Source organism: Leptolyngbya sp. PL-A3, from assembly GCF_039962325.1.
Taxonomy (GTDB): Bacteria; Cyanobacteriota; Cyanobacteriia; order Elainellales; family Elainellaceae; genus Vacuolonema.
This window is the reverse complement of record NZ_JAMPLB010000006.1, coordinates 1-115,343: the sequence shown is the minus strand read 5'-3', so window position 1 is coordinate 115,343 and position 115,343 is coordinate 1. Positions and strand designations below refer to the sequence as shown.

General features: G+C 49.2%; 73 protein-coding genes and 2 pseudogenes (1 of these 75 running past the window's edge). 43 read left to right on the top strand and 32 right to left on the bottom strand.

From position 1 onward, the window contains the following. Window positions 1-554 carry the end of a response regulator gene (locus NDI52_RS07235; protein ID WP_190775441.1) on the top strand. Its footprint begins 1,528 nt before the window's first position, so the window shows 554 of its 2,082 coding nt (coding positions 1,529-2,082); the start codon falls outside the window, past its left edge; its stop codon occupies window positions 552-554. 123 nt (window positions 555-677) lie between these two features. On the opposite strand, the gene NDI52_RS07230 is transcribed toward NDI52_RS07235, so the two are convergent. The 3 genes from NDI52_RS07230 to NDI52_RS07220 form a co-directional block, all read right to left on the bottom strand. Beyond that, the gene (locus NDI52_RS07230) at window positions 678-1,916 is read right to left on the bottom strand and encodes an inner-membrane translocator (protein ID WP_190775442.1); all 1,239 of its coding nucleotides are present in this window, start codon (window positions 1,914-1,916) and stop codon (window positions 678-680) included. Window positions 1,917-1,929: 13 nt separating this feature from the next. Next, the gene (locus tag NDI52_RS07225) at window positions 1,930-2,748 is read right to left on the bottom strand and encodes an ATP-binding cassette domain-containing protein (protein WP_190775443.1); all 819 of its coding nucleotides are present in this window, start codon (window positions 2,746-2,748) and stop codon (window positions 1,930-1,932) included. Between the two features lie 76 nt (window positions 2,749-2,824). Further along, a complete protein-coding gene (locus NDI52_RS07220; RefSeq protein ID WP_190775444.1) occupies window positions 2,825-3,967 on the bottom strand; it encodes a sugar ABC transporter substrate-binding protein in 1,143 nt (380 codons plus the stop codon). A gap of 2,075 nt (window positions 3,968-6,042) precedes the next feature. Between NDI52_RS07220 and NDI52_RS07215 the strand changes: the two genes are divergently transcribed. Continuing rightward, window positions 6,043-9,561 (top strand): DUF11 domain-containing protein, encoded by a 3,519-nt coding sequence (locus tag NDI52_RS07215; protein ID WP_190775445.1) that lies wholly within the window; start codon window positions 6,043-6,045, stop codon window positions 9,559-9,561. Between the two features lie 62 nt (window positions 9,562-9,623). On the opposite strand, the gene ada is transcribed toward NDI52_RS07215, so the two are convergent. Then, complete coding sequence (ada, locus tag NDI52_RS07210; protein WP_190775446.1) at window positions 9,624-10,706, bottom strand: bifunctional DNA-binding transcriptional regulator/O6-methylguanine-DNA methyltransferase Ada; 1,083 nt, start codon at window positions 10,704-10,706, stop codon at window positions 9,624-9,626. A 330-nt stretch (window positions 10,707-11,036) separates the two neighbouring features. Next, the gene (locus tag NDI52_RS07205) at window positions 11,037-11,309 is read right to left on the bottom strand and encodes a hypothetical protein (protein ID WP_190774723.1); all 273 of its coding nucleotides are present in this window, start codon (window positions 11,307-11,309) and stop codon (window positions 11,037-11,039) included. A 339-nt stretch (window positions 11,310-11,648) separates the two neighbouring features. Between NDI52_RS07205 and NDI52_RS07200 the strand changes: the two genes are divergently transcribed. The 18 genes from NDI52_RS07200 (at window position 11,649) to NDI52_RS07115 (ending at window position 32,813) form a co-directional block, all read left to right on the top strand. Next, window positions 11,649-12,311, top strand: coding sequence for a DUF1003 domain-containing protein (locus tag NDI52_RS07200; RefSeq protein WP_190774722.1), 663 nt, complete (start codon window positions 11,649-11,651; stop codon window positions 12,309-12,311). A gap of 114 nt (window positions 12,312-12,425) precedes the next feature. Continuing rightward, window positions 12,426-13,166, top strand: a complete 741-nt coding sequence (locus NDI52_RS07195) for a cadmium resistance transporter (protein ID WP_190774721.1) — start codon at window positions 12,426-12,428, stop codon at window positions 13,164-13,166. Between the two features lie 21 nt (window positions 13,167-13,187). Then, a complete protein-coding gene (locus tag NDI52_RS07190; protein ID WP_190774720.1) occupies window positions 13,188-13,808 on the top strand; it encodes a hypothetical protein in 621 nt (206 codons plus the stop codon). Between the two features lie 524 nt (window positions 13,809-14,332). Continuing rightward, window positions 14,333-15,091 (top strand): response regulator transcription factor, encoded by a 759-nt coding sequence (locus NDI52_RS07185; RefSeq protein WP_190774719.1) that lies wholly within the window; start codon window positions 14,333-14,335, stop codon window positions 15,089-15,091. Window positions 15,092-15,475: 384 nt separating this feature from the next. After that, window positions 15,476-15,904: a hypothetical protein gene (locus tag NDI52_RS07180; protein ID WP_190774718.1), complete on the top strand. Its 429-nt coding sequence runs from the start codon at window positions 15,476-15,478 to the stop codon at window positions 15,902-15,904. 90 nt (window positions 15,905-15,994) lie between these two features. Then, the gene (locus NDI52_RS07175; RefSeq protein ID WP_190774717.1) at window positions 15,995-17,059 is read left to right on the top strand and encodes a hypothetical protein; all 1,065 of its coding nucleotides are present in this window, start codon (window positions 15,995-15,997) and stop codon (window positions 17,057-17,059) included. Window positions 17,060-17,103: 44 nt separating this feature from the next. After that, entirely contained in the window at window positions 17,104-18,465 is a 1,362-nt protein-coding gene (locus tag NDI52_RS07170; protein ID WP_190774716.1) for a hypothetical protein, read from the top strand. Between the two features lie 3 nt (window positions 18,466-18,468). Beyond that, window positions 18,469-19,221 (top strand): hypothetical protein, encoded by a 753-nt coding sequence (locus tag NDI52_RS07165; protein ID WP_190774715.1) that lies wholly within the window; start codon window positions 18,469-18,471, stop codon window positions 19,219-19,221. Window positions 19,222-19,259: 38 nt separating this feature from the next. Continuing rightward, window positions 19,260-20,615 carry a hypothetical protein gene (locus tag NDI52_RS07160; RefSeq protein WP_190774714.1) on the top strand — a complete coding sequence of 452 codons (1,356 nt, stop codon included), beginning with the start codon at window positions 19,260-19,262 and terminating at the stop codon, window positions 20,613-20,615. 57 nt (window positions 20,616-20,672) lie between these two features. After that, entirely contained in the window at window positions 20,673-21,830 is a 1,158-nt protein-coding gene (locus tag NDI52_RS07155) for a hypothetical protein (protein WP_190774713.1), read from the top strand. A gap of 41 nt (window positions 21,831-21,871) precedes the next feature. Then, window positions 21,872-23,614 (top strand): peptidoglycan-binding protein, encoded by a 1,743-nt coding sequence (locus tag NDI52_RS07150; protein ID WP_190774712.1) that lies wholly within the window; start codon window positions 21,872-21,874, stop codon window positions 23,612-23,614. 151 nt (window positions 23,615-23,765) lie between these two features. Further along, entirely contained in the window at window positions 23,766-24,551 is a 786-nt protein-coding gene (locus NDI52_RS07145; protein ID WP_190774711.1) for an amidohydrolase family protein, read from the top strand. A 110-nt stretch (window positions 24,552-24,661) separates the two neighbouring features. Continuing rightward, a complete protein-coding gene (gene surE / locus NDI52_RS07140; RefSeq protein ID WP_190774710.1) occupies window positions 24,662-25,357 on the top strand; it encodes a 5'/3'-nucleotidase SurE in 696 nt (231 codons plus the stop codon). Window positions 25,358-25,627: 270 nt separating this feature from the next. Beyond that, window positions 25,628-26,260 carry a TetR/AcrR family transcriptional regulator gene (locus NDI52_RS07135; RefSeq protein ID WP_190774709.1) on the top strand — a complete coding sequence of 211 codons (633 nt, stop codon included), beginning with the start codon at window positions 25,628-25,630 and terminating at the stop codon, window positions 26,258-26,260. Window positions 26,261-26,404: 144 nt separating this feature from the next. Then, a complete protein-coding gene (locus NDI52_RS07130; protein WP_190774708.1) occupies window positions 26,405-27,952 on the top strand; it encodes an HlyD family secretion protein in 1,548 nt (515 codons plus the stop codon). Window positions 27,953-27,958: 6 nt separating this feature from the next. Then, the gene (locus NDI52_RS07125; protein ID WP_190774707.1) at window positions 27,959-29,596 is read left to right on the top strand and encodes a DHA2 family efflux MFS transporter permease subunit; all 1,638 of its coding nucleotides are present in this window, start codon (window positions 27,959-27,961) and stop codon (window positions 29,594-29,596) included. 346 nt (window positions 29,597-29,942) lie between these two features. Further along, window positions 29,943-31,379, top strand: a complete 1,437-nt coding sequence (locus NDI52_RS07120) for an MFS transporter (protein ID WP_242045981.1) — start codon at window positions 29,943-29,945, stop codon at window positions 31,377-31,379. 309 nt (window positions 31,380-31,688) lie between these two features. Further along, window positions 31,689-32,813: a DNA topoisomerase IB gene (locus NDI52_RS07115; protein ID WP_348256333.1), complete on the top strand. Its 1,125-nt coding sequence runs from the start codon at window positions 31,689-31,691 to the stop codon at window positions 32,811-32,813. 7 nt (window positions 32,814-32,820) lie between these two features. Here NDI52_RS07115 and NDI52_RS07110 read toward each other — a convergent pair whose 3' ends face one another. Both NDI52_RS07110 and NDI52_RS07105 read right to left on the bottom strand, forming a co-directional pair. Next, complete coding sequence (locus NDI52_RS07110) at window positions 32,821-33,795, bottom strand: isopenicillin N synthase family oxygenase (protein ID WP_190774254.1); 975 nt, start codon at window positions 33,793-33,795, stop codon at window positions 32,821-32,823. Window positions 33,796-33,851: 56 nt separating this feature from the next. After that, complete coding sequence (locus NDI52_RS07105; protein WP_190774255.1) at window positions 33,852-35,213, bottom strand: cytosine permease; 1,362 nt, start codon at window positions 35,211-35,213, stop codon at window positions 33,852-33,854. Window positions 35,214-35,656: 443 nt separating this feature from the next. Between NDI52_RS07105 and NDI52_RS07100 the strand changes: the two genes are divergently transcribed. Beyond that, a complete protein-coding gene (locus tag NDI52_RS07100; protein WP_190774256.1) occupies window positions 35,657-36,385 on the top strand; it encodes a DUF2993 domain-containing protein in 729 nt (242 codons plus the stop codon). Window positions 36,386-36,863: 478 nt separating this feature from the next. Here the strand turns inward: NDI52_RS07100 and NDI52_RS07095 are convergent, their stop codons facing one another. Together NDI52_RS07095 and NDI52_RS07090 are read right to left on the bottom strand one after the other, a co-directional pair. Continuing rightward, window positions 36,864-37,823, bottom strand: coding sequence for a YegS/Rv2252/BmrU family lipid kinase (locus tag NDI52_RS07095; RefSeq protein WP_190774257.1), 960 nt, complete (start codon window positions 37,821-37,823; stop codon window positions 36,864-36,866). Between the two features lie 94 nt (window positions 37,824-37,917). After that, entirely contained in the window at window positions 37,918-38,409 is a 492-nt protein-coding gene (locus NDI52_RS07090) for a tryptophan-rich sensory protein (RefSeq protein WP_190774258.1), read from the bottom strand. A gap of 544 nt (window positions 38,410-38,953) precedes the next feature. Between NDI52_RS07090 and NDI52_RS07085 the strand changes: the two genes are divergently transcribed. Next, on the top strand, window positions 38,954-39,388 hold the full coding sequence (locus NDI52_RS07085) for a hypothetical protein (protein WP_190774259.1): 435 nt from the start codon (window positions 38,954-38,956) through the stop codon (window positions 39,386-39,388). Window positions 39,389-39,452: 64 nt separating this feature from the next. Continuing rightward, the gene (locus NDI52_RS07080) at window positions 39,453-39,824 is read left to right on the top strand and encodes a hypothetical protein (protein WP_190774260.1); all 372 of its coding nucleotides are present in this window, start codon (window positions 39,453-39,455) and stop codon (window positions 39,822-39,824) included. Window positions 39,825-40,679: 855 nt separating this feature from the next. On the opposite strand, the gene NDI52_RS07075 is transcribed toward NDI52_RS07080, so the two are convergent. The 3 genes from NDI52_RS07075 to NDI52_RS07065 all read right to left on the bottom strand — a co-directional run bounded on the left by NDI52_RS07075 (window position 40,680) and on the right by NDI52_RS07065 (window position 47,510). Continuing rightward, on the bottom strand, window positions 40,680-42,332 hold the full coding sequence (locus NDI52_RS07075) for an alpha-amylase family glycosyl hydrolase (RefSeq protein WP_190774261.1): 1,653 nt from the start codon (window positions 42,330-42,332) through the stop codon (window positions 40,680-40,682). A 291-nt stretch (window positions 42,333-42,623) separates the two neighbouring features. Further along, the gene (locus NDI52_RS07070; protein ID WP_190774262.1) at window positions 42,624-45,743 is read right to left on the bottom strand and encodes an MFS transporter; all 3,120 of its coding nucleotides are present in this window, start codon (window positions 45,741-45,743) and stop codon (window positions 42,624-42,626) included. 1,056 nt (window positions 45,744-46,799) lie between these two features. Beyond that, window positions 46,800-47,510 carry a response regulator transcription factor gene (locus NDI52_RS07065; RefSeq protein ID WP_190774263.1) on the bottom strand — a complete coding sequence of 237 codons (711 nt, stop codon included), beginning with the start codon at window positions 47,508-47,510 and terminating at the stop codon, window positions 46,800-46,802. A gap of 324 nt (window positions 47,511-47,834) precedes the next feature. Here NDI52_RS07065 and NDI52_RS07060 point away from each other — a divergent pair, with 324 nt between their 5' ends. The 5 genes from NDI52_RS07060 to NDI52_RS07040 all read left to right on the top strand — a co-directional run bounded on the left by NDI52_RS07060 (window position 47,835) and on the right by NDI52_RS07040 (window position 53,876). After that, window positions 47,835-49,481 carry a PAS domain S-box protein gene (locus NDI52_RS07060; RefSeq protein ID WP_190774264.1) on the top strand — a complete coding sequence of 549 codons (1,647 nt, stop codon included), beginning with the start codon at window positions 47,835-47,837 and terminating at the stop codon, window positions 49,479-49,481. Between the two features lie 310 nt (window positions 49,482-49,791). Then, the gene (locus NDI52_RS07055; protein WP_190774265.1) at window positions 49,792-50,223 is read left to right on the top strand and encodes a response regulator; all 432 of its coding nucleotides are present in this window, start codon (window positions 49,792-49,794) and stop codon (window positions 50,221-50,223) included. Window positions 50,224-50,373: 150 nt separating this feature from the next. Next, on the top strand, window positions 50,374-51,645 hold the full coding sequence (locus tag NDI52_RS07050) for a hybrid sensor histidine kinase/response regulator (protein WP_190774266.1): 1,272 nt from the start codon (window positions 50,374-50,376) through the stop codon (window positions 51,643-51,645). Window positions 51,646-51,827: 182 nt separating this feature from the next. After that, the gene (locus tag NDI52_RS07045) at window positions 51,828-53,015 is read left to right on the top strand and encodes a hybrid sensor histidine kinase/response regulator (RefSeq protein WP_190774267.1); all 1,188 of its coding nucleotides are present in this window, start codon (window positions 51,828-51,830) and stop codon (window positions 53,013-53,015) included. A 678-nt stretch (window positions 53,016-53,693) separates the two neighbouring features. Then, window positions 53,694-53,876: a CsbD family protein gene (locus NDI52_RS07040; protein WP_190774268.1), complete on the top strand. Its 183-nt coding sequence runs from the start codon at window positions 53,694-53,696 to the stop codon at window positions 53,874-53,876. A gap of 425 nt (window positions 53,877-54,301) precedes the next feature. Here the strand turns inward: NDI52_RS07040 and NDI52_RS07035 are convergent, their stop codons facing one another. Continuing rightward, window positions 54,302-54,790, bottom strand: coding sequence for a sterol desaturase family protein (locus NDI52_RS07035; protein ID WP_190774269.1), 489 nt, complete (start codon window positions 54,788-54,790; stop codon window positions 54,302-54,304). 205 nt (window positions 54,791-54,995) lie between these two features. Between NDI52_RS07035 and NDI52_RS07030 the strand changes: the two genes are divergently transcribed. Continuing rightward, entirely contained in the window at window positions 54,996-55,121 is a 126-nt protein-coding gene (locus tag NDI52_RS07030) for a hypothetical protein (protein ID WP_277874870.1), read from the top strand. 7 nt (window positions 55,122-55,128) lie between these two features. Here NDI52_RS07030 and NDI52_RS07025 read toward each other — a convergent pair whose 3' ends face one another. The 4 genes from NDI52_RS07025 to NDI52_RS07010 all read right to left on the bottom strand — a co-directional run bounded on the left by NDI52_RS07025 (window position 55,129) and on the right by NDI52_RS07010 (window position 60,130). Then, window positions 55,129-56,301, bottom strand: coding sequence for a glycosyltransferase (locus tag NDI52_RS07025; protein WP_190774270.1), 1,173 nt, complete (start codon window positions 56,299-56,301; stop codon window positions 55,129-55,131). A 10-nt stretch (window positions 56,302-56,311) separates the two neighbouring features. Then, entirely contained in the window at window positions 56,312-57,493 is a 1,182-nt protein-coding gene (locus tag NDI52_RS07020) for a glycosyltransferase family 4 protein (RefSeq protein ID WP_190774271.1), read from the bottom strand. Window positions 57,494-57,622: 129 nt separating this feature from the next. Then, the gene (locus tag NDI52_RS07015) at window positions 57,623-58,951 is read right to left on the bottom strand and encodes an O-antigen polymerase (RefSeq protein ID WP_199330890.1); all 1,329 of its coding nucleotides are present in this window, start codon (window positions 58,949-58,951) and stop codon (window positions 57,623-57,625) included. Between the two features lie 3 nt (window positions 58,952-58,954). Next, window positions 58,955-60,130 (bottom strand): glycosyltransferase family 4 protein, encoded by a 1,176-nt coding sequence (locus tag NDI52_RS07010; protein ID WP_190774272.1) that lies wholly within the window; start codon window positions 60,128-60,130, stop codon window positions 58,955-58,957. A gap of 603 nt (window positions 60,131-60,733) precedes the next feature. Between NDI52_RS07010 and smc the strand changes: the two genes are divergently transcribed. Together smc and NDI52_RS07000 are read left to right on the top strand one after the other, a co-directional pair. Further along, the gene (gene smc / locus NDI52_RS07005) at window positions 60,734-64,456 is read left to right on the top strand and encodes a chromosome segregation protein SMC (RefSeq protein ID WP_190774273.1); all 3,723 of its coding nucleotides are present in this window, start codon (window positions 60,734-60,736) and stop codon (window positions 64,454-64,456) included. Between the two features lie 123 nt (window positions 64,457-64,579). Continuing rightward, window positions 64,580-65,527, top strand: coding sequence for a PRC-barrel domain-containing protein (locus NDI52_RS07000; RefSeq protein ID WP_190774274.1), 948 nt, complete (start codon window positions 64,580-64,582; stop codon window positions 65,525-65,527). A gap of 155 nt (window positions 65,528-65,682) precedes the next feature. Here the strand turns inward: NDI52_RS07000 and NDI52_RS06995 are convergent, their stop codons facing one another. From NDI52_RS06995 to NDI52_RS06985, 3 genes are all read right to left on the bottom strand, one after another. Next, the gene (locus NDI52_RS06995; RefSeq protein WP_190774275.1) at window positions 65,683-66,339 is read right to left on the bottom strand and encodes a peptidylprolyl isomerase; all 657 of its coding nucleotides are present in this window, start codon (window positions 66,337-66,339) and stop codon (window positions 65,683-65,685) included. 101 nt (window positions 66,340-66,440) lie between these two features. Beyond that, on the bottom strand, window positions 66,441-68,273 hold the full coding sequence (locus NDI52_RS06990) for a pre-peptidase C-terminal domain-containing protein (protein ID WP_190774276.1): 1,833 nt from the start codon (window positions 68,271-68,273) through the stop codon (window positions 66,441-66,443). Window positions 68,274-68,776: 503 nt separating this feature from the next. After that, entirely contained in the window at window positions 68,777-69,712 is a 936-nt protein-coding gene (locus NDI52_RS06985) for an IS5 family transposase (protein ID WP_348256332.1), read from the bottom strand. 13 nt (window positions 69,713-69,725) lie between these two features. On the opposite strand from NDI52_RS06985, the gene NDI52_RS06980 reads away from it, so the two are divergent. Beyond that, the gene (locus tag NDI52_RS06980) at window positions 69,726-70,361 is read left to right on the top strand and encodes a transposase (protein WP_348256331.1); all 636 of its coding nucleotides are present in this window, start codon (window positions 69,726-69,728) and stop codon (window positions 70,359-70,361) included. Between the two features lie 150 nt (window positions 70,362-70,511). Here NDI52_RS06980 and NDI52_RS06975 read toward each other — a convergent pair whose 3' ends face one another. Further along, on the bottom strand, window positions 70,512-71,900 hold the full coding sequence (locus tag NDI52_RS06975) for an NB-ARC domain-containing protein (protein WP_190775397.1): 1,389 nt from the start codon (window positions 71,898-71,900) through the stop codon (window positions 70,512-70,514). Window positions 71,901-72,478: 578 nt separating this feature from the next. Here NDI52_RS06975 and NDI52_RS06970 point away from each other — a divergent pair. Then, the gene (locus NDI52_RS06970) at window positions 72,479-73,915 is read left to right on the top strand and encodes a PPC domain-containing protein (protein WP_190775398.1); all 1,437 of its coding nucleotides are present in this window, start codon (window positions 72,479-72,481) and stop codon (window positions 73,913-73,915) included. Window positions 73,916-74,437: 522 nt separating this feature from the next. Then, a complete protein-coding gene (locus NDI52_RS06965; RefSeq protein WP_348256330.1) occupies window positions 74,438-75,091 on the top strand; it encodes a hypothetical protein in 654 nt (217 codons plus the stop codon). Window positions 75,092-75,308: 217 nt separating this feature from the next. Here the strand turns inward: NDI52_RS06965 and NDI52_RS06960 are convergent, their stop codons facing one another. The 5 genes from NDI52_RS06960 to NDI52_RS06940 all read right to left on the bottom strand — a co-directional run bounded on the left by NDI52_RS06960 (window position 75,309) and on the right by NDI52_RS06940 (window position 84,265). Next, on the bottom strand, window positions 75,309-76,820 hold the full coding sequence (locus NDI52_RS06960) for a DHA2 family efflux MFS transporter permease subunit (RefSeq protein ID WP_190770307.1): 1,512 nt from the start codon (window positions 76,818-76,820) through the stop codon (window positions 75,309-75,311). A 208-nt stretch (window positions 76,821-77,028) separates the two neighbouring features. Next, a complete protein-coding gene (locus NDI52_RS06955) occupies window positions 77,029-78,408 on the bottom strand; it encodes an HlyD family secretion protein (protein ID WP_348256329.1) in 1,380 nt (459 codons plus the stop codon). Window positions 78,409-78,510: 102 nt separating this feature from the next. Then, window positions 78,511-78,975, bottom strand: a complete 465-nt coding sequence (locus NDI52_RS06950) for a MarR family transcriptional regulator (RefSeq protein ID WP_190770304.1) — start codon at window positions 78,973-78,975, stop codon at window positions 78,511-78,513. A gap of 44 nt (window positions 78,976-79,019) precedes the next feature. Next, window positions 79,020-82,127, bottom strand: a complete 3,108-nt coding sequence (locus NDI52_RS06945) for a TIGR03032 family protein (protein ID WP_190770303.1) — start codon at window positions 82,125-82,127, stop codon at window positions 79,020-79,022. Between the two features lie 140 nt (window positions 82,128-82,267). Beyond that, complete coding sequence (locus tag NDI52_RS06940) at window positions 82,268-84,265, bottom strand: Ig-like domain-containing protein (RefSeq protein WP_190770302.1); 1,998 nt, start codon at window positions 84,263-84,265, stop codon at window positions 82,268-82,270. 440 nt (window positions 84,266-84,705) lie between these two features. Between NDI52_RS06940 and NDI52_RS06935 the strand changes: the two genes are divergently transcribed. Then, window positions 84,706-85,479 (top strand): peroxiredoxin-like family protein, encoded by a 774-nt coding sequence (locus tag NDI52_RS06935; protein ID WP_190770301.1) that lies wholly within the window; start codon window positions 84,706-84,708, stop codon window positions 85,477-85,479. A 93-nt stretch (window positions 85,480-85,572) separates the two neighbouring features. Here NDI52_RS06935 and NDI52_RS06930 read toward each other — a convergent pair whose 3' ends face one another. Further along, a complete protein-coding gene (locus tag NDI52_RS06930; protein WP_190770300.1) occupies window positions 85,573-86,817 on the bottom strand; it encodes a b-glycosidase in 1,245 nt (414 codons plus the stop codon). A gap of 338 nt (window positions 86,818-87,155) precedes the next feature. Continuing rightward, the gene (locus NDI52_RS06925; protein ID WP_347280183.1) at window positions 87,156-87,953 is read right to left on the bottom strand and encodes an NADPH-dependent oxidoreductase; all 798 of its coding nucleotides are present in this window, start codon (window positions 87,951-87,953) and stop codon (window positions 87,156-87,158) included. A 943-nt stretch (window positions 87,954-88,896) separates the two neighbouring features. Between NDI52_RS06925 and NDI52_RS06920 the strand changes: the two genes are divergently transcribed. From NDI52_RS06920 to NDI52_RS06905, 4 genes are all read left to right on the top strand, one after another. Continuing rightward, window positions 88,897-93,876 (top strand): PAS domain S-box protein, encoded by a 4,980-nt coding sequence (locus tag NDI52_RS06920; protein WP_348254115.1) that lies wholly within the window; start codon window positions 88,897-88,899, stop codon window positions 93,874-93,876. A gap of 825 nt (window positions 93,877-94,701) precedes the next feature. Further along, window positions 94,702-95,655 (top strand): PleD family two-component system response regulator, encoded by a 954-nt coding sequence (locus NDI52_RS06915; RefSeq protein ID WP_190770298.1) that lies wholly within the window; start codon window positions 94,702-94,704, stop codon window positions 95,653-95,655. A gap of 156 nt (window positions 95,656-95,811) precedes the next feature. Further along, window positions 95,812-96,360 carry a heme NO-binding domain-containing protein gene (locus NDI52_RS06910; RefSeq protein ID WP_190770297.1) on the top strand — a complete coding sequence of 183 codons (549 nt, stop codon included), beginning with the start codon at window positions 95,812-95,814 and terminating at the stop codon, window positions 96,358-96,360. 75 nt (window positions 96,361-96,435) lie between these two features. Next, window positions 96,436-99,447 carry a response regulator gene (locus NDI52_RS06905; protein ID WP_190770296.1) on the top strand — a complete coding sequence of 1,004 codons (3,012 nt, stop codon included), beginning with the start codon at window positions 96,436-96,438 and terminating at the stop codon, window positions 99,445-99,447. A 369-nt stretch (window positions 99,448-99,816) separates the two neighbouring features. On the opposite strand, the gene groL is transcribed toward NDI52_RS06905, so the two are convergent. Together groL and groES are read right to left on the bottom strand one after the other, a co-directional pair. Continuing rightward, window positions 99,817-101,454 carry a chaperonin GroEL gene (gene groL, locus NDI52_RS06900; protein ID WP_190770295.1) on the bottom strand — a complete coding sequence of 546 codons (1,638 nt, stop codon included), beginning with the start codon at window positions 101,452-101,454 and terminating at the stop codon, window positions 99,817-99,819. Between the two features lie 123 nt (window positions 101,455-101,577). Beyond that, a complete protein-coding gene (gene groES, locus NDI52_RS06895) occupies window positions 101,578-101,889 on the bottom strand; it encodes a co-chaperone GroES (RefSeq protein ID WP_190770294.1) in 312 nt (103 codons plus the stop codon). 458 nt (window positions 101,890-102,347) lie between these two features. Between groES and NDI52_RS06890 the strand changes: the two genes are divergently transcribed. Beyond that, the gene (locus NDI52_RS06890) at window positions 102,348-103,100 is read left to right on the top strand and encodes a class I SAM-dependent methyltransferase (RefSeq protein ID WP_190770293.1); all 753 of its coding nucleotides are present in this window, start codon (window positions 102,348-102,350) and stop codon (window positions 103,098-103,100) included. A gap of 263 nt (window positions 103,101-103,363) precedes the next feature. On the opposite strand, the gene leuA is transcribed toward NDI52_RS06890, so the two are convergent. Next, window positions 103,364-105,049 (bottom strand): 2-isopropylmalate synthase, encoded by a 1,686-nt coding sequence (gene leuA, locus NDI52_RS06885; protein ID WP_190770292.1) that lies wholly within the window; start codon window positions 105,047-105,049, stop codon window positions 103,364-103,366. A gap of 9 nt (window positions 105,050-105,058) precedes the next feature. Beyond that, the gene (locus tag NDI52_RS06880; RefSeq protein WP_206758162.1) at window positions 105,059-105,202 is read right to left on the bottom strand and encodes a hypothetical protein; all 144 of its coding nucleotides are present in this window, start codon (window positions 105,200-105,202) and stop codon (window positions 105,059-105,061) included. Between the two features lie 1,299 nt (window positions 105,203-106,501). On the opposite strand from NDI52_RS06880, the gene NDI52_RS06875 reads away from it, so the two are divergent. From NDI52_RS06875 to NDI52_RS06865, 3 genes and pseudogenes are all read left to right on the top strand, one after another. Further along, on the top strand, window positions 106,502-113,473 hold the full coding sequence (locus NDI52_RS06875; RefSeq protein ID WP_348256328.1) for a cadherin domain-containing protein: 6,972 nt from the start codon (window positions 106,502-106,504) through the stop codon (window positions 113,471-113,473). A 997-nt stretch (window positions 113,474-114,470) separates the two neighbouring features. Further along, a pseudogene (locus NDI52_RS06870) lies at window positions 114,471-115,142 on the top strand (DUF4347 domain-containing protein); the annotation flags it as partial. Between the two features lie 77 nt (window positions 115,143-115,219). Further along, window positions 115,220-115,343 (top strand): annotated as a pseudogene (locus NDI52_RS06865) (IS256 family transposase); the annotation flags it as partial.

Below are 115,343 nucleotides of genomic sequence, written 5' to 3'. Positions count from 1 at the left end.
GACTGGCGATCGTTCGCTATTTGGTGGAACAACATCAGGGGTCTGTGTGGGCAGAAAGTCCCGGTTTAAATCGAGGTGCAACTTTTACCGTCGCCCTTCCTCTATTGCAATCCATTTCCCATCCGGCATCCCATTCTGTGCAGGAAAATTCTTCCTCACAGAATGAAACCCACACTCTGACGGGTATGCCTATTCTGATAGCTGATGATGATGCCGATAACCGCGATTTTTTAGCATTCCTTCTGGAATCCCAGGGAGCCGTGGTTACGACTGCAACCTCTGCGGTGGAAGTTTTGGAACGGATAGGCTCCATTCATCCAGCGATCTTCTTATGCGACATCAGTATGCCCGATATGGATGGCTACGCTTTGATTGAGAAGATTAGAACGCAATTACCGGACCCTGAGGCGCACATTCCGGCGATCGCCATTACAGCTCATGCTCGCGTTTCGGATCAAGCCCACGCCCTGGCGGCCGGGTTCCAGTGTCATCTGCCCAAACCCATCGAACCCGAAGTTTTGATCCGAACCATTCTTCAGTTAACAACCAATTAATTCTGTAAATTAGGCTTCCTGCGTGAATCGTTGCGCCGGTTTATACAGAAAGAGGTGTGGGATGCTTTGCATCCCACACCTCTTTTATGGTTAATCTGGCTCAGACCTGTTACATCAACCGAGCTACTTTCCGACCCGAACACCGGATCGACGCACGATCGCATCAGCCGTTACTGCCAGTAGTAGCACACCGCCCTGGACCATGCTCTTCACACTCTGATCCTGGTTGAGCAGGTCAAGACCATTATCGAGACTGCCGATAACCAGCGCACCCAGCACTACCGCCCACACCGAGCCACGCCCGCCGAAGAGACTGACCCCGCCAATCACGGCAGCGGCGATCGCATTTAACAACAGCGTTGAACTGACCTGCGTTGCCACAGCAGTGCTACGGGACGTTAGCATAATCCCGGCCAGAGCGGCCAGGGTAGAGGCCAGCACGAAAACCGTGAGTTTCATCCGTACCACATTGATGCCTGCACGCCGCGCTGCTTCTGCATTACCGCCCACAGCATAGAGATGGCGACCAAAGGTGGTCTTCTTCAGGATTAGCCAGAAGACAACGATGATGCCCAGAGAAATTAACACCGCCTGGGGTACGCCCTGATAGGAATTAAACAGAGCTACGAGAATCAGGGTAATGGCCAGCGCCCCTCCAATTTGCAGAGCCAGTTGAGGCGTGGGCCGCACCGCTAAACCTGCAGACTTTCGCCGCTGCCGCTCGTACCATAGGCCTGCCCCATACAGTGCCACCAGAATCAGCGGAATCACCCAGCCCAGCGCGTCATTCAGGTAAGTGGGAGCCAGAGAACGAATGACCGGGTCGCGCACGATGAGCGTTGTCTGATCGCCCATCACGAGCAGCAAAAATCCGGCATAGCCGATAGAACCCGCCAGGGTCACAATAAACGATGGCACCCTCAAAACAGCAATAAAAATACCGTTGAGCAAGCCAATCAGTGCCCCTGCCCCCAGAGCCGCCAAAATTGCCACCCACGGGTTTGCATTTTGATAGACCGATAACACTGCCATAATGGCCGCGCAGGCTTGAGCTGCTGCGGCTAAACTCAGGTCAATTTCCCCTAACAGCAAAACCAATACCGCTGCCACACTCAAAATGCTGATAACAACAATTTGTTGCGTCAGGTTTGACAGGTTACGGGCCTGTAGAAAGACACCGCTTGTCGTCACTTGGAAATAAATGGTGATGAGTGCCAGGGTCAGCAATACGGGAATAAAACCCATATCGCCGCGCATCAGCGATCGCAGGCTAAAAGTGCGTCGTCCGCTGGGCTCTTCAGGTGGTTTATGGGAAGCGACGGCTCCTTGGGCCTGGGTCGTTTCCTGATCTACACTTTTCATTGCTTCACTTCCCTTATGCAATATCACTAGCGGACACCACCGTAGCCCCTGTAATGGCTCCGATCACCTCTTCTCGGCTGGCAGTGTGTGTGTTAAAGGTGGCAATCTTCTGGCCCAACCGCATAACCTGGATGCGATCCGTCACTTCAAAAACGTCATGGAGGTTGTGGGAGATGACCACTACGGCCAAGCCCTGTTCCTTCAGTCGATGAATCAGGTTCAACACTTGGCGTGTTTGAGCCACGCCAAGCGCGGCTGTCGGTTCATCCAGCAGCACCACCTTGGGATTCCGGAGAATCGTTTTGGCTACAGCAATACATTGCCGCTGCCCACCGGAAAGGGTAGCAACCGCCGATCGCACAGAGGGAATCTTTACATCCAGAGTCTTTAGGACCTCCAGAGTTTGGCGCTCCATCTCGGTTTCATCGAGCACCTTCAGTACACCGGGAATCAGGGACTTGTAGGCCTCACGCCCCAGCCACAAATTTCCTACCACATCCAGGTTGTCACACAAAGCCAAGTCTTGATAGACCGTTTCAATGCCCAACTGGGTTGAATCTTGAGGACTTTGAATGGTGACGGGTTGGCCGTCAATTAAAATTTGGCCTTGATCCGGAACATACGCCCCTGACATGGTTTTAATCAGAGTGGATTTACCTGCCCCGTTATCGCCCACCAGGCCTACCACTTCACCAGCGTAAACGTCGAAGTCCACATTCTTCAGAGCGTGGACACCACCGAAAAATTTATTAATGCCACGAAGTTCCAGGCGGGGAACAGAACCCTGAGGCGATCGCCCTTCTATCGTGACCGATTGAGCACTATCTGTCATAAGAATGAATAGGTTTATTAAGGAAGGAACGGAGAGGCACCCACCAGAGTGCCTCTCCAGAATGTTCAATCTGGTTTTATGGGCAGATGCCGCCAGCCCCAGCAGGGAGCCCATTACAGACCTGCTCCAGGGTCAAGAAGCCGTCTTTGATAACGGTGTCTTGCACATTGGTTGCGTCTACCACAATTGGGGTTGCCAGAACGGATGGAATCTTGGCTCCCCCGGTGACTTCTGTTTCGCCATTGACGATGTCGCCCGGGTCTTGCCCCTGGCTTAGAGCCGCTACGAGGCGGGCTGTTGCACGAGCTTCCTCAACAATGGGTTTATAAATCGTCATCGCCTGATCGCCCGTGAGGATGTTTTGAATCCCCGTCACAGTGGCATCTTGCCCAGTCACCAGTACTTTGCCATTCAATCCCTGGCCTCGCAGTGCGGCGATGACTGTATTTGCCATACCATCGTTGGCGGCGTAGGCAATCTGCACATTGTTGCTTTCCTTCGTCAACACACCTTCCATCAAGGTTTGAGCCTTGTTATTGTCCCAGTTGGGGGTGTACTGGTCATACACTAACTTCAGGTCGCCACTGTCTACCAGGGGTTGAATCTGGCTCAGTGCTCCCTCACGGAACAGCAACGCGTTGTTGTCTGTCTGTGAGCCGTTGATCATGGCAATGTTAGCCCCTTTTTGCAGGTCAAACTTGCCCGCTTTATACTGCTCAGCGATGTATTGCCCCTGTAGTTCACCAACCCGCCGGTTGTCAAAAGACACGTAGTAAGCCACATCTGGGTCTTGAATGACGCGGTCATAAGCAATCACAGGAACACCACTGGATTTCGCTGACTGCACGATGACAGAAGCTTGCTCACTATCATTAGGGTCAACGACCAGAATGCACGCGCCTTTTGTCAGCGCAGCTTCTGCCTGGTTCTGCTGGGTGTCAGCATTGTTGTTCGCGTTCGCGTATTGAATAGTAACGCCGGGTAGTGCTGCTTTAATTTCCTGCTCTAGCAAGGGACGGTCGTACGCTTCATAGCGGGCCGATGAGTCTGACTCAGGCAACAAAACACCAACATTCGTACACCCTTTAGCAGCAGAGAATTGCTCAGCTACGGCATTCGTATCCGCACCACTGTTACGGGAGCCGCCACTGCAGGACGCCAGCAGCATCAAGCCTAGTAAAGGAAGCGATCGTAAAACACTCTGACCTAACGTGAACATCGGTGTATTCCTCTTAAAGTAAACAGTGTGGCGTATTTAGAAAACCAGAATGAGCTGTTTAGCAGCTCAGCGACAATGAAGCACAGTAAGCAAAAAATCACGCAATCGAGAGGCGGATGTTCAGGATATTGCTCTCATTTCATCGTCAAAAAACAAGCAAATCTCACGTTCTATTCCTAATGGAATAGGAACCTTAAGTTCATTTAGCAATCCCACTGAGGCGCATGAACCAAGGGCGTATTTCTAGTATCTCAAAAGCTTCTCACACGAGGCATACCTCTCTAGCTACCAGAGAGGAGTAGAGGAGCTTTGAAAGTGCATCAACCTTAAGCCTAAAAGCTACTAAAAATGCCAGAAAGTCATATCAAGCCTTAGACCTTGACTCGAATCTCTAACAACTTCAGGCATTAGGACAGGCGGTCTGCGAATTTGCCAATCCGTTTGCCATCTACCGTTAGTCTGATTTCTGAACGAAAACTAAGTTTTTGATGCTGAGTTAACTAGAGTGAGATGAACAGAATAATGCCTGTTTATCCATACAAACTAATTTTCTTGGAACCCATTCAAAAGACGAATCACGACATAATTTTAATTATGCAAATTTCTGAGAGAAACCTGATTTTCGAGATACAAATTTTAATGTGGTCGACAATTTAATCCTGATAGATCACCCTTTTGGGGGAATCATTAAGATTGCCAAAAGGCTTGTAGCTCAATAATTAAAATAATCTTTATGTTTAGTGGGAATGTGCAGGAAACAGTATTCAGAGTAGTGTTTGCACACCTCATGTATGGGCTTGAACCATAACCGATTAAGCAACAATCATTAATCCTCCAGCTCACCCAAAGGGATTTTCTTATCCTATAGCGCTTTTCAAACGCTTAAAACTTGGTTGTTTTTGTGGGAGCCACGCTCCACGAGGCTCCCACAAAAACAACTGCGGCTGATTCAAGCGCAAAGCGCTATATGCTACGGGCATTGTACGTAAAATTACGGTCTTGCCTGCTCAAAAGACGATGCCAGTAAATTGGATTCTCAACCCAAAATAGGCTGAGGTGGTTGTATCAACCTTTGTCCTGGTAACTCAATCAATTGCATGACCGCTCTAAGTTGTTACAGCGCTTTTTAAGCGCTTAAAACCTGGTTGTTTTTGTGAGAGCCGCGCGGAGCGCGGCTCTCACAAAAACAACTGTGGCTGATTCAAGCGCAAAGCGCTGTATAGAAAATAAGATTAAATTGTGGATTTCTCTTTCACCTTATTAATCTTTGAATAGAAGAGGTAGGGCGATCGCCTTATTTCAGTGATCAGTCACTTTCTCCTGATAGGCCCTTCCTCATATTGTGGAACCCATTTCTGCTTCATATAGACAAGAAATGGAACTGTTTTCCACCTCAAACTTCTTGTCAGCTGAATAAAGGCTTTTCTCTTGGAGTGGTTGAGGGAAAGCACTATTAGAAATTTTCTATGTTACCCACTTCAATTATTTTTTTGTATAAATCATTCCGTGATTTTACAACCACTACACCTGAACAGAATGCTGCGGTGTTAATTCCACAAGCGATCTCTCCATTTTCACCTGTTCTATTAATAATCATTTCACCTTGAAAAAGGCTTATATGTTTCTGATTATTTATATAAGAGTATATCTACCATTCTCGTAATTTGATGGCGAGAGTATTTTTGGGTGCTACAGACTGATGATACTGAAATCTCAAATTTATTTGGATAGCGAGATTTGAGATGTCTTGCACGATTTAACTACCATCGGGCACAGCAGAAAATTGGCGATCGACCAAGCAGTTTTATTCATTATTTAGATCAGTAATGAATTTTGAATCAGGGAACTTTGGAAATTATTGCTCGTCCACTTGCCCAGATCTGAGACAACTGAACGTATACAACAGTCCGCATTAATCCTTAGCGGTTTATCAGGATTAAGCAGACTGGTGATACCCATCGCTATTTGACAGTAATCAAATTTGTCGCCTGGCGACTAGCAACAATAAAGCCCCACACCGCCCCTATTTGATGAGACGGGGGTGAGTGATTGACATAACCAGGATGGAAAACACTATGGATGATTTTTTGCTTCTTCCTGAAGACGACGTGTCAGTAGCACAAGAGTTACTGCCAGGATTGCATGTCACAACAGATCAGACAGATTATGCACCTGGAGAAACCGTCGTCATCAAAGCAAGCGGTTATAGTCCAGGCTCAACGATTACATTCAACATTGCAGATGACCCTGTTGCTCCAGGGGATGATAACGAGACAGATATTTATTCACCCTTTACGGCAACTGACGGTGGTATTGGAGACCTTGACGGCATTGCCAATGGTCAGATTGTGACAACCTGGATTGTACCCGCAGATAATAATGGCACTGGAAGCGGTACGCCTGATGCATTGAATGCAACATTAAATTTAAACGCAACAGGAAATGGTGCTGATGGATTATGGGGTACGGAAGATGATCAAATAGCGACCACGACATTTACCGATGGTAATCCATCGCTTACCCTAAATCAGTGGGAAACCAAAACGGATCAATGGGCCGGGGGACAAGCGAACGCAAACCAGGCTACCTATCTGGAAGGGGATGTTGTGCCATTTTCCCTGGAGGCTAGTAATCTAACGGTTGGCACAACTTATGGGGTGCGCATCAACCTGGATACCTATCAATCCAACACAGACGCTGGTGGTTTTCTGTACCTGGATACGTATAGCAAGAGCATTGCACCCATTCCCGATAATTTCTCCCACGCCGCAAGTTTAGCTTCCCCTACGCCTGATAGTAATTTCACGTTTACTGACCCCTCCTACACAAATCCTGGGCTACAGTTTTACGTGGCCAATGCAAATGTTTTGTCTGTTACTTACAGATTGAGCCCGGACGGCCTGAGACGTTATGCCGATGTTACCTTTCAGGCGATCGCCCCAAATGAAAACGATGGCGAGGCCACGGCTGAGATTTATTGGGGACAGAGGCTAGCATTACCCAATGAAGTCGTGACTACCGCTAATACAGGCGGCAGCTCTGGGGCATCAGGGTTTACGGGTGGTAGCTTGCAGACCAAGATCGAGGGAACTGGTACAACTGGAATCAACTGGATTACGCCCAGCAATGCCGTACAGATAATGCCGGGTGTGGTGCAGCAAGGTAGCATCTCTGGCTATAAGTGGAACGATTTGGATGGACAGGGCGATCGCGACGCAGGTGAGCCAGGTTTGGCAGGATGGACCATTAGCCTGTACAAGGACAATGGCAATCATGTCTTTGATTCGAGTGACGCCCTGATCACGACTCAGGTGACGTCAAACGGAAGCACCGATGCAAACGGTGATGGTGTCATTAACAATGGAGACTTGGGTTTCTACAAGTTTACTCCCGTGCTTCGTGGCACTTATTTTGTCACAGAAACTCAGAAATCGGGATGGACGCAAACCTATCCTTCTAATGATTTCTGGGGACCTTTGACAATCAATGAAAACACGCCAAAACACACCAACATTAACTTCGGGAACTACCTTAACAATCCCAACTTTACTATTGCTAAGGATGTCACGTCTGTTACGGGTGGTGTCGGTTTGAGCGCCAACAGTGCAGGGGATATTATCCATTACACCATTGTGCTCACAAATACAGGTAACCAGGCTCTGACAGGCGTTACCTTAACCGATCCCTTTGCTGCCCCTCTCAGTACCGTTACCGAATCCATCAGTAACAATAATCGTTTGGATGTAGGTGAAACCTGGACGTATACAGCTGCCCATACAGTCACCCAAGCAGAAATTGATGCAGGTCAAATACTTGTCAATGTTGCCACAGCCGATACTGACCAAACCACACCGAAGTCAGACGATGCCACAACTCCAGTCATACAAAACCCATCCCTGAATATTATCAAGAATGCGACAGTGCCAGGGGGTACGGCTGATGCAGCGGGTGAATTAATTAGTTACACCATCCGTGTTGCGAATACAGGCAATCAAACTCTTACAGGGGTTACGGTTACAGATTCCTTTGTTAGCAATCTGAATCGAGGTCAAGACTCTACTGGTGATAACGACAACCAGCTGGAAGTGGATGAAGTCTGGTCTTATACAGCCAGCCACATCGTTACTCAGGCGGAAATTGATGCCGGTGGCAATATCGTTAATACAGCTACGGCAGATAGCAATCAAACTGGACCGGATACAGATAATGCTTCTATTCCTGTTCAGCAGAAGCCATCTCTCAACATTACTAAGAATGCGACGGTGCCAGGTGGTACGGCTAATGTCGCAGGTGAGGTTATCACGTACACGATTAGCCTGCAAAACACAGGCAATCAAACGTTAACAGGGGTTACGGTTACAGATCCTTCTGTTAACAATTTAAGCCGGGGTCAGGATTCCACAGGTGACAATGACAATCTGTTAGAAGTTGGCGAAACTTGGTCTTACACCGCCACTCATACAGTAACTCAAGCCGAAATAGATGCTGGCAATGACATCGTTAATATAGTGACGGCCGATAGTAATCAAACCGGACCAGATACGGATAATGCGATCGTCGATGTAGTGCAAACCCCGGCTATTGACGTCGAGAAACTCGTTTCCGTAGATGGTGGAGCGACCTTTGTTGATGCAGATACGGCACCTGGCCCCAACCTCAATCGGGGAACGAATCCTGTTTTCAAGTTCATTGTAACCAATACGGGCAATGTTACTCTCTCGAACATCACGCTGTCGGATAGCGATTTTGATTTGAATGGTGCATCGGCTGGTAGTGCCATAACCATTAACTCACTAGCGGCTAATAACAATGCTCCGGGTGGAGCTGACGAGTTTACGTTTACCTTTACTGGTGCTACCTGGCAAGGTGGCCAACATACAAACACCGCTACTGTATCGGCAACCTTCAAGGGCCAAACTCTGACCGATACAGATAATGCCAATTACTTTGGTCGAATTCCACCGCCAGGAGTACGGACACCAGGTTTCTGGAGGGCACCCAACTGGCTCAGCATTTGGGATGGGAATCAGAATAACAACCCGAAGCAAGTTGGTGCAGATCCGGCATTTCCAATTAGTGACATTCTTCTACCAGCCAATGGTTACTACCCTGGTAAGAATGGCACGGGAGCAGTTGTCGATCCAGTCACAGGAGCAACTATTAGCCCCGATTCCTCCAATGCGGCCTATGGCATTCTCGTAGGTGACTGGAATAGAAATGGACAAACGGATAACGGTGAAAGAACGATCTTCTACACCCTAACTGAAGCCCGTACCATTCTTGACGCTTCCCAGCACGTGCCGCAAGACAAGCGATATACCCTCGATCGCTCCTTAGTTGCATCCTGGCTGAATTTCCTGGCCTTTAACCCAGCTCCAACCAATGACATCAATAACGGTATTGCCTGGATTCAGGCCCATACCCCCGATGAAAATGGGGACGGCATTGGAGACGGTAAATTGACGTCGGGCACATCCGTTCGAGCCAGCGATCCGGCCTGGTCAGCTTCATCAGGAATCCACAATGGATTACCGACTGGAAGTGTCATCAATATGGTGTTGGATAACTACAATAATGGACTTTTGTCCGCTTAATAGTGCTCCGATTCCTACATTGATGGAGGAAGTTCCTGGTGCTTAGCGCTGGGAATTTCCTTTTATTTGGGGCCTTTTGATCCATTCTGTTCTCGGGCCAACAGTGCTTGTTTGCGCTCTTTACCCCAACGGTAGCCCGTCAGAGATCCATCTCGCCCAATTACACGATGACAGGGGATAGCGATCGCCACCCGGTTACTACCACAAGCACTCGCTACAGCCCGCACCGCCTTAGGATTTCCAATCCGCTCTGCCAGTTCTGAATAAGTGATGGTTTGCCCCGCCGGAATTTTTTGGAGAGCCTGCCATACCTGTTGCTGAAAAGCGGTGCCCTGAATATCCAAAGGTAGGTCTATGGCGCGATCGGGTTGCTCAACCAGAGTAAGAGCCTGAGTTATCCACTCGGCAAAGCCCTCATCCGCCTCTTTGAGGGTGGCCTTGGGGAAAATTTGGTGAAGGTGTTGGGTCAATACTTCAGCGGAATTGTCCAGGGCGATCGCACAGACCCCCCGCTCCGTCAGTGCCACCAGCACCAACCCTAACCACGATGGTCGAATGGCATAGTAAATGGTCATCCCTGCTGCTCCTCGCTTGTACTGGGTAGGGGTCATACCCAGGTGTTGGCTAGCCTTTCCATAGAAACTGCTGTTGCTTTCAAACCCCGCTTCATACAGCGCTTCAGTTACAGATTGAGGAGTCTGTAAACCCTCTCGTACCCGTTGAGCACGGTGCCCTTGAGTATATTGCTTGGGGGTTACTCCGACAATCTCTCTAAACAACCGATGGAAGTGATAGGGACTGAGGCTCATTTCCGCAGCCATTTCTTTAAGAGAAAGGGGAGAATCAGAAGTTCTGATGTGGTGACAGAGTTGCGCGATCGCCGCTACCTGCTCTTGCCGGGGCGATGCTCCTTTCGGCTGACAGCGCTTGCAGGGACGAAAGCCTGCCTGTTCTGCTTCACAGGCTTGCTCAAAAAACACCACATTATCTCGCTTTGGCAAGCGCGAGGAACAGGTAGGACGACAGAATACTCCGGTTGTCTTCACACCATAGAAAAATGTTCCTTCGGCCTGGGTATTGCGGTTTACTAGCGCATCCCAACGTTCTGCATCCGTGGAAAAGTTGGCGATCGTCATGGCTTCCATATTTGTCAGCCTTTGAGTGGAATGTTCTCCTTGAGCATACGAGAACACCCCCAACTAATCTAGCGATTTCTTGCGGTGTAATTTTACTCCCATCTTGCACCTTTCTAAAACCAAAGCCCAGACCCCTTATTTTTTCGTCCCGGAACGACGAAGAACTAAGGAGATTTCCAGATAAGAACTTCCCCATTATTTGGAAAAAAGGCGCGGCGAAGCCGCGCCTTTTTTCCAAATAATGGGGATATTGTTTCTCAGAAATCTCCTAAGGGGTCTGGGGTTTGGTGCAAAACCTCAGTCTGTTCCTACCATGCCGCAACCTGAATTCAGGTAAGGTCAGTCTGCAAACATGGAAGTAATAGCTGTTACATCGAAGCCTCTGGCAAGCTGAACTATATCTTGAGGCAAATTACCAATTTCCCTCCATAACTGAGCAGGACTGATGCCAAACCCGTATTGCATGATGAGTACGATCGCTAGAATAGGCAGAATCAGCCCCAAGCTAGCTTTCACGATCCGTACTACTAGCGCACCGAGTAGAAGCGCTACAGCGATCGCCGCAATAATCAGAACTGATTGAGAATCAACAGAGCTAATTAAGGAATCCATAACGTAGAATGACCAATTCAATAAACAGATTTGGCACTACAAAGACTTTGTAAGTAGACCGCAGAATGATGGATTTATTTTAACTAATCATCGTTGCTTCTTGAGCTAGAGCCCATTTTGAAGCTGTATAAATTATTCTCTTGGTTCGAGGTAAATAAGAATATCTTTAGCTATAAATTCTAGTGATTAATTTAACAAGTAGGAGTATTTGCTCTTATTGATTGGCCCTCGTAAGGTAGAACCATGATGAATGTGACGCCGATGCGCGAACAGTGTCTGTATGAAATCACATTCGTAGAGATATTCAATCCATTCATTACTCGTATAAGACGGAGAAACATGAATACAAATCAAGAATCCCAAGGCAACTCAAAGATGGAGCAGCAAATAGCTGTTGTTTTGAACCAGCCTGTATCTTCAAAAATTAAACCACCTGAAAAAAAGCCTCTAACTTTTGGGCAAAAGGTTGCTGACAAATTGGCATCTAAAGTAGGCTCCTGGACATTTTTGATTGGTCAATCAACAGTGCTGGCGGGCTGGATTGGTTTAAACTTGATGCCCGGTATTCCTCACTGGGACAAGTCACCCTTTATTCTATTAAATTTAGTTTTTTCGTTTGCGTCTGCTTATACTGCTCCGGTTGTTCTGATGAGCCAAAATCGCCAGTCAGAAGAAGATCGGGAAAATGCAAATCATAATTACCAAATCACTTTACAAGCAGCTCAACAGCTTGAATTACTGCACGATAAATTAGATGCTGAATATTCCAAGAAACTCGATGAGTTGACAGCTCTGATCAAGCAGCAAGTGACTCAAGAACCTAAGATTGTGTTTGTGCCAACCCATACGATGCAAAATTCTGAGCATCTAGGGGATGCGATCGCCCATACATCAATCTTCCATACCCATTCCAACGAAACGGTATTTGTAAATGTCGCCAGTCTTGAATCTCTCGCATCCAGCTCCAGTTTAGATGACGTTCAAGTTCTGCTCAATCGGTAACTGCAAATTTGACTGGTTGTTTGTCATTGGCTATCTACACACTTATAGCAAACAACAATCGCAAAAGTGGATTCAGTAACTATTGGAACTTGAACAATTAGAGAATGAACTGGCATGAATGGGCTTTTCACGGCAATCTCGACTGGCTTTACAGCTTTTATGGCAACCAATCTGGATGACATCTTGATTTTGATGCTGTTCTTTTCCCAGGTAAATGCCCTCCTCCGTAAACGCCATATTATTGCCGGACAGTATCTTGGATTTAGTGCCCTAGTGCTTGCCAGCCTCCCCAGTTTCTTTGGTAGCCTGCTCTTGCCACGCCCTTGTGTTGGGCTATTAGGTCTAGTTCCTATTGCCATCGGATTGAGTCGTTTGGTGAATTCCAGTGACGAAGAGAATTCAAATTCGGAAGAAGCGCAAACTCGGCCGACCTGGTTCAGCAGTCTTATTTCACCTCAAGCGTATAGTGTGGCAGCGGTAACCTTTGCCAATGGTGGTGATAATATTGGAATTTATATGCCGTTATTTGCAAGCTGTACTTGGGAAAGTCTTCTTGTTATCCTGAGTGTGTTTTTCTCGATGGTTGGAGCCTGGTGTTTTGCAGCTTATAAGCTGACCCAGGTTCCGGCGATCGCAGATAATCTGACCCGCTACGGTAACTACCTCGTTCCGTTTGTTCTGATGAGTTTGGGGGCGCTGATTCTGGTAGATAGCCGCACCCTGGAAAACCCTGGCTTAGCTGTTCTAAGCCTAGTTTTGAGTGGCCTGTACGGTTTGAAGCTAGCGAGAAATGTGAGCCACACCCTACAAAGTCAGCCCCAAGCCTTGAAAGTCGTCCCTGAATTGGACAAGTAATTACCCATTAAGGAGAATTCTATGAATTTCCTCAAAATTGCCTTGGTTGCAATTGTTTTTCTGGTTAACCTCGTCATTGCGCCCCCCTCCTGGGCCGGTCAAGACCATACAAAGGGAACAGATTATGTTGAAGTGGCGCAAGCTATCAATCAACTACTGCAGGTGAGCAACGATCCTGAGCAAGCAGGTTATACTTCGGAACAATACCAGCAACGGTTGGCAGCACTGCAGGCTCAAAAAATGCTGATGGAATCTACTTCAACCCGAGCTCAATGCCATAACCAGACCACGGGTAATCTGGCTGTGTACGTTAACAAACCCAAGAAGTTACCGACACAACTGTATTACCTGGCACCTGGGCAAGAAACCGATGATGATTGGGATTGTGATGGCTACTATCTTCCTGCTGGCACTCAAGTTGTACTGACTCCGAACAGCGAACCACAGGTATTAGCTGAACCCCTAGCTGTGAGGTTCTTCGATGGCACGCAGTCCTTTGTAAGAACTAATCCTGCAGGGGCGATCGAATTTAACGTTCTTCCAGCAAATGTATTAACAGCCGGTAAAACAGCCTGGACAGTTCCTACCCTTTCGCAAGCTGATATCAATGCCCAGGTACCTAGCCCACAAATCATTGATTAGGGCGTGTTTTTAAACTGTCTGAAAGATTGTTTTTTAGTGCGCTTTGTCCACGAAAAGCAATCCTTGAAACAGAATTGAGTGTTAGGTTGACTCAAATCTTGCACCTTTCTGAAAACAAACCCTAGAAACCTTATTTTCTCGTTGCTCTGAAACGAGAAAATAAGGTTTCTAGGGTTTGGTGCATGATCTGAGCCTCTCACTACATGGAACCGTTTCACAGTTTCACCCAACGAAATATAAAAGTAACAGGTTCCTTGAATTGGCAGCGCATCATAAGCCTAGGATCGCGTATTTATTAACCTGTAATTCTTGTTGTGAGAGGGGCGGCTTTGCCGCCCCTCTCACAACAAGAATTACAGGTTATTTTGTTCGTGATCCTTAGAGCTTGAAAAGATATGAGAAAACAAAAAGTACCCGTTAGGGTACCTCCAATTTATTGGTTTCTCTGAAAGGATGGTTAGATAGCAAAAAAGCCTTGCTACATCGGGGTAACTTCAGACTCAACTTTTCCCGAAGGAGAGGCAATGGAAAACGTTAGCTCGTTCCCTAGGCTAAGTTCCTACTACAGCTTTTCTAATGCTGCCAACTCTACAATCCTTCATGGAGCAATCGAAAAGCAGACAATTTCATCTGAATATAGTATTAGCATCATTAGTAATAGCCATTTGCTGTGCGAAGCACTGAGCTTACTGTTGAATGCCCATCAACCTGCTTGTTCCTGCAATTACTATACGAGTAGTACGAGCACCATTCCAATAGTTGTTGCTAGTAATAACCATGTAGTCCTACTCGATAGTGGGATTGGGCGAGATCTCACCATTGAGCGAATTCGGCAATGGCGATCGCTTACTCCCTCTCCCTATGTTGTCGTGCTGGAGTTGAAGCACGATACCGAACTAATTCTGGATTGCATCGAAGCGGGTGCTCATGCCTATGCCTTGCAAGGGGCTTCCAGCACAGACATCACACAGGTCATTGAGCAAGTTTACCAAGGAACCTTCCAATGTCCACCGGAGCTTACCGCTAAGCTCTTTGATCGATTGGCTCAACCTAAAAATACATTGCAATCTACCGAAAAAGTTCCGTTGACACGCCGTGAATTGGAAGTTTTACGCTATGTTGCACAGGAGTATAGCGATCGCGAAATCGCAACTCAACTTATCGTTGAAGTCCGGACCGTGAAACATCACGTTCACAATATTTTGCAGAAGCTCAAGGTCAAAAATCGCTGGAATGCTGCTCAACTAGCCATCAAAAATAGTTGGCTAGATTTGACATTATAAATTTTTAAGTGAGTGAGGTACGGAAAAGGGTGTGTGGCTCCGCCATACTCTTTTCCGTACCTCGCTAATACGCTGGAGTGCATCCACTTTTGCACATTGAAAACTCATTTTTGCGGTGCGGTGAGCCACGCCTATCGCACCGTAAAATGAGATGCACCCAAACCGTTGTAGTTAGCAGAGATCGATCTTAGATCGATTTAAAACATTGATCTTTCGAATAGCCAAAAGCTGATCTTAGATCCATTTAATTGAGAGATGAATTGTGAAATGATAATGGAATCAATCAGTTAATCAATCTGTCATCCCTACCGTTAGTTTTCGAGATAGCTGATTGTATTGATTGAGAATGCAGAAATGCTAATTTCTCATCCAGAAGAAGGTTGCATGAGTTCTCTCAGAAATCAGCATGAAGAATCATCTAGAATCCGGATACTAACTGCTAATCTTGATGGCATCGTTGCAGAATTAATTGCTCAAACCATTCAACAGCAACCCGACATTGAGCTTTTAGGTAGCGTGAAAGCCTGGTCCGAAGCTCAGGCCCTGATCCATCAAGCAACAATTTTCATGATTGGTTTCGAGGATGAAACATTTTCATCCGAAACCTGCCTTTGGCTCTTGAATGATTACCCCCACTTAAAAATATTTATTCTACGAGCTAACAGTGACGAAGGAATTGTCTATTGGCGAGCCCTCAACAGTGAACAAATGCAGATTGTTTCTGCTCAAAGATTGATTCAATCGATTCGCCATCTTCATTCTCTGTTCTACTCGGGTCTGTATCAGCATCTAATTTTCGGGGGAACCAACTGATGACGTCATGATTTCACCGTGGATTGAAATTGCTCGTTTGCCTATTCGTCAATACATTCGAATCCAATTTTGTGAAGGAGAACTTTAAGCATGGCAATGCCGCAGACATTATTTGAAGCATCCGCTTCCCCGGGAGCCCACTACAGCAATCCCTACACTAACCCCGAATTTGAAGATGAGTGGGAAAATCCTGAAGCCCATTACTCCAACCCTGAATTTGAAGATGAGTGGGAAAATCCCGAAGTCCAGTACAGCAACCCCTACTCTAATCCCGAGTTTGAAGATGAGTGGGAAAATCCTGAAGTCCAGTACAGCAACCCCTACTCCAACCCCGAGTTTGAAGACGAGTGGGAAAATCCCGAAGTCCAGTACAGCAACCCTTATTCCAATCCTGAATTTGAGGATGAGGGGGAGTATTTCTTCAAGAAGGCATTTCGTACTTTAGGGAAAGGCATCAAAGCTGCCGCCAAGGTGGCAGCGCCCCTTGCCAAAAAGTTGGCTCCTAAACTGGCTGGTACCCTGGTTGGCATGATTCCTGGTCTGGGGGCGATCGCTGGTCCCTTAGCCTCTCAGCTAACTGGCGCATTACTTAAAGAAGGCGAAATGGAAGCCATGCAAATGGAAGCTGAGTTCTTCGGCACCAATGAAGCCGAAGCCGAAGTTGCGAACAACGAAGTTGCCTATGAGGCAGCATTAACAGAATTTCTGGCTGCCCAGGCCGCAGAAGCCAGCAACGAAAGCGAAGCCGAAGCCGCAATGGGCGCGACCCTTCCCCTGACAATCTCCATTATGGGTGGACGGCGAGCCCTGCGACCCGTGATGCCTACGCTAACCCAGGCCACCGGACGCATGACCCGAATCATGCGGCGTCAGGGACCTGTGGGTCAACAACTGCTCCGCACCGTACCGACGATCCAGCGGCAAGCGATCGCCACCCTAAAAGCGGCGGCGCGATCGGGTCAACCCATTAACAGTGCTACTGCTGTAAAAGCTCTGGCCTCTGCAACCCAGCGGGTACTGGGCAGCCCCCAGCGGGTGCAAAAAGCGATCGTGCGGAATGGAGTTCTACGACAACGGACGGCCCCGCCTAATCCACGGCGTGCTGCTGCCAGCAATCACTGCCCCCGCTGTGCAGCCCGTGCCGCTGCCCGCTAACGGTGATTGGATCATCCGCTGCTGACGTACCCAGGTTCATTCCTATGGCCCCGACTCCTGCCCCAACGGTTGCTGCTGCCGCTGGCGATCGCTCACCATCAAGCGCTCAGGCAAAACCCCCTGTCCAGGGCTCTGCCACCGCCAGCGAGCAGCAGTTACTCGATAACTGGCTCAACATCCAATCGATTAACCTGACTCGCCATGCCAAATCCTTACGGCCTTTTACCAAGGACGAGTTTGGCACTGGCCCAGCCTCTCCCAGCGAAGCCCACATAGAATCTGTCAACCGCTTTATCGACAAATTCCGCAGCAACTTGGTAGAGATGGCCCGTTGGGTCGATGCTGCTGCCGCTGCTGCCCGCCGAGAACCAACGACAGAACGATTACAGGTATTACTGGAACGCAAACAAAAGGCGGGTAACCGAGTTCTGCACGCCGAAGGAATCTGGGATTTCTACTTCGATTTGTTTGTGCAGCGGTTGTCCACCTTTGGGGAACGGTTGCGCTCCGTAGACCGCATTTGCGCGAACTGTTACGAAGATCTTTATGTCGGTCTGGGCACCGCGCAACCGACGCCCAGTCTGCTCCCGTTTAGCTATGCCAGCAGTGGCTTCAGTCCCGCCACTTTTCGACGAGGCGTGCCCCTGCGACGGCTGCGCCACAACCCCAACCTGTTTCCCCTGATCATGCTGCCCCAGCATCGATTAGATAACGTGTGGGCGCTCTCTAGCATCTTGCATGAGGTGTCCCACAACCTCCAGGCCGATATTGGCCTCTGGGAAGAGATTCCGGCGCGGGTCTACCAACGGCTCACAACAGAAGGGCAATTGCCAGCTGATATTGCCCAAATATGGGCGCAGTGGCATAAGGAAACCATGGCCGATATGTTTGCTCTGGTGCTGGGTGGCCCGGCTGCGGTGGAGTCCTTGATGGATGTGGTGGGGCGATCGCCCACCAGCACTGTCCAGTTTATCCCCGGAGCCGTGCATCCTACACCTTACCTGCGCGTGCTAATTAACCTGATTCTCCTGCGCCGCTTAGGGTTTGACAAAATGGGCGCTGACTTGACCCGCGTCTGGCAACGGTTGTATCCCCGCATCTCCGTCAATGACATTCCACCCCGGTTCATGAAAACTTTCCAACCCGCTGCGGAACTGGTGGTCGATACGATGGTTTTCCAACCTTATCGTCAGTTTGCCAATAAAAGTTTGGCGCAGGTCGTCAAGTTTGGCCCTGCTCAAATGGCCATGATCGAAACCGCAGGGCGTCGGCTGGCCGCAGGGCAAGATCCCGGCACAGTGCCTCTGCGATTCATGGTTAGCGCAGCACGATTCGCCTTAGACAAACAATTAGCCACACCCCAAACCATTACCGACAATTTCTACCGCATTTTAGGGAGGCGATAACTCATGGTAGCTGAATTCACGGATTCTAAGGACGCCTATAACATCCTTAAAAAAGCATTGGAGGCAGTAAGCAGAAAGCAGACCGATGGAGAGCTTGTTGGAGACAATGATAAGTGGCTTGTCGATCTCTTTAAAAGGGCTACTGCTAGTTCAGACAAGGAAGCTGAACACAAAATTTCGGCATTACAATTTCTCGATCAAATTCTAAGATCGTCCGTTTCAACTCCCTTTCCTTCAAACTCCTATATTGCTGCTGATGAGGCTTTGGGGCGTTTAGTTAATGAAATTCGTGGCTACCAGGACTTAACGGAGCGGTTTTTCTCAGACTTACGTAGACTAACGAGTAAGGATCAACAACTAGAGCAGAAAGCTGTTGAAACCCGAAATAATTTGTTCACCAAACTGAGCCAAGTACAGCAGTGGTTAATAGAGCGGAAGGAAGGGACCAATCCTTCGGAGTTTGGCGCTTGCACGAACCAATTTCTGTCACGAATCCAATCGAACCCACGAGCATTATCCCTGACTCAGCAGCTTTTTAAGAATCAACAGTTGGAATTAGCAGAATCTGACTTAAGAACTTTGATAGATGTCTGGGGGGATGTGGTGAGTACCTTTGTGGAAGATGCTCAGGATACGGATAAAGATGATTCCCTGAAACTAGGTAATCCAGAAACGATTGCTCAATATCTCTGTATTCACAATCGTCTGGAGACACTTTACGCTCGGCTAAGTACCAATATTTCGCTAGTTAATTAATCATTTCTCTGTATTAAGGACAAACGAGGCGAGCGACCATGGGAAGCAATAATTTTTCACTCCTGCGAAAGCAGGCAAAACAGTTGAAGCAATTACGGAATGGATTAATGCTTCAACTGTATCCAACCAAAGGAGCACCAACAATTGGTATGAATGGAACAGAAGCCGTTCTAACCAATCTTTTAGGTAGCTTTCAACGCTTTGTGGGCAACCAGCAAACAGCATATGATGACGGAGCTGTACGTTCTAGCCCCATGAGCAGCAGTGCCAGTTCATTGGAACGCCAGGTCGATAGTGCGATCGCCCAAGCCTTGAAAAAGACACCAGGACGGGGCGCAACCAATTTCGTGAAAGCCTTAGATGCTGCCTATCCCTGGTCTACTAATGGAGCCATGGCTGGGATTTCTTCTCGTAGCCAGGCTGTACTGTTCAATGCTCATAGCGATGTCGCTAGTAGTGGGTTGGGGGAACTTTCAACCCGGCAGATGGCGTTGCATCGCCAGACCAGCATTATTGCGGCCGATGCTCTAAAAATCCTGGAAGAATTGCATTCCTTTGTACCGGATGCCGATAACGATCGTGTAGAGGCGTTGCGATCGCTCATTCAGCATCAGATCACCTTGCTGATCGAGGAATTTGGTCGAGCTGATGAACCCCGTGCGGCGCGAGTAGAGTCTGCCCTCAAGTCGCTACGGGAATATGTGAGTGAGTTTGGCAGACAGGCGCAGTTGAATGACCCGATGCTCGTTGCCATCCTGGATGATGAGAATCAAACCACCAAGTTTGAACTCCTCAGTGCCTACACCAAATCCATGAGCCAGGCATGGGTAAATTATTCCCGAGCAGAACGCTCAGGTAAGTCCTACTCCCTTAGCGAGAAGGTCGATCGCGCCCGAGTAATCTTACCCATCGTGTCTCAGGCCGCCATTGACTTTAGCGATGCCTTAGAATCTGTTGGCTTAAGCGAAAGTGAGCGGCGCTCTCGTGCCAGCCTGTTCAGTACTCTTAATGTCGTCTCGATTCAACAATCTGAACAAGACGATATTTCAGGAGTGAGCCAATCCCGCGAACCTCGCTTCGTGACCGTAAAAAATCAAATTGGCCAACAACTTCCGAATATCACTGTTAGCGATTTGATTGATTGGCTCGATCGCTTCTCAAATATTGAAGCCCCCAGTGCATTGGAGAGTACCTATGGCATTGATTTTGTCACCGATCAAGCCGATAGGCTGTTTTGGACAATTGCGGCAGTTGTGGCTCATCTTAAGACAACTACCTCCTTTAGCCAAAACAGCAAATCCATGCTGGAGCAAATCCTCTCGAATGAGCGGGTGAGCTGGTCGCTGGATAACCTCTTGAGTCAGTTGAAAGCCTTGGCCGACCTCGCCGCTTAAGGCCTGAAGTACCTTTTTAACGGCAATGTTTATCTCAATGACAGCAGGAATGGATCCATGGTTAGAACAAGTGAGTATGACAAGCGCAATGATCAGGCGGCCAAGCTATTGCAAGAGGCCATTAAAAATCTAGGCCCAGCCTTAGTTGCCAATCCAGAATTAGCAGAGCTGCTTAACCGTAAAATTGACGATCAGCTTAACGAGTATTACGCCACTCAAAATGGCAAAGGAACCCCCGTTGATGGCGGTTTAGCTGATCTGATTGGGCTGGGTAAGGATGCCCCTGTTGAATTTGGAGATACCCAAATATCGAGGGGTGTGGTGGATTATGACGACGAAGTGAAGAGCGATCGCATTCTCGCTTCTGCTGACCTCTATTACATTTGCATTCACGAACGCCTGGGTGTATTTCGGGTGATGAATAAGCTGCAAGAGCTATTCCGAGCAGGTACCTTACGAATCTCTAGTGGGGAAGGTGCCTATGGGCTATATCGCTTTGATAAGCACAATATTTTGCGGTATCACATGCGCGATCGCATGCAAGCCTACAGCCGCGTATTTGGCTATGCCCGTGATCCTGGCCCCGGTGCTCGGCCAAATCCGGAGTTCCATGGGCTGTTTAGCCACTTTATTGGTGAAACGGCGAAGTATTGGCGCGACAAACGAATCAGCGAAGTAATTCGGGATAAGGCCACAGATCCCACCTTTGGGTCAATTGCGATCGTTCGGCGCTCTGGTTTAGATCTGCGCAACAACCTGAAAAACTCGTCCTATGGCTATATCAACGTGTTACGGGTAGAAACCAGCCAGGCTCTTGCGGAAGCCTTCAAAGTTCTGGAAGCCCCCGACGTGCGGGCCCAGTTCGGAGCTGACAATGCCTGGGAATTAATCGAACTGGTGCTTTGGCAATACTTCCATGAATCTGTCCACGCCAGCACGATGAACCGCATGGCCGTTACCGGCCGGGACATTATCCGTTGGTTGGCAGAACCCTTCGTGCTGCAAAAGAATCGTACTGACTTCGAAACTTTGCTATACCGCATCGCCGAAGCTGCCGAAGAATGGATTTCCAGCGAAGAAGGCATGCGGATCAGCCGTCCCACTCCGCCACCCCGCCAGGTTTATGTGCAAGGGCCACCCCCGAGTGGTGCAAGACGCGAACCCGTTTTCTCACGGTCGAATGGTCTTATGCCTACACCAAAGCTGTTTGGATAATTAGAGACTCACCTCGCTACAGCAGCAGCAAGGATTGAAATATGAAAACTGTCGAACGGATCCGTCGCGTTAAGTCGCATAGTCTCGACGAGCCTTTGGTACATAGCGGGATTCCAGCAGGAAGATTGGGCAATCGTACATTTTTTACGGAGTCAGACGCTCGACAAGCCGCAATTGCAGAGGCGAACCGTCTTAACCAAACCGTGTCTCTAGGCCACTCTATAGCCCATAACAATGCCCATAAACCTGGAGAATTACCTCATTATCATGTAGTTGATCCTCAAGGCAACCAGATTTCGGGCCATTTCTTCTATGGGAAAAAACCTTATCGGGTGAAAAGAAGCCGAGACGGTAATCTCCAGCAATCAGTTATGGCAGCTACTCAGGATCTCAATCCCCATCTGCTGAGCTGGCAAAAAGAATACCAAGAACTAAAACGCATTCTCCAACGTGGACAGGCAACCCGACAACAAAAAGGGCGCTTCAAATGGCTCAGCCATAAACTGCAATCTCTAATACCTCAAAAACGAATTGCACATCAATTGGGAGCCGAAATTCATGCAGCTCGACAAGCTAAACAAACAGCTCAACGAGAGTATGAATATGAAATCAGCCTACAAAGACAATGGTTATTTGAATTGCCTTTAACCGAGTCTTCAGAGGTACTTGGCTACAATACCCCTGAATTAGAGTCAGAGCCAGAGGCTTTCACTAACAGGCTGCGATCGCCACAATTTCGTAGTAATCCACGACTGCAAGCAGCAGCAAATGATCGCCCGGCCATGCGAAAAGGTGAGCGAGGGCTTGCTGTACAGAAACTTCAACAAGCCTTAATCGATTTAGGATTTCCAATGCCGATTTCAACTCGGCAGCGCGGTATTCCGGATGGGATATATGGCTCTGAAACGACAGCTACCGTTCGTAAATTTCAACAGAAGTACAAACTAAGAGTAGATGGTATCGTTGGTAAAGATACGCTGAGCCAACTTGATCGTCTGTTTAAGTCTGCTCCTCCCGTTAATCAGGAACCCATGTGCGGTGTACCTCGGAGAGCTTTCAGACGACAACTCGGCTCAAATCTAGAGTATGAAAATGCTAACGCTACTATCCCTCAACCAATTCTATGCCTCTTTCAAAATACTCCTGGAACAAATCACTTCTTTAATGGAGCAGAAAACTGGGCTCAAAAAGTTCGGGCGATCGCAAAACCAACGTCTAGTGCTTGTAGCAAAATTGGATCTACACCTTATAAGTCTGGAACTGACATTGTTTCAGCTATAAAGAATGCCAGTCTTTGCTTGAAGCAAAAACTTAAAGAAGTTCACATTTTTAGTCATTCTTCACCGGAAGGAGTCGGAGGAGTTGGCTTTTGTACTGGCCTGTATCGAAAAGGGCTAAAGCAGTCCAATGGAGATAAGTGTTTCGCGCTTAGTCAGGGTGGAAAATTTGTTTCAGACATTCCAACCGATGTATTAGATGACAATGTTGTCTTTTTTCTACATGGATGTAGAACTGCCGAAGGGTGCGGTAAGGATATCAATAACTTTGCCCGTGCTCTATTTAACCATTTGGCCGCCAAGTTAGATAATCCTAGAGTATATGGACATCGTTTTAGAACTTGTGCAGGGCAAGAGTGTAATTGGTGTGAATACTCGAAACAACATCCAAAAGGTCAGGCAGTTTTGAAGATTCCTGATAACCTTCCTCAAATTCCAGTTCCCTACCGGATTGAAGGAATGAAAAATAATCCTTGTAAAAATACAAAGTGTTCACTGAAAATGTAGTTGCTGGATTGCTCAATCGTGTTGCCGTTTCCGGCTTTTGTTGCCGTGCACGTGAGCTGTAACCAACCGAGCGTCAAATGATTCGCTGCTATAACAAACGCTTCTTTCAAAGTGTTGAAACGGTGATTCGTTTTTTGGTGGAGTATGGGGCATGATTATTGATTGCCACTGTCATGCGGGGAAGGGCGACTTGCTAACGGGCCCATGGGATACTGATGCCCCTCTGAATAGTTATCTGAAGCGAGCAAGAGTTGCGGGGATTAACAAAACTGTGATCTTTGCACCTTTTCACAGTAACTATCGACAGGCTAATGCTAATACGGCTCGGCTTGTGTCGCAATATCCCGATCGCCTGTTGGGATTTGCTTTTGTCCATGCACGGCGCGATCGCGGCCATATTCACACACTCATGACCGAAGCCGTCAACCGTTGGCGTTTTTGCGGTATCAAAGTACATCGTCTAGATGCTCCCCTTACCCGCGAAATCTGCGAGGCTGCTCAGGTTTTCCGTCTACCTCTGCTTTACGACCCCGTGGGTCAAACCGATCTGATTGATTTACTGGCTCCCGAATATCCAACCGTCAATTTCATCATTCCTCACCTTGGCAGCTTCGCTGATGACTGGCGCACACACCTGCGGGTTATCGATCAACTGGTGCGTCATCCCAATGTCTACGCTGATACCTCTGGCGTTCGTCGGTTTGACTACCTGGAACAAGCGGTTAGGCGAGGTGGAGCTCATAAGGTGCTATTTGGTAGTGATGGCCCTTGGCTGCATCCGGGTGTTGAACTTCATAAAATTCGCCTGCTAGGTCTTCCTCCTCAACAAGAATCGTTGATTCTAGGAAAGAATTTTTTACGGTTGGTTGCGAGAATTAAATCTGCTCAAAAGCCCAGAATGGGGGCACAACCGACTGTACTCGCGACTACGAGATAAGCGGCAGTTTTAGCAAGGCCTTCGATTTTCAGTGCAAAAAATTCCAGGAATTAGCAACGCCGGATAAGCTTATAGAGAATTCTTTGAGCAACTCCCCCAGGTGGCCTGCTATGACCTTTGTAATTACTAATGATGACGGTATCGACGCACCGGGAATCTGGGCTTTGCGGAAAGCGTTGGGCGATCGCGGCATTATCATCGCCCCGCTCGAACACCACTCAGGTTGCAGCCATCAGCTCACGACCCATCGATCCATTCGTGTGGAGCAGCGATCGTCCCACGCCTACGCGGTCGCAGGCACTCCCGCCGACTGTACCCGACTAGCCATCACTCACCTTTACCCTGACGCCGAATGGGTGATTTCTGGCATCAATGAGGGCGCTAACCTGGGCACCGATACCTACACCTCGGGCACAGTTGCAGCTGTGCGTGAAGCGGCTTTCCAGCGAGTACCTGGTATTGCGATTTCCCAATACATTCATCGCCGTCGCCCAATCGATTGGGAACGAACCAGCCAACTTGCCGCAAAAGTGTTGGATAAATTGATGAGTTTGCCCACAGAACCCGGGCTATTTTGGAATGTCAACCTGCCCCATCCCGAAGACGAAACCGCTGAACCCGAGATTATCTTCTGTGCTATGTGCACCCAGCCTCTGCCTACGGAGTACGTGATAGAAGGAGAACATTATCGCTATGCTGGGCGGTTTGGCGATCGCCGCCGTGATCCCGGAGCCGATGTTGATGTGTGTTTTTCTGGCAATATTGCTGTTACGGCCATGCGAGTTTGGCCAAACGATGTTCCCTAAGCTCTGCTTAAAGATTGTGTTTTCATGCGTGATGCGCAGGGTGCATCCCACTTTTGCAAATTTGGAAACCCACTTTTGGAGGTGAAGCGGGCTTCGCCCGCTTCACCTCCAAAAGTGGGATGCACCCGACGCGCACGAAAAAACAATCCTTATAAGGGGCAGAGAAGAACTTATAAGCAGGCTAATCCTTTCGGGTGATTTCCGTCTTTTCGCTGAGGTCATCTGAGTTTTGCGATCTAGAATATGTAAGTTAGTACTTACATTAATTCTATGGGTCGACCCAGTCGAGGTACAGCAGATACTCGCGATCGCCTTCTACAAGCTGCTATTGAGGTGTTTTCCACGGAGGGCTATGTAGGGGCGACCACTCGGGAGATTGCGCGGGTGGCGGATGTGAGTGAGGTGACGTTATTTCGTCACTTTCAGAGCAAAGAGCAACTGTTAAAGGCCGTGGTGCAACACATCACGGGGCTACGAACAGAAGCCTTTTTGCACACGCAAGAGTGGACGTATGACCTGCGTCACGATCTGCTCTACTACGCCAAACTTCACGACGACATGTTGGAGAAGTATGAAGCCCTGTTCCGCATGTTTATTGGAGAAGCGCAACGGCACCCCACGGAAGCTATCGAGGTGATGCAACAATCCTTTTTACCCCTGCGGGAGAACCTGATGGGCTATTTGAGAACCTGCATCGAGAAAGGCAGTGTACGGGCTGATATTGATCTAGCTCTGGCTGTGGATCAGTTGACAGGGCTGTTGCTATCGGGAATGATTCGTCGCCATGTTTCTCCGGTGAATCGCGGGTATGACCGCCAACAATATATTGAAGGCTGTGTGGATTTATTTGTACGAGGTATCAGCCTGATCGAGTCGGTTGCCTCACTTTCCACTTCAGCCTAGAGAAACGGTTGGAAAACCTCAGAAACGTTATTTTTACTCCCATTCCTATAGGACTCAACTTTTCAAGTTCTTTTTCACCCCAATTCTTTTTATCTCCCAGTTTTTAACCCTGAACCCGTTTTGGATTGAGAAGTCGAGCTATCCATGGAACGATCGCAATTTCAGAGCCATACTACTGAGCCAGATGCTATTGATCTGCAAGCATTTACAGACTTAGAAGAAACTGAGCGTCAGGGTCATCGAAGCAACGGGCATATTTATGAATCATCCAAACAACCCTTAGCCAGTTCATCTACAACAAAGCCCGATCAATTTGTAGAACCAACCAAGTTAGACAGACAGGAACAACAAAACGGCAATGGTTCGCACCATTCGACAACCGCAAGTGAGAATGCGATCGCTAACGACGATGATACTGCCGAAGACGCTCCTAAAGGTCGTTCACCAAAACGGCGAGGATTGTTTTTGGGAATTGGGGCGATCGCCTTTATCTTCGCGGCCTTCTTTGGATTTCGCTGGTGGCAATTTCAAAACACTCATGTTTCCACAGACAATGCTCAACTAAAGGGCCATCTTTCGCCGATCTCTGCTAAAGTTCCGGCGACGGTTCAGAAAGTATTGGTTAACGATGGGGACTTTGTAAAAGCGGGGCAAACGCTGTTAGTGCTGGAAGACCAGGACTTAAATCTAAAGTTGCAGCAGGCGGAGGCAAACTTAGCCGCTGCTCAAGCCCAATTACGAGCCGCTCAAGATACTGTCACGGTCACCCGTCAGACCAATCCAACGCAGGTACAGCAGGCGCAGTCCAATTTGGCCGCTCGGGAAGCGGCGATCGCAGCGGCTCAGGCTAGTGTGAATCAGGCGATCGCCAAAGTTCAGACTAACGAGGCTGGAGTGGCCCAAGCCCAAACGGATGTGCAGAAGACCCAAGCCGATTTACGTCGCTACGAGCTGCTATATAACGAAGGGGCCATTCCAGCCCAGCAACTCGACACGGCTCGGGCTGCTTATAACACTGCCCAGGCGCAACTGGCGGCTGCCAATCAGACTGTAGCCCAGTCTCAGTCAGAAGTCCGAAACGCCCAGGCTGATCTGCAATCTGCCCGAGCCGAAGCCGAGGCCGCCCGAGGCAATGTAACGGAACGGCAAGTATCGGGTCAAACGATTACTGTGCAACAGGATCAACAGCAACAAGCCCAGGCTCAAGTCAAGCAGGCTGAGGCTGCGCTTGCTCTAGCTCAACAACAGATCGGCTACACAGTAATCAAAGCGCCTATTAGCGGCTATGTCGGTCAATTGACCGCGCAGGTCGGGCAAAAGGTTGAAAATGGGCAGCCCTTGCTATCGGTGGTACCTCTAGAAACGGAGGCGGTGTACGTAGATGCCAACTTTAAGGAAACTGCGTTAAACCGTTTGCAAATTGGCGAATCCGCCGAAGTGGAAGTGGATGCTTATCCCGGTGAAACCTTCCGTGCCACGATCGCAGGTATTAGTCCTGCTACGGGTTCTAGCTTTGCCCTGTTGCCGCCCGATAATGCCACAGGCAATTTCAACAAGGTGGTGCAATGGGTTCCCGTCCGTCTTGTATTTGATGCTGCAGCCGATCCACAACATCGCTTACGACCTGGTTTGAACGTGAAGGTGATTGTTGATACGACTACAAATCCCCAAGCCGCTTCAGTAGAACATTAACTGACTATGTCCAGTACCTCTCATCCATCTGCGCGATCGCATCGCCCCAGACGATCGCCGCCTTCTCCACCCTCTAACCAGGATGCTAATGGGTATGTATATGGGCCGTTGAAATGGGCGATCGCCCTCACGGCTGCCCTCGGAGCCATTCTGGAGGTAATTGACACCAGCATTGTAAACGTGGCCCTAACTGACATGCAGGCAACCTTAGGGGCTACTGTGACCGAGATTGGCTGGGTTGTGACGGGGTATGCGATCGCCAACGTTGTCCTGATTCCCCTCTCTGCCTGGTTAGGAGATGCGTTCGGTAAAAAGCGATATTTTGTCTTTTCCATGATTGGGTTTACGGCCGCCTCGGTGCTTTGCGGTTTATCGGCGAACCTGCCCATGTTGGTTATTGCTCGTATCCTCCAGGGACTTTGCGGCGGGGGCTTGTTGGCAAAAGCGCAGGCTATTCTGTTTGAAACCTTTCCCCCATCAGAACAGGGCATGGCCCAGTCGGTATTTGGGGTGGGGGTGATTGCGGGGCCTGCTATTGGGCCAACTTTAGGGGGCTATCTCACCGATACCCTGGGCTGGCGATGGATTTTCTTTATCAACCTGCCCATTGGAATTTTGGCGGTGGTGATGGCGATCGCCTTTCTCCGTCCTGACCCACCTAAACAAGCATCCCGACAAACATCCCGCGTGGATTGGACAGGTATTGCGTTGCTTTGTATTGGGATTGGTTGCTTGCAAACCCTGCTAGAGGAAGGGGAAAAAGAGGATTGGTTTGAATCAGGGTTTATTACTTTGATGGCGATCGCCGCCGTCGTTGGCCTCCTCCTGTTTGTTTGGCAAGAACTCCGCATCCGAACTCCAGCAGTTGACTTGCGAGTTCTACGTCATAGGTCTTTAGCCGCAGGAAGCATTTATTCCGGTATTTTGGGTTTGGGCTTATATGGAGCCTTATTTGCTGTGCCGTTATTTGCCCAGAGTGTATTGGGCTTTTCAGCTACTCAAACAGGATGGCTTCTGGCTCCCGGTGCTCTGGCCTCTGCCATCATGATGGTGATATTGGGTAAGCTGTCGACCAAAATTGATGCCCGTTTACTCATTGGGATGGGGGCGATCGGGTCGGCTATCGTCATGTTTAGTCTGTCCAGCATTACTCCCCAGACTGGAACTGACGAACTGTTTTGGCCGTTAGTCTGGCGGGGAGCTGTCACGGTGTTGATGTTTCTACCCCTGAGCTTGGCAACGTTGGGAGGGCTTCCTATGGAAGATATTTCAGCTGGATCAGGCTTCTATAACCTGACCCGACAGCTGGGCGGTAGTGTCGGCATCGCTATTTTGACTACTCTACTGACCCAACGAGAAGCCTTTCACCGAGCCATTCTGCTATCAAAACTGACTGCTTACGATCCTGAAACTAGCCAGCGACTCGCCTCTCTCACGAGCCTGTTTCAAAGCCGAGGGGCAGATGTGGTGACAGCTAAGCAACAGGCGCTTGCTTCCCTTTCCCAACTGGTCAATACCCAAGCCGCTGTGCTCTCCTACGCCGATATCTTCCGCTTTGTTGGCATCGTTTTTATCTGCTCTCTCCCGTTGCTTGTGTTTCTGGGTAAAGGTGGAGCAGGAGCAAAAGCTCCTGCTGCTCATTAATACTTAAAGACATTAAAAGCTTCATGTCGCGGGTCTTTTAATGCCGATTAGCCCTGGAACTCTTTCAAATTTTAAGTGTCAGGTATCAATACTCTGGACAGTTTTTCTGAAACCCTTGATTTTGCGTGCGCTTCGCGCACGCAAAATCAAGGGTTTCAGAAAAACACCAATGAAGTATCCGACATTTAAAAATTAAATTTAAGAATTCTCGGCGAGTTGCCGACCCACCAAAAATTCTTGAAAGAACAGTAAAAATCCATCAATAGGTGCTTGCTAGATACATCGTCTACACGGTTAATGATCTAGGCCATTTAACCTCATCACTACTAGCCTCATCACTACGCCCATGAGCGTTCAACATCCTTCTGAGTCGCCAACGCCCCAATCCTCTGCTACAAAATGGTGGGTGATGCTGGGCGTTGGCTTGGGCGTCCTGATGTTCACTCTGGATACCAGTATCGTTAACATTGCTCTGCCAACTCTGGTGCAAATCTTCCAGACAACTTTTGCCACCATTCAGTGGATCGTGCTGAGTTACCTATTAGTAGTGACAGCCCTGGTACTGGGAGCTGCCCGGTGGGGCGATATGGTCGGCAAAAAGCGATTGTATCTGGGTGGATTAATCGTTTTTACTATCAGTTCACTTCTGTGCGGATTATCACCAGGGGTGCACTGGCTAATTGCTTTCCGGGCCTTGCAAGGGATGGGAGCGGTGATGATTTCTGCCTTGGGAGCCGCCCTGGTGACGGAGGCATTTCCTGGCTCGGAGCGAGGACGGGCGTTGGGTATTATTGGAGCGGTCGTATCCCTGGGAATTGCTTTGGGGCCAACGGTTGGGGGCTTAATCATTGCAGCCTTTGGTTGGCAGATGATCTTTTTAGTAAATGTTCCTATTGGGATTTTTGCCAGCTTTGTCGTCGCTCGTAATGTACCTCAAAGCTCCTATCGATCACAGCAGCAGCGATTTGATTGGTTTGGCTTGGTGGTGATGACGAGTGCTCTGACGGCTTTCTCCTTAGGGATGACCCATGGTCAGGATGAAGGGTTTGGTCATCCTGTGACATTGGGATTGTTGGCGATCGCCCTCCTCGGTCTCGCGCTCTTTCTCTGGCAACAAGCCCACAGTTCTTCGCCTCTACTAGATTTATCGTTGTTTAGAAATAGCCAGTTTAGCCTCAGTTTGCTAACGGGTGTTCTGGTCTTCATTGTTATTGCAGGCACTATCTTTATCATTCCGTTTTTTCTAGAATTGGTGCTGCACTATCCAACCCAGCATGCCGGACTGTTGTTAGCTGTTTCGCCCATCCTGGGAGGCATTGTGGCTCCCTTTTCAGGAAATTTATCGGATCGCTTTGGTACTCGCATTATCAGTTTGATTGGCCTGGTGTTAATGGTGATTGGTTGTCTCTGCATCAGCACCTTCAATTCCCAAATGACGGATCTGGATTACATTGTACGAATTGCTCCCTTTGGTATCGGTTTGGGAATGTTTCAGTCTCCCAATAACAGTGCCATTCTGGGCTCTGTTCCCAGCGATCGGCTTGGGGTCGCATCGGGTTTACTGTCTCTCAGTCGTACCCTTGGGCAGACAACGGGGGTTCCGCTGTTAGGGGCGATTTTTGCTGGGGTTGTACTGGCTCAAGCGGCAACACCCATGGTGACGAATGCTCCCCCTGAAGCGTTGGTTGCCGGGGTACAGAGTACATTTCGGTTAGCTGCGGGAATGCTGGCGATCGCCGCCACTATTGTGTTTTTTCTATGGCGATCGCAACCCTCGAAATAGGGGTGGTGCATCAGGCCGAAATCTCCAGGATGTTGGTGTTTTGCCCGCGAAGCGGGCAAAACACCAACATCCTGGAGAAATTCTTATGCAGAAACCTCTTTAATGTTGAGGTACTGATAACCTCCAATCTGGTGAGATACGAGAAATAAATGTAGAGCTTCGTCCCACATTTATCTCTCGTATCTCACCAGATTGGAAAGTGCTGTATCTATTCATCTTTATAGAGTGAGGGATTGTTAGGACTCGTTACAGTAGCGGTAAGAAAGCAAAATCTCCCTACAAACTGCTGATTGCTGAGCCCTATTGTTTATGCCAACTAAAGTTCGCCAACGTTCAATCCAGAAACATATTCAAGCGACCATTGTTTCCGACCCCGCCGAAGCGGCTAAGGCGATAGGGCTCCGTTATATCTCAGACGATCGCCCCGGTATTCGGCGTGAACAACGGGGTGAAGAATTTGTTTATATCCGTCCTGACGGTAAGGAAATTCAGGACCCCGAAGAAATTCAACGTATTCAATCTTTAGCTATTCCCCCTGCCTATAAGGACGTATGGATCTGTCCATTACCTGACGGGCACCTCCAGGCGACAGGGCGGGATGCCAAAGGGCGCAAGCAATACCGCTACCATCCTCAATGGCGCGTCATTCGGGATCAGACGAAGTTCACCCGCATGATTATATTCAGTCAGGCACTACCTGCTATTCGTCGTCAGGTAGATCAGGATTTATCACGTCGTGGCTTACCCAAAGAGAAGGTGTTAGCGGCTGTTGTACGCCTGATGGAGCTGACACAAATTCGTGTTGGTAATGAAGAATATGCGCGGACCAATGAATCCTATGGTCTGACAACGATGCAAGATGAGCACGTTGATATTACAGGCTCTAAAATCTGTTTTCGGTTCCGGGGCAAGAGTGGTGTCGAGCATGACATTCAGCTCTCGGATCGGCGGCTGGCGAAAATTGTGAAGCAGTGCCAGGATTTGCCAGGGCAGGAGCTGTTCCAATACGTGGACGAAAACGGTGAACAGCAGACTATTGGTTCGTCTGATGTGAATGAGTATCTGCGGACGATCGCCGGAGAAGACTTTACGGCGAAGGATTTCCGCACCTGGGCTGGAACCGTCCTTGCCGCAGCTGAACTGGCGGTAATGGAAGCAAGCATGTCAAAAACCGCCGTCAAAAAAGCAATTACTCAGGCCATCAAAACTGTTTCCTCTCAATTGGGCAATCGTCCTGCTACCTGCCGCAAGTACTACGTCCATCCGGCCATTTTAGAAGCCTATGAGGAACAGATTTTGGGCGAGGTCATGGAGAAACACAGCGCGATCGCCATCGAGGATGCCTGTGCATTGCGGTCGGAAGAACTCGCCGTCGTTGCCATTTTGGAGCAGCAGATCAAACGGACTTTAGAGCAAAGTAAAGTCAATTTGTGAACAGAACTTAAAAATTTACTTTCTCCATAATCTGGTCATACTTGTGGGTCAAAAACTGTTCAACTACAATTGGCTCATCGGCTGGATGAGTTAAAGGGTAGGCATCGGCTAAGCGCCGTAAAGAACCTGGATAAACGATGCAATCGCTATTGGTTTCACAGAAAAAAGCGATCGAATATCGAGCATTTTGCAGTTGTTGAGTATTGGCGACGCGAACACGATGGGGAGCACTGTGCAAGGTGCCGTCACTCCAATACTGCATCACTTCACCCACAATGACACCAATACATCCCGGTGGGATATTAACCGCAACCCATTCATTTGCTGGGGTCAAAATCTCTAACCCTCCGGTTGCATCCTGCCACAGCAACGTAATACCGGAATAATCCTGATGAGCACCCAAACGAATAGCACCTGGAGCTAAATGCGCAGCTGGAGGATAGTGCAGTAACCTCAAGGTACTATTCTTGCCATGTTTGCCAACCAGGCTTCCCTCGGGCTGAGCATACGCCATTTCAAGCGCCGCCAAGACGTAGTTTGCCTGGGTTTGGAACATCTCAAAAATTTCATAAAGCGGTTGAGCCTCTTGCATTAAGGCGTTAACGTCCACCTCATTTACTGCAACATGCTGACTCTGCTGAGCTTTGCGTCGTTTTACCCAGCGAGCATAGGTTCCCTTTTCCAAATTAAGGTCCAGTACTTCTTTATAGTCCTCCTGCTGATCTGCTAACTGTTCTTCTCCCAACGGCAAAAACACGCCCTGCCAGGGGGACATGAGCCGTTGTGCCAGTGTTCGTTTCTGTAACTCACTCAGTTCAAAAAGCGTCTTCAGCTTGTTGAGTAAACTTTTCTCTTCCAGCACAGAAGACACAGGAATATAAGCTGATCCCACCGCTGCTAACGCCTTATGAAGCTGCTGCGCGAATTCAACTTTATCAACTGTGGGATCAGGTAAGGTTGGGATGCAAGTCAATGTTTCCATAGAACATTCCAGCGAAATGCTGGATTAATATACAGACAGTCAAAAAGCCGCACCTATCAACTCATGTCTGTTTGAGCCGTCAATCGGCTCTTACGCCGTTGAGAACGACACATGAGGGCATAGATTATAGCAGCGATCGCACCCCCTACAAGGTAACTAAAGTCGATGCCTGTCCATCGTGCAACGGGGCTAACGTAAAGAGCGCTGGAACCGAATAAGAGAATGCTAGCAACCATCGTCCCCATAAATAGAGTTGCTCCAGCGGCCCACCCCAGAGAGTAGCGCTCTAGCCCCTCTTTTCCCCAGCTAAACCAGTGCACAATGATAATGGCAGCCCAAATTGTTGTCCAACAAGCAGCAAAGTAGATGAAGTTGCTGTACATGGTGGTGTACTTTCCGGCACCGATCACGGCCATCAAGTACCCCAACGCACCCGTCGCTACCCCAGCCCAGACCCGATTCACTCGAATGCCAAACGGCCGCATTGTCATCAGGCAGTAAGACGCCGAGTTATCGTTGAGGGAATTACTGGCAATACTGGAAAGCGCGATCGCCAGCAAGGGTAACACTGCAGCGCCACCTCCCAATTCAGCTACCCGAGCAATCAGCCCTTGAGCGGAGATATCTGTAATCGTCGAGGCCAGCAGCAAGCCCAAACCTGTACAGAGGATTCCGGATAGGCTAAACCCCAGGGTTACGGTTGTGGCGATCGCGACTGGAGAAGTCGTGGCGGGCAAATAGCGCGAATAATCAGATGCATACGGCGTCCAGGCAACCCCAATACTGCCAATCAGGACAATTCCGGCAATCAAGCTCATAGCACTCACCGGATGGGTTTCGGGTAGGCTGATGCTGCCCTGAGCGTTAGAGAGCCATCCCAGAACGGCAAAGGCCACCAGGAGAAAATAGCCAATATAACGGTTCACTCCCTGTACCAGATCATGCCCATAGGTGCTGACTACCGCTTCACACAGTGCACAAACGGCTAAGGCCAACCAGAATGGGATGGATAGGCCTGCAAATTGAGCAATGGTTGCGATCGCCAAAGCAGCCGGCACGTTATTGACCGCATCCCAACCCGTGCAGCTTGCCCAATTGAAAAAGGCAACGAATCGGCTTCCCGCTTTACCCATTGCAAATCGGCTGCTTTCGATCTGGGTTAATCGGCTACTTGGGCCGCTTATGGCGGCAATACCGGGTAGCAAACAACCTACTAAGTTACCAATTACAACCGCAACCAGGCCATGTCTGAGATCAAGCCCCAAGCTTGGCAGAAGCAGTCCACAAATCCAGGTAGAAACAATTAAGTTCGGTGTAAAGGAACTCCAAAACAAATGCCAGAGGGGCAGTGTCTGTTCCTCTGGATGAACACCCTGCTCCACCAGGCTGAGATCAACCCGTTCAACTCGAATTGTCATAGAGAAGTGGGACTATGTGTAGGATGAAATCGTTTGCCCACTCTGACGATGGAAAGGGGGTTTCCTAGCGTAGAAACAGCAAACAGTACTTACAAATCCGCATGCATCGTTTGTATTTCATATAGTTAGAAGGATTTTCCCGACTTTGTCAAGACCAGTAGACCCCCTTTAGCGTAGAGTTTACCTAACCCGTGTAGCACCTTTTCAACATCAAATCTGAGATCAATAAGGTTTAGATAAAGTTGCTATATCTAGAGAATTTATGGTGAGTGTGTAAGCACACTAGATGTAATAAGAATGTGTAAGTCTTGTTGATGTAGATAGCTGTGATCTCTCAGGGTAGACGTTTTCGCTAATCGCTCTCTACCAGCCTATAGATACTCCCTTATATAGGAATGTTTTAGATTTAACGAGGTAAGTTCGATTGAGATGGAAGCAGCTCCATGCCTGATTTGGGAAAGCAAGCATTAAACAAAGTGGTAGAAGTAGGCATTAGTAGCCAACTGGATGAAGTGGAAGACCTGAAAGTAGATGTCGAAAGCGACCCCATGAAACTCATGTCTGGGGAAGTGGAGTCTGTCGAAATCGAAGGCAAAGGCATGGTCATGCAGAAGGACCTGCGGGTAGAGGAAATGCAGGTCAAAACGGGCAACGTTGCCGTTAACCCTCTGAAAGCAGCCTTTGGTCAAATCGAGTTGTCTCATCCTACGAATGCTACAGTGCAGGTTACGCTGACTGAAGCGGACATTAACCGAGCATTCAACTCTCAGTTCATTCAGGAAAAATTGCAGAATCTGGATGTGCATGTGAATGGCGAGCGCGTCACCGTGGACACTCAGAGGGTTGAGTTTGGTCTACCGGGAGAATGCAAGGTCGCCATCAAAACCGACGTGGTACTGCGGAGTACTGGAGAAACCAAACAAACCGCTTTCACTGCCGTTCCTCGTATGGAAGCAAACGGGCAGCAAGTTGTGTTGGAGGACGTGCAGTACGAAGCCGGGCAGGAGCTATCACCTGAATTGACCGATGCCCTGTTAGCAGAAGCCAGAGAACTGCTCGATCTGCGAAATTTCGAACTGGACGGTATGGTTCTGCGACTGCGGCATTTGGATGTACAGTCTAACCGCCTGCTCCTAGAAGCTGAGGCTCAAGTTGATAAAATTCCTACCTAATGTAGGACACACCGCTGAATCGTGCAGGTTAGCGTTAGCCTGTCATCGATTCAAATTCCCGTTGCTTAAGCTCCGTAAAAATTGTTTTTTCATGAGCCTCGCACATGAAAAAACTGCTATTAATACGAAGCAATTGGCAGCAAGGATGAATTTAGGTTTATAACCTCTCTTCCTATCCAGACAGGAGAAGTACAGTGTTTCACACTGTACTTCTCCTGTTTAGGCTTTGATAAACATAAAAACCAAAATGTTATCCCGTCAGCAAAGCTAACGGGATAACATTTTGGTTTTTATGGGAAACGACCTACCACTAATAAGATTGGCGATCGCTGCTATATCACAGCAATTCTCATTTTGAAATCAGGCCCGAAAACCGCGCGCTAAAGGCGCGCGGTTTTCGGGCATCAAAGCCAAGAGTTCACGCCCGTAGGGCGTGAACTCTTGGCTTTGATGCCCATACTGAGAATTGCTGGCTATATCAACGGGGTTGGATATTTAAGTCCGCCATGTGCTCTAACCGTTTTTCAGCTTCGTCATCTGGAGCCGATGGAACAATTAGCGTCAAAGCTTTGGGAAGACATTCAATCTCTATAGGTGTTTCACCCAGTAGTTCGCCATCTAACGCTACTGTTTGTGGTGGATCTGTTGAAATCTTGACCGTTCTCGCCCTCAAATAGCCAATGTTTGGATGCTGGGCCGCTTTGCCTCGAAGGGCTGACTGAAAGAGCTGATAGGAGGCAGCAAGGGTATCTGCTATACCTTCTGTAGCCACAATTGTGATATCCAGCAAACCGTCATCGGCTAGTAACCCGGCAGGGCCCTGAGCAAGAATCGAAGTCGGTGGTGCCGCATTTGCCACGATAACAGACGAAGCATCAACATTAATAACACTATCTTCCGTGACAATTTCCGTTTGAAAACGCTTTAAGTGTGTCAGCTCTTGAATGCCTGATAAAACGTAGGCCAACAAACCAAAGCGGCTTTTCTTTTCTGTATCTGTTCGTTCAATGGCGGCGGCTTCCAGGCCTACACCAGCCAGCAGAACCATTGGCTTATCGTTGCATCGAGCGAGATCAACTTGCTTGGTATTCCCTTGGAGAATCGCTTCACAAGCGGCGTCTAAATTATCAGGAATTCCCATTGCAGACGCAAAGGCGTTTGCCGTGCCTCGCGGGATAATTCCCAGGGGAATATCGTGGTCAATCAAAGCTGATGCGACACCATTGAGGGTACCATCGCCTCCCGAGGCAATAATGATGTCACATTGACTGGCGATCGCCTCTTCTGCCAAATCACAAATATCTTTGTCTTCACTAAATTCCAGAACTGTCAAATCAATCTGAGGACTGAGAAGAGCCTGAATCCGCTCAAGGTCCTGTTCAGGATTACCTGAACCAGAAATGGGATTAAAAATTAAACAGGCGGAGCGATGGGCCATCGTTCCAACTCCTTACGATATTGATAGTAGAATTGGAAAGCTCTCGTTTCAAGTTCTAGACAAAACGTGATTCACCTTTTTGATAGGCAAGAGCTCAAGCATCTCCAGGGTTAAGTTGTTTCATTTTCCAGGTGGTGTAAGTACCAATGGGACTCCAGAGAAGGTAGGGCAGTAGCAACAACGAAGCCCATACCGAGACGGATAGGACGGCGATCGCTAAAATCAAAGCAATTACAAATCCTGTTCCTCCAATAAAGGTTCCTAGTTTCAAGCTGCGCGACCAAAGCAACGCTGGGGAGAAAGTAACGGTTACAATTTCTAGAAGCAAATAGAATGCCATCCATGCCCAGGTTTGGGAAGTCCCTGGATCATGCTTCCAGACAATGTAAGCAGACCATGCTCCACAGACAAACACAATAGTCCAGATTAGCGGAATTAGCTTTTCAAAGGTAAGCCAGCGAGGACGCCTTAGCTGCCGAAACCATTTGATATCTCTAGGGCGAAGAACATTTGCACCCATCGCCACCAAAAAAGTTGTTGCTCCAATTCCCATCCAGGGTTCTAAAGAAGCCAGAAAATCGTCCATGGTAGCGATCGCATCCTCGTTAAAAATTATGCTTATGAGAGTTTGATAGAAATAAACCAGAGCTTACCTAATACGGTGTCTCAAATTCACCCCCAAAGCATAAAGATATAAAACCTTTTCCTTTTTAGAATCACGCTCCAGTATTACAATCTCCTGACCTATCGATATACTCAGTCGCTCAACTCCATTCAACATCGGCTTTGATGTTTCGTTCTAACCACCTATATACTAAAAAATCGCTATTCCCCTTGTTTTTACTGTGAAGTGCTACGAAATCCTCCTACTGAATAGAGGTTTTTACCTTACAGAAGAATCATCGTTTTTCGTTGCTACAAAGGGAAAAACAACGGTTTTATGACAAACTTAAATTGATTCGAACTGACCATTAGAAGCCTAATACTTATAACTTTAGATAGAGTGCATCGTCCTAGTTTTATGGCTACTGAATCTAACCCTAGAGCGAGATAATAGCTGAGCAATTCTGTGAATATTGGACAGTGCGTTGTCACATTTGTCGATACGCAAACTGATAAGGAGATTCACAATGAAACTCAAAAGAATGACAGAGATTTTTATCAATACCTGCCGTACCTTTATTGCAGTAGTTCTAGCGGTGGCACTGGTTGTTGGCGCTCCCTTGAAAGCCATGGCGTTGCCTTCTACTTCTGATGCTCCTGGCACCGGTGAATTAGCTAAAGATCGTTTGAAGGAACAAGTCGAAGGGGTTTTTGGTGATCAACCTAACCAGCGTATTCCTGGACGAGTTAATGGTGACTACGGGCATGATGAACCCGGCCTAACAGAACTTCCTCGGGGTGTTGACCGGACGGCGAACCAAGCACAGCGTTCCCAGGACGAGGCAGGACGGCAGTTCAATCGAGCAAAGACTGCTGTTGAAAGTAAGGCAGATGATGCCCGGAGCAATGTTGGAGGCTTTGCTGATTCTGTAAAAGATTCCGTTCGCGATCTTTTCGAATAATTTGACTCAAGGTTCTCTAAACGCAGTTCATTGTTTATTTAGATTGGTTTCACAGGAGCAAACTATGAAGGTTTTTCAAGTATTTCAATCCAAATTTCAGATTGTTCGCTCTCTGGTAGCGGCGATCGTTTGCGGCGTTGTACTGTTGGGCGTTGCTCTCCCAGTACTCGCCATGGAAAGCCCCCGAGATCGGGCTCCAACTGAAGTACCTCAACTTGAAAGACGGTCTAGCAACAACGAAGGCATTCGCAGAACCTCTGAGCCCGAAGGTCCCTCTGGCGGTGGTCTGTTCTCTCGCAAGCAAGAGAACATCGAGAAGGGTAAGGATGGGTACTCTAGCTCTGATGTAAAGCGGAAGGGTAGTCGAGTGCAGTCTCGCCAAACGGCAGAAGATTCCGCTGAGAAGACCCTGGAGAAAGTGTTGCGCGATCGCTAATCGCTAATTCTTCAGTGAATCACACCTACTAATGCAAATAGCCGCGGCTCTTAATATAAGCTGCGGCTGTTTCGTTATATTTCAGGAGCGCCAGTCCTAGGCCTATTTGAAAAGGTTGATTTTATCCACCTATTGACTATCCGATCTAACTGGATTTCGGAGCTCAGGGTTATTTTGATTATCTCGAATCTGTAATAGCAGGCTACCTCCGACGAAAATCCCCATAAGTAGTAAAATACTGATACATATCCGATAAAGAATACTATACGGATTCTTCTTCATAAGAAAGCCCTAAAAATTACTTAAATAAAAGTAGTTTCTGGATAACTCTACTGTATTTAGTCGAATTTAATTTAGAGTCCCTCATATTGAAGAAATCTGCTAGAGATGCTGGTTTCTTCAATAAACTTATATTCTTTAGTCAATACTCTGGACAGTTTTTCTGAAACCCTTGATTTTGCGTGCGCGAAGCGCACGCAAAATCAAGGGTTTCAGAAAAACTGTCCGAACTAATGTTTAGTAAAACCTTGTCTATCAGACCTGAAGTGCTATGCCGCCTGCTAAGCGGGCGGTACAGCACTTTAGGTTTGGTTAGTGAGATGAGCTAATTACTAAGGCTAATGAAATTACGTAAGGCTATATAACGGTATCCAAGTTGATTCAGTACAGAAGGTAGTATATGGCGTGACGCCACACACTACCTTCTGTACTGAATCAACTCGCCCAGTGCGATCTTCAAAAAAATCAGGAATGATTTTCATCACTCCTGATAGCCCAACCATCCTGAACTTTAGATGCTGGTTCAATGTTGATTGCCGTGTCTTTAAGAAACGGCAATTAACTGAAAGCAGCTAATTAGTGCCAGACGAAAATTTTGGCTTCGTATTCGGCTAAATTAGTGGTGAGGGTGCGATCGCTCACCTCTACATCATAGTCATACGTCCACTCATGCCACGTTCCATCTTCTGGGAAGTCAGTTAACGTGTAATCAGCGATATATTGGTCTGAGAAGTTGACCACAACAACGACGCGAGAGCCTTCGTCATTCCAGCGACCATAGGCAAAGATCTTCATCTCAGGGTTTTCGTGAAAGAAGTCAATGTTAGCGGTGTGGAGTGCATGATTCTCGCGGCGAAGGCGAGTCAACCCTTTGACAAACTCAAAGTGATTTCGGTTCAGGTCATTCTTCAGCAGATTCCAATCGAGCTTGGCTTTCTCCATGGTTTTGGGTTTATACTCCCCAAACTCAGCTCCCATCCAGATCATGGGAATGCCAACAGCGGTGAAGAGAATTGCCATACCGAGGCGCAATCGGCGAAACGCTTCATCGTCGAAAATCTCGCGATCGCCCAACTCCACCATTAAGCGATTGTGGTCATGGTTACTGAGGTAGTTCACAACATTAGTAGGCCCCAGATAACCTCGCCGCTTGGCATCGATGACTGCCTCTAATTCCTCTAGATCGAACCGCTCCCCACACAGATGGGCCAGCATCGTGTGGTAGAAGGAATCATGCCAGCAGCTATCCATTGGACCGTCGACATTGGTGATATCTGGCGTATCTGGAATGTGCTCAGCAATGTTAATGAAAGGTTTCGCCCCAGCGGTTTGCTTCGTTTCCTCAACGATCCAATTCATGAAGTCGTAATTGGCAATCTGGCGGGCCGCATCATAGCGAATGCCATCCAGATGAAAGTTCTCAACCCAGAACCGGACAGTATCACCAATAAATCGTCGAGCCGGGTATGTCTCTAAGCTCTCGTCGTAGAATTCATAGTTGAACTCGGGCCCCCAGCTGTTATCGGGGTCACGGGGAGAATGATGGTACCAGTAATCGTGGTCGATCTGGGTCAGCGGTGAACTGGCTTCTGAGTGGTTATAAACCCCGTCCATGATGACCCGGATACCATGTCCGTGACATTCATCAATCAATCGCTTGAGATCAGCCGTTGTGCCATAGCTAGATTCTGTTGCGAAGAAATAACGTGGGCTATAACCCCAACTGTGTTCACCCGGGTATTCTTTCACCGGCATCAGTTCAATTGCGTTCACACCCAGTTCACACAGGTAATCAAGCTTCTCAATTACATGAACAAACTGGCCCCGCTCAAAGGGATCATTTTCACCCCCAGAGAAGTCACCCACATGCATTTCATAAATGACTAATTCGTGGTCTGCTGGCAGGGGGTGCTGGTCATTTTGCCAAACATAAGTATCAAGAATTCGATCGCCATCTTTAATGTAAACAACGCTGTTTTGCGTCTCGTCATCAACAATTTCTGTAGCGTAAGGGTCGGTCACTTCGACCCACTGATCTGGCTCAAAAAACCAGCTTTTCGACTGTATTTTGTATTTATATTGATAGCTACCGTCCTTAAGATCGACGGAGGCTCGGAAAAAGCCATCCTTATCCTTTTTCATGGGAATTTCTTTCCAGTCAGAAAAGGTGCCCATAAGACTCGCCTTCTCGTTGTAAGGCGCGAATAAAGCAAATTCAATCTTACTCATATCTAGATCCTTTTCTGAATTGAAATTATTAGAGAATGGGTGAAAGCTAACTCTTCATTTAAGACAAAATAAAAAGTTCATCCTAATTCGGAACTTTTCAAGCAAACCCTAATTGATAGACAACTTTTTTGACTACTATATTTATCGCTTAAATTGTTGAGCCTGGCGTCTTGCCTTAGATATAAAATCTCCCCCTGTATTTAGCGGATACAGGGGGAGATAAAGGTTTTGGTAGCGTTTAGAGGTAGATTTTTTGTAGGTTTTATCTACAAAAAATCGGGGCCTTTGGGTTTAGCCAGCCGCTGCTAAGCCACCCGCAATGGCCGAAACGATCGCCGAGACCGTGGCCGTTCCGAACAGCCACCAGGCGGCGGCTTCTGCGGTTTTGCGAGTTTCCTCAACCTGATGTTGCGCTTGCATCTTCAGGTCGCGGATGCGGCTTTCTACCTGCTGCTCGATACGCTCAGCCTTGCGGATGGCAGAGTCCCGCACATCCTCAATTTGATCGATCAAGCGGTTTGCATCTGCTTCAGAGATGGCATTGTGAGAGCTGAGCAGAGCTACCAGAGTCCCTCGGTCGAACTGGGAGAGACGGCCACGCAGGGCATCCAATCCAGCTTGAGGGTCGTCAAATAGCTTGCGGAGGTCCTGACGGATGCCGTTGTAGTTCAGCTCGGGGCGTTCCAGGGAGTTGAGGTAGTCGCGGATTTTCGCCAGGATGCCGGCGATCGCCCCCTGAATCTGATCCTGTACCCCACGGATTTGCGACATCATCTGGTCGCGCACCGACAACACCTGATTGATCAGTGATTCCGCTTCTTCCTGACTCATATCCTTGCGTTGCGATAAGAGTGCCACCAGGGTCGAGCGATCGATTTGAGATAGGCGATTTTGCAATTGCTGGCTACCCAGGCGAGGATCTTGCAGCAACAGTTGCAAGTCACGCTTGATGCCATCAGGATTCAGCTCGGTCTTGTTGGTGTTCCGCAGGTACTCTTCCAGGGCACGCTCGAACGACATCACCTTGGATTGGGTGCGGCGAGCTAACCGCTGCGGGGCACGTAACACCTTGTGAATGGATTCTTGAACGTCATCAATGATGCGATTCACATCCGCTTCCGATAAATCTTCCCGCTGGCTCAACAGCTGCACCAGAGTATCGCGATCCATTTGAGAGAGACGCTCGCGCATCGCTCGCGCACCTACTTTGGGATTGCTGAGCAGCATCTGTAAGTCGCGTTGAATACCGGCCGGGTTGAGTTCAGGCTTCCCAGTGCGACGCAGATAATCAGCGATCACATGGGTTGCATTTTCATAGTTGCTACGAGCTCCAGCGCTAAGGTTGGCAGGCGCATGCACGATGGAGTACCAGGTCGATTCCACCTGATCCACAATGTGGTTTGCCTCGTATTCTGAAACGTCTGGCCGCTGGCTCAGCAGTTGCACCAGAGTATCGCGATCGAAGTGCGAAGCGCGGTTCTGGAGTTGATGTGCTCCCGCTGACGGGTCACGCAACAACGTTTGCAATTCAGCCTTGATGCTTTCGGGATTCAGTTCAGCTTTGCCGGTGTTCCGCAAGTAGTTCTGCAAACCCGTCCACTGGTTATCCAGTTGGGTCTTTGCCGCCTGGTAAGCCCCCTGATGGTCAGCCAGCACTTGTGCTCTGACCTGATCCAATTGCTGAGCAATTTGACGAGCTTCTAACTCGGTCAAGTCAGGGCGTCGGCTCAAGGTTACAAAGAGGAAGTCTTGACTGAAGGGGGAGAAGCGATCGCGTAGCTCTTCAACACTCGCACTTGGGTCTTCCAGAATAGATCGGAAGGCGCGAGAACCAACATCCGAAACCAGCTCTTCCCGGGGGGTCAGTTGCAAGAAGGTGTCGGTGCGCTCCTGCAATTCCTTGGCAGCCTCCAGGCGGTAAACATCCACCACCTCGGTCAATACCCGCTGCCGTACACGCTCCAGAGTATCCGCCGTTTGGCGAACTTCGTCGGGAGTCATCAGCCCACGAGAGGAAAGCAGTTCAGCAAAGTAGGTGCGGTTAAGCTTCTGCAATTCCCGAATCAAACTCTCAGGGCTGGCCTGAGTGTCATAAATAACTTCCCGGAATTCCGTTTCCAGACGTTCTGATTGCAATTGCCAGGGATAGGTGGTGTACAGGTAGTTTTCGACATCCGCTTTAACCACGCTGTAATCCGACGAGCCTGAGGTTTGGCTCCGCAGATTGTCCACTTGCTTGGTTACTTCAGATTGGGCAGATTTGAGGCGATCGGTGATCTTTTGCAGATCCAGATCACTCAAGTCGGCACGGCCCATCAACACACCCAGCAGGGTGTTCATGCCCTGGGCGAGAGGGTTACCTCCTCCCCCCTGGCTTCCTGCGGCAGGTTGAGAGGTTGCATTATTGTGTTTGCGATATTCGTCCAGAAACTCTTGAAGACGACGATCCAGACGTTCTGAAATAACTTCTTCTGGGTGAGCCGTGCGCAAGTAGTCCACCAGGTCAGTAACCCCGCTCTTGTTTTGGCGACCCAGAGCAGAGCGCCAACTACGGTAAAGGCGATCGGCAATGCGATCGGTTTCCCGAGGCGACAAGTCAGTACGGTTAGAAACGAGACGGCGGAATGTATCGCGATCGATCTGGTTGATGATGTCATCACTCGCGCTCGCTAACACGTCAGATTCCCGCAGCATCCGTTCAAATTCCTGCGAGACGTCGTCGGCGTTTAGTTCAGGAGAACGAATGCCAGATAGGTAGTCACGCAGGGTTTCTTTAAAGTCAGAGGGATCAACTCCGGACATTAACTCACGCCGTACTGCTGCGACGGTTGCTTCAGCGGTTTCAATAATCTGATTGCTGGCAGCCCGTGCACCCAGAGCTGCAGTAGCACTTCCCATAAGAGTTTGAAAACTGGAAGTCGCCGATCGTACAACCGATCCAATCAACGAACCCACTGTTGTAGAGCTAACCCAGAGCAGCAGTGAGAAATAGGTACCCCAAATAACCAAGCCTGTAATGGCACCCAGCAATGAGCTGTTGTAGAGGCTCAGCTTCACTGCCAGTAGGCAAGCAAAAAATAGAGCCAGACTAACAGTGATCAGTGTCCAGAGACCAAAAGCAGCACTGATTTTGCGGATACCCATTCCGCCCGAGGAACTGGAGCTGGAACTGGAACTGGAATGGGAACGCCCCACATAGGAAATTCCAGTAGCAACGGAAAGGTTTGTAAGCAGGAGCTGAAACCCGAAGGCCAGCACCAACCCCGACAGAACAGCAATAAAAAACTGAGGACCCGAAAAAACCAAAGCAGCCTCTTCTGGCGTATCGATTCCTGGGTCCGCTAATTGAGCGATTAAATGGGTAATCGGCGCACTTGGAAGAAGCGCCAGTAATTCAATAGAGCTGATCATGATTTTTCCTAAGAAATCTGTGCACAATAACAGACATACGTGCATCAGGCTCTATGTGGGGATAGAACCCGCAACTTAATCTTGCAAATTCTGGCTGATTTCAGTTAATGAATTCACACGATCTGTTGAGCTTATCAAAGCGTTTCATTACTATTTTTTCATCTGGCTGTGGGCATACGCCTTCCGGTAAAAGCTATTGTGAATAGTCTCTTGGACAGAAATCAGCGTTGATAAATGGTTTTTTTAGCTTAAATAAAATAATGGCAATGCTCTTTAGGGTAGAAACTGCCTAAAATAACCACATTTCTTCTTTTCATAAACTTTATTTATAAAGTTTTTTAAGACCAAGTATTGTATTGACCTCAAAAAAAGTAGGCTGATCGTCGTTTGGTGCAGATAGAAGCGCCTTCTTTTGAAGATACTTTGTGTGCCAAAATTCCTTTCGTCCGATCTCAGATTATTTGCTATGTACTCGGACGGCACTGACATAAGCTCAGATGCTTGCCTAGATCTGGTTGGGCGCGTCGCCCCAAAACTTAGCCTGGAGGGACGGCTGCCTGTCCCCCAGGCCCTCCCCCATGGGAGGTGTCAGGCCGCTTCGCTTTGCTAGGGTAAGGTTGTGCCGCCCACGGGGCAGGCGACGCAACCATTTGGCTCTTATGTTTAGTTGAGCTGAACTACTTAACTGATTCATCCTTATACCCCTTTCCAAGCTAATACAGCGCTTTTCAAACACTTAAAATCTGGTTATTTTTGTGAGAGCCGCGCGGAGCGTAGCCCTCACAAAAATAACCGTGGCTGATTCAAGCGCAAAACGCTGAAGGGACGAGAAAGGGCGTGGTGCTTTGTCCCATCCCTCTCTCGTCCCTTAGTAGCTCAGGAGAATTTCGTTTTTTGCCGGGGATACCCTTGGACAAAGCACCCCAACAAAAAACGAAAAAACAATGGGGTCAGGTTAGAAAACCTGGCCCCAGAACAGTACTCGGAAAGAGCCGAATCGTTTCTTTTAAAGTGATTTAAAAGAACTGGCTAAAACAGTTTGAGTGAACAAGATGCTCAAGTTACCAGACCGGAACGCAGAGCACGAACGGCTGCTTGGGTGCGATCGTTTGCTCCCAGCTTGTTCAGAATATTTCGAACGTGGGTCTTAACGGTTCCTACCGTGATGTAAAGCTTGTCAGCAATATCGGCATTGCTACCACCCGCAACAATCAGCTCTAGAATCTCCAATTCCCGCTCAGTTAGGGGATAGGTTTCGATGATTTGAGCATACTCAGGTTCTACTGCGTCAATGCTCACCTTAGAAATAGTGGCTCCACTGACGAGAGAGGGCTGGCGGACCTGACGTAACACGACGCTGGCGATCGCTGGGTCAATCCACGAGTTACCTTCATTGGTCTCCCGCACTGCGATCATCAGATCACTCAGGTCGGTTTGCTTCATGCAATAGGAATCGGCACCCGCGGCAAAAGCAGCCAGTACAGCTTCTTCCGAATCATGCATGGTCAGCATGAGAATTTTGGTTTCTACCGTTTCGTCATCTACCTGGGATGCTCGAAATTGACGAATTAATTCAATACCATCAATATCAGGTAGCCCAATATCCACAATGGCAACATCGGGCTGCTGGCTTTTCAGTAACTGTAACCCGCTCTGACCCGTCGCAGCTTCCCCAACAAATTCCATGTCTGGCTGTTGTTGAAGTGCTGCCTTTAATCCCATACGAGTCAGGTTATGATCTTCGATTAAGGCAATGCGAATAGCCATTAGTAACCTCTACTACGTCAGTAACCTTTTCTAGTAACTAAACCGGTACAATGCCTAGCCCCATGGATGACATCGTTTCGAAATTATGTCTCAAATACAGGAATAGCTCACGTACCCAATGAAATACTCCTAATTACCTAATATACCTATCTTCGGGTAGAAGCCATCCGCCCAAAGGTTTATTTCAATGGGAAACCATTACCCTATCATTGCTCGAAGCATCTGAAGCAATGCTTTATGGGCCTATAACTTTACGGTCTGTAATGATAAGTATAGGGCTATCTCCTCGGGGTGAACAGTGTCCGTTGTTAAGGCAGGTTATCTGTGGAACACCCTTACACGCTGATCTCATCAAATCTCCTCATTTCCGGTGGATACAGCTTTTGGATGGCAGATTGGTCAGGGTTACAGGTTGTTGATGGGGTGATTACCCTCTCTTTCTATGGGCTGGCGATCGCTCTATTGCGGGATGCTCGGCGCTCAAATCAGAGTTCACTCCGTCCCCTACTTTTACTATTGGGCCTTCTCTTTCTTGCCTGTGGAACGGCCTATGGATTGCGCGTAAAGGCGCCAGAGTGGCCAGCCTGGTCACTTACCTTGGCTGAGTTTCTAACGGCTCTAATTGCCTTTTACACAGCGTTTATCTTGACTCGCCGCCCTTTAGCCCTTGCCATTTTTCCGGAAGGCAACGCGCAGGAGCAATGGGAAAAGGACATAGCCCTTTCTAGAGAGGTAAACGAGAATGTCCAGAGATTGAATACTGAGTTGGAACAACGAGTTGCCGAGCGTACGGCAGCTTTGGAAGCGGCTAATCAGCAAAAGCAACAGGCATTACTGGATCTGCAAGCACGAGAACGGGAATTCCGTGCCATCTTTGAACAGGCAGCAGTCGGGATGGCCCGCTTAACTCTGGAAGGGCATTGGGTACAGGTTAATCAGAAACTCTGTGATCTGCTTGGTTACACCCAGGAGGAGCTGCGCCAACGCACCTTTCAGGAGCTGACTTATCCTGATGACTATGAGCTGGATCAAGCCTACTATCAGAAACTACTAACCGGAGAGCTCGAAACCTGTTCCTTTGAGAAGCGGTATTTACATAAATCCGGAGAACCCATCTGGACATTAGCAACCGCTTCAAAGGAGTATACCGATGAAGGAACGATTGCTTGTTTCATTGCAGTGATTGAAGATATTCGTGTACGCAAACTAACAGAGCAACAGCTTCAGCAGCGGGCGAAGGAATTGACAGATCTAAATGTGATTCTGGCCCAAACAGCTACCTTGTTAGAAAAGCGTAACAGTGAGCTGGATCAATTCGCTTATGCAGCGTCTCATGATTTGAAAGCTCCTTTGCGGGCGATCGCCAACCTTTCCGAGTGGATTGAGGAAGACCTAACGAGCCAGTTTGAACTTCCTGAGGAAAACCTTCATCAATTAGCCCTTCTACGGGGGCGAGTTCACCGGATGGAAGCTTTAATTAACGGCTTGTTGCAGTACTCCCGGGTAGGGCGGCAAAAGGCTTCGATTGTTCCGGTTAAGGTACAACAACTTATTTCAGAGATTGTTGATTCTTTAGATCTTCCTTCTGGCTTTCAGGTAGAGTTACTAACAGAAATGCCCGTGTTAAACACCAACCAAGCAGCCATTCAGCAGGTGTTTTCAAATCTGATCAATAATGCTGTCAAACATCACAATAGAAAAGAAGGGCATGTATGGGTTAGTTGTGGCGATCGTGGCACCTTCTATGAGTTCTCCGTCGCGGATGACGGACCTGGTATTGCTCCTCAATATCACGAAAAAGTCTTTACCATCTTTCAAACTCTCAAATCTCGTGATGAAATGGAGAGCACGGGAATTGGATTAGCTGTTGTTAAAAAAATCATAGAAGCAGAGGGCGGCAAAATAACACTAGAGTCAGACTTTGGGAAAGGAGCAACGTTTCGGTTCACCTGGCCCAAAGACTCTGGTTGATTAACCGAAACAGTTGAAGGCGTTCGAACATCTAGTTGTAGATTGGGCATTTATACAAACAAACTTTTTACAAAGACTTCCAATCATTCTCTTAGAGTTACTTCCAAGGAGAGAACCAGAAGTGTAGGAAATTTAACTAAGATAAAGCAGAGTAACCCGTAGAAGTCCACTGCGGGTCTGTATTGCGTGGGTAAAGGGGGCCAAAAAGTTATTTTTCACGGGTACAGCCTGTGGAGAGGTCTTCAGTTGGGCTCCTTAAACATCCTTTTTAGGGTCTTCCTAGCACGAAAATTAATGGAGTACTTAGCGGATGGAGGAAAAATTAACCAATATTTTATTGGTAGAAGATGATGAAGTTGACATTATGAATATCAAGCGGGCGTTTAGCAAAAACAAAATTGCTAATCCTCTCTATGTAGCCCGTAATGGTCTAGAAGCACTGGATATGCTCCGTGGAATCAATGGTCAAGCGCCAACAATTCCAGATACACGGCGTCTCATTCTTCTGGATCTCAATATGCCTAAGATGAATGGCATCGAGTTTCTGACCGAACTGAGACAAACCCCTGAACTGGCCTTCACCCCAGTCGTTGTTCTAACAACTTCTGGCGAAGACAAAGATCGAGTTGAGGCTTACCGCTTTAATGTTGCTGGTTACATCCTTAAACCTGTAACCTTTGGGAGTTTCGTGGAAGTGATGGTGGCTCTAAATAAATATTGGGCTCTTTGCGAAATGCCCTAATTTTTTCTTGAATATATTCTTGGTGTCGAACTTTATAATATTGCCATACTTGATCCCAGCAGGTATTGATATTGCTTCTCTATAAAGTTCCTACTATCGGTTTACAAATTTAAGTTTGAAAAGCTACGAAGAAGGGATTGACTTTAAGTCATGAATGAAGATTTGCACGTCCTAATCGTAGATGATGACGAAGTGGATCGAATGGCGATTCGTCGAACTCTTTGTAAGCTCAAGTTTCATGTTGAGATCACTGAAACAACAACTGCCAATGCTGCTGTTGAGGCTGTAAAAAAGGGAAATTATACCTGGATTTTGATGGATTATCGTCTTCCTGATATGGACGGGCTTGCCCTCATCAAGAAACTGCGAAAGGCCATGGTTACGATTCCCATTATTGTATTAACGGGACAGGGGGATGAGCAGGTCGCTGTAGAAGTGATGAAGGCAGGCGCATCAGATTATCTCTCTAAAGCGCGGGTTTCACCAGAGATATTATCTCGCATGCTTCATAATTCTCTTCGGATTTTTCAAGCAGAACAACGGGCTGCAGAGGCTCATGAAGAGCTTGGCCGAAGTAATGCATTGCTACTGGCTCAAAATCAAGAGTTAGAGCAACAGCGTGAGAAAATTGCTCAGCAGAACTTGCAGCTGATTGAAGCATATCGATTGAAGTCAGAATTTTTGGCAACTATGTCTCATGAGTTGCGAACTCCTCTAAATGCTATTTTGGGTTTCTCCCAAATTCTTCAGTCCAAAGACACGCTTGACGACTATCAGCATAAGATGGTCAGGCGCATCTTTGCCAATGGGGAACATTTGTTGAATCTGGTTAATGATATTCTTGATTTCTCCAACATTGAATCTCGTAAGTTAAACCTTCAACCGACGCACTTCAATTTAGAATATTTAATTTTTACTTTAATAGAAAAACTAAAACCCTCAGCTAAGAAGAAAAACTTAGAGCTTCAATTTCAGATGAATCTAGATAACCCAATGGTCTGGAATGACCGGCAACGGTTATATCAGGTACTTCTGAACTTAATCTCAAATGCTATTAAATTTACCGAAGCAGGTACAGTTCGCGTCAGTGTTATGGCCCTGGGAGCAGACCAAATTGAGATTCAGGTTACAGACACGGGAATTGGCATAGCGGCAGAACAATTACCCTATATTTTTGATGCTTTTCGTCAGGTAGATCAGAGTATTCGGAGGAACTATCCTGGTACAGGTTTAGGCTTAGCTATCACCGACGCTCTAATTCGTATGATGGGAGGGACAATTTCTGTTGAAAGCCAACTGAATGTTGGCTCAGTTTTTCGGGTAAATTTTCCTCGGCGCATTGCGGAAGATGGTGTACCCGAAGATGAAAAAATAGAGATGCCACATTCCTTTCCGGAAGCCTATTCTACTCATGTCTATTAATGTGGTCTATTCAGCTCATTCTTGTAAAAAGACTAATTTCCTGAAAAGCAAAAAACAGCTAAAATCAAGTCTTTCGAAAGAACCATCCGCTAGAATTGTAAGGAACTCGTATCAAATCCCTTTAAGTAGTTGAGCTGGGTACCGATATAATTACACAAGATTCTTTTAATACCCCCTTAGCAATGTCCTTATCCAATCTGATTGACCAAAAAATCGATACAAAAAATGTTCTGGTCGTCGACGATCAACCAGATAATTTATTCTTGATCGAGGCCATTTTGGACGAGCCAAGCTATATGCTGACATGCTTGGAAAGTGGGAAGGCGGCCCTCGACATCGTGACGCAGCTCTGCCCCGACCTGATTCTCCTCGATGTCATGATGCCCGAGATGGACGGCTACACCGTTACTCGCATCATTCGTGAGAATACCAAACTGCCTTACATTCCGATTTTGCTCATTACGGCCCACGACCAATCTAGCGTTGTAGAAGGTTTGGATGCAGGGGCTGATGATTTCATTCGCAAACCCTTTGATGTGAATGAACTGCGAGCACGGGTACGCTCTCTGCTACGCCTGAAGCAGAGTATGGATTCCCAGAATCACATGATTCGCCAGCGGGATGATTTTGTTGCCCGTTTAACCCACGATTTACGAACTCCCCTGGTGGCGGCTAACCGGGTTCTTGATTTTTGCCGCAATCATGCGTTTGGAGAAATCGCCCAGGAGGCTAATGAGGCGATCGCCAACGTGATGCTAAGCAACAAGAACCTGTTAGACATGGTTAACACGTTGCTCGAAGTTTACCGCCACGAGGCGGGTAAAAAGAATCTTACCTATTCAACCTTTAATTTTGCGGATTTAACTGAAGCAGTACTAAAAGAACTCCAGATTCTAGCCGTTGATAAGAACTTGGATTGTAGGTTGTGTGACGATGACGGTATCTTGGACTCCCAAAGAAGTGACTTCCAAGTACAGGGAGATGCTTTAGAGCTACGGCGTGTATTAACCAATTTGATTGGTAATGCTATCAAATTTACGGACGAAGGGTTTGTACATCTTCGCCTTGAAAAACATCCTTCCCCCCCTCCACTGGCGGTTGAAGCCGGCATTCAAAACTTCGGCGGCCCCTGGATTAGTATGGAAGTAAAAGATAGTGGTGTTGGCATTGCCCCTGAGGATCAACCGCAAATTTTTGCCTGGTTCCGGCAAGGAACAAATATGCGAGCGGGAAGTGGTCTAGGTCTTCACTTGGCCCATCGTATTGTGACGTCTCACGGTGGCACCATCACGGTCGATTCGACTCCAGGGAAAGGCAGCACGTTTACGCTATATCTTCCGACATCTCCTTACAATTTACAAAAACAATAGCCCTTGAACTGCAATCTTCATTTTAGAAGCCAGCCCGAAAAACGCTTGCTCTAGGTGAATGTTTTTCGAGCTTTAAAGTCGAGAGTTCGTGTCCTATAGGCGCGAACTCTCGACTTTAAAATTGCTGACCCTTGAGCCTACAGCGCTTTTCAAGCGCTTAAAATCTGGTTGTTTTTGTGAGAGCCGCACTCCGCGCGGCTTTCACAAAAACAACGGTGGCTGATGCAAGCGCAAAGCGCTGTAATACAATAATTTCTGATGTAATGAGACCATTTTCTCATGCGTAAACACACGAGAAAATGGCTTTTACGGACCCTTGCCTTATTCGATGTGGTTAACCTCAGTTCGGGATAAGCTGCAGTGCTCATTTTGGCGTGCGCAAAGCGCACGCCAAAATGAGCGTTTTCGAGTGCCGCGCGTTGCGCGGCACTCGAAAACGCCCTTAACCCGAACTCAGGTTGGTTAGGACAGTTTATTTTTGAAAAGCTCTGTGGAGTGAGGCTTTTCAGAGGTAAAGTTCCTGGTTCCCAGTATGTAGGGCTATACCTGTTAGGAAAAACGGCCTGAACTAATGGCATAAGTTTTAGCGGGGATCGCTTATTCCGGCAGGTGGATGAAGATTTTGTGCGAAATTCCTAACATTAAAGATGTAAACCCGCAACGCAGGAGACAACCGTTATGGGTATCGATGATAAAGTTAATGCAGCTGGCAAAAACATCGAAGGCAAGTTGCAGGAAGCCGCTGGTAATATAACTGGCGATTCTAAAGATAAAATGCAAGGTAAAGCTAAGCAGGTTGATGCTGAAGCTACCAATGCAAAAGAAGACCTGAAAGATGAAGTTAAAAAAAGACTAGACTAGTTTAAGTCTTTTACTTCACGCTAGTGTTCTGTCAGAGTTCTTTGAGAGGCTTTAAATTCCCTCTCAAATGGACTTCTAAGCGTTAGATTTTAATGCTTAAATCGGCAAGTGCTAGTGGTGTGGGAATACTTTAATAAAAAGAATGGTATGTGGTCTTCTAGGCTGCATACCATTGCTACGAATATAGCTAGTAAGCTGCGGCTTAAGTTTGCAACCTATGTTTTTGTGTGGGGTGCGAAGCACCCCACACAAAAACATAGGTAATGGATTTCCGCCTCAGCGTACTAGTGTACTCAGTGACAGATTAGAGGAAGCTCTTAAAGAGAAGTGATATAGCAGTAGTCACAAAGCCGTACGAAAAAGAGAGAGGTGGGACTTAGTCCCACCTCTCTCTTTTTCGTACAAACTATCAAGTAATAGCGCTATTACCACCAGCGGAGTTGCAGGTAAGTGCGCTCTGCCGTACGTTGCTCCTGCTCGGATACCCATTCTACGGGTTTGTAGGTACCAAACACACGATCCCAAATATCCAGGGCCATACCGAAGTTGTGGTGCCACTGACCATATTTGTGATGGACGTAGTGAACGGGCATAGGCAACCAGAACAATTTGATGGGGTTTTCGTGGCTGAGCTGATGGGCATAGGCTGAAAATGCAGCGAAGGCGATCGCTCCCGCAGCCCAGCCTAGCCCTGCTTCCACGGACACCAGGAACATCGGTGCAATGAGAATCACGGTTCCCTTAATATAATCAAAAAACTCCCAAACGACGCCCTGGCCTTCATTGCGCCGATGGTGATCCAAATGACGCTTGCCAAACCCGTCTGAGTAACGGTGCATGGCACGGTGAACCCAGTACTCCACCAGACTAGCCAGGAGAAACGCAGCAACAAAGCAAGCGATCGCAACCAACATAGAAATTATTCACTCCAATAAACACACCGGGGAGGCATAGCTTTACATTTTGACAAATTTCCCGGAGAAAGGTGCCAGGTCAAGCACACAACATCTAAATTTAGGGCACCCTATAGAGCTGTGATAGTCCTCCGTGCCACTTCTCACGCCGTTGAAGGACTGTCCTTGGCTCCACCTATGGCCCTTTTTAGCCTGGTGAGGTAGGATGCATCCCACTTTTGCAGATTTGGAAACCCACTTACAAAAGTGGGATGCATCCGGTGAGGTACGGCTGGATGGGGGACGAAATTTCCTATCTAGCCGTACCTCACCAGGCCGGGAAACGCTGTAACCAGAGTTCAGGGTCGCCTTTTCGGTTTCAACTGCTGATAAATCGAGGAGAATTGTTGGGCGATCGCCTCCCAGGTGTAATGCTGGCGAATCAACTGCTGGGCGCGATCGCCCATTTCCCTGGCTTCATGGGGATTTTGTAAGCAGTGCAGAAGAGCCTGGGCGATCGCTGGTGCTTCAATGGGCACTTCAAGCGCGGCCTGAGCCTGGGCAGCTTCGGGGAAGTGGCAACCCTGCGTGAGAATGGTTGGCAAGCCTGCCCCCATCGCTTCCAGAGCCGACAAACTAAATCCTTCCAGGCGGGATGGCAGAACGTAGATTTCTGCAGCGGCCAGGGCAGATTGCTTCAGTGTGCCTGACAAAAATCCTGTAAAAGTCGCTGAGGTATGGCATCCCCGCTCTAGGAGTAGATGCTCGATAGTGGGTTGATAGCCGACCAGATCGCTGCCTGCGATGACCAGATGAACGTTGGGCACCTGTTCTTGAACTTGACTAAATGCATCAATGAGGAGATCTAAGCCTTTTAAAGGGTCCAAACGGGCCAGATATAGAATGAGCCGCTTCGATCGCAGCTCCGGGAAGGCCTGCCAGAATTCAACTGGGGTATGAGGAGCCTCCAAGGATGACTGCTCCAGCCCATTTGGAATGACCGTCACTGGCCCGTTAACCCCTAGCAACCGTAACCCATCGGCCTCATGCTGAGTTAAGGCATGAACCATGGCCGTCCTCTCAAAAGCAGGCCGTTCAATCACATTAAAAAAGAGCCGTTTTTTCCAGGCTTTCTGGGCCAGGGCGCGAGGTTCCAACATGCCGTGGAGGGTGCGCAGGTAGGGTACGCCTGCATGGTGGCAGGCATGATAAACGGCCCACACCGGGTAGGCAAAGGCATTGTGCATGTGAACTACGTCATAGTCGCCAACCTCCTGATCGAGCCAATACCCTAACTCAGGACTGATGGTGTATTGCCGCAGCCAGCGGCGGGGAAAGTACTGCACCCGATAGCCTTCAGCTTGATGCCAGGTTTGGAGGGGAAGGGACAGAGAGCGATCGCCATCCGCATCCGTTGTTACCACATCCACATCCATACCCAACGCCGCTTCAGCCTGGGCTAAATGCTGCACCATCTGCGGTGGCCCACCATAAATGGCACTGAAGTAGGGAATCACATGAAGGATCTTCATAGGCTTCAGATTATGCCTTGCCAACACGGGCACAGTCGAGCGCTTGCATCAGCCCTTCAGCAAAGACCACAGGGCTAAAACGGGCGACTATTTGCTGGCTCTGTTGACCCCATTGCATACGGGTTTCTGGGTCGAGTTTATGGAATTGGCTGAGGCATTGGGCGATCGCCGACTCATCCTCCGGTGGGAAGACCAGCCCATTCTGGTGAGGATGCACCAGCTCTGGGCAAGCCCCTACTGTGCGGCTACAGAGAATCGGCAAACCTGCTGCACAGGCTTCGTTGACAACCAATCCCCACTGCTCTTGGAGCGCAGGGTGAATGAGGGCAGCAGCTAACGCATACCAATCGGGGAGAGCGTCATAGCTGAGAAAACCCGGCAGGTGAACGCAGTTCTCCAATCCCTCCTGGCGAATCAGGTTGCGGAGGGCAGGTTCTTCGGCTCCACTGCCACAAATCACCAGATCCATCGATTCTGGGCCATGAAGCTGATAGTAGGTGCCGTAAGCCCGGATTAGAGCTGCTACATTCTTGCGGGGAATCAGGCGAGTCACGGCCAGGAAATAGGGTTTGTGGGGAATGGCGGGTTGGCGTTGGCGGGCTATATCGGGTTGGCGACGGGCGATCGCCACCTGCTCAGCAAAATAAGCATTATCCACAGCGTCATACCCCAGAAAAATTCGCTCTGTTGCCATGCCCAAACGCATCAGATAATCGCGATGGGTTTCCCCTCCCACCAGCGCAGCATCGAAGCGGGAGACATAACGCCAGGATTTCCACCATTCTTTCCACCAAGCCCGTGGGGCATCATCCCACTTGCTCTCGCTCATTAAAATGGCCGGAATACCTTGCTGACGGCACCACTCCAGTGCCGCTCGTGACACCGGAAACCCCCATCCTGGAATGGCGAGTGCATCCAAATGCATGGATTTCAGCACGTCATTCAGCCGCTCAGCCGCTGCGGGAGACTCGAACTGGCGCATGGTCTCGTCTGGCACATCCGCATAGGGAAGCAATGTTTTTGTCGGAAAGGTGAGCCAGGACTGCACATTTCCCCAGGGATGCTCCCCCGTCTGATCCGTGACTTGAATGGCGGTGAGATCCCATGCTCGCTGGTCACAGGCAAACTGTGCCGCGCGTAAACGGGCTGCATGGTATCCGCCAATGTTGTAAAACAGAACGCCGATGTGCATAGACTGTCCTGGGCCGTGTATCTCTTCTTTCCAGGGAATCGTCTGCCCATCAGGTTTTTTGGTGTGCTCGCTTGCAGCTAGAGTTCGTTGTGGTGAGAGGGACACTGAGCGTCCCTCTCACCAAAACCTTCAGCCCTGAGGGGGGTAGTGCAATTGGGGCGATCGCACTGTCGCCAACCATCGCCGCTTCAGCCAGAGCACCAGAAAGCAGGGCCAAAATGCCATGCCAATCCAGGCGTAAATACCCGGCAGGTCACCGCCCCGGAGGAGAGGAACTAAGGATGCACAGAGAATGGCTCGCAGTAAAAGCCCAGCAAAGGGTTGAAGCTGGGTACTGAGCCGTACTAGGCGGGCCAGTACTCCTCCATAAACCAGGGCCAGGAAGGCGACGCCCAACGTGCCACCCTCGGCGTAAAACGAGCCAAAAATAGTGGGAGAAATGCCCAGAGTAAAGCCACTCTGGGGTGTGATAAGACCCAGCTTATTCATATAACCGCCCACAGGTTTGCCGGGCCAGAGGGAGCGGGGAATAGGCCGCATGAGAATTTCCAAATGTTCTCCTCCCAGGCTGTAGGGCAGTTGGTTGGGGTAAACCTGCTGGAGCAGCACAAAGCCATCCAGCATGTTGGCATCCTCAGCAGAAAAGGCTCGTTCCCAGGTGGCCTGCCGGAAATTGGCATCATCAGGGGTATAGCCCCGTAACGTGCCGGCGATCGCAAACAAACTCAAACCTACTGTTGCAAAGGCGGTCAGAATCAGGAGCCGCACCCGAGGGCGATAGGTAGACGAGAAGGTCACTCCAGCGGCCACCAACCACCCCAGAAATTGGAATCGCCCGGTTGAGCCGAAGGTCATTTGCGAAAGGGTCATCATAATCAGTGCCGCAATAATACGGGAAGGCCACGAGGAAAACCCTCCCCGTTTCCAAACGCAAAGCACCAGAGTCGCCACACCAACCAAGGCCAACGGGAAAAGGTAAAGGTAGCCGCTAATTTCAAAAGCGATAGATTGCCCGGCTCGAAGCTGACGCATCAGTTGCGATCGCAGAACCACCACCACTTGCAACATGATCAATCCCAACACCAGCAGGCGTGGACGTAGCCATTGCAGCAATCGTTGCTCGCCTCCGTTACCCGCCTTTAGCGGGGGAGGGTTTATCAGAGAGCGACGCTGCCACCAGGCATACCCTACCAGCAGAAATAGCTCCCCCAGCACAATTTCCCCCAGGGCGATCTCAGCAGCTTCCCGGGTAACGGCCATAAAGCCGAAGTTTTGCAGTTGAACCCAACCCCGACTCCAACCCAGGGTGACCGCTAAATAACGAAATGCCCCGCAGTAAAGCAGAAAACCACTAATAAGTAGAGGAATCTCATCATTGCGCCTCAACAACCAGCGAATGCTCAAAGCCACCAACACTAACTGAGTGAAAAAGAGTTCGGGAAAATAAAACAGGGGCATGGGTTAGCTCAGTTCCGTTGAAAGGTGGCAGAGGTGTTGACGCAGGTGATCCATCCGAAACTGAGGTGCAATACCCGAATGAGCTGCAAATTGGGCGAGCCGTTGAGGCTCTTGCAGGCAGGTTAGAAGAAATTGCGCGATCGCCTCTGGGCTTACCTCAGGCAAAACCAGACCGTTGACCTGATCCTGCACGACCGCTCCGCAGCAACGAGACGCTATGAGTGGCAGCTTCCAGGCCTGAGCTTCTAACTGAGTCAGGCCAAATCCATCGGAATGAGTCGGAAACAGGAAAATATCGGCCTGCTGATAGTAAGCAGCCGTTGCGCTGCGAGGCACAGCCCCTACCCAGCACAGATTAGGTGCCCTATGGGCAGCAACTAGATCTGGGTCGGCAGCTCCCACCAAAATAAACTGAATGGGTTGGTCAGCCAGCCGATGAGCTGCCTGAAGAAGCTCCTGAATGCCTTTGCGGGCGATCGCCTGCCCTAAAAACAACACCCGTAATGGCCGCTCAGGAGAAAACTGCTCAGGATATCGGCGCTGAAATTGTTCCATGGCTTCCTCCGGTTCGTAAACCAGCGGCAATAGGACCAACTTTTCAGCGGGAATGCCTTCTGCCTGAAGCCATTGGGCTGACCAGGGGGAATTGACAATAATGCGATCGGCTAACTGGCATTCCTCCAACCAGCTCTCCCAATAGCCTACCGGGAAGGGTTGCCACTGCTGCTCAGCCTTACGTCCCGGATCAATCTGCCCCAACACAAAAGACCAACCGCGCTGCTTAGCGAATCGACCCAATTTCAAAGCGGCATAGCTGTAGCTGAACAGGATGGGTCGGGAAACGGAGGTGTGCTGAAGGTGAGCGATCGCCCGCCGTTGAAACCAGTCGTTACGAGCTAAAATTCGAGTCCAGGCATCCGTCTTTCGCAGCCGATGCATCGCCTCAAATCGCAACAAATCTGCTGTAAATCCCTTTAAAGAGGCATTTTGGAGTTCGGGATGGTAGCGATCGGCCAGTCGCTGCATGCCGGGTAACGGTAATCGTAGGGAACTGGGTAGCACCCAGGCATCGGTCATCAGGTAACCCAAGAGGCCGCCCGCGTGCAGTGCTCGGGGGATACTGTAATGCTCCCGTGCACCGAGCTGACAACAAATCCAGTGCGCCCTGGCTCGCTTCATACTGATTCTCACGTAACCTGTCATTCTGGCTTGGATGGCTTCGGAGCAGAACCCCGGCCCCCTCCATGACCCTGACTTCTTCTTTCAGGGATATGAGGCGCTATCCGTGTAAATTGAATGGCTCTAGGGTCTGCTTTAGGAGTTGTTTCTTGCGAGGTGCACGAAAAACAACGTCTAAAGTAGACCCTGAACAGCTTTAAGAAGTCTTGGGCTGGGTCTTGAAAATCGCCAGGCAACGTTGCCATTCTGTGCAGTTCCCAGCTTTTCAGTATGAAGATGCATGTGATGTGCTACAACTTGCCCATGCGAGACGTAGAGCAGCAGACACATCCTCATAGTGAAGAGGAGCATGAGCTACATGACTTGGGGAGGTGTGTATTTTAGGCGATCGCTTAAAAACAATCGCGCCATTTTCTTAAAACCATGCTAAAAGTGTGGTTTTTAGTAGGGTAATTGTTTTTTCAGGCGCTAAATGTAGGCTCTTGTAGAAAAACCTGGTAAATTGATTCAATAACTAGTAAATTTGTATTGTTTCCTTCTGCCTGCACTCCCCTGAAGTTCTAAAACGCAGTCCTACGCCCCAACCTATACGGAAGCCCCTCAGTGCACATTAAGCGCGTCGAGCTATCCCATTTCAAGTCCTTTGGCGGCACCACGCAGGTGCCACTTTTGCCTGGGTTTACGGTCATTTCGGGGCCAAATGGCTCCGGGAAGTCCAATATTTTGGATGCGCTTTTGTTTGCTCTGGGCCTATCAGGGTCGAAAGGGATGCGGGCCGATCGCCTGCCTGACCTGGTCAACCAGAGTGTCTCCAGTCGTGGCAAGGCTACCATCGAGGCGAGCGTTACCGTTACCTTTGCCCTGGATGAGGAGGATCTCGCCACTCCTGAAGAAGAACCTGCGGTGCCCCCCTCCATTACGGATGAAGGAGAGGACGCCAACAGCGAAGCGTTAAATGGCAACGAAGCCAACGGAGACGGAGCCAAGGGTCGCCGAAATGGTCACTCCAATAGTCCCGTTATTGATCAGGGCATTCTGGCTCCCATCGTGCCCTTCAATGAGTGGAACGTCACCCGAAAGCTGCGAGTAACACAGCAGGGTACCTACACCTCCAACTATTTCATTAATGGCGAACCCTGTACTCTGGCTCAATTGCACGAGCAACTGCACCGCTTCCGTATTTACCCCGAAGGCTACAACGTAGTGCTCCAGGGAGACGTCACCAGCATCATCTCGATGAACCCGCGCGAACGTCGGGAGATTATTGATGAGCTGGCTGGCGTTGCCTCCTTCGACCGGAAAATCATCCAGGCTCGGGAAAAGCTCGACACCGTGAAGGAGCATGAGGAAAAGTTCCACATCGTCGAGCGGGAGCTGATTGCTCAGCGCGATCGCCTCGCCCAGGATCGTCTCAAGGCTGAGAAATACCAGCGGTTGCGAACCGAATTTCAGAACAAAGCCCAGTGGGAAGTGGTATTGGTATGGCGCTCCCAGGAAGCTCAGACCCGTCATCTGATGCAGCAGATTGAGGAGGGCGATCGCCAACTCACCGAGTTAGTCGCCCAGATTGCTCAGTGCCGCCAGCAGATCCAAATCACGACAACCCAACTGGAACAGCTCAATACCCACGTTAAAGCTTTGGGGGAGGACGAGCAGTTAGCCCTGCAATCCACCCTGGCCACTCGGGAGGCCGAGCTGCGCCAACTCCAGCGACAGGAAGAAGAACTGGCTGCGCGGCAGCGGGAGTTGATTCAGCAAATCAATCGCCTCCAACACGACAACCAGGAAAACCTGCAGGAGTTGGGCCAGGTCGAGCAGCAACGGCACCATCTGGAAACCGTTGAACTTCAGCGACTACAGCAGGAGCGCGATCGCGCTCAGCAAGCTTTAGAAGCCAACCGTGAACAGGCCAATGCTGTGGCTGCCGCTTCAGAAGCCTGGGTGCAGGAGCAGGCCGCACTGCACCGCCAGATTGACACTCTGCTGCATACCCTGGAACCCCAGCGCACCGAGCAAGCCCGTTTGCAGGAGCGAATTAACCAACTTCAACAAAAGATTCAAGAGCACCGCGACGGGTTGGAGGCGATCGCCCAATCCCTCACCGAAAAACAAGCCGAGCAAACCAGCAACCAACAAACTCTAGATTCCTCGCAGGCCCAAATTCAAAGCCTGGCTGATGAATTGGCTGCCGCTGAGCGGGAACTTCAGGTGCAGCAGCAAACCCAGACCCGTTTAGTGCAGGAGCAACGCGATAAGCAGCGGCAACTGGACAAATTAGAAGCTCAAGCTCAGGCGCAGCAAGAGGCTCAAGGGGCTGGAGCAGCCCAGGTGATTTTACAGACCGGCATTCCTGGGGTCTGTGGCCTTGTGGCTCAGTTAGGGCGTGTAGAACCTGAGTACCAACTCGCATTGGAAATTGCCGCAGGTGGACGACTCGGTAACGTCGTAGTCGAGGATGACGGCGTCGCCAGTGCGGCGATCGCCCTCCTCAAGGAACGCCGAGCCGGGCGGGCCACGTTCCTGCCGCTCAACAAAATTCGCCCTTCCAAACTACCCAGCCTCTCCGAGTGGAAGCGGCCTGAAGGCTTAATCGACTATGCGGTAAATTTGCTGGACTGCGAGGATCGCTATCGCTCCGTGTTTGCCTACGTGTTCGGTAATACGGCTGTGTTTACCAATTTGAATCTGGCCCGACCCCACATGGGCGAGTTCCGTATTGTGACCCTGGATGGCGAACTGCTTGAAACCAGTGGGGCCATGACCGGGGGCAGCATTGCTCAGAAGCGGGGTGGATTACGCTTCGGCACTGTTCAGCCTGGGGAGTCGGCCGAGGCTGAAGCCCTGCGCGATCGCCTGCGAGAAATTGAACGGATTTTGGGGCGTTGCGAAGGGGCGATCGCCCGAGCCAGCATCGCCGTGAAGGATCGCTCCCAAGCCCTGATAGAAGTGCGTCAGCAGCACCGGGAAGCCGAGATCCAGCAGCGCCAGGTGCAAAACCAACTGGCGACTCTGGTAGCCCAGGAAGCCCAAACCCGCACTCAGCTCTCGCAGAACTCCCAGGAGTTAAGTGAAGCTCAGCAGCGGCTGCAACAATTGGAGCAGGAACTCCCAGCGCAGGAAGCCGAATTGCAGCGGCAACGGCAAGTACTGGCAGAGATGGAGCAATCTCAAACCCACCATGAGTGGCAGCAAATCCAGACCACTATTCGCCAGCAGGAAGCCGAGCTGGGCGATCGTCAACTGGCACTCCGTACGGCAGAGCAACGGCTGCAAGATCTGGAGAACCAGCGTCAGCGGCTCCAGGAACGAATTAACCAACAACAGCAGCGGGTGCAGGAGCATCGTGATCAGCAAACGCAGGCTTCGAACCAACAGGCCGGCCTAAATCAGCAGCAAGTTGCCCTAAACCAACAGATTTTAGAATTGCGGGGAGCTCTGGCCGAGCTGGAGCAACGGTTAACCACCGCCAAACAGGAACGGGATGGAGCCGAACGACGCCTGCGGGAACAGCAGATGAGCCAGCAGCAGATTGAGTTTCAGCGCGATCGCCTTCAGGAAGCTCAGCAGGAGCGACGTACTACCCTACAAGACTTGCAAGCACAGCTCGCAGAGAAACAGGCAGAACTTCCCGATCCCTTGCCGGAAATCCCAGCAGATGTGACGGATCTGGCGAAGTTGCAAGGGGAGTTGCGATCGCTGCAAAAACGCATGGAGGCGATGGAGCCTGTTAACATGCTGGCTCTGGAGGAGTACGAGCGGACCCAGACCCGTCTGGAAGAACTCACCCAGAAGCTTTCTACTCTGGAAGAGGAGCGTACGGAGTTGTTGCTCCGGATTGAGAACTTCACGACCCTACGGCAACGGGCCTTTAAGGAAGCCTTTGATGCCGTAAACGCCAACTTTGCAAACATTTTTGCCCAACTGTCCGATGGGGACGGCCATTTACAATTGGATGACCCCAATGACCCCTTTGCCAGTGGTCTTAACTTGGTCGCTCACCCCAAAGGAAAACCAGTGCGTCGTCTGGCTTCCATGTCAGGGGGCGAAAAGTCACTGACGGCCCTCAGTTTTATCTTTGCCCTGCAACGCTACCGTCCATCACCGTTCTATGCTTTTGATGAGGTAGATATGTTTCTGGATGGGGCAAATGTAGAGCGTTTAGCTAAAATGATCAAACATCAGGCGCAGCAAGCCCAATTTATTGTGGTCAGTTTACGACGCCCGATGATTGAATCTGCCGAGCGCACCATCGGCGTAACGCAAGCCCGTGGAGCCTACACCCAGGTCTTGGGGTTGGATCTCCAGACCCAGAGCGCGTCTGGGTAGACAGCCCCTGTCTCTGTCTCCACCCAGTTGCCGTTACATCCGTTAATATGGAATACTGACCGAAATCGCTGAGTTGACAGCGCCCTCTACCCTACTTGCCCGATCCGAGATCAGGACTCGAACATGACCTCTGAACAAATTCGTCAACGCTCCGAAATTTTAGGGACTGAAGTGATCAACCGCAACACCGGACGAAAGCTGGGTGTTGTCAGTCAGTTGTGGGTTGATGTCGATCGGCGGGAAGTGGTGGCAGTCGGCCTGCGGGACAATATCTTTTCTGGCGTGGTTTCTGGAATTCAGCAAACCATGCTACTGGATAGCATTCGCCAGATTGGAGACGTCATTCTGGTAGATGATGACTCTGTTCTAGAAGATGACTTCAACCCCGAGGCCTATAGCAGTCTGATTGGTTGCGAAGTCATTACCGAGAACGGTGAAGTTTTAGGCCGGGTGCGTGGCTTTAAGTTTGACCCAGAAGACGGCACATTGCTGTCGATTACTATTGCCTCCGTTGGGTTACCCTTTATTCCGGAGCAGGTTGTGAGCACCTATGAACTCTCTATCGAAGAGGTGGTGAGCAGCGGCCCCGATCGCCTGATTGTGTTTGAGGGTGCTGAGCAAAAGCTGATGCAGCTCAGTGTCGGTCTGTTGGAGCGTGTGGGCATTGGCCGTCCCCCCTGGGAGCGCGACATGGCCGATGAGTACATCATGCCCACGTCTGTATCGAACCAGTTGGGTACGGGGGTTCGTACCCCGGCTGAACCGCTCCGTGCTCCGGCCCGTGACACCTGGGATGAGGATACCTGGGAAGAAGCGCCTCCTCTGCGCCGTCCCCTGCGCGAACCTCTGCGACAACCTGAGCCGGAGTATGTTTACGAGGAGGAAACCTGGCAGGACGCACCTGAAGTGCGCCGTGAACGCCGGATGCCCCCTCCTGCTCCAGCACCCGTCTATGACGACGACGAGGATGTTTGGGAAGATGATGATAATCCTCAACCCTACCGTGCTCCTCAGGTAAACATTCCCGAGCGCAGCAAAGTAGTTGAATACGACGAGGAAACGGATTACTAAGAAGATTTCCACATAAGAACTTCCCCATTATTTGGAAAAAAGGCGCGGCTAAGCCGCGCCTTTTTTCCAAATAATGGGGAAATTGTTTCTCAGAAATCTCCTAAGTCAAAAAGAGAGGGGGGGCATAAGTCCCCTCTCTTTTTATCTTGTTAAGATTAAGCTGCTACCTGAGGATTGGGCGATCGCGACAATACCTGAGTGACCTCCTGCTGAAGCCATTGCTCGAACAGTTCGTTCAGTAGGCGTTGGCTCATTACATCATCTAATTGTGCCGGAATCCGTTTTTCAACTCGTAGAATCACAAACCAATTGTCAAGCTGAAGCGGTGGCATCAACTCGTTGCAAGGAGCCATTGCCAGAACGTGAGCAAATTGGGGATGATAGCTACCCAGTTCAACTGGACCAATCAGCCCGTGGGTTTCAGCTTCAGGCCCCTGGGAGTACTGGGCTGCCAATTCTGCAAAGGTTTGTTCGTTTTCCTGAATCCGGAAATACAGCTCATCGGCGATGCCAGGGTCTTGAACGCGAATCATAGAGTAGACAACGCGATCAAGCTGAGCACTGCGTTCTAGAAAATAGGTTGGAAGGCGATGTTGCCACTTCTGTTGTTTGAAGGTTTGTAGCTTATGTGTGCGTTCGGCTTCGCCATCCCAATGTGAATTGGTTTCTCCGGCGTTGTCCCGGAGGGACGCGATCGCCTGGTCAATTAAAATCTCTCGTAGCAAGGGTTCGAGCAATTGATAGCGGTTTAGAAGGGGAAGTAGATCCTCCGATAAAATCGTTTGCTGATTAACCTGCAAAAGTGTAGACATGGCTGACATTCATGAAACGGTCTCTAGAGTTGTTTTTCGTGCGCTCAGCGCACGAAAAACAACTCTTTCAGTGAGCTTTAAAACACGTTCTAGAACTTGAATTAGGGAGCAGGCGTAATTGTGAGGTTATAAGAGGTGCTACCCGTCTGTGCATAGAAGTAGGCTTGAGCAATGTAGTTGCCTGCTGCTAGCGAACGGGTGATATTCTCATCACCTGTTCCTGTCCCTTCGCTCCGTTGTAATTCCTCACCCGCATCTACAATTCCATTATTGTTGACGTCCTGAATGAGCCGCAGGTCAGCATCAGCGCTGAGCCCGCTCAGGCTGAGGCTCACGCTTCTATCTGTGCTGATGTTAAAGCGGAAGGTATCAGAAGCATTATTAACGCCAAGTGACCCCGTACGAGTGGTTGTGCTCGTGACTGTACCGACTGTGACTTCAGTCGGTAGTAAATTGCTGGGGCCAAACGAGCCTGTATTGGACAAATTCAAGCTATAGGTACCCCCACCTTCAAATTGGCTGACCTGTAAGAAGTAGTCCCCCGCAGCGAGCGATCGCACGTTAATAACATCATCAACGTTATTCGATTGATTAGCGACCACGATCTGTTCACCAGAATCCACAATGCCATTGCTATTGGTGTCTCGAATCAACCGCAGGTCAAAGTCATTGCCTACCGCTAACCCTGTGAGAACTGCATTGAAGTTAGCGTTACTATCCAGCGTGAAGCGGTAGGTTTCAACAGCATCTACTGCACTTAACGACCCATTGGTGGTAAAGGGGGTAGCACTCAAAGCAAGGGTACCAACATTGGTCTCAGCCACAATCAAGTTATTGAGACTGCTTGAGGCACGCAGGGTATAGTTACTGCCCGTTCCTTCATACAGATAGGTTTGAACAATGTAATTGCCAGCTGCTAAGTTTCTAAGGTTAATCGAATCATCCGTGTTATTCGAGTTGTTACTTCGAACAATCTCGTCACTGGCGTCCACGATACCGTTGTTATTGACATCTTGTATCAATCGAATATCAATATCCGTACCGGTTGCAATACCTGTTATGGTGGCGCTGAAATTACTGGATGAGCCAAGGGTAAAGCGATAGGTATCTGACGCATCTCTGGTACTCAAACGATCATTGCGGCTGAAGGGTGTAGAGCTTGGAGTTCCTAAATTGAATTCCCTAGTCACCAAGTTGCTGGGCAAACTGGCTGTACGCGATAGCCTTAGAGTGTAGTTGCTGGTTGCTCCACTGAAACGGTAGGTCTGCAGAAAATAATTACCTGCTGCAAGGGAACGAACACTGATAGCATCGTCATTGCTACCTGTAGAAATAGAACTAACCAGGACGTCGGCAGAATCTACGATCCGGTTATTATTAACATCCCGAATCAAGCGCATGTTCACATTCGATCCGGCGCTAATGCCAGTAAGCGCTGCATTAAAGGTTCCAACCGCACCTAAGGTGAAGCGATAAACATCAACCGTATCAGTTGCACCGACTGAGTTAGTGCGGCTGTAAGGGGTGGCAGTCAAACTACCGGCATTGAATTCTAATGGCAGCAAGTTGCTGGGGCCTGTTCCTCGATTGGACAACCTCAAGGTGTAGTTTGTGCTGCTGCTTCCACTGCGAAGGACGCGAACAATGTAGGCACCTGTCGTTGTCAACCGACGATTGATAAATTCGTCGGCGCTGGCAGTACGGACTGAAGACGCGATCGCCCCACCGTCTGCTGCATCAATAACCCCGTTATTATTCACATCTCGAAACAGTTGAACATTTGCATTTTGGGTTAACCCCGTTAATGCAAGATTAAAGTTTGCAGCTGCGCTGATTGTGAAGCGATAAGTATCAACGGGATCTGCATTACCGACGAAATTTGTAGAACTCCGAGTGACGTTAAGGCCTAATAACCCTAAATTAACTTCTGCCATTTTCTATCTCCGGAAAAGCAATGTGAAAAACTTTAAACAGGCTTATCTTTTGAATGGCTTGAGGAACTCCATCCTTGAAAGGAGCTGTAAATCTATTGATTTAAACAGTCCATATTCAGGTATACTACTCCCTTAAACAGAAGCACTATTCGCTCAACATGAATCTTATTGTCATAGCAACTTTATAAGTTTTATAAATCATATTTAGTAGCTAATAAAAGACCTCAATAAATTAACAATCTCTTCTGTATTCCAGTTGATTTATTGTTGAATTTAGTAAAAAAATAGTCCTTTAGAATATAATTGTTTTAGAGCTGGGATTATTGATATATAGGAGCTTCAGAGCTTTTATTTAAATCAGATTTACTTGTAAAGAAATATGTGGAACTAATTTGAATAACAGAATTTTCAGAGTCTGCAAGTATTTACAGTCTTTAACGCCTCCTACCGGCTTTGTTGCATGATTAAAAAATGGACGGATTAGTCTTGAGGTAGTGTTGGTATTAGGCTTCGACCTTGTAGCTGTCAGGCTTAGCGATCTGAATCATTCGGTTGAGCGCAGCACATTTAATAAACAATTCCACGGCTTGATTGTCAAATTGACGCGCACTCAGATTACTTCCAAAAATCGTCTTAAAGCGAAACATGGTCGTTTCTGCAATCGAGCGACGATGATAGCCAGAGTCTTGCTTCCAGCGTTTGCGTCCATGCTTGCGAATCGAACGCAAGTTCTCATCCCGTGGATGCGGTTTGCCTTGACGATTACCATGCTGCCAAATTTTGGCATCCTTGCGCGGGGGAACCACGGCTTTGGCTCCTTTAGCTGCAATTTCCTCATAGCAATGGCGATGGTCGTAAGCTCCGTCGGTAGAAACTTGTTCTATAGGGGATTGGATGCCGTCAAGCACATCGGCTAATACCTCCCCATCATGGTAATCATTGGTCGTGACGACCGCCGCCAGGATTTCGCCCGTTGCCTCATCCACTCCCAGGTGCAGTTTTCGCCAAGTACGTCGCTTACTGATGCCGTGTTGTCGGGTTTTCCACTCCCCTTCGCCATACACCTTCACCCCCGTTGAATCCACCACCACATGGCGAGCGCCCTCCTTCGACACCACCGGAAGTTCAATCGATAGTTGCCCTAATCGCCGAGATAGTGTGCTGTGGTCTGGCACAGGTAGGTCGATTCCCATCAACTCGAAAATTGATTCCAGAAAGCCTTGGCACTGCCGTCCAGCTAGACGATAGAGGGCTTTGAGTGTCGCCATCGTTTGAATGGCAAGGTCACTGTAGAGGATAGACGCGCCGGGTTTGCCGCTCAACTCTTTGACGACCCACTGCTCCAAAATGGATTCTTCAACCCAAAAGGTGAGGCTTCCCCTCTGTTTGAGTCCAGCGTTATACTCAGACCAGTTGCGGATGCGATATTGAGGTTTCATGGCTCGTTGCGGTGTGGTAACTACAACCTACCATCCCTCTCCCCTCCGCAGCCCCTCTTCATACAACAACGCCGTAGAGATCTCTGAGGGTACTATTGCCAATCTGCTGAACCGGGTGAGAGAGAAACTTAACAATCCAGTGAGTCAGATTCTAGAGCGATTGCAGCAGTCCCGGTTAGTGTGTAGTGATGAAACAAGTGCCAGAGTAGAAGGCAAGACTCAGTGGGAGTGGGTGTTTCAAAATGAGCAGGTATGCTTGCATGTGATTCGAGCTAGTCGTGGGTCTCAAGTGATTGGCGAAGTCTTTCCGCAGATGCGTCCTCAAGTTTGGGTGTCGGACTTATACAGTGCCCAACGCACGCATGGTGCTCCCCAGTGGCAAGTGTGTTTGGCACATCAACTGCGCGATTGCCAATATGTCATTGATGCTGGAGATGACTTGTTTGCACCGCGAATGAAACGATTGCTTCTGCGGGCGGTTGCTTTACAAAGACGTCGTCAACACTTGGCAGTATCAACCGTGCAACAATACTCCTCCTACCTGTACAGCTTTATATCAAAACGGTATAACGAAAGGAATGATTTGGATAAACTGCGGTTGCGTTACAACCTGAAGTTTAGTTTTAGTTCATTCAGTAATAGATTTTGATTTGAACCTTCTCAGCAAGCTTTAAAGACATGTCTATTCTTTAACTACAAGGATTTTGGCAGGCTACCGAGCTCGGCAGCTAAGATGGGGTGACGGATCGGTCCCATTCCACCTGCCAAGGTTAGTACGCTGAAATGCTATGGTGCAAGGCTATTTAACGTGTTGTCGTTGGATGTAGCGCATAATCATGGGTTGTAGAGTGAAGAGGGTTTCACCTTCAGACTTGAGTTTTTCGATGAGCGATCGCCGATTTAACGACTCCAGGGCTTGCAGTAGCTCAGACCAGGGAGCATCCGTTTGCATGTCCTCGCGCAGTTGAGCCAACGTGATGGGATGAAGTTCCTGGGCCAGCCAGATCAGGATGCTTTGCTCCAGGGGAGAAAGGCGATTAAATTGGCGGTGGAGGTGGTGGGTGAAGTCGCCAAAGAAAACAGTGTTTTGACCTAGAAACTCTGAAACACAGCCACCGAAAAGGTCTTGGATGGTGTTAGCAATAATGTAGAGAGCCAAAGGATTGCCCAGATACAAGCGAATGACCTTATCCCACAGTTCTTCTTCGTCAAGGCCCTTCTCCTCAAAAATTTGTCGGGCAGCCCGACCCAGGCCTTCGAGTTTCAGACTGCGTACGGGGCGATTCAGTCCTTCCATCAGGGAGAGCTCGCGGGGTTTTTCCCAGCCTGTAAGCATTACACAGCTCTGGTGGGCCTCATGCCCAATGCGGCGAAGGATGTCTCCATAGGCCTCATAGCCTGGTTGGTACTGTCCGGCTAACTCTCCACTTTGTAACAAGAGCTGGATGTCTTCAAACACGAGCAGGCAGCGGTGCTTGTGCAGGTACTCCATCAACTGGAGCACCTGTGAGTCCTGGGAGTCAGGGATGGAACAACCAGGATCCAGGGATGTGAGCAAATCTGTGAGCATCCCGTTCATAGAGGAAGGGGAACGGAGCGATCGCCACACCACCACCTCAAATTGGTTTTGAATAGACTCAACAAGTTTGGCGGCCAAGGCCGTCTTCCCGATTCCCCCTAACCCATACAGGATGACGAGCCGGCACTGATCTTGCAAAATCCAGCTTCGCAGGGTCGATAACTCTTCTGTCCGTCCGTAAAAGACCCCTACATCCGGTAAACCTTGGCAGGAGACTGCTCGGTGGGATGAAACCGTTGGTATGGCAGTGACGGCTGGCGGTAAAGGAATATCGGATTGCAAAGTGTACCCGGCCTGTTCAAGCAGTTGAGGAACACGGCTCCAATCCTTAACCCGTACCTCACCTCCTATATGGCGCGCCAAAACTTCTTCAATGTAGCGGTAAAGACCTTTCGAAAGATAATTGCGTACAGTGTCATTTGCTACATGCAACCGTGCTGCTATCTCAGTAGGGCTGTGGTAGCAAAGTAAACCCCGTAAATATTGCTTCTCGACTTTAGTCAGTCCCTTACCTTTTGCTGCTGATAAGTCAACATAAAGCTGCTCTAGCTTCCACCGATGAGCGGCTTCTGCAAACTCTTGGTCAGACCGATTTGAAATCGAGGCCATAGTAGATGCACGTATCAACAGCGCTGTTCCTACACAGAGTCTACAGCAAATATCTCAAAGACTAGAGCGTGGTTTAGAACTCGCTTTAAAAGTTGTTTTTTTGTCTGCTTTGGCACTCGAAAAAACAACTGGAAGCAGACTCTACGCTTTGAGGCACTATCGATTACTTTGGGGGGCATAGATTGGGTCTCTTGTGTATATGAGGGAGTAGAGGGCAGCAGTTCTCATTATGAGCTTCAAAGCCAAGATTGCGCGCCCGATGGGCGCGCAATCTTGGCTTTGAAGCCCGAAAACCGCTTGCCTTTAGCAAGCGGTTTTCGGGCCTGATTCCATACAAAGAATTGCTGAGTAGAGGGCGATCGCCCTCCACTCCCTCATACGCTTCTAACGAATTTACCAACGCTTTGCCCTCATTTCACCAACGCTTTTACCAACGCTCGTGGGGCGAAGGAATAGAGGCTTTCCCGATATTCTGAGTTCAACAAGTCAAGCAGACGAACTGCACTCCCCAAGCGGTTTCAAAGCTTCCACTGTTTCCAACGATAAACTTCCTAAACTTTCAGGAGCCCCCTATCATCATGGCAAACTACACTCTCGGTACACTCAGCAGCTCCATCGCTAGCCAAAATGGTTTCACCGTAACCTCTGGCGACTCTACTGATGTATTTAGCTTTTCGATTCAGAATGACCGAAATATCAACCTCTATCTGCATAACATTTCAGCTTCTGATGATGCAGATCTACGTCTTTACGCAGATAGCAACAACAACGGGATTTTTGATGTTGCCGATACCCTGGTTGATAGTTCTTCTAACTACAACAATGACAATGAGGTTATTGACTACGCCGCAACTGCCGGTAACTATTTTGTAGAAGTGAGCCGCTGGGCCCCCGGTAGCACGGGCTGGGTAGACTACGATCTCGACTTATCAGCGACCTACAATGAGGGTCTATTGGGCACGTCCATTAGCCGTGATGGCTACACTGTGAGCCAAATCGATCCAACCGATGTGTTTGAGTTCACCATCACAGATGCCCGTGATATCAATCTCTATCTCCACAACATTTCCTTCGGCGATGACGCGGATCTCCATCTTTACCAGGACAGCAACAACAATGGCATTTTCGATGCAGATGACACCATTGTTACCAGCTCTGTTAATAGTGGAAATAGCAATGATCTGATTAGTTACAGTGCAACTGCCGGTACCTATTTTGCCCAGGTTAGCCGATGGGCTGCCGGTAGCACAGACGAGGTCAGCTATGATATTGATCTGTCGTCTAGCTATGACGTGGGATATGTTGGTATTGCACCCGTGAGCCTATATGGTGAGGTACCTAGCACAGAGCCAACCGATGTCTTTGAGTTTAATATTGCGGGCGATCGCAATATCAACATCAGCTTGCACAATATTTCTGCTGAAGACGATGTCGACGTGCGGTTGTTTAGTGATGTCAACAGCAATGGTATCTTTGATGCTGACGATCAACAATATGGTGCCCTGATAGGCTCTTTTGATATTAGCAACAATGATGAAGCGATCAACTTTCGGGCAGAAGAAGGTACTTACTTCGCTCAAGTAGAACGCTTCTCGGGAACAGGGTATGGTCAATATGACCTGGATATTTCGGCAACATTGACCGGCAGTGCCAGCAACTTGTTACCTGAGGAAATCCAGGTGGGTGATTTGTATGATGACCAAACCTTCTTCGGCAACATTTCTGACAGCAACACATCCGATATTTATAGCTTTTCCCTTGACTTCTTCGAAGGAGTAAACATCAGCTTAACGGGTCTAAGCAGTGACGCCGATATCCGCTTAATTCAGGATTACAACGGCAATCGTCAGGTTGACTCCGACGAAGTTATTGGTTCTTCGACGGCAAGTGGAAATCTGAGCGAGCTAATTTCCAATATTGATATCTCGGGCAACTACTATCTCCAGGTGTATCAATACAGTGGCAACACCGGCTACACCGTGAACTTCAATCACTACGCTACGTCCTATGTCTAAGACCTGCTCAGCTATCTTTCGTATGCAAAGCACGCGAAAAAATGAGCCTTGGAGCTAGCTTTAAAGCATGTCTTAGAATCTATCGCTGGGAAAGTTCGCGTTAATCTTGGGATATGAGCGTAGGGTTAGGTAACCCTACGCTCTTTTCTATTCAACTTTGCTCCGGAATACGATGAAGAGTCAATTTTAGTCTTGTGTTAAATGAATCTGATACCAAATCGATATGAAGCCAGCAATTCTCAGTATGGGTTTCAAAGCTGAGAGTTCGTGCCCTTCGGGCACGAACTCTCAGCTTTGAAACCCGAAAATAGCCCGTCGAAGGCGGGCTATTTTCGGGTTGGATTTCAAAATGAGAATTGCTGATATGAAGCTGCACAGAATGAGGGTGGCGGCGAATACGCGCCGCCCTCATTCTGTGCAGCTTCATATAAAAACGGTATGAGCTAGTTAATCCATCTTGAGAGGGTGTTTACAGGAGAAGAAACTTTCAACAATAAAGAGCGTGGTTAATTAGAATGACAAATGCTCCGTAGACTCGGGCTCTGGGCCATTTGGGTTAGCTTTCTTGTTTACGTACTGGGGTTTGCGCCGCCGCTGCCAGCAGATACGTTGCAGCCCCTACAAACTCTTCTCTCTGGGCAAATTCCATGGATTAATCCAGTGCTAATTTCAATCTTTAGCATGATTGGTATCTGGATTCTTATCTACAGCTGCCTGGTCTTTGCCGATGGGCGAATGCAATCTCTTCCTGCTTGGGCATTCATTCTGGCATCAGCCGGGTCAGGAGTGTTGGCTCTCATCCCCTATCTGGCTTTGCGCGAACCCAACGACAAATTTTCTGGTTCCAAAGACGGTTGGCTGGCGTTGCTCGATTCTCATACTACAGGTTTCATCTTGACCTTCAGTACCCTTGTGTTGTTAGGTTTTGCTCTCTTTTTTGGAGATTGGGGTGGGTTCTTGCACGAGTTCCAAACCAATAAATTTGTGCATGGCATGAGTCTGGCGTTTTGCCTGTTTACTCTGCTGTTTCCCTATCCAACGTTGCTCCAGGATGATATGGGTCGACGAGGACTGACCCATGACTCGCAACTTTTCCGCTGGGTTGCCTGGGTGCCATTATTTGGTCCCCTACTTTATCTCTGTGTGCGTCCGCCGCTCCTGGCTCGACGTTCGTAAAGTGTTCGGGGTAAAGCAAGATAGAACAAAGCCCAAGCTAAGCTTGGGCTTTGTTCTATCTTGCTTCGTTGTAGATATGATCACTAATCTAACGTCAGTTCGGGATAAGCCGAACCGCCCATTATTGCGTGCGCGACGCGCACGCAATAATGGGCTTTTTCGAGTGCCGCGCGAAGCGCGGCACTCGAAAAAGCCCTTAACCCGAACTGAGGTTAACCTAATGAGCAGCAGCACCGCCGGAAGGTTTGACCTTTTTAAAGAAGAGAACGGCCAATGCACTCACCATCAAGGCCATGCCAATGAAGTAGAAGCAATCGTTGTAGGCCATAATCAGGGCTTCTCGGCGGACAAGGGAGTCGATGGTGGCGATCGCCTGCCGCTGGGCAGTTGTCCAATCAATACCACCGCGTCCCAGAAAGTATTGGGTCAGTTGCTCAATACGCTGTTGAGTTTCCGGATCGTAGAGAGAAACCGCTTCTCCAAGACGGTTGGAATGAAAATGCTGACGATTTGTGAGTAACGTTGCCAGAGCTGCAATGCCGAAAGAACCACCCAGGTTTCGCATCATATTGAAAAGACCTGAGGCAGATCCGGCTAGAGCAGGTTCGATGCCGGCTGTGGCAATAGACGAGAGGGGAACCATAATGAGCGGTTGTCCCAAAGCACGCACTAGCTGCGACCACCGTAGTTGCGGCAATCCCGTTTCAGCGGTGAGGGAAGAGTTCATGAAGCAGCTGACGGCAAATAACGCTACCCCGATACCAATCATCAGCCGCAAATCAACCCGTTTCATCGCGATTGGCACGAGGGGCACGATGAAGAGTTGGGGAATTCCTGCCCACATGATAACTTCGCCAATTTGAAGGGCAGTGTATTGCTGAATTTGCGCTAGATAGAGCGGCAAAATATAAATGGAACCATAAAGCCCCATTCCTAGGGCAATGTTGATGATATTGGCTAAACCAAAATTACGCCGTTTAATCAGTCTTAATTCAATAAATGGACGACGACGGGTTAACTCAATCCAGAAGAAGATGCTGAGAAAAATGGCGGCAAAAATGCTGAGCCGCAGAATTAATGTTGAATCAAACCAATCTTTACGGCTTCCTTCCTCCAGTACCACTTGCAGCGATCCTAGCCCGATCGCCATGGCTACGATTCCACCCCAGTCCCCCTGCTTCAATAAATCCAGGCGCATGGATTGAGGTGTGACTGCATACCAGACTGCCCCTATCAGCAATAATCCCGGAACGACATTCAGATAGAAGATATACTCCCATCCATAATTCTCGGTTAACCAGCCCCCCAAAGTTGGTCCAATAGAGGGAGCGAAGGTAGCTGTTATTGCAAACATGGCTAACCCAATGGGTTGGCGAGCCGGTGGCAGGTTTTGCAGGATGAAGGTAAAGGCCATGGGAATCAATGTGCCTCCAGCCAAACCTTGTGCGGCCCGAAACACAATCATCGATGGCAAATTCCAGGCCCAAGCGCACGCCACGGAAAAGAAGATGAATAGGGTTGCGTTAACCAGTAGATAGCGCCGTACTGAAAAAACTTGAGATAGCCAGCCCGTGAGCGGAATAACCACAATTTCAGCCACCAGATAGGCGGTTGAAATCCATGAGCCTTCCTCCAAAGTAGCTCCTAGGGCTGCCTGGATATCTTGCAGGGAGGCGTTGGTAATTTGAATATCGAGCACCGCCATGAATGCACCCAGGATGGTGCCCATGACCCCAATCCAGGTTTTTAATGGGACAGATGGATTCGTCTGGGGGGCTGGAGGGGAGGATGGTTGGGTCTTGCTCTCAGTCACAGAGGTACTCCAGGATGAGTAAGGTATTAGAGGCGCATATCCAAACTGAGATTATTGGTGCTTGATATCAGACACCGGATGTTTTTTCAAGACATCCGGTGTTTTAGAGTTTATTCAGTCGCCCTTACTCTTGCACGTGAACGCTGATTGTAGCTGACATCCCAGGAGAGATTTGGCTCTCGAAGCCATTCAAACTTTCGGGGTCAAAGGTGATTTTGACGGGGATACGTTGCACCACTTTGGTGAAGTTCCCGGTAGCGTTGTCAGGGGGTAGGAGGGCAAACTGTGAGCCAGAGGCAGGCGCAAGGCTGTCGACGTGACCGGTAAAGGTGTGGCTTGGAAATGCATCCAACTCAATCTCCACAGACTCCCCAGGTTTAATGTCGTCCATCTGGGTTTCCTTGAAGTTGGCAATAATCCATAGGTCATCGCCGACTACCGCCATGAGCGGCTGGCCTGCTTGAACTTGTTGGCCGACTTCTACCGTCTTGCGGCCAATGCGTCCTTCGGCAGGAGCGGTGATTTGGGTGTAGGACAGCTGGAGTTGAGCCGCATTCAGTTGGGCCTGGGCCTGGGCGATCGCCGCCACGGCTGCTTCATACTGGCTCCGATTCACATTGGTTTGCTGGCCTGTGGCCTGAGCTTGTTGCAACCCGCTCCGGCTTGCTTCCAGTTGTGCCTGGGCTTGACCAACGCCTTGCTGGGCTTGATCAACTTTAGCCTGAGCCTGGCTTACGCCCTGTTGGGCTGCATTGCGCTGAGCCTGGGCGACTTCAAAGGCTGCGCGAGCCGCATCAAGTTGTTGCCGAGCTACGGCTCCCGATTCAAACAAACTTTGATAACGGGCATAGTCGGCCTGGGTCTGTTGCAAAGTGGCGTTGGCTTGTGCCAACTGTGCCTGGGCAGCGGGTACCCCTGCCTGGGCTTCAGCGACGGCAGCTTGAGCACTGGAGATTGCCGCAACCGCCTGGGCAATGTTTCCCTGAGCTTCAGTGGTCTGGGCCTGGGCCGTAGTGCCTACCTGGGCAATGCTGCCCTGAGCAGCCTGAGCCTGTTGCTGAGCTACCTGGAGAGCAGCCTGGGCTTGCTGGACTTTCACTTCGTAATCGTGGGGGTCGAGTTGAACCAACAACTCACCGGGTTTCACCACTTCGTTATCGTCTACGGTGACTTGGCTGACAGTACCGGGAATGCGGCTGCTGATCTGATAGAGATGGCCTGCAACAGCAGCGTTGTCTGTTTCCTCATGGGTGGAGGCGTATTGCCACCAACGGAAACCGAAGCCACTGGCGGCGATCGCCCCAATTCCCAAGGCAGCCAGCAACAACTTCGAAGGGCGCTTCTTCGGTGCTTTGGCAGTGGTTTCAGAAGGTGCTTCGGGAGTGGCTTCGGCAGGGGAGGACGCTTCAACGACAGTAGCTCGCTCCGCGATCGGTTCCGTTGGAGCGGTCGGAGATTCCAGAAGCGCGCTCTTGCCGTTAAGGGTGTTGGGATGAGTCTTCATAGGTACGCTCGGCAAATTGCAAGGATTAATACGGGAGCTATTAGTTAGTATGCTAAGTTTTTGGTAAAACAACTTCACCTTAAAGGGTGACTGTATTTATACTCAGGAGAGATTCGCGATGATGCGATCGACCCAGTCTGAAAGAAGCTGCTGTTCGGATTCAGAAAAACCCTGGAGGGCCTGCTCACGAATACCCGAGGCGCGAGCGGGCAGCACATCTTCTAATTGTTTGCCTTCTTCCGTTAGCCAGATGCGCCAGATACGCCGATCCTGAACATCACGCTCGCGGCGCACCAGACCTCGCTCTTCCATGCGATCGATTACGCCTGTAAGGGTACCTCCCACCTGACGGAGCTGCTCGCCAACCGCTGAAGTGGCCAGGCCATCCTGCTCCCACAAACAACACAGCACCAGCCAGTGGAAGGGAGTTAAGCCGTAGGGTTCCAACTGCTCTTGAAACTTACGGGTTAACAGTTGGGAGATCAACTTAATGCGATAGCCCAGTCCATGCGGGGCACGGACGTTTTGCCAGGGTTCTACAGAGCGATCAAGCAAAGCAGGTGTCATATATTTACTTAGGGTGCGTACTATTAGTATAGCAAGTGTTTTTGTTATGTGGGTAATTGTTTGCTGGGGCGGAGCCAGTAGGCGAACTCGGGAGCGGCGATCGCCTCCCGTACTGCAGGCTTGTCTGGATTCAACAACATTGGGCGTTGAATTCCTGTCAAAAATTTCACATCATACAGTTCCTGGCAACCAGCCGTGAATTCCAACATGCCGACCTGAATGCCTCGCTGGAGGTCGATAATCGCCACCCCACAGAGAAGGCGATCGCCCCGCATGCTCACAGGTAACCCGCCAAAGATATGTCGCTCCCGAATCTGGCTCAAACCTACCAGGGCGTAAGAACCGATACATTCGAGACCCCGCAGAAAGCCAGGGAGGACACAAACCGTTTCCACGTCGCCTGTAGCAACATCAAGGCGGCACACTTCTCCAGCACCGGAGTTCAGGAACCAGAGATAGCCGTCGTGCCAGCGGGGTGAGTGAGGCATACAGAGCCCCTGCAACAGTAATTCGTTGGATTCTACATCTATCAGAATGCCACCTGTCGCCTTGTGTTCTCGCCAGCCCCCCGCAATATCTGTGGCTCCTAAGGCGGTTACATATTTAGGTTGTCCCTCCACAATCGCGAGGCCGTTGAGATGGCAGCGATCTTCTGGTGCTAATTCTGTAATAAAGGAGGGGTGCCAGCGAGGGACAAAGTTAAAATCCTCGCTTAAGGCAGCCAGGCAAGAGAAGCGGGTGTTCACTAGCCAGAGGCCATCCTTGCCAAAGGCCAGGTCGTGAATATTGAGGTCATTGGTGTAGTAGCTGACGCGGGGCAGGTAGAGGGCATCATAGCGATCGCGCTGCGCTTCTATATACTCATGGGCCAATAGGGGTGCATTGGCAAACCCCATAACTTCATATTGGGTCGCCAATACCCAGCGATTACCCTGCATCGCCATGCCCATCGGCTTGGTAAATTGCCGCAGTAGTACCGTAATCTGCTGCCCATCAAAACCAACCAGCACCACCTTCCCAGCCTGATAGGTGCTAATAACAATAGAACCACCAGACTGAGCAAGCCAACTGTGGAAGCCATCGGAGGCGTGGCAGGAGAAGGCGTCGGGGGAACTCGTGGGTTGGGGGGGAGGCGGGGAGGGGTGGATAGAACGAGCAACCGTTGTTGCTTCTCCTTGTTTTTCCGTGCTCTCCTGCTTCCAAATCTGCTGATAGGCTGCCTCAATCTGACGCACTGTGCGATCGCTTTCAAACAACGGCAGTCTCAGGCGGTTTTCTTGAAGGTGTTGTCTCAAGCGTTGTCGCTCCTCGGGATGGGTGGCGAGGTGAATGGCGAGGTGTTCGTAGTCCTCCAAAGTGGTGGCGACCAGTTCGGGTAGATGGACGGCGTTTAGAAGACTGGCGGAGACGCGGGAGGCAAAGGTTTCGCCAGGGATGGTAATCAGGGGAACTCCGGCCCAGAGAGCATCGCTACCTGTGGTATGGGCGGTGTAGTAGCGGGTGTCGAGAAACAAATCAGCACAGGGGTGGCGATCGAGATGCTCAGCTTTGGGTAAGCGGGGGGCGAAGATGAGGCGATCGCCCGCTACGCCTAACTGCTCTGCTGCCCTCACCAGATTCTGGTGAGCCAGAGGGTTAGATTCCAGCAACCACAGTACGCTTTGGGGCACCTGCTGCAAAATTCGCATCCATATCATAAAGATGCTGGGTTCAATTTTCTGCACTTTATTGAAACAGCAAAAGACAACCGCCTCCTCGGGTAAGCCACACTGAGCCCTGGTTATAGTGCCCGTGGGCAGGAGTTGCTGGTTGTTGTTGAGTTGGTAGCAGCCGGGCAGATATACACAGGTTTCAGTGAAGTGATGAGCAAGCTCCGGCGGAGTAATGACGGAGTCTGTCAGGATGTAATCAATCTCTCGCTGACCAAGAGTGCCAGGGTAGCCCAGGTAGTTGACCTGAAGAGGGGCAGGGCGGAGGGCAAAGAGTTCGGGGCAGCCATAGTCCGTATATCCGGCCAGGTCAATGAGAATATCAATGCCATCCTGGTGAATTTGTTGAGCAATTTCTGCCGGAGACATGCCAAGCACATCGCGGAACTGGTCACAGTCTGCCATCAGTTTTTGGCGGTAGGTGCTGCTGTCATCTGGACCCAGGGAATAAGCGAATACCTCAAATTGTTCTCGATCATGTAACTCAAACAATCTCAGCATCAGGTGAGCAACAGCATGGTGGCGAAAGTCACCGGAGACATACCCGAGACGAATTTTTGGCTTTGGCCTACGGGCCGGGAATTGGAACTGACGGCGTGTATCGGCCATGCGCTGGGCGATCGCCTCCGCTCTTCCTTCCGCCAATCGTCGCTGCTCTGTTGCTGAGAAAGGGAGGTACAGGGTATTGAGAGGGGCAATATCCAAAGGGGCTGTGGAAGCCAGTTTTTCAATCTGGGTTTTGAACGTGTCTAATTCGCTCCATTGGGCGATCGCTAAGTTTGCTGCCAGTAAACCGTCCCAGGCTTTGAGATTGTTTGGTTCTAAGGCAAGCACCTGCCGATAGAGCGCGATCGCTGCTTCCCATTGCTCCAACCGAAACCGTACCTGGGCCAGGTTTATCAAGGCTGGCACCCAATTCGATCGGCGGGCCAGAGCCTGCTCATACAGGGCGATCGCCGCACTGGCCAATCCTTGTCGTTCCCGCAGGCTTCCCAGCCCATTGCAGGCTTCGGGATATTGGGGTTGCAAGGCGAGGGCCTTCTCGTAGGCGGCGATCGCCGCTTGAGTCGCGCCTACAGATTGCAGGGCGGTGCCCAAGTTACAGTGCGCCTGAGCATTTTGGGGCTGGAGGGCAAGGGCTTTTTGATAGAGGGCGATCGCCGCTTGATATTGCTGCTGCATCTGGCGCAGGTTGGCCGTCTGCACTAATGCCGGAACATAGTCGGGCTGTTGGGCCAGTAACCGCTCATATTCGGTTAGAGCGCGCTCATGGTTCCCCTGTTTTTGATAGGCTAACGCCAGGTTGTAGCGACCATCTATGGCCTCGGGCTGCAGGGTTAGTGCTTCCTGGAAACAGGCAACTCCCTGGGCGAAGTTGCCCTGCTGGCAGTGGAGAACACCCAGTTCAGTCAGGCGTTGAATTTCGGATGTCGGAGACGCCATAGCCCTTCAGATCCCATCACAAGGCACAACTCCTACGTTATAGCGTTGTCATACCAAACCAATACGAAGCTACCCAGAATGGGAGGTATGGTGCGTACGCACCATACCTCCCATTCTGGGTAGCTTCGTCTAAAGAATTGTTAGACAACCAGGACATCCATACGGTTTAAGGTTGGTGCGTTTTGAAGGATAGCCAGTGCTCCTCCAGTGCCAAATCCTGCTGCTGTACCGTTAGTGTTATAAAACAGTTGTCCATTACTGGTGTTGTAAACAACAGCAGCACTGGCGGTAGCTGCGGCAGCATTGGTGCTGACGGTCGCAAATTGGTTGACCTTGAGGTTACTGCCTACGGAATTGGCTAGGAGTTGGAAGGCATTCGCCGAGAGGGAGATACGATCCGTTCCAGTCGCGAAGCCCACAATTGTATCGCCTCCAAAATCCGTAGAGCGAAAAGAACGGGAAGAGCGGAACCCATAGGTATCGCCACCGGAACCACCGATGAGAGTGTCATTTCCGGCTCCCCCAAAGAGGCGATCGCCGCCTAAGCCACCGACAAGGCGATCGCGACCCGCAAGACCATTCAGGACATCGTTGCCACCTGCTCCGTTTAGGGTGTCATCTCCCAGGCTGCCATTCAGGGTATCGCTGCCTGCAGTTCCTATTGCGCTGCGTCCTGTTACCGTCACGCTGACTTCGGCAGTATCAATCCCCCCTTTCCCATCATCGATCTGATAGGTAAAGCTATCTGCACCCGCATAGCCGGGTGTAGGCGTATAAACCAGAAAATCGTCGTGCAAGTTAGCGGCTGTGCCATTGTCATTAACCGTTACCGTGCCATTCATGGGATCGGTCACGATGCTTAATTGCAGAGGGTCCCCGCTGGGGTTACTATCGTTTGCCAGAACATCGATGACAACCTGACCGTAGGCTGCAACTGTGGGGCTGTCAGCATTGGCAGCCGGTGGGTCATTGGTCAGGCTAAAGCGTTGGGCATAGATATTTATTCCGGAACCATTTTGGCCGTACCCCTCCCACGTAATGACAAAATCACCATCAGCATCCATGGCAATTTGAGGACGGTATTGAGAATAAGTCGTGAAGGTATTGGCTCGGAACTCCTCACCGACACGGTTGCCTAACTTGTTGAAGACTTGTGCATAAACCCCCAAACCATCGCCATCCTGGCCATTACTTTGCCAGGTAATGACAAAGTCGCCATCGGCATCCATAGCGACCTGGGGATCTGACTGCGTATCTGTGGTGTAGGTATTGACACGAAATTCGTTGCCTAACGCTACTCCATCTCGGCTGAATCGCTGTGCGTAAATGCCCAAGCCACTACCATCCTGACCATCACTGTGCCAGGTGACGATAAAATCTCCGTCAGCATCCATGGCAATGCGGGGCGCCTCCTGAAGGCTGGCTGTGCTTGTATTAACCTGAAATGCTTCTCCCAGCGCAATTCCAGTACTGCTGTAGCGCTGAGCGTAGATATCTCCGGGATTCACATTGGTGTTCTGGCGTGCGTCTTCCCAGGTCACCACAAAGTTGCCATCAGCATCCATTGCCACATGGGATGAGCCTTGATATCCGCTGGTTTCACTGTTCACGCGGAAAAAGCTGCCGAGGGTAGTCCCATCGCTACTGTAGCGTTGGGCAAAAACGCCAAAATCTGAATCAGATGAGTCGCTTCCTGTCCAGGTCACGACAAAATTGCCATTAGCATCCACGACTACCTGGGGATCGCCCTGGTAATTCATGATGTTGGTGTAGACCGGAAACTCGCCTCCAGTCGTGCTCGTTGTGCTGTCATAGCGTTGAGCATAAATGCCATTATCAAACTCAGGTTGGAAGAACCGTTCCCAAGTTAAAACAACATTTCCGGTTGCATCTAACGCTGTGCTATGGATAAAATATCGCGACTCAGGAGGATAAAGTGTCATCAGCACTTCATCACCTAACACATTTCCCATACTGTCATAGCGTTGGCCGTAAATTCCAAAGTCACTCTGCCCCATACCCTGCCAAGTAACAATAAAGTTACCCGCCGCATCCATCGCAATGCGAGCGGCCGCCTGGGAATCTGTGGTGTAGGAATTAACCTGAAATTCAGAACCCTGGAAAATCGGAGTTGACATAGAGCATCCTGATAATAAGGAAACACACGAAAAGTTAACAGGGAATCACCGTATAAATACGGAATAGCATAGCTATGTAGTTTTTATTACAGCAGGGACTGTGATAGTAGCGAAATAGGAAATATCAAATTTTCATAAATTTCAGCTTTCATATAAAACCTGGGTTAATAAGCTGGTTTACTGAGGTAGTTTCCTGGGAAGGTTAAATTTCGTACCTGTGAGAGGTGTGCCAAACTTGGCTAAGCACACACCCAAATAGGGCTCAGTGCTCAAGACTGGGAGCAGGTACTTCTCAGTCTTTGGCCTCTAATAAGCATTCCCAAACTCCTCTTGAGTTTTCTTATAGTGCTGTACTTCAGCTAGAACCCTGCCACTCTCCTTGCTTCAACAAAAATGAATGTGAGTATTATTGTGTTTGGAAAAGCGACCTGTACGTTTTCATGAATCCTTACACCACTTTGAAGCAAACTGAGCGGCAGCGAGTTAGCGATGGTTGCACTGTCCCAATTCTGGATGGCTGGAATGGCGCAAATTCGCTTCTCGTACTGGTATGGCCCCAGTTGGGGGATTTTGACAGTTTGGAGTATGCCTGGTGGTTACAGCGTCATGCTGCAGAGCTTCAGCAAAAATCGCTTACCATCAGAGCGGTAGGAATTGGCGATCGCCCCTCTGGCGAAAAATTTTGTTCCTATACTGGGTTCTCCCCCAGTTGGCTTTTTGTTGACCCAAAAGCTGAGCTGCATCAGCAACTGGGCCTTTACTCGGGCCTCTCGCTTAAAGCGCCCATGCTCTCTCCATCCCAGAATGCTTGGGTGAACCTACTGCTGATGTGCGCGGGAATTGGTAGCCCGGGTACTTTAGCGGAGGTGTTTCGGGGGTATCGGGGCGATCGCCAGGCTCCTCAATTGATTGGAGATGACGAAGTGGTGAAGGCAGCTCCATTACCGCCTTTAAGGGGGTCGGCCTTCAATGTGGCAGGAGGTCAGGGTTTTCAGCGACCCTTCGAGTTGGCGACGCTGCGATTGCGCAACATGGTAGAGTCTCTAAGCCACTGGAAAACCTATGTACCTGACGCAACTTATATCACTCAGCGGGGCGGTACGTTTCTGTTTGATGCGTCTGGGAATTTGCTTTATGAGCATCGCGATCGCGGAATTTTAGGATTCGCAGCCAATATGAGCGATCCTCTATCCTTCTTGCTCAATTTCCTTTGATAGCCTCAGCTTTAGCATGAGTTACGAGGGATAGATGTGGGGCTTTGTCCTACGTCTATCCCTCGTACCTTGTCAGGCGGAAAGGGTTATAGATCAATGCCAATCCCGATCGCCTACCTTCTGTAATCGTTTGGCTGCATCAATTACATCTTGCAGTTCCACCGGATCGCTGAGGGGATCCGTGTCGACCGTAGTGACCCGGTTCAACTCACGCTGCCAGCGTCGTAACTCGGCCACGTAAGGTTCATGCGGAACGCGGTGCAAATGCTCTCCATCTTCCACCAGGTCGCAAATGCCGTTGTGCAACCATTTTCCGGTATGCCAATCGGGCATATCGACAGCGGGGAATAAGCAGATGCCATGTAAGTCAATTCCGGCATTGACGGCAGCCAGGGATTCCTCCATTACATCCCGTAGCCACTCGTCGCGCCCCCCTTCCATACCGCTCGTTTCGCCAATAATCATGGGACGATGATACCGTTCCCAAACCCAGCTCATCAGCTCGCATAATGGTTTAATGCGATCGTCATCTGGGTCGAGGGCTTTGTGAGGGCCAGATTCTCGGTATTCCATCTGGCCGAATGAATAATTATTGGCACCCACAATATCGAGAATTTCGGGGGAACCGCCCAGTTCAGGATGGGCTTTGCCGTAGAGAATATCCCAGGCCAGGAAGGTGTCTTCGTAGGTTTCATGGTGGGCGGCCTCGACCAAATCAGGGCGATCGCGCGGAGCCACTACCTGCACCAATGGGTCAATGTGAATCATTCGGGCATCGGGGATGACAGCACGAATGGCATTGACCCCGGCGATCGCTGCCCTACACAGGGCCAGCCGAAAGCGGAAACGATCCTCTCGAGTCTTCTTATAAGGGGCCGTCCACCCCCACTCACCCCCGCAGAAGGAGAAAAAGGTGATTTCGTTGATGGGGGTGAAAAAGTGAGGACCAGGCCGTCGGGCCGCAATATATTCTGCTGCGGCACCACAATAGCGCGCAAACCGCTCAGTAAACGTGTCCGTGAACGGATCCAAGTCGTCTGGGTATCCGTAGTGACAGAGGTCCCAAATAGGCACAATTTGGTTCTTCTGCATCGCTTCTAGCATCGGATCAATGCAGTCAAAGTTGCATATTCCGGCCTGATCCACGAGTGGCCAGGGAATGCCTTCTCGGGCGACATCAATACCTAGCGATCGCAAGATGCTGTAATCCTCTTCAGCACATCGATCGTGCTGGGTCTCTTGAATCAAATTGCGTCGCCCTTGATCTTTCCAGAGGAATGTCGAACACTCAAAGCCGGAAATAAAGAATGTGGGGAAAATCCCGGGACGTTGAGTCATTTAGTGCAGCCTGTAATAAACGGCATGGACAAGAATTTACCTGTCTCTACAGTTGTTTGCCTACTATCTTGGTGACTAGAAATATATCTTTCTTAAGACTTACACTTAATACATAGGCACTGCACTAAAGCCCACATGAAGAGTTGTTGATGATGTATAAAGTGCATAACCAGCAACCCTTATGTAATGACTATAGAAATCCTAAATGTTTTTGTAGATGGAGTAAGCTTAGCTCACTTCATCTTTCAAAATCTCTTCCACAAACTGTGTAAGAACATTATCGCGTGAACCGTTTACTTACTGCTACCTGACGCTTTGACAAGTTGTGCAGGCGATCGCTACAACAAAGGAAATCCAAGCTTGTGGAGAATACCCCGAAGGCGATCACGCCCGCTGAGCGCTTGAGCTGTGGCAATCCGCTTAACTGAATGCTCTACCCAGTCCCCAGCGACATTCATCTGTTGGGATTGGTAAAACTTCTGCATCGTATTGTTGTAGTCTGCGATCGCAGCATCCTGCCCAGCCAGGTCATAGGTTTCTCGATGTAAAACAGCCGCCTGGGGCAGGCGTGGCTTAATTGCGGCAGGTTTAGCAGAATCAGGATAACCCACACACAGACCGAAGACGGCGAACAGGTGTGGTGGTAGTTGTAGGGTCTCGCCAACAGCTTCGGGTTGGTTACGCATCCCGCCAATATAAACCGTTCCTAAGCCTAAAGATTCAGCAGCGATCGCCGCATTCTGAGCGGCTAAAGCTGCATCAATTACAGCCGTCAGGAACATCTCCAGGTAGTCCAATCCCTCGGTTGTCATGTTCCGCTGGCTCGCTACATGGTGCAGCCGTGCCAAGTCAGCTAACCACACCAGAAACAACGGGCACTGGCGGATATGAGCCTGATTCCCAGCGAACTGGGACAGCGTTGCTTTGCGATCAGGATTTTCGACGGCAACCACACTCCAGGTCTGTAAGTTGGATGAGGTCGCAGCGGATTGAGCTGCTGCGATCAACGTTTCCAGCGTTTGCGGAGGTAGGGGATCGGGCCGATAGGCTCGGATGGAACGGTGGGTTAGCAGCAAGGCGAGTGTGTCATTCCATGGAGCCCCGTGTATATTGTGAGTGCCATAGCGATCGCCCATCGCCTTAAGAAAGGGCTCCCGCATTAAATCATTCATAGAGAATCTGTAAGAACTACACTATTACTCGGATTTATAACGCTCTCTGGCTGAGATGGCTACGAATTCTCTAAACGTTGGGTGAGTTGGCACGGTGCATTACGCTTAGGATAGTTGGCCCCCATCCTTCCCACCTTCGCACTTAGGAGGTTTCTGCATAAGAATTTACCCAGAATGTTGGTGCTTTGCCCGCTTCGCGGGCAAAGCACCAACATTCTGGGGGTAATTTCATTACTGGAAATCTCCTTAAAACCTAGAACCATAGTTCTGCCATGGTGCAGCGACGACAGAATTATGGTTCTGGGTTTTGAGGCATGGGGTGAGTCAACTTAAATTGTGTATCAAAATCCAGAAGGATGATTTTGATGCACGATATAAACCCCGTGGGCACTCTAGGGAAGATAGCTATATATCTACCCCTTCAACTTCCAAATAGACCCTTAGCCCTAAAGGATATTCTATTCAAACAAAACAAATCATAGATTGACAAGAGAAATCGATTAAAAAGAACAAGGTTTTCGAGCTTATGGCCTAAAAAATCGTGAAAAACTACTGAGGCAAACTTGAGAACTTTTTATTGTTCTTTTCCTCCCAGCTCCAATTCGAGAAAGCCCACGACGTGTTGGCTTTTCCACTGCCATAACCAGTACTGCACAGCAGACAGCAACCTAATTTGGCGGTGTGGGATACTTTGCACTCCATGCCACCAAACGTAGAACAACCTAAGCTACCCAGTCCTCAGGTATGTATTCAAGCTAGCTAGAAGGGTTGCTTGTGCGATAGGCACACAAACAATCTTTAAAGCAGTTTCTATAAAAGATCGCTTCAGTGGCACTTCAACCTGCCAGGTTCTTGATTTGTAGTCGAGTAAGGCAGGCACCCTAGTTCTTTCGTCCTGATCTGAATCATGCAACCATCTATGCTGGCATCTAAACAACGAGAGCGTCTTCTCCGAGAAACTGCCGTTCGTATCAGTCGGTCTGCTGATATTCAGATGATTTTGGATACCACTGCTCTGGAAATACAACAATTCCTTCAGGCAGACCGGGTTTTAATCTACCAGTTTGACTCTGATATGAGTGGGCAAGTGGTGGCCGAGTCAGTCGCAGGGAATTGGTTACCGATACGGGGTCAGCAGATTGAGGATACGTGCTTTCAACGAGGCGGCGGGCAGCAATACCACCAGGGTTACCGATGGGTGGTTAGCGATGTCTATCAGGCAGGTTTAACCCAGTGTCATTTGCAATTACTGGAAAGATTCCAGGTCAGGGCAAATTTGGCGGTGCCCATTTTTGTGGGCGATCGCCTCTGGGGTTTACTCATCCTCCATCAATGTGCAAATGCTCGTGAGTGGCAGTCCGACGAGTTGGAATTGGTTGATCACCTGACAGTATATCTAACGATTGCCCTGCAGCAAGCCACCCTGCACCAGCAATTACAGGAGGAAGGCAACACACGGAAACAAGCAGAAGAGCGTTTGCAACATCTGTCTGAGCGCCTTGAACTGGCAGTAAAGGCCGCGAAAATTGGTATTTGGGACTGGGATGTGATGAACGATCGCCTTTTTTGGGACGATCGCATGTATGAACTTTACGGCGTCCAACCCTCTTCTACTGCATGCGGTTATGCCACCTGGGAAGCAAGAGTGCATCCGGATGATTTGCTCAATTGTCGTATTGTTACCCAGAAATCCCTGGCTGGTGAAAGCTCCTATGAGACTAACTTTCGAGTGCTCTTACCGGACGATACAATTCGCCATGTCGAATCTTATGCTCTCGTGCAGCGCAGTCCTGATGGTGCTCCCGTACGGATGATCGGGATGAATTTCGACATCAGCGAACGGGTGCGTCTGGAAACTGAACGCAAACGGGCTGAAACCGCCTTGCGATGCCTGGTAGAAAGCACTGCTGCCGCTATTGGTAAAGACTTCTTTTCGGCCCTGGCACAACAATTGATGCTGGCCCTGCAAGTGCAATATGTCCTGGTCACTCAACTGGTGGGCGATCGCCTGCAAACACTGGCCTATTGGAAAGATGGCAAACCTCAGTCCGAAATCATGTTTGCCCTGGCAGATGCGCCCTGCTGTTCCCGTGCTATTCAGTATGGGCAGTTCTACTGTCCAAAAGATCTCCTGGAACGTTTTTCTGATTACCCCTTGATTCAGTCCCTACAAGCGGAAAGCTATTTGGGGATTCCCCTCACTACCGTAAGTGGTCAGCGAGTGGGTAATCTTTGCATCCTGGATAACAAGCCTATGGAAGATATCCAATGGGCTGAAGCTTTTCTACGCATCTTTGCGACGAGAGCAGCGGCAGAACTGGAGCGGCAGCATGCTACGGAAGCCCTGGAATGCCTGAACCAGGAGTTAGAAGACCGTGTGGAACAACGCACAGCGGCTCTCCGTGAAAGTGAAGCAAAACTGAGTGCCATCTTTAACCAGGCAGCCGTTGGCATCAATCTAGCAACGCTGGATGGTCAGTACCTCAAGGTTAACCAGAAGTTGTGCGATATCTTGGGCTACTCCAAGGAAGAGTTAGTGACCCAAAACTTTAGGGAATTTTGCCATCCAGACGATCGGGAAAAAGGGGAAGCAGAACGTCAGCAATTATATGCTGGAGCAATCAATTCTTTCTCCATCGAGAAGCGTTGTCTGCACAGGAATGGGAGTACGGTCTGGATCAACCTGACTGTTTCTCTGATCCGTCAGGCCTCGGGTGATGTGGATTGCTCAATTGGCATTGTGGAAGATATTAGCGATCGCAAACGGGCAGAAGAAGCCCTACGCCAGAGCGAGGAGAAGTTCCGTCAGCTTGCCGAAAATATCCAGAGTGTTTTTTGGATTAGTGATACGGATTGCAGCAAAATCCTCTACGTTAGTCCTGCTTACGAAGACATTTGGGGCTGCTCCCGTGAGTTGCTTTACACATCACCCGAATCTTTTGCTGATGCAATTCACCCAGATGATCAGGCGCGGGTTTTTGAATTTCTTGCCAAACAATCCGAGGGTTATGACGAGGAGTATCGGATTCTGCGACCCGATGGAACGCAACGCTGGGTGCGCGATCGAGCCTTCCCCATTCATAATCCCCAGGGAGAAGTCTACCGATTGGCTGGTATTGCCGAAGATATCACCGCTCGTAAACAGTCAGAGGAGATTGTCAGCCGACAACTCGCCACTATCGAAGCCGCCATTGATGGTATTGCGATCCTTAACACAAAGGGTGAGTACACGTATCTGAATCAGGCTCATGCCAGCCTGTTTGGCTACCGTTGTGCTGAGGAGTTAGTGGGCAAAACCTGGAAAACGCTTTACTCCGCTGCAGAAGTGGAGCGCTTTGAGCAGAAGGTTCTTCCCAAGTTACCTGAGGCTCGGGCTTGGCGTGGAGAGGCGATCGCCACTCGTCGAGATGGCAGTACCTTCCACCAGGAGGTTTCTCTCACCCTGACGCCTCAAGAGGAGATGATTTGCATTTGTCGTGATATCAGCGAAAGAACTCGGTTGGAAACCGCTCGCAGGCAAGCTCAACAGGCACTTGAACAGAGCGAAGAGCAGTTCCGCACAGTCTTTGATAATGCACCCATTGCCATTAGCCTGGTCAGGGTGGATAACTATCAAATTTTTAGAGTCAATGCGGCTCATTATCAGTTGTTCGGCTATAGCGATGCTGAGTTGGCAGCCATGTCCATCTCAGACCTGACCCATCCAGATGATTTAGCTGAAGATATCAAACAGGTTGAGCAAATGCTCAGGGGTGAAATTTCTGGCTTTCAGATGGAGAAACGATTCATCACAAAGAAGGGTGATGTGATTCTCGCGAATATGACGGTCGCACTCATTTCTGATCCCGATGGATGTCCACTGTATAGTATGGCGATGATAGAAGATATCACTGAGCGCAAGCAATCAGAAATGCTCCTGAAAGCTCAGCAAGAATTTCTTCGTCGTCTGATCGACACTGTTCCTAATCTGATTTTTGTCAAAGACTGGCAAGGGCGATTTACACTTGTGAATCAAGCCATGGCAGATATCTATCAGGCTAAAATCTCAGACTTGGTTGGCAAAACAAATGCCGAAGTTCACCCGAATGTGGCAGAAGTTGAACAATTTCTGGCAGTTGATCGGGAGGTGATGACCACAATGATGACAAGGCTTGTAGAAGAAACGATCACGGATGCCAATGGGCATCAATGCTACTTCCAAACGATTAAGACTCCCATTATGTCTGTGGATGGTCACTCCCAGGAAATTTTAGGGGTTGCGACGGATATTAGCGATCGCAAGTGTATGGAAGAGCAACTGCGCCAAAACGAAGCATGGCTGTTGGAGACACAACGCATCGCTCATATGGGCAGTTGGCAATTGGATGTTGCAACCCAACGAAATACGTGGTCAGAAGAAACCTTCCAGATATTTGGCTATGCTCCAGAACAACCAGAGCCGACCTATGAAGAACTCATTCAGTCTGTTCATCCCGATGATCGAGAGCAGAATGAGGCTGTGTTTAAGGAGGCGATCGCCCAAGTTAAACCATTTGAACTAGAGTATCGTGTGGTGCATCCCGATGGCAGCATCATTCATGTGTTGGTAAAAGGACAACCTGTTCTTGCTGAGACAGGTGACCTGCTTAGTTTTTTGGGGACGGTGTTGGATATCACCGACCGCAAACAGTTTGAAGAACAGTTGCGTCAAACGAATGAACGACTTGCGCTGATCAATGGGGAACTTGCCCGCGCAACCCGCCTCAAGGATGAATTTCTCGCAAACATGAGCCATGAGTTGCGTACTCCTCTTAATGCCATCTTGGGCTTGGCTGAGGGGATGAAAGATCAGATCTTTGGTGAAGTTGGCGAACAACAAATGAAGGCCCTGGAAATCATTGAGAATAGTGGGCATCATTTGTTGGAACTCATTAACGACATCCTTGACATCGCCAAAATTGAATCCGGTCAACTGGATCTGAACTGCGCGGCTACTGCTATTGAGCCTCTCTGCCAAGCAAGCCTGGCCTTTATTAAACAACAGGCTCTTATTAAAGATATTTCGCTGACCATTAAACTACCCTTTGATCTACCAGATTTATGTGTTGATGAACGGCGCATCCGTCAGGTTTTGATCAATTTGCTCAGCAATGCTGTCAAGTTCACTCCTGAAGGGGGTTCTATTACCCTGGAGGTGAGCTTTCCAGGCTCCCACAAGCCAGGCTTAGAAAGCAGGCAATTCTTGCGCATCGCCGTTATAGATACAGGTATTGGCATTGCCCCAGAGCACATCCATCAGCTATTTCAACCTTTCATCCAAATCGATAGCGCCCTTAATCGCAAATACCAAGGGACAGGGTTGGGGCTTGCCCTGGTTAAACGCATCGTTGAGCTCCACGGCGGACAGGTGGAGCTTACCAGCGAAGTCGGCGTCGGAAGTTGCTTTACGATTGATCTGCCGTGCATCACCCCTACGCCACCTGTTCTTAAACCCCCCGTTTTGCTGCAACCAGAGGTCAATCCTAGCCAACTTAATCAGGAATTATCCCCTCTGGTTTTGCTGGCAGAAGACAATGAAGCCAATACGATTGCTGTATTGAGCTACCTAATGACTAAAGGCTATCGCACGCTCTCGGCACAGAGTGGGCAGGAGGCAATTTCTCTGGCTCAAGCCTATAACCCTGACCTGATTCTGATGGATCTACAAATGCCAGAAATGGATGGATTAGAAGCCATACAACAGATTCGCCAGGATCCAAATCTGGTGAATGTGCCCATTATTGCCCTCACAGCTCTAGCAATGAATGGCGATCGCGAACGGTGTCTTGCTGTAGGTGCCAATGATTACATCACCAAACCAATTAAACTCAAACAGTTAGCAGAATTACTGGCAACTCTACTTTCGTAGTTAATTCAAACAGTTTCTATAGAGAAATTATAAATAACCTGAGTTCGGGTTAAGGACTTTTTCGAGGGGCGCGCAAAGCGCGCCCCTCGAAAAAGTCCATTTTGTAGTGCGTGAAGCGCACTACAAAATGGACTTTTGAGCTTATCCCGAATTGAGGTTAAATACCTGTTGGAAGGTGAAGTACAGCGCTCTGCGCTGAAATAGAACCAGAGTTTTTGTTGAAAGCCGCGCGAAGCGCGGCTTTCAACAAAAATTCTGTACCTCACGGACTTGAAAAGTGCTGTAATTACGGTTTACTTTATCTTCTAACAGATATTTCAAAATTAAGTAGAAATGCTATAGAAGGTGTTTGCATGAAGACACAGAAGATTTCCTGGGAAAATTGCTTAGGAAATTGATAGGAGCTAACTGATTTGATTTGAATTAGAGGTGAAATGCCTTATATAGCGCTATGCACGTTGATTAAGTCCGGTGGTGTGGGGGCACTTCGTGCCCCACACCACCGTTGCTGTACTTAACGCACTTGCACATTGCTATATTCACGGTATTTCATCAATTGAAATGAAAGCCAATATAGAGAATTGGACGCTTTCTTCAAACTCCATAAAACACCTTAATCTCCTGTAAAAAATCGAAAACCAGCATGTTTAGATTTGACAAAGTGTAATCCGTTACGTTTGTAAAATCCTGGGAAAGCTTTATAAAGACACCTCAGATAATGTTTGGAAGATGAATCCAAATACCTCGTTGAATGCTTATTCGATACCTTTTCTAGAAGCGAATTTGAAGCAGTTGAATGATACTGGTAAAATTTTCTCAGGTTCCATGACAATACACAGTGTAGAGGGAGCTTGTCATGAACCACCTTTAATTTTGTTAGCAGACGATGATAGATTAACGCGTACCATTCTCTGTGAGGCTTTGCAGAAGGAAGGCTACCGGGTTGCAGAGGTGTCCGATGGGCAGGCATGTTTAGAAGCTTACAAGGCCGTTCGCCCTAATCTAGTTCTTCTAGATGCCATGATGCCTGTGATGAATGGGTTTGATTGCTGTACTCGGTTACTCACTTTACCCGGCAGCCATCACACTCCTATTTTGATGATTACAGGTCTAGATGACCAAACATCGGTTGATTGGGCATTTCAGGTTGGGGCGACAGATTATGTCACCAAACCAATTCACTGGTCAGTATTGCGTCAACGGGTACGAATTCTAATTGAAAAATCTCAGCTTTACCAGGAGCTTGAACAAGCCTATGACAAACTCAAGCTGGTAGCTTCAGTAGATAGCTTGACGCAAGTTTATAACCGTCGAGTTTTTGATGAGTATCTTGATAGTCAGTGGCAGAATCTGCTCAACGAACAATCTCCTTTATCACTGATTTTAGGAGACATTGATGAGTTTAAAGCTTATAACGATACCTATGGCCACCAGGCAGGGGATTATTGCCTACACAAAGTTGCGAGTGCTCTCAAGCAATCCATCAAATATCCAACTGATTTGGTTGCTCGTTATGGAGGAGAAGAGTTTGCAGTCGTTCTTCCTAAAACTTCTGCAGCGGGTGCTGTTCATGTAGCAGAGACGATTCAAACCCAGGTGGCTGCCTTGAATCTTGCTCATGTTGGGAGTTGCACGAAGAAGCACGTCACCATTAGCCTGGGTGTCGCCAGTACAATTCCCAGTAATGAATCCTCCGCAGCTGCCCTAGTTCGGGCCGCTGATAAAGCTCTCTATCAAGCGAAAGCACAAGGAGGCAATTGTGTAATTTTTAAGAACTAACACGTAATTTACCTATAGAGCGACAGTATGTTTTTTGCTGGGATGCCTGTGCATCAGGCATCCCAGCAAAAAACATACCATCTTGTAGAGGGGAGGTGTCCCTTCCGCAAGAACTAATTCCAGAAGCAAAAAGTCAACAAAATTAGGAGATCGAGTATGTATGGATTAGTGAACAAAGCGATCGAAGAAATGGTATGTACTCAATTTGGAGAGACAACCTGGGAAACAATTAAACAGGAAGCATCATTAACAGATATTGATTATTTCATTAGTATGAATGCTTATCCTGATGATGTAACGCACCGGCTTGTTCGTGCAGCCTGTAAGGTGCTTGGTATGTCGGCAGAAGAGATTCTGCAAGCCTTCGGCGAATATTGGGTAACGTATACGGCTGAAGAAGGCTATGGTGAAATGCTGGCCATGGCAGGAGATAATCTCCCGGAGTTTCTCGAAAATCTGGATAACCTGCACGCCCGTGTAGGATTGAATTTTTCTAACCTAAAGCCACCTTCATTTGACTCGACGTCAGTTGATCAAAGTACGTTGCAATTAGACTATCATTCGACCCGTCAAGGTCTGGCCCCGATGGTTATGGGCTTATTAAAAGGACTGGGTCGGCGGTTTAAGACTGAGGTGGATGTAACGCAGACGGGCGATCGCACTACCGGCGCAGACCACGATACTTTTCTCATCAAATATCGGTAGTTGACTGAGAGGAAAAGCGTAGCTCTTCCTCTCCACCAAAGATTCATCAAATTAATTTAGGAGAATAGCCGCTCTATGGCTTCTACGCATTTGAGCCTACCGTATCAACAGTTTATGGCGGCTTTTCCATTCCATGTAGCTATCGATCGCAGCAATCGTATTATTCAACTGGGGCAGGTTTTACAGCGACTCTATCCTCATTTATTGGTTGGGGAACGGTTAGAGCAGCATTTCCAAATTAACCGCCCAGCTATCTCTAGCAACTTTGATGCGATCCGAGAACAGGCAAATTCGTTATTTTTGTTAGAATCGCTGCACAATGGCATGCAGCTCAAAGGGCAAGTTATATCCGTTGAACAGCCTGAAGAAGCATTACTCTTCCTGGGTTCTCCCTGGATTAATGATTTAGCTGTCTTAAAAACCTTTGATTTAGCCCTGAAAGATTTTGCGATTCATGATCCTGTTGCCGATTATTTATTTCTGCTACAGGCCAAAAATACAGCTTTGTCTGACGCGCATAAGTTAACCAGTAAACTTACTGAACAACGCGCCACTCTGCGAGAGAGTGAAGCAACCATTCGAACCTTATATCAAATTACTTCCTCTAACCAGCTTACGTTTGATGAGAAACTTCAAGAACTACTGGCTCTGGGACGCCGTCAATTGGGCCTGGATATAGGAGTTCTGTCTCATGTGACGGGCGATCGCTACGAAGTAATCCTGGCTCTTTTGCCTCAAGACGCCAAGATCAAAGGTGCTATTTTTGACATCAACCAGACCTACTGTCGTGAAACATTGCAGGCAGAAGAAGCTGTTTGTCTTGAATCGGCTGAAACATGCGAGTTGTATAACCATCCGTGTTATTCAACCTTTAAGCTAGAATCCTATATTGGTGTTCCGGTGACTGTGGCAGGCCAAGTTTATGGAACGCTCAATTTTTCAAGTCTTTCTCCCTACCCTAAGCCGTTTGCAGCCCTGGATAAAGAACTTTTGAAGTTGATGGCTCAATGGATTGGTAGCGAGATAGAACGCCAACAGATTGCTGATAATTTAGCATGTACTCGTGACCAAGCGTTGGCGGCCAGCCTGGCAAAAAGTGAATTTCTCTCTACGATTAGCCACGAAATCCGCACACCGATGAATGCGATCGTGGGTATGACAGGATTGCTGCTGGATACAAAGTTGACGACAGATCAACGAAATTTTGCGGAAACCATCCGCAATAGCAGCGACACGTTGCTCATTATCATTAATGACATTCTCGATTTTTCAAAAATCGAGTCTGGCAAGCTTGATTTTGAAATACAACCCTTTGAGCTACGAACTTGTATTGAAGAATCTCTTGATCTATTAGCAGCACAAGCCGCTGAGAAAAAATTGGAATTAGCTTATCAGCTTGATCCACAAATTCCGCCGATCATTAAAGGCGATATCACTCGCTTACGCCAAATTCTAGTCAATTTGGTCAATAATTCCGTTAAGTTCACCCACGTTGGTGAGGTGATTACCTCAGTTTCAGCCCAAAAGGTAGCTAAGGAAGATAGTTCTGGGGATTCTGACTACGAAATTACCTTTGCGGTCAAGGATACTGGGATTGGGATTCCCCCAGAACATCTTGAACGTTTGTTTAAACCCTTCAGCCAGGTTGACTCCTCGACGACTCGTAAGTATGGAGGCACTGGACTGGGTCTGGTGATTTGCAAGAAGTTAGTCGAGATGATGGGGGGTAAAATTTGGGTTGAGAGCCAACCCGACCAGGGCTCAACCTTCTATTTCACAATTACGGCTCAAGCTGCCTCTGATCAACCTGTTGTAGGGTACGGTACGCCTCAATTGGACTTGGCTGGGAAACATCTGCTGATTGTGGATGATAATGCTACCAATCGACAAATTCTGACACAGCAGGCAGAGTCTTGGGGCATGATTCCCTACACGGCAAAATCTGGGGCAGAAGCCCTGGATTGGTTGAATCAGAGAAACCATTGTGACATGGCGATTCTGGACATGCAGATGCCTGAAATGGACGGGTTAACTCTGGCAGCCGAAATCCGGAAGTGCAGTTTATTGAAGTCGCTTCCGCTAGTGATGCTCACATCAATGAGCAAACCTGAAAAAATTGACCAGGGCGATGACGTCAATTTTGCCGCTTTTCTCAATAAGCCTCTTAAGCAATCGCAATTGTTTAATGTGCTCACTCAAATCTTAGGTGGTCAACGGGTTAAGATTCAGCAATCCTCTTCCAAAACGTTGGAGATCAGCCATTTGCTTCTCGCTGAAAGAGCACCTTTGCGTATCTTAGTAGCAGAAGACAATCGAGTAAATCAAGAAATAGCTTTACGGCTACTGCAACACATTGGTTATCGTGCTGATGTTGCAGCGAATGGATTAGAAGTGTTAGAAATTTTGCGCCGTCAAACCTACGATGTGGTGCTGATGGATGTAAATATGCCAGAAATGGACGGCCTAACAGCGACGCAGCATATTCTGGAGCAGTGGGAGGTTGATGTCCGGCCTCGTATTATTGCCATGACGGCGAATGCGATGCAGGGCGATCGCGAAAACTTCTTGAATGCTGGAATGGATGACTATATTAGTAAACCAATCCGAATTGAGGAGCTTATCCAGGCACTTAATAAATGCCAGTCTCGATGTTGTCTACCAATTGATGAGATTGAGGTTAATTCTCCCCCATCTTGTGAAATTTATGATGGTGATTTAAGACGAGACGATGTTATCGACTCCAAAATATTGCAAGACTCTCTTAATATGATGGGCGGAGATCCTGCAGAAACTTTGAAGCGTCTGGTAACACTTTTCTTTGAAGATGCTCCCAATCTCGTACAATCGACAATTCTAGCTATAGAGCAAGCAAATCCATCTGGTTTAGCCCAGGCTGCACACACTCTAAAATCTAGCAGTGCCGTCTTTGGCGCCATTCCATTCTCGCAGTTATGCCAACGGCTCGAAACATCTGGTCGTATTGGCAACTTAACAGGTGCTTCAGAACTACTCATGCTCTTTAAAGAGGAATATAGAAAGCTTGAGGACATTCTCCGGATGGAATGCCATTCCCATACCCGACTATGATCCGTCTGCGATCGCAGTTTACAAGAAGGGCATTCCAACTATTTCTAAAAGCCAATTGATTCCACCAGAAGAGATGAAGGCGTTTCTGAGTGTAAATCCTTGTGGTAGGGACGTTGTATACAACGTCCCTACCACAAGGATTTTAAGGACTGACTCGACATTCACTCATGTCACCGTAGAAAGAAAACCCACACAAAATCTGTAGGAATACCTGTAGATACTGTTTTGCCTTCTGTTGGTCAAGCCCCTTGACCAACAGAAGGCAAAACAGTATCTACAAGCGTTTTGAATGCAAAAAAGGGGCGATCGCCCACAATGACGATCGCCCCGCATTAAATGCCGCAGAATATCTGCGGCTAAATCGTAACCTTAGTAGTCGAAGTCGCCGCCCATGCCGCCGCCAGCGCCAGCGCCAGCTGCTTCCTTGGGTTCGGGCTTGTCAACAACGATGCACTCGGTGGTCAGCACCATGCCAGCGATGGAAGCTGCGTTTTGCAGCGCAGAACGGGTTACCTTCGCGGGGTCTACGATACCAGCTTCGAACATGTCGATGAACTTGCCGTTAGCGGCGTCATAACCCACGTTGAAGTCTTGCTCTTTCACGCGCTCAGCGATCACAGCACCGTTTTGGCCTGCGTTCTCAGCGATCCGCTTCAGAGGAGCGGGCAGCGCACGAGCCACGATCAACGCACCAGTCAGCTCTTCGTTGCTCAGGTTGGCGTTTGCCCACTCTTCCAGGGAAGGAGCCAGGTGTGCCAGGGTGGTACCACCACCGGGAACGATACCTTCTTCAACTGCAGCCTTGGTTGCGTTGATGGCATCTTCCAGGCGCAGCTTACGATCCTTCATTTCGGTTTCGGTTGCCGCACCCACTTTCACCACGGCTACACCGCCGGAAAGCTTAGCCAGACGCTCTTGCAGCTTCTCTTTGTCGTAGCTGGACTCAGTCTCTTCAATCTGACGACGGATTTGCTCGCAACGGGCCTTCACCTGAGCTTCGTTACCTTCAGCAACGATGGTGGTGGTGTCCTTGGTCAGGGTGATGCGACGAGAGCGACCCAGCATTTCCAGCTTGGTGGTGTCTAGCTTGAGGCCGGTGTCTTCGCTGATAACTTGACCGCCGGTCAGTACCGCGATGTCTTCCAGCATTGCTTTACGGCGATCGCCAAAGCCAGGAGCCTTCACAGCAGCCACGTTCAGCACACCCCGCAGGCGGTTAACCACCAGGGTTGCCAGAGCTTCTTTCTCGATATCTTCAGCGATGATCACCAGAGGACGACCGGCGCGAGCTACTTGCTCCAGCACGGGCACCAGATCTTGTACCAGGGTGATCTTCTTGTCGGTGATCAGGACGAAAGGCTCATCCAGCACTGCTTCCATCCGCTCGGTGTCGGTAGCGAAGTAGGGAGAGATGTAACCTTTGTCGAAGCGCATCCCTTCAGTGACCTCCAGTTCGGTGGTCATGGACTTGCCTTCTTCCAGAGAGATAACGCCTTCGCGACCCACTTTGTCCATTGCTTCTGCAATCATTTGGCCGACTTCTTCGTCGTTGCCCGCAGAGATGGAACCAACTTGAGCGATCGCTTTGGAATCTTCAACAGGACGTGCGTGCTCAGCAATCTTCTCAACGAGGAACGCGGTGCCCTTGTCGATACCACGCTTCAGGGAGATCGCGTTAGCACCAGCGGCTACGTTACGCAGACCTTCTTTAACGATGGCGTGAGCCAATACGGTCGCGGTGGTGGTACCGTCGCCAGCTGCGTCATTGGTCTTAGAAGCGGCCTGACGGATCAAAGATACGCCGGTGTTCTCGATGTGGTCTTCCAGTTCGATTTCTTTGGCGATGGTGACCCCGTCATTCACGATTTGGGGAGCACCAAACTTCTTCTCGAGAACCACGTTACGACCTTTGGGGCCGAGGGTTACTGCAACTGCTTCAGCCAGAATATCGATCCCTTTTTCCAGGGCGCGACGTGCGTTTTCGTTGTAAATGATGCGCTTAGCCATAGTTCCTCAGTGAAATTTTAGAATTGTGATTTTGGATTTTCGAATGAAGGGGTTGAGCGAGTTTCGCCTTAGATCTGGATTTTGATTGAGTTCAATCTAAAATCCAAAATCTAAAATCCAAAATTACGAAACGATAGCCAGAATGTCCTTCTCAGACAACAGCACATACTCGTCGGTACCCAGTTTGATATCGGTTCCGGCGTACTTGGAGTACAGCACTTTGCTACCTACTTCAATATCGATGGCCTGACGAGAGCCGTCGTCATTGCGCTTACCAGGGCCTACTTGCACAACTTCACCAACCTGAGGCTTTTCTTTCGCAGCATCAGGCAGGAAGATACCGCCAGCGGTCTTTTCTTCCGATGCACTTACTTTCACAAATACTCGATCGCCCAACGGTTTAACCGTAGAAACGCTCAGAGAAATAGCAGCCATAGAACCTCTCCAAACGATTGACTAGAATTGATAAGGTGAATCTGAGATAGGCTGGCAGGAGAAAACCCAGGAGCATATGAGGAATGGCACTCGGCCATCTCGATCGCCTTCAGCTGACCGCAGCTAGTGGACAGTTATCAGCGATTGCTCCGGTGGAAGTCCCTTGTCACTTTAGCACTCTCTCCACCTGAGTGCTAATTTAGCGGAGTAAGGTGACTCTCAGCAACTTTCTTCTATGTACGGTTTACCGTACGGATTATGTCGGAAGGGCGATCGCGAGTTCTAGAAGCCTTTGGGGAAAACTTAATTCTAAGTACCTAAATTCTTGCTCTATAAAGCTTCTAGCCTATAAACCGAGCTTGTCCCTTGGAAAAGCGCTTCCTCATACATCTATCTTAGGGGGAATGGCTTTTTTGCAGTAAGATGCGTGGGTACGGGGCAAATACCATGGTTTAACAATGTACAAGGCACCTCAGCCTAAATTCTTACAGTCTTTCTGGAACGACGCCTTTAATCTGGAGCACCACCTGGCAGAGTTTCTCCAACTCGATCCACAAACGCTTTCCCAACAATTGGATGAGCGCCGCTATGCGGTAGCCGATGTTAGCCATCACTTTGATTGGGAACTCGTAGCCGACTTTTATGAGCATCAGGTGGGTTCAGCTTATCTGTTTGAACTGGCAGCCTGGCATCTTACCAGCCGCGACTATATTGGCTCAACTTTGGCGCTGATTGCAGATCAAGCAAAGGGGCACGTTCTCGACTTTGGTGGCGGCATTGGAACGCATGCGATCGCGGCTGCGCTCTGCCCCGATGTCGAGCAGGTTACCTATGTCGACATCAACCCCATCAATCGGGCTTTTGTTCAAACCCGTATTCGAGACCTGGGCCTTGAGAAGAAATTACACTGCTTGAGTGAGTTGGATTTAACACAATCCTTCGACACCATTCTCTGTTTTGATGTGATTGAGCACCTATCCAATCCCAGCCATCAACTGTTGGAGTTTCACAAAGTCCTCCAACTGGAAGGTTGTGTCATCCTCAACTGGTGTTTTTTCAAGGGGTACAACAACGAATATCCAACGCACATGGATGATCCGGTTGTGGTCAATACCTTCTTTCAGACTCTCCAGCACAATTTCTTAGAGGTTTACCATCCTCATCTGATTACGACTCGCTGTTATCGCAAAGTAATTCACAGTTCGTTGTAATCAAAAACCAAGTGCTATGGCAATAGGCGGCTGAATTTTCAGTGCCAGAAAATGAAAAAGGGGCGATCGCTATGACCACCCCAGCAGCGCAGATTTGGAGCAAGTTGGAGGTTCGCAGTCCAGAAGGCTGAAACTTTTCAACTCGATGTTTTTAGGATACGGGTGTGAATGAAATTCTTCATTCACCTTTTGTGCTTGAATTAATGCCGAAATCCATGGGAGAAATTTCGCAAAAGCGATCGCTCTCCCACGGTTTTATGCTTCTACTGATGCCGAAAACTGTATTGCTGCTCTGGTGTCAAAGCCATCAACCCTCTATTGATGCCACTCAATACGGCCAACAGAGAAGCGGTGACGATACTGCTGTGGATACCGACGCCATGTATGGTGCCGGGTAACCAATCAGCAGCGAGTTCGACAATGGCGATCGCATCCGCACCACTACCCTGGCCCAATGCTCGCTCCTCATAATGGTGAATGCGAATGTCCATTCCCAGAGCATGAACGAAGGCATCAATGGGGCCATTACCAGAGCCTTGCAAGCTGATGGGTTGCCCGTCGCGTTCAACCGTAACCTGAATTGAGGGCGGTTCTGTCTCATCGAGCCAGTGATGCTGCACATATTTCATCGACTGGCTGGCCTGGAGGTATTCGCGTTCGAACAATTGCCACAGATCGGCAGAGGTCATCTCCTTGCCCGTTGCATCCATGGCTTGCTGCACCACACGGCTAAACTCGATTTGCAAACGGCGAGGCAGGCTCAGGTTGTAATCCCGCTCCAGCAGGAAGGTAATGCCACCTTTACCCGACTGGCTGTTGACCCGCACGACAGATTCGTAAGTACGGCCTACATCAGCGGGATCGATAGGAAGATAAGGAACTTCCCAGTTAGCATCAGGTTCTTGTACCGCCAGTCCCTTGCGGATTGCATCCTGGTGAGAACCGGAGAATGCGGTGAAGACGAGATCGCCGACGTAAGGATGGCGAGGATGAATGGGAAGTTGGGTACAATCTTCGACGGTGCGTGCAACTTCGTTGATTTGGGAAAAGTCCAGACCGGGATGAATGCCCTGGGTGTAGAGGTTGAGGGCCAGGGTCACCAAATCCACGTTGCCAGTGCGTTCACCATTCCCAAACAAACATCCTTCAACGCGGTCGGCTCCCGCCATTTGTGCCAACTCTGATGCTGCAATACCACAACCGCGATCGTTGTGTGTATGCACACTTAACACGACATTTTCGCGGTAGCGCAGGTGACGGTGCATCCATTCCACCTGATCGGCAAAGACGTTGGGGGTAGCAACCTCTACGGTAGCGGGAAGATTGATGATCGCTTTGCGATCGCTCGTCGGTTGCCACACATCCAACACAGCATTGCAGATGTCGCGTGCAAACTCTAGTTCTGTTGCTGTGAATGTTTCTGGTGAATATTGGAAACGCCATTCGGTATGCGGTTGCTCAGCGGCTAAATCACGAATTAACACTGCGGCTGATACTGCCAATTGAATGGTTTGTGGAGGGTCAAGACGAAAAACCGTACGACGAAAGACGGGAGATGTGGCGTTATAAACGTGAACAATGGCTTTTTTCGCGCCGCGTAAAGACTCAAACGTGCGGCGAATTAAATCCTCTCGCGCCTGAGTCAAGACTTGAATGCTGACATCCTCCGGTACGCGATTTTCCTCAATCAGTTTGCGTACAAAGGAGAAGTCGGTGTCAGAAGCGGAAGGAAACGCAACTTCGATTTCCTTGAAGCCAATCGCCACCAGCATTTCGAACATGCGCAGCTTGCGCTCGACAGACATGGGTTCGATGAGCGCCTGGTTGCCGTCGCGCAGGTCAGTACTGAGCCAGGTCGGGGGCTGGGTAATGGTGCGGCTGGGCCAGGTGCGATCGCTCAACTGAACAGGTGCAAAGGGGCGGTATTTCGCAGCAGGATGAGTCAACATAGTTAATCTCTAAATGGTTTTACTTCGGTATCGATGACATCGGATCGCGGCGCTTACGAACATGGGGTTGCCAGGTTGCCACTGCATCCAAGCCTGACACCCCACCCACAGTCGCAGTCCAAGGTTAAGCCGTAACGGAAGTTGTAATTGCATGGGTATTCTCCAAAGCAAACGTTGAGCGGTTGCGAGAACTGATGCGCTCGCTTATTTGAAAGTGTGTGGAATACAAGGAATGAGAGTTCTTGTAGAACTCAATTCCTGAGGCGATCGCGACACCTGGAGCTTGAAGGCGATCGCATTCAGAACTTCTTAACCTATTCAGGGCATTACGCCTTTATTTCAAAAATTTAGTTGCGCCCAAGGCGCAGCAGCAGCCCCAGCCCTAGTAAAAGGCTGGTAAGCGGGGTGAGGAGTCGCTGCTGGCGTTGCATCAATGGCGTTGTAATAGTACTCATTCGAATAGTAGCCGGGCTGAGGATTGCCGTCAAGTCAGGTTACCGAGCGATAACGGTAGCTCCTATCAATAGGACTTACGTATTCTTATTGGGTGCGAAGCGCACGGCACACAACAAGAATACGTAATAACAAGTAAGGTTAAATGCACACAACAAAAAGCAAGGTGACGCTTTGCGTCACCTTGCTTTTTGTTGTGTGCATTTAACACGACATGATATAAGTCCTGATCCCGTTGAACCGCAATCCTGAGGAGAACTAGCTTCAACCTTTACCCCACGATGAGAATTGCGTTTTAACCTTCCTGGCCATAACCGTATTTTTCCGGAAGCCATCGGCTTACATGTGTAGTAGGCCTATATGCTTAGTATATTTTTTGACGCATCAATAATGTGAGTGCGTAACATTAACTACTGAGTCTTTATATTTATTTCTTCTCGTAGTATGAAGTAGAATGCCTGAGATGCCCGACAGGTAGGCATTCCAAGCTTTTTGCGCACTATCTTAAGATAGATTACTCTATAAAATTTACGTGAAAACTGACTGTGTAACTCGTTACGGTACGGAGAGCACGTGTTATTTGTAGGTTATCAACCTGGAGTAATACATAGGCTAGGCCCAGGATGGCCGGAAGATTTCAGAGGACCCAGTAGAGACTGCTTCCTTTGAGATCTACCAATTCCTTTTATGTATTTGCGTAGTGCCCTGAATCTGATCCAGATAACCAGGGCGATAACTGTGTGCATCTTCGATACCCAGCAACTACGGACATTGCTTTTTCAAGCTATGTCCGAATTTCCCCTGGCTTTTGTCTGGGGTATTTGTTCGGTGGGTTTATCGGCCTCATCAAATGCCACTTAAATACAATCTTCACCTCCCTAGAGAAAGGCAACTTGCATGACTTCAGATTGCGTTGTGTCACTTAACCAAGCAAACACCACTGCTCTTGCTCAGAAGCAATACAGCTTGTCAGTCATGACACATCAAGTGAGAACTTCTTTGAAGCTTCATACTCAAACATCTTATTCAGAGGTAGTACAGGGCGCTCGCACGGTTCGCTCTGTACTCGTTGTTTTTGATCAACGGGTTCAAGATTTAGATACCCTTTATAGTGCACTGTTGCCAGGGGCGATCGCCTACACCCTCAATGACAACGACGATGCATTGCTGATGATCACGCAATTGCTGGCAGAGACGGGTGTGAAGCAGTTGGCGATCGTGGCTCACGGGGAGCCCGGAGTTGTTCAGATTGGCGCGAACCCTCTGAATCTTGAGCAGTTACAGGCAAAGGCTCACCTGCTGCAAGAGTGGGGTGTGGAAGAGATTGCGCTGTATAGCTGCGAAGTCGGTCAGGATGTTCGCTTTGTTGCAGAACTGGAGCGGCTGAGCGGAGCTAAGGTTGCAGCAGCAACAGGCAAGGTTGGTGCTGCGGCGCAGGGCGGAAGCTGGGAATTTGATATTGGGACATATAGTCAACCATTCAATCCAGCCATTTTATGGCAGTATCCAGCAGTCTTAGCAATCACTGGACTAACGGTTAATGGAACAACATGGAATAATGATTCTTTCATTAACAGTGCTGAAGATAACTCAATCACTATCTCAGGATCGGTAAATCAGACTGGAACTTCTGGGCAGGATGTATTACTCGTTGTTTGGGGTACTGTTAGCGGTACTAGAACTGCCCTCTATTGGCGAACAATCGATCGGAATAGTGACACAGGTAGTTGGGATACCACGCTAAACCTTGAAACTATTCTTGGTACAAGCTATCAAGGGCTCCTTACGTTTGAAGTTTATCAGGGGACTGCTAGTGGAAACGGAAATTCAGGAAATTATACTGGCACACCAGCTAATATTCCTGGAAGAACAGGTGGAGGTCAGGGAGCCACTAACTTTAGTTACAACTCAACAACATTAAATAGTGGTAACAGTGTTAATTCCAATACTCTAAGTGTCAGTTCATCAGCTTATACATTTGATACTGCTGCTCCTACGGTAGCTGTAACGGATAACGTTCCTGGTACTGCCAATCTATTAACTACCAGCATTGCCTATACCTACACCTTCAATGAGGTAGTCACAGGACTAACCGCTGATGACTTCACCGTTACTAACGGCACTATCATAAGCATTACAGGCAGCGGCACGGCTTACACTATTAACGTCACACCCACACCTGGAATTGCCAGTGGCAATATTAGCCTTGCGCTGCGTACCAATGCTGTTACTGATGCAGCCGGGAATTCTAATACTGCTAGCACTAACAATACTCAGGCGATCGATACTGTTGCTCCAACGATCACCTCTGGTAATGCAGGAACGGTAGCTGAAAATGCGGCGACCACAACTGTTATCTATACCGCTGCAGCAACAGATGCGGGTTCCATCACCTACAGCCTGAGTGGCACAGATGCTGGTCTGCTCAATATCAACCCAACCACTGGTGTTGTCACGCTGAAGAATTCGGCAGACTTCGAAACCAAGAGCAGCTATAGCTTCAATGTGGTTGCAACGGATGCAGCGGGGAATGCTTCTGCACCGAGAGCTGTTGTGGTGAGTGTCACCAACGTTGATGAAGTGGCTCCCACCATTACCTCCGTTGGAACAGGCTCAGTGGCAGAGAATGCTGCTGTGAGCACTGTCATCTACACGGCTACTGCGACTGACACCGACTTTGCTCCTGGTACCCAATCCATCACTTACAGCTTGAGCGGCACAGATGCAGCACTGCTGAACATCAATAGCAGTACAGGTATCGTCACGCTGAAGAATTCGGCAGACTTCGAAACCAAGAGCAGCTATAGCTTCAATGTGGTTGCAACGGATGCAGCGGGGAATGCTTCTGCACCGAGAGCTGTTGTGGTGAGTGTCACCAACGTTGATGAAGTGGCTCCCACCATTACCTCCGTTGGAACAGGCTCAGTGGCAGAGAATGCTGCTGTGAGCACTGTCATCTACACGGCTACTGCGACTGACACCGACTTTGCTCCTGGTACCCAATCCATCACTTACAGCTTGAGCGGCACAGATGCAGTACTGCTGAACATCAATAGCAGTACAGGTGTCGTCACGCTGAAGAATTCGGCAGACTTCGAAACCAGGAGCAGCTATAGCTTCAATGTACTTGCTACGGATGCGGCAGGGAATGCTTCTGCACCGAGAGCTGTTGTGGTGAGTGTCACTAACGTAGATGAAGTAGCTCCCACCATTACCTCGGGTGCAACGGGCTCCATCAATGAGAACGTCCCTGCGGGTACCGTCATCTACACCGCAACTGCAACTGACTCTGCTGATATCTCAGCTGGAGTCACCTTTAGCCTCTCTGGTGCAGATGCTGGATTGCTAGAAATCAATCCAACTACCGGTGCTGTCGGCCTGAAGTCGGGTGCTAACTACGAAGCGAAAAACAGCTACTCGTTCACGGTTCTAGCTTCTGATGGTGTCACCCCAGCAACTTCTAAGGATGTGACCATCAGTGTCAACAACCTGGATGAAGTGGCTCCCACCATCACCTCGGGTACTACCAGCTTTGTAGATGAGAATGCTGCTGCGGGTGCGCTCATCTATACAGCTACTGCGACTGACGCGGACTTTGCTCCTGGCACCGAGTCCATCACCTACAGCTTGAGTGGTACTGATGCAGCACTGCTCAACATTGACCCAGCAACAGGTGCTGTCACCCTGAAGGATGCAGCTAACTACGAAGTCAAGGCCAGCTACTCATTCAGTGTCATCGCAACGGATGCAGCAGGTAATGTATCTGAGCCCAAGGCAGTTACGGTTAATGTGAACAACCTGGATGAAGTAGCTCCCACCATCACCTCGGGTGATGGAGTGGCCATCACTGAGAATGCTGCTGCGGGTGCGCTCATCTACACGGCTACTGCGACTGACACGGACTTTGCTCCTGGCACCGAGTCCATCACCTACAGCTTGAGTGGTACTGATGCAGCACTGCTCAACATTGACCCAGCAACAGGTGCTGTCACCCTGAAGGATGCAGCTAACTACGAAGTCAAGGCCAGCTACTCATTCAGTGTCATCGCAACGGATGCAGCGGGTAATGCATCTGAGCCCAAGGCAGTTACGGTCGATGTGAACAACCTGGATGAAGTAGCTCCCACCATCACCTCGGGTGATGGAGTGGCCATCACTGAGAATGCTGCTGTGAGCACTGTCATCTATACAGCTACTGCGACTGACACGGACTTTGCTCCTGGCACCGAGTCCATCACCTACAGCTTGAGTGGTACTGATGCAGCGCTGCTCAACATTGACCCAGCAACAGGTGCTGTCACCCTGAAGGATGCAGCTAACTACGAAGCCAAGACCAGCTACTCATTCAGTGTCATCGCAACGGATGCAGCAGGTAATGCATCTGAGCCCAAGGCAGTTACGGTCGATGTGAACAACCTAGATGAAGTAGCTCCCACCATTACCTCAGGTGATGGAGTGGCCATCAATGAGAATGCTGCTGCGGGTGCGCTCATCTATACAGCTACTGCGACTGACACGGACTTTGCTCCTGGCACCGAGTCCATCACCTACAGCTTGAGTGGTACTGATGCAGCACTGCTCAGCATTGACCCAGCAACAGGTGCTGTCACCCTGAAGGATGCAGCTAACTACGAAGCCAAGACCAGCTACTCGTTCAGTGTCATCGCAACGGATGCAGCGGGTAATGTATCTGAGCCCAAGGCAATTACGGTCAATGTGAACAACCTGGATGAAGTGGCTCCCACCATCACCTCGGGTATTGCCAGCTTTGTAGATGAAAATGCTGCGGGTGCGCTCATCTACACGGCTACTGCGACTGACACGGACTTTGCTCCTGGCACCGAGTCCATCACCTATAGCTTGAGTGGTACTGATGCAGCACTGCTCAGCATTGACCCAGCAACAGGTGCTGTCACCCTGAAGGATGCAGCTAACTACGAAGCCAAGACCAGCTACTCGTTCAGTGTCATCGCAACGGATGCAGCGGGTAATGTATCTGAGCCCAAGGCAGTTACGGTCAATGTGAACAACCTGGATGAAGTGGCTCCCACCATCACCTCGGGTACTACCAGCTTTGTAGATGAGAACCAGAATACTCTCTATACTGTTGCGGCAATTGACACCGATTTTAATACTCCGGCTACCGTTAACTCAGTCACCTACAGCCTTAAGTCTGGAGTGGGTGATGCCAACCTGTTAAGCATTGATCCAGCGACTGGGGTGGTTACTCTAGCTAGTGGCAATCTCGACTATGAGACTAAGCCTAGCTACAGCTTTACGGTGATTGCGACGGATGCAGTAGGCAATACCCGTGAGCAGGTAATTACCGTAAATGTCAATGACATTAACGAAATACCTGTTGACACCACACCACCGGATGCTCCAGTCATTGCTGCTGTCGCGACTGACAACATCGTTAACAGTGCAGAGAAAACTGCAAGTATCGTGGTCTCTGGTACGGCTGAAGCGGGTAGCACCGTCAATGTCACCTGGGGTAGCACTACCCTGACTACAACAGCGGACACAGCCGGTAATTGGAGCCGCACCTTTACGAGTGCTCAGGTTCCTGGTGATGGCACCACTACCATCAGCGCTACAGCAACCGATGCGGCTGGCAACACCAGTACGACCAGCACACAATTGGTTCTCATTGACACCCTTGCACCCACTGCACCCACTATCAATCCCATTGGCGGAACAGATAGCACAGTGAGTTCTGTTGCAGGAGACGCTGGTATTACTGGAACTGCAGAAGCTGGCAGTACTGTAACGCTGAGATTCGGTAACACTGTTTTAGGCACGGTAACCTCTGATACTACTGGTTCTTGGTCCTATACATTGACTCCTGAAAACATCACGGCCATCGGGCAGGGTTCTGGTAAGAGCATTACAGCTACAGCAACCGATGCAGCAGGTAACATCGGCCTTGCCTCTGCACCTCGCACGTTTGCAGTCGATACGATCGCCCCCAACTCCCCAGCGATTATCAACGTTACAGATAATGTTGGTACGATTCAGGGGCCTGTTGCGAATGGCGTGAGCACTAACGACACATCCCCTACCTTTGTCATTAGTTTGGCGAATACTGGTGCGGTTCCTGGCAATAGAATAAGGCTGTTCAATGGCTCTACTCAAATTGCCACTTTGACAATCAATGCAACTCACATCGCAGCGGGAAGTGTTGCGATTACCCCAGCAACACTCATGCAGGGTAGCTACTCTATTACAGCGACAATTACAGATGCCGCTGGCAACCAGAGCCTTGCTTCTACTCCTCGCACGTTTACTATTGACACCACCGCTCCGGCTGATCCAGTGCTCAACGTGGTTGCTGGAGATAACCGGATCAATGCTGCAGAGAAGGGTGCAGGCGTTACAGTCTCAGGTACTGCTGAGGTCAACAGCACCGTCAACATTACCTGGGGTACCACGACGCTGGCTACCACAGCCGATGCTAGTGGAAACTGGAGCCGCAACTTTACCTCTGTTCAAATTCCGGCAGATGGCACGACGACCCTTAGTGTTCGGGCAATCGATGCAGCGGGCAATCCGAGTGCTCCTATCACACGTTCCATTCTGGTTGATACTATTGTGCCGGTTGCTGTCGCCAATACAATTTCCAGCCTTAGCAGCGATACTGGTACGCTGGGTGACTTCATCACCAATGCGGCTACTCAGACCGTCAGGGGATCCTTCACAGGTAGGTTGACTACGGGTGAGTCGATTCAAGTGTCTGCTGATGGTGGAACCACTTGGAGAACCGCAACGCTCAACACCGCGAACAACACGTGGAGCGCTGCTAACGTAACCCTACAAGCAGGGGCAAACACGCTCATCACTCGTACCGTTGATGTGGCTGGCAACGTTACTTCTGGTGCATCGAGAGCTTATACGCTCGATCAAATTGCTCCTGTGGTGTCGACAGCGATCGCCTCCCTCAGCACTGACACGGGTGCGGCCGGTGACTTCATCACCAATGTTGCAAGTCAAACGGTGACGGGGGCCTTCACGGGTACGTTGGCGGCGGGCGAATCGATTCAGGTGTCTGCCAATGGTGGAACCAATTGGGTAACGGCCGTAACCAATGGCTCAAACTGGACGGCGTCAGGTATCACACTGCTGACAGGGGCGGACCGTCAGCTTACGACCCGTGTCATTGATGCAGCTGGTAATGTCACTGCAGGTGCATCCAGAGCTTACACGCTCGATACGACTGCCCCTGTAACGCCCGCTATCACCGGTTATACGGCAACCAGCATTATTGGAACTGCAGAAGCAAACGCAACTGTTCTACTGTCGACGAGTGCTAGCAATCCGACTAGCTTTGCAACAGCGGCTGTGGCGAATGCGACGGGCAATTACACACTCGATCTTGCTAGCCTGGTAGGCTCGACCTCTGGTACTAGCTACTACCTGTACTCTCAGGATGTAGCAGGCAATATCAGTACGGCTGCTAGCGCTCGACGAGTTGTTGTTGGAACCGGTGGTGCTGACAGCTTAACGGGTGCTGGGGGGAATGCCAGTGATCTCTTAGTGGGGGGTGCTGGAACTGATACGGCTGCGTATGCTGCCACAAACGGAGCGATCGCCCTCACAGGTCAGATAAACTCTGCTACTGGCAGTGTGAATATCAATACCGCGAATATCGATGTTCTGACGGGTATGGAGGCACTGCGACTGACTGGCACGGCCTATACTGGGCTCGGAAATGGCACTAATCAGTTGAGAAATACCGTTCAGACGGCTCTGACGAATAACTCAATTGCAGCCTTTACCGGGGTTTATAATGCATCAAGTGGCGCCTTCACGTTTGGTGTCGGTGCAGGACAAACTGCAAATGCTACTTTAATTGCTTTCGATGCCAACGCAGGAAATGGAACCAATTATGAGGCATTCCTGCTCCTGGGTAAAACTACCCCCACGGGTGCTATCAGCTTGAATGCTGGAGCTGTTACTTTGGGCAACCTCTAGGTTCTGGTACTCAGCGTAACCAGTTGAATGGTTACGCTGAGCCAACTCATCGCTTGTTTCTTAGTAGTTCAACTTCATTTAACATAGACCTCAAAGGGTGTGCCGTCCGCTTCGCGGAGCATACCCTTTGAAGTTTGAAGGTGCTGTAAGGCGCTTCCTGCTTCACACCACCATTTCTGTAACAGTCAAGACTTACAGCGTTTTTCAAGCGCTTAAAACCTGGTTGTTTTTGTGAGAGCCGCGCGGAGCGGGGCTCTCACAAAAACAACCGTGTCTGACTCAAGCGCAAGGCGCTGTATGTGTTGTGTGCTTTACGCACTACACAACACATGAGTGATTTGAATTAATGTGATGTAGACTCACAGCTATTCAAGGATGTTTTATAAATTAGACTGAAGCCTATTTTCAAGGTTAATTTTTTGTGGGCTTTACGTACGAGAAAAGCAACTTTTCAGTCAACTTTAAAACATGCTCTAGAAGGAACTTCTCCTCAGTCTGTAATGATGGATAGAGAGGAACCAATAATGCCCGAGTTCACTGATGAAATGAAAGTCTAGAATTCCTTCTTATCTTCTATAGATAATTTCTCCTATCATTACCTTGATTTTGCGTGCGCTTCGCGTACGCAAAATCAAGGGTTTCAGAAAAACTGTCCAGAGTATTGCCCTATGGGATATATGTAAAAACTTCTAAGTAATCTTCTGTTATATGGAAACTGTGTGTTATTCGTTGTATCAACCTGGAGTAATACTTAGACCATACTGGCGCTGGTCGGGGGGAGAGGACACAGCAGATGCTGCTTCCCTTGAGACCTACTAGGGTGTGTTCTAAAGCTGGCTGAAAGTTTTTTTTGCGCTTTGTGCAAGAAAACAGCCTCTTAAGCAAACCCTAGTTTTTATGTACTGTCTGTGCACTGAAGCTCCCTTCTGGATAGTTAGGGTAGTGCTTTTCCGCATGCTAGATACCTATTAACTGCTGAATAGTGCTTTCCCAAACCATGCCTAGCATCCCCCTGAGCTCTTGCTTGGGGTATCTGTTTAGTGGGTTTCTCAACTTCAATTTCAATCAGTTCCTACATCTTGACCGGAAGGCAGCTCGTATGACTCCAGCTTGTGTTATTTCACCTCATCAAACGAATACCACTGTTCTTGATGGAAAGCGATACACCTCCCCAACCATGGGTATTCAAGTTAGAACTTCTTCAAAACCTAATACTCAAGCTTTCTGTTTAGAGCTGCTTCAGGATAAAGCTTGCGATCGCCCCCTACTCGTCGTTTTTGATCAACGGGTTCAAGATTTAGACACCCTTTATGGGGCACTGTTGCCGGGGGCGATCGCCCACACCATTGATGTCAACGAAGATGCATTGACGGTCATTACACATTTATTGGTAGAAACAGGTGCAAAACGGTTGGCGATCGTGGCTCACGGGGAACCCGGTGTGGTTCACGTGGGCGCAAAGCCGTTGAATTTAGAGGAATTGGACGCGCAAGCTTTCCGGTTGAAGGAGTGGGGTGTAGAAGAGATTGCCCTGTATAGCTGTGAGGTGGCGAAGGGCGATCGTGGGGAGCAGTTCATTTATTTGCTCGGTGAGTTGACTGGAGCAGCCGTAGCCGCTTCGTCTAGCAAAGTAGGCAACTCCTTTTTGAGCGGCAATTGGAAGCTAGATGTTGCTACCAAAATTGTGAGAGTGATCAGGATTTTGTGTAAGCGGTCTAAAATCCCCTTAATTCAGGAGACCGCATCATGGCACGAAAGAAAAAAGAGACTAACCGCGTGGATGAGATGCTCGATGAGCTGTTGGCAGACTGTCAGACGCCAGAGGATATTCTGGGCGAATCGGGGTTACTCAAACAACTGAGCAAACGAC

What these genes read in the sequence shown, in the direction of transcription:
- NDI52_RS07230 (WP_190775442.1), bottom strand. Translation starts at nt 1,916, where the DNA reads ATGAAAAGTGTAGATCAGGAAACGACCCAGGCCCAAGGAGCCGTCGCT.
- NDI52_RS07225 (WP_190775443.1), bottom strand. Translation starts at nt 2,748, where the DNA reads ATGACAGATAGTGCTCAATCGGTCACGATAGAAGGGCGATCGCCTCAG.
- NDI52_RS07220 (WP_190775444.1), bottom strand. Translation starts at nt 3,967, where the DNA reads ATGTTCACGTTAGGTCAGAGTGTTTTACGATCGCTTCCTTTACTAGGC.
- NDI52_RS07215 (WP_190775445.1), top strand. Translation starts at nt 6,043, where the DNA reads ATGGATGATTTTTTGCTTCTTCCTGAAGACGACGTGTCAGTAGCACAA.
- ada (WP_190775446.1), bottom strand. Translation starts at nt 10,706, where the DNA reads ATGGAAGCCATGACGATCGCCAACTTTTCCACGGATGCAGAACGTTGG.
- NDI52_RS07205 (WP_190774723.1), bottom strand. Translation starts at nt 11,309, where the DNA reads ATGGATTCCTTAATTAGCTCTGTTGATTCTCAATCAGTTCTGATTATT.
- NDI52_RS07200 (WP_190774722.1), top strand. Translation starts at nt 11,649, where the DNA reads ATGAATACAAATCAAGAATCCCAAGGCAACTCAAAGATGGAGCAGCAA.
- NDI52_RS07195 (WP_190774721.1), top strand. Translation starts at nt 12,426, where the DNA reads ATGAATGGGCTTTTCACGGCAATCTCGACTGGCTTTACAGCTTTTATG.
- NDI52_RS07190 (WP_190774720.1), top strand. Translation starts at nt 13,188, where the DNA reads ATGAATTTCCTCAAAATTGCCTTGGTTGCAATTGTTTTTCTGGTTAAC.
- NDI52_RS07185 (WP_190774719.1), top strand. Translation starts at nt 14,333, where the DNA reads ATGGAAAACGTTAGCTCGTTCCCTAGGCTAAGTTCCTACTACAGCTTT.
- NDI52_RS07180 (WP_190774718.1), top strand. Translation starts at nt 15,476, where the DNA reads ATGAGTTCTCTCAGAAATCAGCATGAAGAATCATCTAGAATCCGGATA.
- NDI52_RS07175 (WP_190774717.1), top strand. Translation starts at nt 15,995, where the DNA reads ATGGCAATGCCGCAGACATTATTTGAAGCATCCGCTTCCCCGGGAGCC.
- NDI52_RS07170 (WP_190774716.1), top strand. Translation starts at nt 17,104, where the DNA reads ATGGCCCCGACTCCTGCCCCAACGGTTGCTGCTGCCGCTGGCGATCGC.
- NDI52_RS07165 (WP_190774715.1), top strand. Translation starts at nt 18,469, where the DNA reads ATGGTAGCTGAATTCACGGATTCTAAGGACGCCTATAACATCCTTAAA.
- NDI52_RS07160 (WP_190774714.1), top strand. Translation starts at nt 19,260, where the DNA reads ATGGGAAGCAATAATTTTTCACTCCTGCGAAAGCAGGCAAAACAGTTG.
- NDI52_RS07155 (WP_190774713.1), top strand. Translation starts at nt 20,673, where the DNA reads ATGGTTAGAACAAGTGAGTATGACAAGCGCAATGATCAGGCGGCCAAG.
- NDI52_RS07150 (WP_190774712.1), top strand. Translation starts at nt 21,872, where the DNA reads ATGAAAACTGTCGAACGGATCCGTCGCGTTAAGTCGCATAGTCTCGAC.
- NDI52_RS07145 (WP_190774711.1), top strand. Translation starts at nt 23,766, where the DNA reads ATGATTATTGATTGCCACTGTCATGCGGGGAAGGGCGACTTGCTAACG.
- surE (WP_190774710.1), top strand. Translation starts at nt 24,662, where the DNA reads ATGACCTTTGTAATTACTAATGATGACGGTATCGACGCACCGGGAATC.
- NDI52_RS07135 (WP_190774709.1), top strand. Translation starts at nt 25,628, where the DNA reads ATGGGTCGACCCAGTCGAGGTACAGCAGATACTCGCGATCGCCTTCTA.
- NDI52_RS07130 (WP_190774708.1), top strand. Translation starts at nt 26,405, where the DNA reads ATGGAACGATCGCAATTTCAGAGCCATACTACTGAGCCAGATGCTATT.
- NDI52_RS07125 (WP_190774707.1), top strand. Translation starts at nt 27,959, where the DNA reads ATGTCCAGTACCTCTCATCCATCTGCGCGATCGCATCGCCCCAGACGA.
- NDI52_RS07120 (WP_242045981.1), top strand. Translation starts at nt 29,943, where the DNA reads ATGAGCGTTCAACATCCTTCTGAGTCGCCAACGCCCCAATCCTCTGCT.
- NDI52_RS07115 (WP_348256333.1), top strand. Translation starts at nt 31,689, where the DNA reads ATGCCAACTAAAGTTCGCCAACGTTCAATCCAGAAACATATTCAAGCG.
- NDI52_RS07110 (WP_190774254.1), bottom strand. Translation starts at nt 33,795, where the DNA reads ATGGAAACATTGACTTGCATCCCAACCTTACCTGATCCCACAGTTGAT.
- NDI52_RS07105 (WP_190774255.1), bottom strand. Translation starts at nt 35,213, where the DNA reads ATGACAATTCGAGTTGAACGGGTTGATCTCAGCCTGGTGGAGCAGGGT.
- NDI52_RS07100 (WP_190774256.1), top strand. Translation starts at nt 35,657, where the DNA reads ATGCCTGATTTGGGAAAGCAAGCATTAAACAAAGTGGTAGAAGTAGGC.
- NDI52_RS07095 (WP_190774257.1), bottom strand. Translation starts at nt 37,823, where the DNA reads ATGGCCCATCGCTCCGCCTGTTTAATTTTTAATCCCATTTCTGGTTCA.
- NDI52_RS07090 (WP_190774258.1), bottom strand. Translation starts at nt 38,409, where the DNA reads ATGGACGATTTTCTGGCTTCTTTAGAACCCTGGATGGGAATTGGAGCA.
- NDI52_RS07085 (WP_190774259.1), top strand. Translation starts at nt 38,954, where the DNA reads ATGAAACTCAAAAGAATGACAGAGATTTTTATCAATACCTGCCGTACC.
- NDI52_RS07080 (WP_190774260.1), top strand. Translation starts at nt 39,453, where the DNA reads ATGAAGGTTTTTCAAGTATTTCAATCCAAATTTCAGATTGTTCGCTCT.
- NDI52_RS07075 (WP_190774261.1), bottom strand. Translation starts at nt 42,332, where the DNA reads ATGAGTAAGATTGAATTTGCTTTATTCGCGCCTTACAACGAGAAGGCG.
- NDI52_RS07070 (WP_190774262.1), bottom strand. Translation starts at nt 45,743, where the DNA reads ATGATCAGCTCTATTGAATTACTGGCGCTTCTTCCAAGTGCGCCGATT.
- NDI52_RS07065 (WP_190774263.1), bottom strand. Translation starts at nt 47,510, where the DNA reads ATGGCTATTCGCATTGCCTTAATCGAAGATCATAACCTGACTCGTATG.
- NDI52_RS07055 (WP_190774265.1), top strand. Translation starts at nt 49,792, where the DNA reads ATGGAGGAAAAATTAACCAATATTTTATTGGTAGAAGATGATGAAGTT.
- NDI52_RS07050 (WP_190774266.1), top strand. Translation starts at nt 50,374, where the DNA reads ATGAATGAAGATTTGCACGTCCTAATCGTAGATGATGACGAAGTGGAT.
- NDI52_RS07045 (WP_190774267.1), top strand. Translation starts at nt 51,828, where the DNA reads ATGTCCTTATCCAATCTGATTGACCAAAAAATCGATACAAAAAATGTT.
- NDI52_RS07040 (WP_190774268.1), top strand. Translation starts at nt 53,694, where the DNA reads ATGGGTATCGATGATAAAGTTAATGCAGCTGGCAAAAACATCGAAGGC.
- NDI52_RS07035 (WP_190774269.1), bottom strand. Translation starts at nt 54,790, where the DNA reads ATGTTGGTTGCGATCGCTTGCTTTGTTGCTGCGTTTCTCCTGGCTAGT.
- NDI52_RS07030 (WP_277874870.1), top strand. Translation starts at nt 54,996, where the DNA reads ATGCATCCCACTTTTGCAGATTTGGAAACCCACTTACAAAAGTGGGAT.
- NDI52_RS07025 (WP_190774270.1), bottom strand. Translation starts at nt 56,301, where the DNA reads ATGAAGATCCTTCATGTGATTCCCTACTTCAGTGCCATTTATGGTGGG.
- NDI52_RS07020 (WP_190774271.1), bottom strand. Translation starts at nt 57,493, where the DNA reads ATGCACATCGGCGTTCTGTTTTACAACATTGGCGGATACCATGCAGCC.
- NDI52_RS07015 (WP_199330890.1), bottom strand. Translation starts at nt 58,951, where the DNA reads ATGCCCCTGTTTTATTTTCCCGAACTCTTTTTCACTCAGTTAGTGTTG.
- NDI52_RS07010 (WP_190774272.1), bottom strand. Translation starts at nt 60,130, where the DNA reads ATGAAGCGAGCCAGGGCGCACTGGATTTGTTGTCAGCTCGGTGCACGG.
- NDI52_RS07000 (WP_190774274.1), top strand. Translation starts at nt 64,580, where the DNA reads ATGACCTCTGAACAAATTCGTCAACGCTCCGAAATTTTAGGGACTGAA.
- NDI52_RS06995 (WP_190774275.1), bottom strand. Translation starts at nt 66,339, where the DNA reads ATGTCTACACTTTTGCAGGTTAATCAGCAAACGATTTTATCGGAGGAT.
- NDI52_RS06990 (WP_190774276.1), bottom strand. Translation starts at nt 68,273, where the DNA reads ATGGCAGAAGTTAATTTAGGGTTATTAGGCCTTAACGTCACTCGGAGT.
- NDI52_RS06985 (WP_348256332.1), bottom strand. Translation starts at nt 69,712, where the DNA reads ATGAAACCTCAATATCGCATCCGCAACTGGTCTGAGTATAACGCTGGA.
- NDI52_RS06975 (WP_190775397.1), bottom strand. Translation starts at nt 71,900, where the DNA reads ATGGCCTCGATTTCAAATCGGTCTGACCAAGAGTTTGCAGAAGCCGCT.
- NDI52_RS06970 (WP_190775398.1), top strand. Translation starts at nt 72,479, where the DNA reads ATGGCAAACTACACTCTCGGTACACTCAGCAGCTCCATCGCTAGCCAA.
- NDI52_RS06965 (WP_348256330.1), top strand. Translation starts at nt 74,438, where the DNA reads ATGCTCCGTAGACTCGGGCTCTGGGCCATTTGGGTTAGCTTTCTTGTT.
- NDI52_RS06960 (WP_190770307.1), bottom strand. Translation starts at nt 76,820, where the DNA reads ATGGGCACCATCCTGGGTGCATTCATGGCGGTGCTCGATATTCAAATT.
- NDI52_RS06955 (WP_348256329.1), bottom strand. Translation starts at nt 78,408, where the DNA reads ATGAAGACTCATCCCAACACCCTTAACGGCAAGAGCGCGCTTCTGGAA.
- NDI52_RS06950 (WP_190770304.1), bottom strand. Translation starts at nt 78,975, where the DNA reads ATGACACCTGCTTTGCTTGATCGCTCTGTAGAACCCTGGCAAAACGTC.
- NDI52_RS06945 (WP_190770303.1), bottom strand. Translation starts at nt 82,127, where the DNA reads ATGGCGTCTCCGACATCCGAAATTCAACGCCTGACTGAACTGGGTGTT.
- NDI52_RS06940 (WP_190770302.1), bottom strand. Translation starts at nt 84,265, where the DNA reads ATGTCAACTCCGATTTTCCAGGGTTCTGAATTTCAGGTTAATTCCTAC.
- NDI52_RS06935 (WP_190770301.1), top strand. Translation starts at nt 84,706, where the DNA reads ATGAATCCTTACACCACTTTGAAGCAAACTGAGCGGCAGCGAGTTAGC.
- NDI52_RS06930 (WP_190770300.1), bottom strand. Translation starts at nt 86,817, where the DNA reads ATGACTCAACGTCCCGGGATTTTCCCCACATTCTTTATTTCCGGCTTT.
- NDI52_RS06925 (WP_347280183.1), bottom strand. Translation starts at nt 87,953, where the DNA reads ATGGGCGATCGCTATGGCACTCACAATATACACGGGGCTCCATGGAAT.
- NDI52_RS06920 (WP_348254115.1), top strand. Translation starts at nt 88,897, where the DNA reads ATGCAACCATCTATGCTGGCATCTAAACAACGAGAGCGTCTTCTCCGA.
- NDI52_RS06915 (WP_190770298.1), top strand. Translation starts at nt 94,702, where the DNA reads ATGACAATACACAGTGTAGAGGGAGCTTGTCATGAACCACCTTTAATT.
- NDI52_RS06910 (WP_190770297.1), top strand. Translation starts at nt 95,812, where the DNA reads ATGTATGGATTAGTGAACAAAGCGATCGAAGAAATGGTATGTACTCAA.
- NDI52_RS06905 (WP_190770296.1), top strand. Translation starts at nt 96,436, where the DNA reads ATGGCTTCTACGCATTTGAGCCTACCGTATCAACAGTTTATGGCGGCT.
- groL (WP_190770295.1), bottom strand. Translation starts at nt 101,454, where the DNA reads ATGGCTAAGCGCATCATTTACAACGAAAACGCACGTCGCGCCCTGGAA.
- groES (WP_190770294.1), bottom strand. Translation starts at nt 101,889, where the DNA reads ATGGCTGCTATTTCTCTGAGCGTTTCTACGGTTAAACCGTTGGGCGAT.
- NDI52_RS06890 (WP_190770293.1), top strand. Translation starts at nt 102,348, where the DNA reads ATGTACAAGGCACCTCAGCCTAAATTCTTACAGTCTTTCTGGAACGAC.
- leuA (WP_190770292.1), bottom strand. Translation starts at nt 105,049, where the DNA reads ATGTTGACTCATCCTGCTGCGAAATACCGCCCCTTTGCACCTGTTCAG.
- NDI52_RS06880 (WP_206758162.1), bottom strand. Translation starts at nt 105,202, where the DNA reads ATGCAATTACAACTTCCGTTACGGCTTAACCTTGGACTGCGACTGTGG.